Source organism: Schaalia georgiae DSM 6843, assembly GCF_000429245.1.
GTDB lineage: Bacteria > Actinomycetota > Actinomycetes > Actinomycetales > Actinomycetaceae > Pauljensenia > Pauljensenia georgiae.
The window spans coordinates 1-115,343 of the sequence record NZ_AUBM01000011.1 but is presented as its reverse complement, the minus strand read 5'-3'; the positions used below and the strand labels follow the sequence as shown (position 1 = coordinate 115,343).

Genomic DNA, 115,343 nt, shown 5'->3' with positions numbered 1-115,343 from the left:
TGAGGAGTTCAACGACTGTGCGCCCCCTCGACCCCAGACTGCTCCGCTACGCGCGCTCGGTGCGCCCCCACATCGCGCTCACCGTGGCGCTGGGGACCCTGACCGCGCTGCTGGTCATTGCGCAGGCGCTGCTGGTCTCAGCGGCCGTGTCCCCCGTCATCGCGGGGCAGTCCGGGCCCTCCGGCGCGGTGTGGCCCCTGGTCGGTGTCGCCGCCGTGGCCGCCGCCCGCGCCGGAGTCGTCTGGTTGCGGGAGGCCACCGGCCACCGCGCCGCGGCACTCGCCATACGGCAGCTGAGGGCGCGCGTCCTGGACGCCGCGCTCGAGCTCGGTCCCCGGTGGAGGGCCACCCGCTCCTCGCAGACCACCACCCTGGTCACCCGAGGGCTCGACGACCTGGTCCCCTACTTCGTGAAGTTCCTCCCCCAGTTGTTCCTCGTCGTGACCGTCACCCCCGCGGCCCTGGGGACCATGCTCCTCCTGGACGCGTGGTCCGCGCTCATCGCCGTCGTGGTCGTCCCGCTGATCCCCGTGTTCATGGTCCTCATCGGGCGGTTCACGCAGTCCGCGTCGCGCGACAAGCTCGAGTCGATGAAGCGCCTGGGCGCCCAGTTGCTCGACCTCATGGCCGGCCTTCCCACGCTCAGGGGGCTCGGGCGCCAGGACTCCCCCCGCGAGCACCTGCGCCGCCTCGGGGCGTCCAACACGGAGGCCACCATGGGGACGCTGCGGGTCGCTTTCCTGTCCGGGGCCGTCTTGGAGTTCCTCACCACCCTCTCCGTGGCGCTGGTCGCCGTGGAGGTCGGCATGCGCCTCGTCTACGGCGGTATCGACCTGTTCCGGGGGCTGGCGGTCATCATGCTGGCGCCCGAGGTCTTCGAGCCCCTGCGCCAAGTGGGGGCGCAGTTCCACGCCTCCGCGAACGGCGTGGCCGCCGCTGAGGCCGCCTTCGCCGTCATCGAGGCCGAGCCCCCGCGCCCGCGCGGCACCCGCACCGCTCCCCCGGCCGGCGCGCACCCGATCCGTTTCGAGGGCGTCAGCGTCAAGGCCCGCGGCGCTTGGGCGCCCGCCTCGTTGACCGCCACGATCGAGCCGGGGGCTGTGACCGCCCTGGTCGGCCCGTCCGGGGCCGGCAAGTCCACGGCGGTCGCCTGCCTGCTCGGCGAGCTCGCCCCCGCGCGCGGGCGCATTGTCGTGGACGCGCCCGGCGGCCCCGTGGACCTGGCCGACGCGGATCCCGCCTCGTGGTGGGACTCGATCGCGTGGGTCCCCCAGTTCCCCGCGCTGGTGCCCGGCACCCTCTTGGACAACGTGGGCGGCGACGTCCCGGCCACCCGCCTCGAGCGCGCGGCCGCGGCCACTGGCTTCGCCCCCGTCGTCGCAGCCGCGCCCCAAGGCTGGGACACGCCCATCGGCGAGGGCGGCGCGGGGCTGTCCGTCGGACAGCGCCAGCGCCTCGCCCTCACGCGCGCCCTGGCCGGGGACGCCCGCCTGGTCGTTCTCGACGAGCCCACCGCCCACCTCGACGCCGTCAGCGAGGAAGTCGTCGTCCGAGCGATCACCGCCCTGCGGGACGAGGGCCGCACCGTCGTCGTCATCGCCCACCGCACCGCCGTCACCGCCGTGGCCGACCGCGTCATCGACGTGCGCTCCCAGCTCATCGGCGCCACGTCCGACCAGGAGGCGTCCGCATGAGTCCCTTCCTCACCGCCCCCGAGAGGCGCGCCCTGGCCCGGTGCCTGCGCATGCTCGAGGTTCCGCGCGGGCGGCTCGCCCTGTCCGTGCTGCTCGGGTCCGCGGCCCTGGCCTCCTCCATCGCCCTGGGCGCCACGGCCGCGTGGCTGATCGCCCGGGCATCGCAGCAGCCCCCTGTCCTCTACCTCACGGTCGCCGCCACCTCGGTGCGGCTCTTCGGCGTTTCGCGGGCCGTCCTGCGCTACCTCCAGCGCCTCGCCTCCCACCGCGTCGCCCTGGGCGGGATGGACGCCCTGCGCCGCAACCTCTACGACGCCCTCGCCGCCTCGCGCAGCGACCACCTGGCCTCCCTGCGGCGCGGGGACCTCATGGCCCGCACGGGCGCCGACGTCGACGAGGTCGGCAACCTCCTGGTGAGGACAGTGCTCCCCGTGGCGGTGTCCGGAGTCGTCGGCGCGGGCACCGCGGCGGCCATCGCCGTCGTCTCCCCCGCGGCCGGCCTGGTTCTGGCCGTGTGCCTCCTCGTGTCCGGCGTGGTGGCCCCCGCCCTGACCGCGCGCTCCGTGAGGGTCGCCGAGGAGGACTCCGCCTCGGCCCGCAACGACCTGTCCGCCTCGGCGCTCGCCCTCGTGGACGGAGCCACCGAACTGCGGGTCAACGGGCGCGCCGCCCCCGTGCGCCAGGCGCTGGAGGACGCGGAGGACCGGCTGGCCGCTGCGGCCGCCCGCTCCGCCCGCCTCGCCGCCGCGGCTTCCGCCATCGATGCCCTCGCCATCGGCGCCGCGGTCGTCGGCGCGGCCCTCATCGGCACCGCCCAGGCCGCGTCGGGCCACCTGCCCGCCGTCATGCTCGCGGTCCTGGTCCTCACCCCCCTGTCCTCCTTCGAGGGGGTCGCCGAACTGGCCCCCGCCGCAGCCCAACTGGTGCGCAGCGCCGGAGCAGCCCAGAGGATCTGCGAGGTCCTGGGGCCCGAGGCGCCCGCCCCGACCGCACGGGTGCCCGAACCCGGCCCCGGGGGCCCCGTCCTGGAGGCGCGGGACCTCGCAGTCGGATGGCCCGGCGGCCCCGTCGTGGCCGAGGGGATCTCCCTCACCCTGCGCCCGGGGCGGACCCTGGCGGTGGTCGGTCCCTCCGGCATCGGGAAGACCACGCTGCTCATGACCCTGGCGGGGATGCTCGAGCCCAGGGCGGGGACCGTGCGGATCAACGGCGCCGACGCCTGGTCCTCCCCCCGCTCCGACGTCACCCGCAACGTGTGCGCCACCGCCGAGGACGCCCACGTCTTCGCCACCTCGGTCCTGGAGAACCTCAGGGCCGCGAACCCGGCCCTCGCACCCGACGGGGCACTCCGCCTGCTGCAGACCGTCGGCCTGGGCGACTGGGTCGCCGCCCTGCCCGACGGCGTCGACACTCGCATCGGCTCCGGCGCCACTACGGTGTCGGGCGGGGAACGGCGGCGACTGCTCATGGCGCGCGCCCTCGCCTCGCCCGCCCCCCTCATGCTGGTCGACGAGGCCAGCGAGCACCTCGACCCCGACACGGCGGACGCGCTCGTGGACGCCCTGTTCGACCAGGGCGCGGAGCGCGGGACGCTGCTGGTCACCCACCGCCTCGCCGGGGCCGCGCGCGCCGACTCGGTGCTGGTCCTGGGCCCCGGTCCCGGCCCCGCCGCGCGGGTCACCGACCACGCGCCCTATTCTGAGATCATCGCGCGCCGCCCCGACTTGGCGTGGGCGGCCTGGCAGGAGGAAGCATGAGCCCCGACCGCACCGACATGCGGCTGCTGCGCGCCGCCCTGAACCTCACCAAGAGCCTCGACCTGCGCGATGCGCTGCAGAGCTTCGTCACCCAGGCCTGCATGCTCACGGCGTGCCCGCACGGCGCCCTCGCCGTCCTCGACACGTGGGGGGCCACCACCCTCAAGCTCGAGCACCACGACCACGGCCCCTCGCCCTTTGTGCCCGAGGGGCTCGTGCGCGCAATCCCCCCGCACTCCCACCTGCTGGTCAACTCCCCCGAGGACTTCGACGACTTCCCCCTGCCCACGGACACCGCGCCCTTCCTGGGCGTGTCCGTGCTGGTGGACGAGCAGGTCTACGGGCGCCTCTACCTGACGGGCAAACCCGGGGGGTTCGTCGCCTCCGACGCCGCCGTCCTCACGGCCCTGGCCCCCGCTGCGGGCATCGCGGTCGAGAACGCCCACCTCTACGCCGACGCCAGGCGCACCGAGAGGTGGATCAGCGCCTCCCAGTCCTTGACGACCACCATGCTGGAGGGGGCTGACGAGGAGGAGGCGCTCGAACTCATCGCCCGCACCGTGCGCAACGTGTCGCGGGCCGACACAGCGATCATCATGCTCCCCTCCGTCGGGGACACCTGGGCGGCGGAGATCACCGACGGGAAGAACGCCGACAACCTGCTCGGACTCGTGTTCCCGCCCAACGGCCGCGCCATGAGCGTCCTCAACGAGGGCACCGGGATGATCGTGGACTCCATGGCGCGCGCCCAGACGATGCGCTTGCCCCAGCTCGCGGCCTTCGGGCCGGCGCTCTACGCCCCCCTGCGTTCGCGGGGGGTCTCCTCGGGGGTCCTCATCCTGCTGCGCCAGATCGGCGCACCCGAGTTCGACTCCTCCGAGCTCTCCCTCGCGGAGTCCCTGGCCTCGCAGGCCACACTCGCCCTCGAACTCGCCTCCGCGCGCCACGCCGAGGACGTCGCCGCGCTCCTGGACGAGCGCGACCGCATTGGAAGGGACCTCCACGACTTCGCGATCCAGCAGCTCTTCGCCACCGGAATGCGCCTGGACGCCGCGAAACAGGCGGTCTCCTCGGGCGCCGTGGACCCGGCAGCGATCACGAACGTCCTCGACCAGTCACTGGCCTCCATCGACGAGGCCGTGCGCCAGATCCGCGCGATCGTGCACAACCTGCGGGAAAGGGACCAGGCCGTCGGCCTCGTGGAGCGCATCCGGCGCGAGTCGTCGCTGACGCGCGCGGCCCTCGGCTTCGCCCCCTCCTTGCTCATCACCCTCGACTCCGTTGCGATCAACGAGGACGAGGACCAGGAGCTCGCCCTCATCGAGGACTTCGACGGGCGGGTGGACGCCCACCTCGGCGACGACGTCGTCGCCGTCGTGCGCGAGGGCCTGTCCAATATAGCCCGCCACGCCAAGGCCACGGCCGCTGCGGTCAGCGTCGACGTCTCCGGGCGCGCGTGCAGGGGCTCCGTCACCGTGTCCATCGCCGACGACGGCCAGGGCATAGCCCCGGACCGCACCCGCAGCTCCGGTCTGGCGAATATGGGGGAAAGGGCGCGGCGCCACCGCGGTTCCTTCTCCACGGGATCCGGTATCGGCGGACGCGGCACGGCGATCACCTGGAGGGCGCCACTGGCCCAGCACCAGTGAGGGTGCCAGCGCCCGCTGTCCGCACGGCTCCGCCCGCCGCGCCCTCCCCATTCCGGCGCGCACGGTCGCGGGGCGCCCCCTGAGGAACGCCCTGCGCCGCTGACGAGTGGTCGCTAGCCGATCCACGCCCCGTTGGGGGCGAAGTTGTGCCAACGGCCTCCGATCTGCAGCCAGCCCGTGGCCATGGCGCCGGAATCGGTGAGGTAGTACCAGGTTCCGCCGTCATTGACCCAGCCGGTGGCCATGGCGCCGGAGCCAGTGAGGTAGTACCAGGTTCCGCCCAGGTCGATCCAGCCCGTGGCCATCGCACCGCCGGGGGTCAGGTAGTACCAGTTACCGCCGTCATTGAGCCAACCGGTCTTCATCGCACCAGATGCTGTGAGGTAGTACCAGGCGCCACCGGTGGTGACCCAGCCCGTGGCCATCGCACCGTCGTCGCCCATGTAGTACCACGAGCCCCTGTCATGCACCCATCCGCTCGCCTGGGCGCCGGAGGGGGCGTGGAAGTACCATCTGCCGCCCTCGCTCACCCAGCCCGTGCGCATGTATCCATTGGACCCGAACCGGTAGACTTTGCCGCCGATGGTGAGTGCCATGTCCTTCGGGTAGGACCCGTCGGGCATCGCCCACCACCATCCGGTGCTGTCGCTCATCCAGTGGCCCTTGCTCCAGTCCACCCCGGGATCGGGCGTGGGGCTGGGATCGGGCGTGGGATCGGCGGCCAGGACGAGTTGCACGATGCCCGAACACGCGGACCCGGCCGTGTTCTCAGCGCACAGGCGGTACTGGCCGACCGACTCCTCGTCGGCGTGCAGCGTCAACTCCTCGCCGGTCTCGTCCTCAATATCGCCCCACTCCTCGCTGTCTTTGGAGCGGAACTGCCACTTCAACCCCGGTTCTGGAGTGCCCGTGGTCTTCGCCGTCAGCGTCACCAATGTGGACTTCGGCGCGGTTGCCGTCCTGAAGGCCCCGTCGCCCGACAACTGGACCGCGCCCTCGGGCGTCGAGGTCACCTTGATCGCATCGACCGTGGGGGCGACGGCCTTGACAGGCGCCACTTCCACCTCCGCGAGCGCGAACTCCACGTTGGTCCCGGGCTGGGTGACGCGGATGTACTGCGCCTCGAAGCCCTCGAAGTCCACGACGCTCGGGTAGCCACCCACCCCTTCGACGCGCATGACGCGGGCGTCGGGGTCGGAGGCGATCGAATCAGGGGTCGCCCCGGAGTCGAGCGGCTTCTTGGAGGCGAACACCCAGAAGTCGTGGAGGCGCTTGTCACAGCTGTCCGCGCCGCACTTGTCGTCGGCGGAGCGGTTCCAGACCTTCACCTGGCCGACGGGCTGGCTACTGCCGATATCGACCTGCCACCAGGGGTTGTTCTCCTTGCCGGTGTGCGACACCGAGCCGTTGTCCCACACGCCGTCGGTGTTGCCGTCCACGGCCCGGGATGCCTCGCCGCCCCACCCCGTGGAGCTCTGTGTAGCGGGTTTGTTGAGGGCGAGGTTGTCGGGGCGCGCCGACACAGTCAGCACAGCCTCCTTCGATGTGGCCGATCCGGCCGGGTTCGTCGCGACCGCGTAGTAGGCCGCGCCGTTGTCGTCCATCGTCGCCGTGAAGGAGTAGACGGACTCCGTGGCCCCATTGATCGCGCTGGCCTCGGAGGCGCCCGGAGTGCGGCGGTACCACTGGTAGGTGGCGGCGGGGCGCGAGGTCGCGACCGCCGTCAGGGCAACGCGCTCGCCGTCGCGCGCTTCCACCGACTGCGGGTGTTTCGTGAAGACTGGCGCCGAGCCCTCGAGGGGTTTCTCCGAGGCGGTGAGTGTCACGGACAGCGGGCCCCTCAAGGACATTGAGTCCCCGTAGTACGAGGGGCGGGCGAGCGCCAGCCTCACGGGCACGACCGCGCCCGCGGGCAGTTTCCACCCTTCGCCGACGGGTCCGGCGAGCAGTTGCGCACCGGTCGCCTCAATGGACTTGTCCCCGTAGGTGACCTTGTAGGTCGTCTCCGCATCGAGCTCGCCCTGGAAGGAGAGGGTGGCCTCCTCGTAGGACTTGCCCTCCTTCTCGCTGACGTAGGTGTCGACCGCCGCTGTGCCCCCCTGGGGCCCGCGGCGCAGGTAGAGGCCCGTCTTGTCCAGTGTGGACTTGCCGCCGGCCGGGGACAGGGTGTGTTCGGGCGCGTACTGGGGCGCACTGGCGAAGGAGACCTTGACGACGGGCTGGACCTCGTCGGGGCTGGCGCCACTGAGCGTCACCTTCACGGTGGAGCCCTCCTGGGTGTAGGAGAGCGCCGCACCGGTGCCGTCAACCGTCACTGAGGTGACCGCCGAGCCGACACCCGTCAACGTAAGGGTCTTGCCGTCCTCCCACGAGGCGGGGAACATGAACAGGTCGTTGCCCTTCGTCGTTGTGCGCCCCCAATCCGCAGAGGGGAGCCATGTGGGGCGCGCCCCGGTGATCGCGTCGGGGTGGCGGCCCATCCACTGGCCGACGCCGTCGAGGACCTTCTGGTCGAAGGGATCGAAGGAGCCGTCGCCCTTGGGACCGACGTTGAAGTCGAATTGGCCGTTGGAAGCGACCGAGTTCACGAGGTTGTCCACCGTCCGGTTGACGAGGACCGGCAGGTTCTCCGCGGAGCGGTTCGCGCGGAACGAGGGCGTGCAGTAGCTCCAGCACTGCGGGAAGATCGACAGGATCGACTCCCACGGCTCCATCTTGAAGGTCGTGCCCACCTGGTTGTCACCGCCGACCTCGAAGTCGCCGGCGTTGTTCCACACGCGGGAGTTCACCATCGTGGCGGGCTGCAGCTCGTGGACCCAGGCCGCCATCTGCTGGGACTGCTCGGCGGTGGGGTCTCCCATGTCGAACCAGAGCTCGGCGATGGGGCCGTAGTTGGTGAGGAGCTCGGTGAGTTGGGGTTTGATGACGCTGGTCATCATGAAGTCATCGATCTTGTTGCGGTTCGCGTAGGGCTCAGGCTCCTGGTGCGTCCAGTCGATGATCGAGAAGTAGAAGGCCAGCTTGATGCCGATCTTGCTGCACTCCTGGGACAATTCCTTCATCGGATCGCGTCCGAAGGCCGTCGCTTTGACGACGTTGTAGTCCGTGGTCTTCGTGTCCCACATGGCGAAGCCGTCGTGGTGCTTCGTCGTGATCATCACGTACTTCATACCGGTGTTCTTGGCGGTCTGGCACACGTTGGCGGCGTCCCACTTGTCGGCCGTCATCGTCGCTGCCTGGGCCTTGTAGTCGCTGTCGGGGATCTTCTCCCAGGCTTTGATCTGCTCGGGGTAGCCCATGCGCTGGGGCCGGCCCTGGTACATGCCCTCGTAGGTCGAGTAGACGCCCCAGTGCATGAACAGGCCGAATTGGAGGCTCTGCCAGTCGGCGACCTTCTGGGTCGCGCTGAGTGGGACGGCGAGGGGGATCCCGGTCGCCGTCCCGGCCGCGGTGGCGGCGGACTGCGTACCGGAGTCGGTGGCGGGTGGGGGGTCGGCGAGAGCGGCGTGCCCGAGGCCCGTCAGCGACAGGGCCGCGGCCACGGACACCCCCACAAGGGTGCGCGTGAGTTTCACGTTGTTCCTTTCTTCATGTGGCGGACGACCTCGTCCGTTCCTCAACAATGAGGACACACAGAAGTTACACCATAATGGTTGTGTGCGTTAGTGATTCGGCGGACGATTTTCCCTCCGACCTGCATTGCGGCGGGGCTTGCGCGGCGCGGCGTGAGGAGGCGTGGGAAAGCGGACCGGTCGGTGTTTTGTGCGATTTCCTACTCCGCGCTGCGGGATCCGCCCGCCACTGCACCACTTAGCGCGCCGTTGCACCACTTGGGCCCAAGCGGGCCCTGGTTCTCCCGGTGTGCCGGGGGCCTAAGTGGTGCGGGCAGTGTCCAAGTGGCGCAGGCTTCAGGGCGTGTTGTGCGAGTCGTCCGAGCCGGTGGCCGACGCTGGCCATGCGGGCGGTGGGTTGGCGCCGAACAGCGAACACACCCATCGTGAGCGATGGCTTGGTGCCGGACGACCATACGCCCGTGACGGGTAGTGGGAGCCCTATAGCGCTTGAAGGCGGTTGGAACAGCATTCGACGGCACTGCAGTCCCGGCGGGCAATGGGATCCAAGGCGGGTGGGCGGACACCAGGCGGGGCCTCCGGCCCGCCGACCGGCCACCTGGCCAACTTGGAGGCGCGCCCCTAGTTCCTCCACGCGGCCGCGCGCTGCCCGGCCACCCACGCCGCCACCTGGGTGCGCCTCTGGAGCCCCATCTTTGACAACAGGGAGGTGATGTGGTTCTTCACGGTCTTCTCGGCCACGCCCAGTTTCTCCCCGATCTCCCGGTTCGACAGGCCGTCGCCGATCAAGTCGAGCACCTTGCGCTCCGACGGCGTCAGATCGGCGGTGGGATCCTCGTGGTCGGTGCGGCGGCGCGTGAGGGTGCGCTCGTCCAGCAGGACCCGCCCGTCCGCGACCGCCTTGATGACATCCGTGATCTCCGCTCCGCGCACGGTCTTGAGGACGTAGGCGCGCGCGCCCTTGTCCAGGGACTCGGCCAGCGCCTCGTCGTCGTCGAAGGAGGTCAGCACGATCGGGAGGACCTCGGGGTGCGTCTTGCCCAGGGAGTCCATGATGTCGATCCCCGTGCCGTCAGGCAGCTGCAGGTCCACCAGGATCACGTCGGGGCGCACCAACTCGGCGCGTCGCAGCGCGTCCTGAACGGACCCCGCCTCGGCGACCACCTCCAGGCCGTCAGCGCGATCGACGATCTCAGCGATGCCGCGGCGGACGATCTCATGGTCGTCGACGATCATCACGCGGGTCCGGGTTGCGGAAATGTCACTCACAGGCCAATCCTATCCGGTCGGCGCCCGTGCTTCCCGGCGGCGGTCACTGGGGGTCGAGCGCGCCCATCGCGTTCTGCGCCGCGGCGTTCTCCGCGTGCTTCTTCGACGTGGCGCGCCCGCTGCCCACCGGGCCGTCGATCCCGGCGATGAAAGCGCGCGCGGTGAAGACCCGTCGGTGGTCTGGCCCCTCCCCCTCGACCTCGTAGGACACCTCCCCCAGGCCCTTCCCCTGGGCGTACTCGACCAGTAGCGTCTTCCAGTCCTGGTGGTGCCCGCGCTCCTGGGCGTCCTCCAGCAGGAAGTTCAGGCGCTCCAGGACCACCCGGCGCGCGGCCTGGAGGCCGTGGGTGAGGTAGGTCGCGCCGATGAGGGCTTCGAAGGTGTCGGAGAGGATGGAGTCCTTGTCGCGGCCCCCGTGCAGGGACTCGCCCTTGCCCAGGTACACGTAGTCGCCCAGGCCGATCCTGCGGGCCGCGGACGCCAGCGGCGCCTGCGAGACGGTGGCGGCGCGCATGCGCGACAGGTCTGACTCGGCCACGTCCGGGTAGTCGTGGAACAGTCTCTCAGCGATGACGACTGAGAGGACGGAATCGCCCAGGAACTCCAGGCGCTCGTTGTTGGCGATGCCCCCGGCCTCGTTCGCGTAGGAGCGGTGGACGAGGGCCAGGGACAGCAGGGCGTCGTCAATGGGGGCGCCCCAGGCCTCCACGAGCGAGGAAGTGTCCGTGCGGGGCGGGACCGGGAGCCGTTTCGCGCGGGCCATCACCGCTGCCCGTCCTTCTCCCCGAGCAGCGCGGCCAGGGGCGCCAGGCGCGGATCGACCTGGAAGTGGGAGTGGTCCGGGGGCAGCCCGTCCCACTTCTGGCCGCACACGTCGCACAGGCCCCGGCAGTCGGGACGGCACAGGGGTCGCGCATCCACCAGGGTGACGATGGCGTCGCGCAACTGGGGCTCGATGTCGATGGTGTCGCGCGGCCCGATCTCGTTGAGGGCGTCCGCGCCGGGCCCGCCGTCCGCCTCCGCTGCGGCCGTGCTCCCGGGCTCGACGTACACCTCGGCGCTGGACACCTCGTGGTGGACCCGCACCGGGTCCAGGCACCTCACGCACTCGCCGACCAGGTCCACGGCGGTGGTCAGGCGCACCAGTACGCCGTCGTCGATGGAAGTGAGCTCAACGCCGATGGGGATGGGCGTACCCTCCTCAACGCCCATCGACGGAGTCCCCAGGTCGGCGGGCGCGGCCCATTCAACGCTGCGGGCGCGGACCGAGCCCGCAGCCCGGGGAAGGTCGGCCAGGGACAGGACCAGGGGCGAGTCAGTCATGGAGTTCCACATCCGTCACGTCCACGCCGCGCCGCTCTGCGATGGTGCGCCTGCCCGCGTCGGTGCGCCGCTGAAGGTCGGAGATCAGCCCGGCGAGCTCTCCCAGCGACTGGGCGACGTAGTCGTCGGCCCCCTCGCGCAGGTTCGCCTCCTCGCGACGGGCGTCGGCAACGATCTCGCGGGCGCGGTCCTCCGCCATGCGCACGATGTTCTCCGTGGACACGAGGCGGTCGGCCTGGGCCTGGGCGTCGGCCAGGGCGGCCTCGGCGTCGGCGCGCGCCTGGGCGAGGGTCGCCTCGGCCTCGGCGTCGGCGCGGCTCGTGGTGCGCTCGGCCTCCTCGCGGGCGGAGCTGACGATCTGGTCGGCCTTCGTGTTGGCGGCCTCCAGGGTGGACGACGCGCGCGTATTGGCCTCGGCGATCGCCTGCTCGGCGGCCGAGTCGGCGCGCACCAGGACAGCGTCGGCATCGGCGACCACGGCGTCGGCGGCGACGAGGTCCTCGGGCAGGGCCTCGCGCGCCTGGTCGAGCAGGTCGAGGATCTCCGCCTTGTTCACCATGATCGAGGCGGACAGGGGGATCGACCGCGCGGTTTCGACGAGGTCCTCGATCTGGTCGAGGGCGGCGATGACGGTGGAGGGCCCGTAGACGCTCTGCCCGTCCCAGCCCTGCTCGTTGGCGTTCGCGTCGTGGTCCTGCGACATGTTTACCTCCGTGGTGCCTCAGCTTCCGCCTCTATTGTCTGTCATGAAACGGCTGATCGCGGGAGGAACATACCGGTGGGCGTCCTTTCCCAGGCGGAACAGCTCGCGCACGGCGCTCGACGAGACGTGCGACAGGGCGGGGCGCGTGGGGATCCACCACGTGTCGATCCCCCCGGCCTCCAGGTTGAACGCGGCCTGGACGGCCTCGTGGGCGGCGTCGTCAGCCCCGCGGACTCCCTTGACGATCAGTGCGGCGCCCAGGCCGCGCGCGGCGTCCATTGTGGCGCCCTGGAGGGCGACGACGCGGACGTTGCCCAGGTGCGCCAGGGCGTCCGAAGCCATCGCGACCCTCTGCTCGACGGTGAACATGGGGTTCTTCGCGGGATTCGCGCCCACGCCGACCACGAGCTCGCCCACCTGCGCGGCCGCGCGCTCGGCGATGTCGAGGTGGCCGATGGTGAAAGGGTCGAAGGAGCCGGGGAAGAGCGCGCGGATCATCGGCTCCCCCCTTCGCCGGGGTCTCCGGGGGCGGGCGGGGCGGCGAAGTGGGCGGCAGTCTCCCCCCACGCGCGGGTGTCCTCGAGCACCAGGAAGGACGGGAGGGAGGGCGCGGGCGCCCGCTTGGGGCGCTCGACGACGACGACGCAGTCCGGAGCGATCCAGGGCCCCAGGAGCGCGAGGACTGCGGCCACTTCGGACTCGGGGGCGCTGTACGGCGGATCGATGAGGACCAGGCCCGCCTCCCCGCTCAACTCGGGGCCGCTCCTCGCGCCCAGGTAGGCGCGGGCGTCCGCGGTGTGGACGGTGGCGGGCAGGGAGCAGACGGAGGCGTTGCGCGCGGCCAGGCGGGCCGCTGCGGCGGACTTCTCAACCAAGTCGGCGCTGGCCGCGCCCCGCGACAACGCCTCGAGGGCGAGGGCGCCTGTGCCGGCGTAGAGGTCGAGCACATGGGCCCCGTCGAGGGCGCCCCAGTGGTCGAGCCGGGAGAAGAGGGCCTCGCGCACCCGCTCCGAGGTGGGCCGCGTCCCTTTTGCGGGCACTGCGAGGAGGCACCCCTTGGCTCTGCCTGCGACGATCCGAGTCATGCCCCAAGCCTAACCGCTGCGGGGCGCGGGGCTGGCGCTGGGGCAGTGGTCCCGCGCCCCGGGTCCCGGCTCAGGAGCGGTGGATCCAGGCAAGGGCCTGGGGGGCCTGCTCGCGCAGAGCGGCCATGACCTGGGGGTGGGCCGCCAGGGAGGGGTCCTGGTCGATGACGCGCTCGGCGGCGGCCCGGGCATCGCGGATGATCGCCCCGTCGCGCCTGACGGAGAGGTGTTCGAGGTGGGTGGCGGTGCCGGACTGGCCCGCGCCGAGCACGTCGCCCTCCTTGCGCAGGCGCAGGTCCGCCTCGGCCAGCTCGAAGCCGTCGGTCGTCGAGGCGAAGGCCCGCAGGCGCCGCTCCCCCGCCTCGGTGAGGCCGTGGCGGTGCACGGCCACGCACAGCGACTCGCGGGAGGACCGGCCCACCCGGCCGCGCAACTGGTGGAGCGTGGAGAGCCCGAACTGCTGGGCGTCGATGATGACCATGAGCGTCGCCTCGGGCACGTCCACGCCGACCTCCACGACCGTGGTGGCGACCAGGACGGGGACAGAGCCGGAGGCGAAGTCCGCCATGGCCTCCGCTTTCCGCGGCCCGGGGGTGCGGCCCGTGAGCTCGCCCACCCCGATCCCGCGCAGAGCGGGTTGGGCGCGGAGGTCCCCGGCGACGGAGGCGACGGAGGCCAGGGGCGCCGGCCCGTCGGGGTCGTCGGCGTCCGCCACCGCGTCGTCCTCGTCGATGCGGGGGCACACCACGTACACGCGCCCGCCGGAGTCGACCTCCTCGCGGGCCCGCCGCCACAGGCGCTCGACCCACGGTGCGTTGGAGGCGTCGACGAGGTGCGTGGCCACGGGGGCGCGGCCCGCCGGCATCCCCTCCATGCGGGTCTCGTCCAGGTCCCCGAACACAGTCATCGCGATGGTGCGGGGAATGGGGGTGGCCGTCATGACGAGCTCGTGGACCAGGCGCCCGTCGGCGCGGGCCGCCCTCAGCGCCGCGCGCTGGGCCACGCCGAAGCGGTGCTGCTCGTCGATGACCGCCAGCGCCAGGTCGGCGAAATCGACGGAGTCCTGCAAGAGGGCGTGCGTCCCCACGACGATGAGGGGCCCTGGCGAGGCCATCTCCTCCAGGACCGCCCTGCGCGCCGCCTCCGGCGTGGAGCCGGTCAGCAGACGGACCCCCACCGGGCCGCCCAGGGGCTCCAGCAGGGCGGTGATCGAGGCGAAGTGCTGTTCGGCGAGGACCTCCGTGGGCGCGACGAGCGCCCCCTGGTGCCCGTTGTCGACGACGCGCGCCAGCGCCGCCAGTGCGACGACGGTCTTGCCGGAGCCGACGTCGCCCTGCAGGAGGCGCTGCATCGGCGAGGGGCTCGCCAGGTCGGCGTCGATGGCGCCGATCGCCGCGCGCTGGGAGTCGGTGAGGGCGAAGGGCAGCGCGTCCTCGAGGCCGTCGCGCAAGCCGCCGGACGCGGGGGGGCAGGCGGGCGCCTCGCGCGCGCGGTCCCCGCGGCGCTCCCCCACGAGGGCGCATTGGAGGATGAACGCCTCCCCCCAGGCGAGCGCGCGCCGCGCCAGGCGGTGGTCCTCGTCGGTCGAGGGCCGGTGGGCGAGGCGCAGGGCGCGGGCCCGGGACGGCAGGCGGTGGGCGGCGCGCACGGAGTCGGGCAGGGGGTCGGGCACGTCGGCGTCGTCGAGCCCGTCGAGTAGCACCCCCACCGCGCGGGACATCGCCCACGAGGCGAGCCCGCCGGTGGCCGGGTAGATGGGGATCGGCCGCTGGGCGGCGCGCTCGGCGTCCTCGCCGTCCACGCCCTCGAAGGAGGGGTGGGCGAGTTGGAGGCGGCCCCTGTAGGCCCCGACCCTGCCGGCGAAGAGGTAGGAGGCGCCGGGGGTGAGCAGGCGCGCGTGGGGCGCCAGTTTGTACTGGTTCTTCGCGAAGAAGGTCGCGGTGATGAACCGCGCGCCGTCGGTGAGCTCCACCTCCATGCGCACCCCGGCGCCCGACCGGTTCGCGATGATGCGGGCGGAGGCGACCTGCGCGAGGATGGTCGCGTCCTCCCCCTCCCGCAGGGAGTGCAGCGGCGTGAGAGCGCCCCAGTGGTAGTAGCGCCTCGGAGTGATGCCCAGCAGGTCGCCGACCGTGTGGATCCCGGCGCCCGCGAGCGCCCGGGCGGTGCGGGCCGGCAGTCGCAGCGCCAGCGGCGCGTCGAGGCCGCCCATCAGGCGACGCCCTGGAGCAGGGTGGGGCCCGTTTGCCCGCCGTCCCAGGTCTCCAGGTCCACGGCGCGGGCAGCGTCCTTGGCGGACAGGAGCTGGCGCAGGGAGGCGACCAGGTATGGCCCGTCGTCGCCGGAGCCGAGCAGCAGGCGCACCCGCGTGGAGCCGATCCGCTCGAGCTCGACCAGGGCGGCGTCGAGGTCGGAGTGCTCCCACGTGGGCGGCAGGGCGCAGGTGGTGGCGCGGGCCAGTGCGCCGCGCGCCTGGTCGCGCAGGATCGAGGCCATGGCGGGGCCCGCCGCCGCCCCTCCGGGCTGGGGGACGAACAGGGGCGCGCACGCCCGCGCGACCGCCAGGACCCCCAGGTCGTCGCTGGTGGGCGCGCTCAGGACGGAGGGCGCTGCCGCGGGGCCGGAGGGGAGCAGGGAGGCGGCTCGGGCGACCAGGGCGGCGCACGCCTCGTCGCAGGGGGCGATGAGCGCGACTCCGGTGGAGGAGGAGGCGGCGGCGACGGCCAGGCCGGGGGCGTCCTCGGGCGAGGGGTCGAGGAAGACGACGGCCCCGGCCCGCGCGAGCTCTTCGACGAGGCCGGGGGCGCGGGTGCAGGCGATCACGGTGGCGCGTTCGACGCGGCGCACGGGCCGCCTCTCGAGGAGGCGCACGCCCCTGTGGGTGATCCCCTCGTCGGCGAGCTCGTCGATGCCGATCATCTCGTCGGGGCGCGCGTCGCGGACCTGGAAGCGCAGGGTGCGCCCGGTGCGCGGCAGGGCGGCCAACGGCGCGGAGGTGTCGACGTGGAAGCGCCACTCGCCCAGCCCGAAGAGGTCCGTGTGGCCCACGGTGGACAGGCGGGCGCCGAGGGCGTCGAGGCGGGACACCAGGGCGGCGCGGTCCTTGTCCTCCCCCTGCATGACGATGTCCACGGTGAAGCGGCGCCCGGCGGGCGGGGGCGCGGGCGAGGGGGCCCTCCCGCCGCCCAGGGCGGCCAGGTCGGCGAGCATGACCGCGTAGGACTCGAGGATCGTGGGGTCGGCGCGGGTCGCGGAGTCCAAGCATGCGAGCACGAGGGCGAGGACGGCGGCGCCGGCGTCGATGCGGCCGGTTTGCTCGCTCGTGGCCTCAACGAGTCCGATCTGCGCCTGGGAGGAACACAGCGATATGACGTCGGCCACGTCGGGGAGGGTGTCGCCGAGGGCGGCCAGCTCGGCACGCGCCCCGGCGAGTACCTCCACCACGGCGGGGCTGGCGTCAATGCGGCATCCGGGGGCGGGGGAAGCGCAGAGCATCCGCCGCACGACCAGGGGTGTGGGCCGCGCCTCGTCGGCCAGGACTGCCGCCCACGAGGCGAAGACGCCCCCCAGGAGCACGCCGACGTGGCCCACCCCCTGGCGCACGGCCGTGCGCGCGCACGCCTCGACGGCTGTGGAGAAGGGGGCGCCCGGGTCCAGGGCGGCGAGGGCGCTGGCCATGGCGGCCAGGGTGGCCGCGGCGTTCGAGCCCGTGTCGCAGTCGGAGCCGTCCCAGCCGTCGAGGTCGTTGAGGAAGGGGGCGAGGCGCCGGGCCTCCTCCGCCGCCGACGCCATCGCGGCCGCGAGGACCGATGCCTGTGGCTCCATGTTCCGCCTCCGTTCCATTATGCGCCCATTGTGCCGCCCGGCACTGCGGCGGGCGGTCCGCCGCGCTGATGGGGGCGCGCCGCTGTGGGCGAAGCGACACCCGCTGTCCACCGTGAGACTTGGACGCCGTGTGCCCTTTCCGCTATTCTGTCATGGTTGCCCGCGGTGGGAACACCGCCAGCGCTCCGCGATCAGCGCGGAGGACTGAACCGAGATGGAGAACCGAGGAGATCATCGTGGCTGCCGTTTGTGACGTGTGCGGTAAGGGACCCGGCTTCGGCAAGAGCGTGTCGCACTCGCACGTTCGCACCAACCGCCGGTGGAATCCGAACATCCAGCGCGTGCGCGCCCTTGTCGATGGGACGCCCAAGCGCCTCAACGTGTGCACCAAGTGCCTGAAGTCCGACCGGGTCGTCCGCGCGATCTGAAGGACTGGAACCGCCCGATCCAGGGCGGAACGACAGCGCCCACGGCCACGAGCCGTGGGCGTCCCTCTTACCCGGATTCCCCGCCGTGCCCACGCGCCGCCGCCGGGCCACCTACGGTCCCCCCTCGTCAACAAGGAATCCCTCCCATGAGCATCCGAACCATCCAGGCCATCCTGCGCGCTGGCTAGCGGGTGAGCCGCCGCGAACTCGCCGAGGCGCTCGGCGTCCACTACCAGACGGTGGGCTACCTCGAGCGCGGCGAGTACGCACCCTCGCTCCACTTGACCCTGCGCATTGACCCTGCGCATCACCCGCTACTTCGAGGTGCCCGTGGAGTCCGCCTCCTCCCTGGAGCACTTCCCCCGCCTGAGGTGAGCGGCCATCCTCGCCCGCTGTACCACTTAGCGCGCCATTGCACCACTCAGGTCCAAGCGGGCCCTGGTTCTCCCGGTGTGTCGGGGGCCTAAGTGGTGCAGGTACTCCCGTCGATCGGCAATGGCGGTTACGTGCTCGTCCTAGAGCTGGCGCGCGACGCGCAGGGGTCGAACGGTCGGAGGACTCAGCTGCCCCAGGATCCCCCAACGAGCCAACGCCGTTTGACCTCGCCCACCGCATAGGACATCACGGCCGTCATGTCCACGCCCTCGACACCGTCTGCGCGGTCGCACAGCCACTGGAGCTGCATGCCGTCCGAAAGGGCGACCAGGTGGCGGGCGATCAGCCCCGAAGGCGCCTCGGGGCGCACTTCCCCCGTGGCCTTGCCCGCCTCAAGGGCGTCCTGTAGGAAGGAGATCGCGAAGTCCAGGTGGTTCGAGAACCAGGCGTGCGCCTGGTGGCGGCTGTCGATGACGGCGCCGGACATCGCGGTGTAGAGCGCCACCCCCTCCGGGTCCCCCGCGTTCTCCCCGAGGAGCGCCAGCCAAGTGTCCAGGGTGTCCGCCGCCGACTCGCGCCTGGAGGGAAGGTGCCGCATCGAATGGCGGTCGCGCTCGGCCAGCACTTCGGCCAGGAGGTGGTCCTTCGAGGAGAAGTGGTGGAGCAGGCCGGCCTTGGAGATGTCCGAGGCTCCGGCGATGTCCGCCAGAGAGGTGCCCGCGTAGCCCCGCGTGGCGAACAGCACCATCGCCTCGGAGAGGATGCGCGCTTTCTTGTCCTCGCTGCCCGCTTTCGGGCGGCCGGGGCGCCGCGCCCCAGCGCTCTTCGCTCGACCGGTCATGGGCGTGTTACTTCTCCCTGATAATCAACAATTCAACCACCTTATGATATCGCTCATCGTCGAGCTTACCACCTGGAAGACGGCTCACTTCAATACCGAAGTTGTCGAGGACAATGCTCCGGGGCGAAAACCTCCCTGGATTCCAACCGTGGATCATTCCCGCAGCGATGCCAGGCAAGGCGAAGAGAGCGTTGGTAGCAGCACTGCCCGCGCAATGTCCGGAAGCCGTGCCGATCACCGCCTCGCCGGATGCGGACGACCGCGGGGAGGACGGTCCTCACCTTCGAGGACGCCGAGGCGGGCGCCAGCGGGCACGGACCCGGGTCCGCAGTCGAGGACCTGGAACCTGCCAGTGCGGCGTGCTGCCCGGACAACCGCTGGGAATAGGGGTGGCGGCCAGTCGTTGCTGACTGGCCGCCACCCACTCATGAGCCGGGGAAGGATCACCCCACCGAAACTTCGAACTGCGGTTTGCCGTCCGCGCCCATCCTGATGACGTTGTTCTCGTCAACCTTCACACGAACGCTCACCTTGTACTTCAGATCAACAGGAGCACTGTCCTTGAAGATTCCGGAGCCCTCCTGCTTCGTGAAGACCGCGTTCTCCGCAGTGTACCAGCCAGGATTGTACTTATCGCCCACGATCTGGGTCGGCACTTCCTTCACGCTCAAGACCGCAAGGGTCTTCGACTGGAGGAAGAACGGACAGCCCTCCCCCAGATTCCCGGCGTTCTCCACCGAGCCACAGGACTTCACCTTCGCGACTGCGGCGTCCAGAGCCGCGGTCTTGAGGGCGTCGGAGTAGACGGCCTCGAAGGTGATACTGCGGGAGCTGAAATCGTCCGCAGCGCTCACGGTGACCGGGGGCGCCGTGACATACTCCCCCGTGTTCGCGGCCGACACCGTATAGACGCCGGGGTAGACGGTGATGGAGTTGCCGTCCTTGGCAAGCGTCTTCGTGGCGTCCCCGATACTGACGGCAGGGATCCCCTTGGCCTTCACCTCGACCTTCAGCATGAAGGCCTCCGTGATCTGCCAGTTGTCCAGAACGCCGAACTCCTTCTTCCCCTGGGTGAGGACGAAGTCGTGGGTGAAGCGCTGCCCGTCCAGGGACAGGGTCGCCGTCACGTAGCGCACGTCGCCCTTGTTCTTGGAGCTCTCCTGCGACTCCTTGACCTCCGTGATCTCGATGCGCGCCGCCGCCGCCTGCATGACCGCGTCAGTCATGAAGACCCGCTCCTCGTTGGAGATACCCGGGTCCACCATGGCCGTGGCGGCCTCGGCCTTCCCGTCGGCGAGCAGCTGCAAGTACTGCCGTGTGCGCGCCTCGGGACTGCGCTGACCGTTGAGGACAGCCAGCGCCACTACGCCCGCGATCACGACGACAACGAGGGCGCAGAGCGCCACGATGACGCGCCGGATCCTCTTCTTCGCCGCCGGGTCCGTCGGCTTGCGCGCCTGGGCGGGCGCCACGGGCGACACGCCGCCGGGGTTGGGCAGACCGGACTGCTGGCCCTGGGCGCCGCTGCCACTGTGCGGCAGCGGCTGGCCAACCGGACGCCCCAGGGCGTCACCACCGGCCTGCGGGGCCGTGGGTCCGCCCGTCGGCTGCCCCGCTTGCGCGGGGCCGCCGATCGGAGTGAACCCCTGGCCACCTCCAGGGTTGATCGGAGTGGTCATCGCTGCTGGCCGTCCGTATTCCCACCGGAATCGGGGGCCGGCGGCATCTGCGTCTGGGCAGGATCCGCGCCGTAGCCCTGAGGAGCCTGGTAGTACTGCTGCTGCGGCACTTCTGGCGTCGGAGCCGTCGGCGGGACCTGCGACTCGGGGGGCATCCCCACCTGCCCGATGTCGGCGGTCGGCGCGACGTCCGCGGAGGATGCCGCCAGCTGTGATCCGACTTGGGAAGCGGCACCGCCCTGGGGGTACTGGCCGGGTTGCGCGTACTGCTGGGGCTCGCCCTGCGGGAACTGCCCCTGCTGGCCATACTGCTGGGGCTGTCCGCCCTGGGGGTACTGGCCCGCCTGCGGGTACTGCTGGGGCTCGCCCTGCGGGAACTGCCCCTGCTGGCCATACTGCTGGGGCTCACTCTGCGGGAACTGCCCCTGCTGGCCATACTGCTGGGGCTGTCCGCCCTGGGGGAACTGGCCGGGTTGCGCGTACTGCTGGGGCTCGCCCTGCGGGAACTGCCCCTGCTGGCCATACTGCTGGGGCTCACTCTGCGGGAACTGCCCCTGCTGGCCATACTGCTGGGGCTGTCCGCCCTGGGGGTACTGGCCCGGCTGGCCATACTGCTGCTGGCCCTGCTGGGCGTACTTGTTGGCCGCTGGTGCCACGTAGACCTCGGGGCTCGCCAGCCACGTGGCAGCCGCTTGCCGACCGGCGCACAGATTGAGCAGGCCGGGCGAGTTAGTGCCGAACTGCTTCGGCGTGACCTCGGCCAGAACGGACACGATGCCCGCGGCGAGGGCGATGACAACGGGGCTCCACCCGGACATGCCTATACCGCTGAAGCTCGACGCGGAGCCCAGGGAATTGATGTTGAAGAGCAGAAGGCCGGCGAACATGATGACCAGCACCGCGACCGGCAACTGCCATGTGCGGCTCCACACGGGAGCGGAAGTGCGCTGACGGCGGATGCCGACGGACACAGAAGCGGCGACGATGGTGAGAAGGCCGATCAGGATGATCAGAGCACCCCAGCCATTGGCGAGGTCCCAGGCCATCATGAAGACGCCTGTCCTCGTGCCGAGGGCGCCGACAGAGAAGGAAAGACCACCGAAGAAGGCGAGACCGATGACGGCGATCGTGAAGTTGGGCAGCAGGAGCAGTATGAGAGGCAGCAGGAAGAACTGCTCGTTGCTGATCACGAAGATCACGCAGACCACAGCGGTCAGGGCGCCGAAGACGGGAAGGAACACCCGGGCGGCAGCGCGCACCTCAGTGAGCATGGGAGCGAGCGCCTGCGGCAGAACATTGACCTGGGCCGCTTTCTGGCGCGCGGTGAAGCTCGACAGGCCGACGACCAGGAGGACGACCAGGAAGGTGAAGAAAGAGTTGGCGTGCAAGCCGCTGGAACTACTGCCGACGGTGAAGAACGCTGTGAGCAGCGTCGTCACCAGGGCGACCAGGACGCCCTCGACAAGGCTGCGCACCGCAGTGGGCACCGACTCGCGGATGGTGCCGTCCTCCCAGACCCTCTTGTTCAGCAGGAAGCGCAGGAGGATAGCCTCGGCGATGATGACCGTCCACGGGAACGCGATGATCGTCATGCCGAAACTGATGCCGAAGCCGCTGGCGGACATCGTTGCGCCGGCGCCGGTGAAGATGCCGATCCCCACGGGGATGAGCATGAAGGATCCATCGCCGGAGAGAATACCGGCCAGGGAGATGTAGGCGATCAAGGACGCGGCCAACCCCACGCCGACGATAACGGCCAGCTCGAGGGCGAGCGTGGTCAGGCCTCCGGGGGAGAACAGGGTCTGCATCTGGTGCCCGACTGGGGTCTGGGCGCGCTGGGGCTGCTGGGGGGCGGCGCCGTAGGGCCCCTGGGCCTGCTGCTGGCCCGGGTAGGGCTGTCCCGGTCCCGGATAGGCCTGTCCCTGCGTCGGCTGAGCAGCGCCCGCCTGCGCGTAGGGCTGTTGGGGGGCGGGCGTGTACCCACCGGCCTGGCCGCCCTGTCCGCCGGGGTACGGCGCCTGGGGCGGATTCTGCGGGTCACTCATGAAGATCTCCTTGAATCTGCGTTATGGATGTTTCCACTGTGTCAGTATATTGACCGAATCGTCAACCGATTCCTGGTATCTGGTCATGCGCGTTCGCATCGGAGCCTGAGAAATGGTCCCACGGCCCGAACACCTCCGCGCCGTCGAGTTCGATGTGCGGCTCTTCGCCGCCCCGGGGCGCCCGGGCGGCGCCCACGGCCCGGAAGCCGTCGGGCAGAGCGGCCCCAGGGGGGAAGGCCGCAAGGATCCCCTGGTCCTCGCCACCGCCGACCACCCAGTCGAGGGGGTCCTTGCCGCACGCGTCGGCGGCGCTGGCCAGCGCTTCCGCCTCGCGCCCCAGGGCGCGCCGGTCGAGCTCGATGACGACCCCGGAGGCGCGGGCCATGCGTCCTCCGTCCATGGCGAGCCCGTCGGACAGATCCATCATCGCGCTCGCGCCGGCACTTGCGGCCGCCGGCCCCGCTTCGAGGGGCGGGCGCGGCGCGCAGTAGGTCTGGATGAAAGGACTGAAGTCCGAGGGTTCCCGCCCCGGGCGGACCACTCCCCCGCGCAGCAGGTCCAGGCCGGCGTAGGACCATCCGAGCGTCCCGGCCACGCCCACGGTGTCCCCAGGGCGCGCGCCGTCGCGCAGGACGGGACTGCCCTGGCAGTATCCGAAGGCGGTGACGGACAGGACGAGGCGGTCGCCCCCGGAAAGGTCGCCGCCGACCACGCCCGCCCCCGCCTCGCGGGCCCGGTCCCCCAGGCCCCGGACCACATCGAGGAGCCAGTCGGCGTCGGCGTCCCTCGACACCGACACGGACACCACCAGCGCCGAGGCCCGGCCGCCCATTCCAGCGATGTCGGAGAGGTTCTGCGCGGCCGCGCGCGCGCCGATCTGGTAGGGCGTCGACCACCAGGAGTGGAAGTGGTGGTCCTCGACGATGACATCGGTCGTCACCAGGAAGGAGCCCTCCGGAGCGGCGATCTGGGCGCAGTCGTCGCCGATGCCGACGAGAGTGCGCTCGCCGGTGGGCAGCAGGGCGCGGAACGCCCTGATGAGCTGGGACTCGTCCATGTCCCTCAGTCGTGCCATCGCACCACCGTACCGGCACGTGCCCCTCCGTGCCCGTCGACCGCGCCGGCCGGGCGCCCCGCGCCCAGGGCGCACTGGGAGGCGTAGAGGCAGACCGCCGCAGCGGAAGCGACGTTGAGGGACTCGGCCAGTCCCGTCATCGGGATCCCGACCAGGAGGTCGCAGGCGGCCGTCTCGTCGGGGTCCAGGCCGCGCGCTTCATTGCCCAGCGCCCAGGCGTGGGGTTCGGCGAGGGCGCCGTCCTCCTCGACCTCCGGCAGGGGCACGGCGCGCGGGCCCCCCGATGTGCCCAGCACCCGCGCACCGCGGGCATGGAGGGCGTCGACGGCGGCCCCGAAGGCCGGATGGGGGATGACGGGCAGGTGGAAAACCGAGCCGGCGCTGGCGCGGACCACCTTCGGACTGGTGACATCCACTGTGCCCGCCACGGTCAGCACGGCCCGGGCGCCCATGGCGTCGGCGGTACGGATGATGGTGCCCACGTTCCCCGGGTCGCGCCCCTGGGCGATGAGGACGTAGAGGCCCCCGTCCGCGGGCCACTCCCGCACAACGGCGTCGGCGGAGGCGACGGCGCACACGCCCTGGCAGTCGGCGCTGAGGGCTGCGGCGACCTCGTCGGTGACGGTGTGGACCCACCGCGTGGCACTGCGGGCTGCTCCCGCGACATCGGGGTGGGCGAGGCGGGCGGCCCCGCTGATGTAAACGTCGCGGACGGAGGCGGGACGGTGGATCAGGAGCTCGCGCACCGCCTGGGGCCCCTCGACTAGGATCGCCGACGCCCGGGAGCGCGCCGGGCGCCCGCTCAGGCCGGCAACCCTGCGCACCCGGTCGGAGCGCGGATTGTCGAGCACTGGCGGGCGCCCGGAGGAGGGGGCCACCTGCGTCAGGCCCTGGGGGCGTTGACGTCGGCCGGCAGGGCTTCCTTCGCGGCCTTCACGAGTGCCGTGAACGCGGCCGGGTCGTTGACGGCGAGCTCGGCGAGCATGCGGCGGTCGACCTCGACGCCGGCCAGGTTCAGGCCCTGGATGAAACGGTTGTAGGTGAGGCCCTCAGCGCGGGAGGCGGCGTTGATGCGCTGGATCCACAGGCGCCGGAAGTCGCCCTTGCGCGCCTTGCGGTCGCGGTAGGCGTAGACGAAGGAGTGGGTCACCTGCTCCTTGGCCTTGCGGTACATGCGCGAGCGCTGGCCGCGGTAGCCGGATGCCTGCTCGAGGACGGTGCGGCGCTTCTTCTTCGCGTTGACAGAACGCTTGACACGTGCCATTTCTTCTACTCCTTAACTCTGCCGCTTCACTTGCCCAGCAGCCGCTTGACGCGCTTGACGTCAGCGGTCTCGAGGACCTGATCGGTGGCCAGACGGCGGGTCTTGCGGCTGGACTTGTGCTCCAGCAGGTGGCGGGCGCCGGCCTGCTCGCGCATGATCTTGCCCGAGCCGGTGGTGCGGAAGCGCTTCTTGGCACCGGAATGAGTCTTGTTCTTCGGCATTGTTCGTTCCTTCGTGAATGAGGCGACGGGCGTCGCCTATCAGTCCTTGTCCTCAGCGCGGAAGGAGGCGGCGCGGGCCTGGTCCTTGCTGGCCCGCTCCGCCCGCTTGCCGCGGCGCTCGGCGCGCTCGGCCTCGCGGCGCTTGCGCTGCTCGTTCAAGGCCTCAGCCTTGCGCTTGGTGGGGGCCAGGACCATCGTCATATTGCGCCCGTCCTGGCGCGGCATCGACTCGACGGTCGCCAGATCCCCGATCTCGTCGGCCAGGCGCCGCAGCAGGCGGACCCCGGCCTCGGGACGGGATTGTTCCCGTCCGCGGAACATGATCATGACCTTGACCTTGTCTCCGGCGGAGAGGAAGCGCTCGACGTGCCCCTTCTTGACCGCGAAGTCGTGGTCGTCGATCTTGAGTCGGAAACGGATCTCCTTCAGCTGCGTGTTCGCCTGGTTGCGGCGGGCATCGCGAGCCTTCTGGGCGGCTTCGTACTTGTACTTGCCGTAGTCCATGAGTTTTGCGACGGGCGGCTTGGCGTTCGGCGCAACCTCAACGAGGTCGAGCCCGGCCTCCTCGGCCAGGCGCAGGGCGTCCTCCACTCGGACGACGCCGACCTGTTCCCCGCCGGGCCCCACGAGGCGGACCTCGGGGACTCGGATTCGCTCGTTGATGCGAGTCTCGCTGATGGGTGGCTCCTTCCACGGATTGTTTCGCATAACGAAGAACCTCCGTTACGCTGCGCGCACGGAGGTACCCACTACCGACGGCGCGCCGGGGCCCGCCGTCGAACCCGATCCCCTCACCGGCCCCGTGGGCCGTGTCCCGGCGGTACCCCTCATCCGGGGTGCCGGGCGGGGATCCAGGTGGGATTCCTCCGCTTGCATTCCGGGTGTGAACCCGGACGGTCAAGATCAAGGGTAGCAAAGCGGGCGCTCCGGCGCGAAACCGCAGTGCCGATGCTCTTGGTCACAGCTCCCCGGCGCCCGGCATATCCGGACGCACAGCGCGATCGTTCCATCGGGCGACGCCCAGTGCGAAAAGCGCGGGGACCAGGGCGCAGACGAGCAGTCCCGTCCGCAGCCCGCCCCCAGGCAGGGCCAGCAGTGCCGCGGGAGCACCCAGCGCCGACGAGGCGGACGCCACCAGGGAAGCCGCGCCGGGCCCCACCGCGGCCCCCAGGTCCCCGCCGAGGGCGAGGAGGGCGAACATCGCTGCGCCTCCTGCGGGGAAACGGGCCGCTGTCAAGGAGAAGGTGCCCGGCCACATGAGGGCGACGAAAAGGCCCGTGCCCGCGCAGCCGAGCAGGGACAGCCACGCCCAGGGGGCCAGCGCCGCCACGAGGTAGCACGCGCACGCACCCGCACCCGACGCCATCAGCAGGCGGCGCAGGTCGAAGCGCGCCCCGGCGGTGGCGTGCCAGGCGCGGGCCGCGCCCATGAGAAGGGCGAAGAGCCCCGGGCCGAAGACGTCACCAACCTGCTTGGCCACGCCCGTGCCCTGCTGGGCGAAGAAGGACGACCACTGGCTCATCGTGAGCTCAGCGGCCCCGCCCGTCGCCATGAGTGCCAGGGCGAGCAGGAACGCACCGGAGCGCCCCAGCTCGCGCAGCGGCGTGCGGTGCGCCTCGGGCACCGTCTCCGGCATGGGCACGCGCACCAGAATGATCCCGTTGGCGACCGGCACGCACGCCCAGGCGATGGGCAGCGCCGGCCACCACTGCTCCCCCACCACCGCCAGCGCCCCGGTGGTGACCAGGACGACCCCCAGCTGCCCCCAGCAGTAGAAGGAGTGGAGCAGGGCCATTCCCGCCGCCTTGGGGCGCGAGTCGTCGGGGATGTGCTCGACGACAGGACTGACGACCACCTCGAGCAGCCCCCCGCCGATCGCGTAGACGACGACTGCGGCGCACAGGGCGGCGAAGGTGTGGGCAGCGAGCAATGGGAGGACGCCCAGGGCGACCAGGCCGACCGCGCTCAGGACGTGGGCCGCGACCATCGGGATCCTGAACCCGACGCGGTCCACGACCGCGGCCGCCGCCAGGTCAGTGGCGAGCTGCACGGCGAAGTTCAACGAGGCGAGCGCCCCCAGCTGGGCCAGGCCGATGCCGTAGCGCGAGGAGAAGACGATGAAGAGCAGCGGCGCGAGGTTGTTGACGATCGCCTGGACGATGTAGCCGACGTAGGAGGATCTGCGCGTCGTGGTCCAGGTCATGCCCGCTCCTCTGCGGTCGTCGGCGCCCGTGGCGGGCGGGGTACTCCTACTGGTGGGGCTCCGCGATCACGGGCACCAGCTCCACGCTGTCCGCGGAGGCGACGAGGCGCGGGGTCCTGCCGATCTCGGCGAGGGCCTCCCCCACGGCCCCCCGAAGCTCCGGCCCGCCCCCGGAGGCGTCGATCACGGCGGTGACCCGGGTGACTCCCTCCCCCGCGTAGGACAGGCGCACATCGAGCACCCGCGGGCAGGCGCGGCGGGCGCGCTCGTGGAGGAGGGCGCGCAGCGCCCCGTCCCGCCACGACGGCAGCCACAGGTCCCCCTGGGCAAGGGCGGCCACCGCTGGCCTCGGCAGCAGGACAGCCGCTCCACCCGGATCCATGACGGCACGGCCGCCGGTCTCGACCAGGGCGGCCAGAGCGACGGTGCGGAAGTCCATGCCCATCGGCCGCTCCCGGGGCCTGTGCGCGGAAAGGGCTGCGGCGCTGGAGTACACGGCGATGGCGGGGCCCGCCGGGGTGGGCGCCCGCTCGAACGCGACGGGGCCAGTCAGAGCGCTGTTCCGCGCTTCCGGGTGGTGGCCGTCCGTGCGCGGATGGGGCTCGACGGCGATGGGGACGATGACGCGCTCGCCCGCCAGGGCCGCCACCAGCGCCTCCAGCCGCGCGGCGCCGTTGTCCGCTCCCGCCGGGAGCGCCAGGGCGGCGGAGGTCCTCTCCATGGCCTGGCCCGCGTCGGCCCGGTCGCGCCCGGGCATCGCAAGCCTGGCGGCCAGGCGGGCCCGCTGTTCCCCGCTCAACTCCACAGCGCCCGCTCCCCCGCTCATGGCCTCGCCCCCGCCACGGCCTCGAGCGCTTCTTCCAGAGTGAAGGCGCCCTCGTAGAGGGCTTTGCCGACGATGGCGCCCTCGACTCCGTCGACGGCCGCCAGGGCGCGCAGGTCGTCGAGGGAGTCCACGCCCCCCGAGGCGAGGATCCCCGCGTCCGTGGCTCCGCTGACGCGCTGGAGCAACTCGATGTTCGACCCTGCCATCATGCCGTCCCTGTGGACGTCGGTGACGACGAGCAGGCGCGCACCGGCGCGGTTGAGGGCGTCAATGGCCTCCCACAGCCCCCCGCCGCGCCCGCCCCCGCGGGCTCTGAGGCGTTCGCCCTCGACGTCGAGGCAGACCGCCGCGCGCGGGCCGAGGTCGCGCACCGCGCCGCACACGAAGTCCATGTCCGTCAGCGCCTGGGTGGCGATGTTGACGCGCGCGGGCCCCATTTCCAGGGCGTTGCGCAGCGACTGGGCGTCGCGCACTCCCCCCGACAGCTCGATGTCCACGCCGGCGCCCCTGATCGTCTCGCGGATGATGGAGTCGTTGTCTCCGCGCCCGTAGGCGCGGTCGAGGTCGACCAGGTGCACCCATGCGGCCCCCGCCCCGGCGAACGCGCGCACGACGTGGGACGGGGGTCCCCACGAGGCGCCGGAGTCGACGACGCCGCGGCTCAGGCGCACCGCCGCGCCGCCGGTGACGTCCACGGCGGGCAGGACGGTGAATCCGCGCGCGCTCACTTCTTCTTCTTGAACCATCCGAAGGGCCCCCCGCCCCTGCGTTCCCCCGCGGCGCTCACCGAGTCCGAGTAGTCGGCGGGGGCCGTCCGGCCGAGCAGCAGGTCCTCGGTGGCCTGCGGCATCGACCCCATGAGCAGTCCCGCCGGAATCGTCTCCTCCGGTTCGCCCGCCACGTAGCGCTGGGCCGAGATCCGCCCGGACACTCCGGGCTCCACGCCGTCCCCCTCGACCAGCCAGGACATGAGGGCGACGGCCCCGTACTTCGACAGGCCCGACACGACGCGTGCGACGCGGTCGACGGCGTCCGGCATCGGGCGGGTGCCCGTGAGCAGTACGTCCAGCTCCTCCTCGTCGGTGGGCGTCGTCTCCACCCGCAACCACACCGCGGTCCACGGTTTGAGCCGCACCACCGACTCGCGCACGTCCGACAGCGCCAGCAGCGAGTGCAGCACCTCGGGGTGGGCGATGGGGGCCAGGACCAGCGCGACCGACAGCCTCCCCCCTTCCAGGTGCAAGGACTCGTCGACCGGCGTGTCGTCGGGGCCGCGGGCGGGTCCCGGCGGACCCCCCGCCTCGCCGGGGTCCCCCATCCGGGCCACCAGGCTCGCGAATTCGGCATCGATGTCGTCGTCGTGGACGCCCACGGCTCCTCCTCAGTAATCGTTGGGTCCAGGATACTTGTGACGCATCGGCGCGCGAAATGCAACAATGGTGCCACCGCAGATAAGGAGGCACCGTGACGAACACGCCGGAGATCCCCGTGCGCGGGCAGATCCGCCTGGGCCAGTTCCTCAAGCTCGCCTCCCTGGCCGAGGACGGCGCGCAGGCCCGCGGGCTCGTCCAGGGCGGCGACGTGCGCGTCAACGGCGCCACGGAGGTCCGCCGGGGCCGGCGCCTCTCCCCCGGCGATCTCGTCGAGGTCGACGCCCCCTGGGGGGCCTTGGCCGCCCGTGTCGGCTCCGCCGACTAGGGCGCGCTACGCAGGCGGGCGGCGCCCCAACCCCGCAGGACCCGGGCCGGGCGCCCTCAGCGCCCGATGACCCCGCCCGCGCCGACGACCGCCTTGATGTGGCTGAAGAACGCGTTCGTCTGCGCCACGCGGTAGCGGGGATCCAACTCGACCACGGTCTCGCGCCCGGGCTCCCTCACGTGGAGGCGCACCGGTGAGGCGCCCGGGTAGGACTCGAGCACGCCCTTGAGGTCCGTCAGCAGCTTGGCCGTGCACCGCGATGCGGGCAGGCGCAGGTCCAGCGGGGCGTCCGACTCGCTCGACAGGTCGAGCAGCGTCATCGACTGCCCGTAGATCGCCATCCCCTCGTCGCGCACGTTGACCTTGCCCTCGATGCCGACGATCGCGTCCTGGGCCAAGTAGGTGGAGATCGACTCGTAGGCCCGGGGGAAGAAAAGGACCTCCACCGAGCCCGAAAGGTCCTCGATGGTGGCGATCGCCCACGCGTTCCCCTGCTTCGTCACCTTCGTCGTCACACCCGACACGAGGCCCGCGATCTTGACGACGCGGTCGGCCATAGCGCCCTCCGAGCCCACCACCTGCGCGATCTCGTAGTCCTGGTGGCGGGCGAGCGCCCCCTCCAGGCCCCGCAGCGGGTGGTCCGAGACGTACAGCCCCAGCATCTCGCGCTCGGCGGCCAGTTTCTGCTTCCGGTCGAACTCGGGCAGGTCGGGGATGTCAATCGCCAGCGATGAGCCGCCGGCGCCGTCATCGAGCCCGCCGAACAGGTCGAACTGGCCGATGGCCTCGTTGCGCTTGACGTCGATGACCGCGTCCACGGCCTCGTCGCAGCGCGCCAGCAGCGCCCTGCGCGTGTACCCCATCGAGTCGAAGGAACCCGCTCGGATCAACGACTGAATGGTCCGCTTGTTGCACACCACCTGGGGCACCTTGTCCAGGAAGTCCTGGAAGGAGGCGAAACGCCCCTTCTCCTCGCGTGCGCCCACGATCGCCTCGACCACGGGGCCGCCGACGTTCTGGACGGCGCTGAGCCCGAAACGGATCGCCTCCCCGTCAGGGGCGAAGTTGCCCATCGAGGCGTTCACGTCGGGGGGCAGCACCGTGATGTCCATATGGCGGCACTCGGCCAGGTACAGGGCCCGGCGGTCCTTGTTGTCCTTCGTCGAGGTCAGCAGGGCGGCCATGTACTCGGTCGGGTAGTTGGCCTTGAGGAAGGCCGTCCAGTACGACACGAGCCCGTAGGCGGCGGAGTGCGCCTTGTTGAACGCGTAGGCGGAGAAGGGGACGACCACGTCCCACAGCGCTTTGATCGACTCCTCCGAGTAGCCGTTGTCGACCATCCCCTGGCGGAAGCCCTTGAACTGCTGGTCCAGGACCTCCTTCTTCTTCTTGCCCATCGCCTTGCGGAGGATGTCCGCCTGCCCCAGGGTGTAGCCCGCCAGCTTCTGGGCGATCTGCATGACCTGCTCCTGGTAGACGATCAAACCGAAGGTCGTCCCCAGGATCTCCTCGAGCGGCTTGGCCAGCTCCGGATGGATGGGCGTGATCTCCTGGCGCCCGTTCTTGCGCAGCGCGTAGTTCGTGTGCGAGTTCGCGCCCATGGGGCCGGGGCGGTACAGCGCGCCCACGGCGGAGATGTCCTCGAAGTTGTCGGGCTTCATGAGCTTGAGCAGGTCGCGCATGCCGCCGCCGTCGAGCTGGAAGACGCCCAGGGTGTCGCCCCGGCCCAGCAGCTCGTAGGTCTTCGCGTCGTCGAAGCGGATGTGGTCGAGGTCGGGGTCCGCCTTCCCGTTGATCGCGATGTTCTCCAGCGCGTCGGAGACGACCGTGAGGTTGCGCAGGCCCAGGAAGTCCATCTTCAGCAGGCCCAGCGTCTCGCACGTCGGGTAGTCGAACTGGGTGATGATGGCCCCGTCCTGGGGGCGCTTCATAATGGGGATGATGTCGGTGAGGGTGTGGGAGCTCATGATCACCGCGCAGGCGTGCACGCCCCACTGCCTGGTGAGCCCCTCCAGGCCGAGCGCGTACTGGACGACCTCGTGGGTGTCGGGGTTGTCCTCGTAGAACTTGCGGAACTCGGCGGCCTCCCCGTAGCGCTTGTCGCCCTGGTCGAAGATCCCCGCCACGGAGATGTCCTTGCCCATGATGGCGGGGGGCAGGGCCTTGGTGAGCTGCTCGCCCATCTTGAAGTCCTTGCCCAGGATGCGCGCCGAATCCTTGAGGGCCTGCTTGGTTTTGATCGTCCCGTAGGTGACGACCTGGCTGATGCGGTCCTCGCCGTACTTGCGCTTGACGTAGGCGATCACCTCGTCGCGCCGCCGCTCGTCGAAGTCAACGTCGAAGTCGGGCATAGAGATCCGCTCCGGGTTGAGGAAGCGCTCGAAGATCAGTCCGTGCTCCAAAGGGTTCAGCTCGGTGATCTTCATCGCGTAGGCGACCATGGAACCCGCTCCCGAGCCGCGCCCAGGACCCACGCGGATCCCCTGGGACTTGGCCCAGTTGATGTAGTCGGCGACGGTGAGGAAGTAGCCGGGGAAGCCCATCGAGATGATGACGTCCTCCTCGTACTGGGCCTGCTTGCGCACGTCGTCGGGGATGCCGCCCGGGAAGCGGTCGTTGAGCCCCCGCTCGACCTCCTTGACGAACCACGAGGTCTTGTCCTCGCCCTCGGGGACGGGGAAGTCGGGCATGTAATTGGCGCCCTCCTTCGTGGTGGTGAAGTGGACGTCGCAGCGCTCGGCGATCTCCAGGGTGGCGTCGCAGGCGCCGGGCAGCTCACTCCACAGCTCGCGCATCTCCTCGGACGGCCGGATGAAGTAGCCGTCGCCGTCGAACTTGAAGCGGTCGGGATCGTTGATCCGCGCCCCAGAGTTGATGCACAGGAGGGCGTCCTGGATCTTGCGGTCCTCCTTCTTCACGTAGTGGGAGTCGTTGGTGGCCACCAGGGGGGCGTTCATCAGGCGCGCGATCCCGAGGACCTGGGAGTGGACGCGCCTCTCAATGTCGATGCCGTGGTCCATGACCTCGACGTAGAAGTTCTCGGGACCGAAGATGTCGCGCAGTTCGGCGGCCTCGGCCACGGCCTCGTCCCACTGCCCCAGGCGCAGGCGGGTCTGGACCGCGCCCGAGGGGCAGCCGGTGAAGACGATGAGCCCCTCGTGGAACTTGGCGAGCAGTTCCTTGTCGGCCCTCGGCCACTTGCCGAACTGGCCGTCGGTCGAGGCGTAGGACCCCAGGCGGAACAGGTTGTGCATGCCCTGGGTGCTGTAGGCGATCAGGGTGAGGTGGTTGTATGAGCCGCCGGCGCTGACGTCGTCGGAGCGCTGCCACGGCTCGCCCCATGTTACCTTGTGCCGGTCGAAGCGCGATGTCCCGGGGGTCACGTAGGCCTCGAGGCCGATAATGGGCTTGACGCCCGCGGACATGCAGTTCGTGTAGAAGTCGTAGGCGCCGAAGAGGTACCCGTGGTCGGTCAGACCGATAGCGGGCTGGCCCAGGCGGGCGGCCTCCTGGGCCATCGCCTGCGTTTTCGCCGCTCCGTCCAGCATGGAGTACTCGGAGTGGTTGTGGAGGTGCACGAAGGGGTCAGACGCCATGGTCCGATTCTACGTGCCGACGGGACGGGCGGCCGGTCGCGCGCGCCGGATGGCCGCTCCGGCCGGCCCGGGGCGCTCATCGGGCTCTCACGGATAGCGCAGGAGCTCGAGGGCGGCGGCGAGGTCGGACGGGTAGGGGCTGCGCACAGTCGTCGGCGCGCCCGTGCGCGGGTGGGCGAAGGAGAGCTCGACGGCGTGGAGCCACTGGCGGACCAGGCCCAGCCGCTCGGCCTGGCCCGGGTCCGCGCCGTAGAAGGCGTCGCCCACGCAGGGGTGCCCCACGGCCGCCATGTGGACGCGGATCTGGTGGGTGCGCCCGGTCTCCAGGTGGATCTCGGCCAGGCACGCTCCCGCCATCATCTCGAGGGTGTCGTAATGGGTGATGGCGCGCTTCCCGCCGTCGATGACCGCCATGCGCCACTCCCGCGAGGGGTGGCGGCCGATGGGCGCGTCGATGGTGCCCGAGGCGGGGTCCAAGTGGCCTGCGACCACCGCGTGGTAGACCTTGGTAACCGTGCGTTCTTTGAAGGCGCGCTTCATGACGGAGTAGGCGAGTTCGGATTTGGCGACCATCATCGCCCCGGAGGTGCCCACGTCGAGGCGGTGGACGATGCCCTGGCGCTCGGGCGGGCCGTGGGTGGTGATGCGGTAGCCCGCGGCGGCGAGGTTGCCCAGGACCGTCGGCCCCTCCCATCCGGGGCCCGTGTGCGCCGCGACCCCGACGGGCTTGTCGACGACGACGATGTCCTCGTCGTCGTAGAGGATGTCCATCCCGGTCACGGGGACCGCCTTGACGGCCGGGTCGGGCATATCGATCCCGATGATGTCGGCGGCGCCGAGGCGGTCGGACTTGCCGGCGGTCCGCCCGTTGAGGGTCACCGCGCCCCGGGCGGCCAGGTCCGCGCATTTCGAGCGGCTCATGCCGAGCATGCGCGACAGGGCGGCGTCCACGCGCTCCCCGACGAGGGCGTCGGGCACGGGAAGCAGCCGGCCCTCACTCATCGGCGCCATCCGCCGCCGTAGCGCCGGGCGCTTCCGGGGCGCCCCCGCGCTCCACGGACCCGTCGGTGGGCCCCGCCGCACCTCCCTCGGCGCCGCCGGAGGCGTTCTCCGCTCGGGCGGCGGCCCCGCCGCCCTCGCGCGCCAGGGAGAGGACCAGGGCGGCCGCTGCCACCACGATCCAGATGTCGGCCACATTGCCGACGAACCAGTCGCCGTAGCCGATGAAGTCGATGACGTGGCCCTGTCCGAAGGAGGGGGGCTGGAAGAGGCGGTCGATGAGGTTGCCGATGGCGCCCCCGGCCAGCAGGGCGATGGAGGCGCGCGTGGCGGTATCGGACGAGCGCCGGTAGAGCCATGCCATCGCGCCCAGGATCACGACCGCGAGGATGGTGAACATCCATGTCCGCCCTGATCCGACGGAGAACGCCGCGCCGGAGTTGTGCACGAGTTCGAGGCGCAGGAGCCTGCCGACAAGGGCGATGGAGCGCCCGTTGGCCAAGGCGGATTGCGCCCACCACTTCGTGATCTGGTCGGTGGCGACGGCGAGCAACAGGACCGCCAGGCACACCGCGTTGCGGTTGGGGGCGCGTGAGAGCATGGGCCTCAGTGTAACCGCTGGCGGCGCCGCGCGTGCGCCACCGCCAGCGGGAAGCGGGCCGGGGTCAGTTGTCGCCGTCCGAGCCGACCTCGGCGAGCAGCGACTCGAGGTGTCCGCGCAGGTTGGAGCGGTACTCGGACTCGAAGGTCCGCAGGCCGTTGATCTTGTTCTCCAGCAGCTCCCTCTCCTGGTCCAGCTGGGTGAGAATGGTCTCGTGCTGCTTCTGGGCGTCGGCGATGATCTCGTCGCGCTTGGCGTTGGCGTCGGCGATGATCTTGGCGGACTGCTCCTCGCCATCGCGCACGTACTCGTCGTGCACGCGCTGGGCCAGGGCGAGCATCGAGGTGGCGGACTCGGCGTCCTCCGGGGCGCCGGCCAGGACAGCGGCGGGCTCGGGCACAGCGGGGGCGGCGGGCTGCGCGGGGGCCTTGAACTCGCCGTCGCTGAGCTCGGCGACACGCCGTTCGGCGGCCTCGAGCTTCTCCTTGAGGTCCTGGTTCTCCATCTGGAGCGCGTAGATCGTGGAAACGACCTCGTCGAGGAACTCATCGACCTCGACCTGGTCGTAACCCTCGCGGAACTTGACGTACTGGAACTTCTTGTTGAGGACGTCCTCAGTGGTGAGCAGGGCCATTTCATCGCCTTTCGGTCGTATGGGTTGGTGGCACCGCGGTTCTAACTGCAGCGCTCCTGGACGACCGAACGGGGGCCGCCCGCTTACACATCACGTGAATAATATCTGAAATCGTCACACTAGCAACACCCATCACCCCGTGGCGCGGTGTTCCGGTCGGGCCGCCGCTGGGGAAGCGCCCGTCATACCGCGACGACAGCGAAGGCGACCGCGAACCGCTGGATGACGATGATCACGACCCATAGGACGACGAACCCGATGTCCACACTCATCCCCGAGCCCAACCGCAGGGGCGGGATGAAACGCCGCAGGAAGCGCAGTGGCGGATCGGTGAGCGCGTAGACCACGTTCGCCAGGACCAGCGCCGCCCCCGAGGGGCGCCACGAGCGGGCGAAGAACCTCGCCCAGTCCAGGCCCACTCTGACCAGGAGCACTATGAGGTAGAGGTTCGCGACGACGTAGACGGAGTACGCGACCCATGCGACGGCTACGGACACCGCCGGCCTCAGCCCTGGTTGTACAGGGCGCCACGGCGCGCGCCCATGGCCTCGCCCGGGATCTCGACGTTCTTCGGGGACAGCAAGAACACGCGGTCGGTCACGCTCTCGAGCACCCCGCGCAGCCCGAAGGTCAGGCCCGCGGCGAAGTCGACGAGGCGGCGGGCCTCCTCGTAGCTCACGTCAGTGAGGTCGAGGATGACGGGTGTGCCCTCGCGGAAGGCTTCGCCGATGACGCGGGCGTCGGAGAACGCGGTGGCGTGCACGGGAAGGATGCGCGAGAGCTCCTCGGAGGCAATGGGTTCGGGACGGCGGACCGGTGCCAGGGAAGGACGGGTCGCGGGTGTGATGTCGGCCACGGGAGCAACCTCTTCCATGTCGTCGTATTCATCGAACTCGTCGTCCTCGGCATCGGGCGAGTACCACCCCATGAACTTGCGCGCTCGCGCGCCGAACGATTCACTCATTATTCCTCCTTCACCAATCGTATATGCACAAACTAATGCCAGGTCGGCCCGAGTCCGCGCAGCCCGGGCGGCATGTCGCCACACTCAGACGGCGGCGACCACCAGCGCCTGGCGCCCGCAGGCGCTGTCGCGCCGGAAGGAGAACAGCGAGGCGTCCTCCAGGGTGCAACGGGGATCGACCGCGACCTCGCACCCCATGGACTCGAGCTGGCGGCGCGCCGCGCCCGGCAGGTCGAGGCCGGCGCTGCCCCACCGCGTCCGCGAGCCTATGCCCGCCACCGTCGCTTCCGCCTCGTCGCGCATGGATCCGGGGACCTCGTAGCACTGCCCGCAGATGGCGGGACCGATGAGGGCGGCGGGGGCATCGGCGCACAAGTCGCTCATAGCGCGGACCGCCGCAATGAGGATGCCGGACAGGAGCCCCCTGCGCCCCGCGTGCACCGCCGCGAGGACACGGCCCCCGTCGGCGGAGAGGACGACGGGCAGGCAGTCCGCGGTCATGACGGCCAGCGCTGGCGCACCCTCCCACCCCCGGGCGTCGATGACGGCCCCGTCGGCCGGAACGGGCCCGTACTCACCCTCGCAGCAACTGTTCAGGGGCGCATAAGCACCCCCGGCGCACATGATCGGCCCCATCTCCCCCAGGCCGACCACGGCGATGTCGCTGGAGTGCGTTTGGTCCATCCACACGATCGGGGCGCCCAGGCGCGCGGACAGGTAGCGCCGGCGCGCGTGGACGGCCTCCGGGTCGTCGCCGACGCCCAGTGAGACGTTGCCGACGAGCGGACCGGTGCCCGGGTCCGCCTCGGTGAGGAAGACCCGGGCACCGCCGAGGGGGGCCAGGGAGCGCATCAGCGCAGGAAGTCCGGGATGTCGAGCTCCTTCTCCGCCGGATCCTCGAACACCCGGGGGACCTCGAAGGACGCCGGTTCGGAGGGCTCCTCGGCGTACTCGGCGACGGCCGGAACCTCGACCGGGGCGGGCCTGGCCGCCGGTGCGGGGCGCACGGCCGGGGTCTCCGCGCGGTGCTGGGCGTTGCGGCGCAGGTTGACGGCGGGGATGTCGCCCAGCGTGCCGGACTCGCGGCCCCCGTCGGAGGCGGGGGCGGGGCGCACGGAGGACACCGCCGGGGCCTTCTGGACCGCGGGGACCGCCGGGATGGTCGCGGTGTGCGAGACGGGGGGCGCCGCGACATCATCGAACCCCGCAGCGATGACAGTGACACGGATCTCGTCACCGAGGGAGTCGTCGATGACATTGCCGAAGATGATGTTCGCCTCGGGGTGCGCCGCCTCACGGACCAGCTGGGAGGAGTCGTAGATCTCGCGCAGCCCCAGGTCGGAGCCGCCCTGGAAGAACATGAGCACGCCATGGGCGCCGTCGATGGAGGCCTCCAGCAGGGGCGAGGAGATCGCGGTCTCAACCGCACGGGTGGCGCGGTCCTCCCCGGTGGCCGCGCCGATGCCCATGAGGGCACTGCCCGCGTCCTTCATGACAGACTTCACATCGTTGAAGTCGACGTTGATGAGGCCGGGGGTCGTGATGAGCTCGGTGATCCCCTGCACGCCGGACAACAGCACCTGGTCGGCGGCCTTGAACGCGTCGAGCACGGAGATGTTGAGCTCCGAGATCTCCAACAGCCTGTCGTTCGGGATGACGATGAGGGTGTCGACCTCGCCGCGCAGGGTCTCCACGCCGGTCTCGGCCTGGGCCGCGCGGCGGTTCCCCTCGAAGGAGAAGGGCCGCGTGACGACGCCGACTGTGAGGGCCCCGCCCTGGCGGGCGATCTTGGCGACCACGGGGGCCGCGCCGGTACCCGTTCCGCCGCCCTCGCCCGCCGTGACGAAAACCATGTCCGCGCCGTCGAGGGCCGCCGTGATCTCCTCGACGTGGTCCTCGGCCGCCTTGCGCCCGACCGACGGGTCCGCGCCCGCGCCGAGGCCGTGGGTGAGCTCCCTGCCGATGTCGAGCTTCGTCTCAGCGTCGGACATGAGCAGCGCCTGGGCGTCGGTGTTGACGGCGATGAACTCCACGCCCTTGAGCCCGACCTCGATCATGCGGTTGACGGCGTTGACGCCACCGCCGCCGACGCCAACGACTTTGATCACTGCCAGGTGGTTTTGCGGCGAAGCCATGGATGTCTCCCTTGCATCAAACCTTCAACCTCTAGTGGAAGGTTGATGTTGTACGTGCTGTATGTCGGGAAGACGGTAGAGCCCCGTCCCCCCGTCTTCAAGACAACACGCGGCCGATCCGCGTGTTAACTGGTCACCGGCCGCGCCGGGACCGACACATCGTAAGTCGAAGCGGACCTCTGCGCCAGCAGGGTCGCCAGCACCTGGGCCTTGGGGACGGCCTGCCCCCTGGTGCCCCACTTCACGGTCCTGGAGCCCCGCAGGGCGATCGTCACCTGGGCGCCGTCCGAGGCCAGGGACTCCACCTCCTGGCGGACGCTCCCGTCCAGCGCGTCCCACGCCTCCAGGACATCCGCTGCCGCCTGCTGGCGGTCTTCCTCCGGCAGCGAAACCAGGGGCAGCCCTGCTGGCCGGGCGTCGACCGTGGCGAAGGCGACGCCCTCTGAGTCCACCAGCGCGTAGGAGGACCCTACGGCCTCGTACATGGCGCCCTGGCGCGCGGTGACCTCGATCATCAGCCCGCTCGGCCACCTGCGCGAGACGACGGCGTCCTTGACGGCCACGTCCGCCATGACGGCCTCGCGCACGCGCCCCGTGTCCAGGCGCGTGATCGGCGTGCCCTCGAAAGCGGCGACAGCCGAGGCGATACGCGCTGCGTCCACGGACGTGCCCTCCACGCCGCTCACGCGCACGCTGGACACCGAAAGAGCGAAGAGCGGGGAGAAGAAGATCCCCCACACCACGAGCGACACGGCGACGAGGGCGCCCAGCACCGAGGCCGTGCGGGTGAGCGCCAGCCTCCGTTTCGCGCGCGCCCGCTCGCGCCGCCGCTCGTCGATGTCAGTGGCGCTCCCCGCGGGCCCCAGTACCTGGGCGGCACCCCCTGCTCCCGGCGGGCGCCCGCGGCCCGCGGCCAGTTGCCCGGCCCCGTCGGCGCCCGGGCGCGACACCGCGCGGGAGTCCCCCTTGCCGGTGGGGCGCCCGGCCGGGGAGGTGCGGGGGCTGCGCTCGGAGCCCCGGTCAGCCCGTGCGCCAGTGTCTGCCGCACCGGGCGGGGCCCCCGTCGGCCCGCCCTCCCCGGTCCCGTTCCCAGGCGCCGGGCGCCGGGCGCCGGGCGGGGGCGCGCCCTCCGGCCTGTTGGGGCTGCGGCCCGCCCCGGCGGGGGCCCTTTGGGGCCCCCCGCCGGGGCGCCTGGGCGCGGGCGGTCTCACTGGGCCTCCCCCCGCCTCCAGCACTCCAGGACATCGGCCCCGCACGAGGTGATGGACCCGGCTCCCATCGTGATGAGGATGCCCCCATCGTCCACCAGGCCCGCCCCGGTCCGGGCGGCCTCGTGCATGTCGGGCACGTGGAGGGAGCCGGGCAGGGCCGATGTGATCAGCGTCGAGTCGACGCCCGGCTCGGGGTCCTCGCGCGCCGCGTAGACGTCCGTGACGACCACATGGTCGGCGGCGGCCAGCGCCTCGGCGAAGCGCCCCGCGAAAATGCGGGTGCGCGAGTACAGATGCGGCTGGAACACGACGGTGACGCCGCCTCCCCCCGCCACGACGCGCGCCTGGCGCAGTGCGGCGGCCACCTCGGTCGGGTGGTGGGCGTAGTCGTCGAAGAGCCGGCGCGAGCCCACCCGGCCGCGCTCCTCGAAGCGCCGGGCCGTCCCTGTGAAGGAGGCGAGGCCGGTGGCCATCTCGGGCAGGCCCACTCCGAGCACCGCCCCCGCCAAGAGGGCGGCCGTGGCGTTGAGCACGTTGTGCTCGCCCGCGACAGCCAGCCGGAGCACGGCCTCCTGGCCGTCCCACACCACCCGCGCCGTCGATCCCGACGCGGTGGAGTCCACGTCCTCGACGACGGCGTCGGGCAGCACGGAGCAATGCCCCGGCCGCCCGTAGGTGATGGTGGTGATGCCCCGGCCGCGCGCGTGGGAGGCCAGGCGAGCGGCGCCGGGGTCCTCCGCGCAGGCGACCAGTGTGCCGCCGGGGACCAGGCGGGCGGCGAACTCGGCGAAGACCGCCTCGAAGGCCTCGCGGCTGCCGTAGCGGTCCAGGTGGTCGGGCTCCACATTCGTCACGATCTCCACCGACGGGGAGTAGTTGAGGAAGGAGCCATCCGACTCGTCGGCCTCGGCGACGAACACGTCCCCCGTGCCCAGGTGGGCGCCGGAGCCGAACTGCGGGACCGTGCCGCCGACCGCGACGGACGGGTCCGTCCCGGCGCTGCGCAGGGCGACGGCGAGCATTCCCGAGGTGGTGGTCTTCCCGTGGGCGCCGGCGACCCCCACGAAGCGCATACCGGTGGCGGCCAGGGCCAGCGCCTCGGAGCGGTGGACGACCCTCTGGCCGCGCCTGCGGGCCGCTGCCAGCTCCGGGTTCGACTCGCGGATCGCCGTCGACACCACGACGACGGCGTCAGCGGGCACGTGGGCGGCGTCGTGCCCCACGAAGACGGTGATCCCCAGGCCCCTGAGGCGCTCGAGGACAGGCGAGTCCGCCCGGTCCGATCCTGACACGCGGGCCCCGCGCGAGGCGAGGAGCTCGGCGACGACGCTCATGCCCGCGCCGCCGATCCCGATGAAGTGGTAGCGGCCCGCGATGTCGAGGCCGCCCATCAGCGCCCACCCCGCGCCACGTCGATGACGATCCCCGCCAGCTCGGCCGCGGCGCCCGCGCGTCCCAGTTGGCGTGAGGCGCTGGCCATAGCGTGCAGCCGGGCAGAGCCGAGCAGCGGGAAGACCGTGTTCCGCACGACATCGGCTGTGAAGTCCTTGTCTGCGAACAACTGCGCGCCGCCCGCCGCCACGTGGTCGGCGGCGTTGAGCCTCTGCTCGCCGTTGCCGATCGGCAGCGGCACGTACACGCAGGGCAGCCCCAGGGCCTCCATCTCCGCCACGGTTCCAGCGCCCGAGCGGCACACCACCAGGTCCGCGACGGCCAGGGCGTCCTCCATCTGGGACAGGTAGTCGATGACCAGCCAGCGCTCCCCCACGCCCGCAGCGCAGACCGCCTCGCGGACTGGGGCGTCCTTCCCCCGCCCCGTGAGGTGGACCACCTGGGCGCCGTCGGGCAGCGCGCCGGCCGCCACCGTCATCTGCTCGTTGATGTGGAGCGCCCCCAGTGACCCCCCTGTGACCAGGAGCGTGTGGGCACTCGGGTCGATGCCGAGGCGCGAGGCCGCCTCCTCGCGGGAGCGTTTGGCCCCGTCCGCGTCACTGCGCCGCAGCGCCAGGGACGCGATGGCTGCCCGCAGCGGCAGCCCCGTGGTGACGGTCCGCCCGCGCTTCGCCCTCAGTGGCGACGAGTCGAAGGTGAGGGCGACCACCCGGGCGCGGCGGGCCCCGACCTTGTTCGCTATACCCGGTCTGGCGTTCTGCTCGTGGACGACCACTGGCACGTCCATCCTGTGCGCCGCGGTGTAGGCCGGAGTCGACACGTAGCCGCCGAACCCCACCAGTACGTCCGCCCCCTCCAGGACCTCCTCGCACAAGCGCCGGGCGGAGCGCCACCGCGACGGAAGCGAGAAGAACTCCAGCGAGGGGCGGCGGGGCAGGGGGACCCTCGGGATCTCGACTAGGGGGAAGCCCGCTGCGGGCACCAGATCCGCCTCCAGGCCCTGGGCGGTGCCCAGAACGGCCACCTCGCACCCCAGGTCCCGCAACTGCGCCGCCGTGGCGAGCAGCGGGTTGACGTGCCCCGCAGTCCCGCCACCGGCCATGACAACCTTGACCACGTGAACTCCTAACGATCGGGCCCCAGTCTATCGGGCGGAGCGCTTCTTCGGCGCCACCCTGGGGTCCCGTCCGGCCGAGGCCTCATCGGGCCGCCCCACCATGGACATCCCGGCGCCAGCGCGCGCGAAGGAGGCGACGACGCCGACGGCGAGCGCGGTGAACAGGAACGAGGACCCGCCGTAGGACACCAGGGGCAGCGGGACGCCGATGACGGGCCCCATGCCCGTGACGGAGAGCACGTTGATGACTGTTTGGGCGCCGATCCACGTGGCGGTGCCACCGGCGGCCACGGCGACGAAGGGGTCCTGGGCGTTGCGGCACACGCGCATCATGCCCGTCACCAGGGCGCCGACGCACACCAGGACCAGCAGCGTCCCCCCCAGCCCCAGTTCCTCACCGATGATCGCCAAAATGAAGTCCGTGTGCGCGGCTTGCAGGTAGTTCCACTTCTCACGCGATGCGCCCACCCCCAGGCCAGTCAGCCCACCCGAGCCCAGCGCCCACAGGGAGTGGTCGATCTGCTCGGGCGCGGACAGGTCCCTCTCGCCCGACGTTCCGGGCAGAACCGCCAGGATCCTGCGGATGCGCGTGGGGTTCGACATGACCAGCACCACGGCGGCCGCGCTCGCCAGGGCAACGAGGACGACGAACCACTTCTTGGGCAGCCCGGCGATGAAGAGCGCGCCGACTGCGGCGGCGAACACGACCATGGCGGTGCCCATGTCGCGCCCGAGCATGACGGCGCCCAGGGCGATCAGCAGCGGAACAGCCGCGCACTTCGCCATCGTCCTGAGGTCGCCGAGCCGCCCCTGATGGCGTTCGACCAGTTGGGCGAGCAGGATGATGAGCGCGAGTTTGAGCAGTTCGGAGGGCTGCGCCGTGAAACCGCCGGGCAGGCGCACCCAGTTGGCGTTGCCGCCCTGGGCCATGCCCAACGGGCTGAGTACAAGCGTCTGGAACACGACCGACACGGCGAACATGGGGATCGCAGCCATGTACCACCAGTTGCGGGGCACCCGCGAGGCCGCCATGGCGACGATCACGGCCACCACGATGATGATCGCGGGCTTGACGTACTCCAGGTAGGGGTTGTTGCCCCGGGCGATGTTCGTGACCGTCTGCGCGGAAAAACCCATCACCATGCCGATGAACACGAGGACCAGCGTGGGGAGCACAATGAGGTAGTAGGTGACCGCCGGATTGTCCTCGTGGACCTGGCCCGACCCGAAGCGGATGCGTGGGAGCTCCGGAGCGCCGAGCCGCCAGCGGCGTTTGGCTCCCGCCCCCCTCTGGGCGCCGCGCGCGCTCATGGGCGCCCGCCCCACTGCGCGGCCAGGCGCCGGACGGCGTCCGCGAACGCCTCGCCCCTGCGCGCGTAGTTCTCGAACTGGTCCCACGAGGCACAGGCGGGCGCCAGGACCACCGTGTTGCCCGGGACGGACAGGGCGACGGCCTCGTTGACCACGGAGGACATCCAGTCCTCGTGCCCGTCGACCTCCACGCGCGGCACCCCGGGGGCGCACTCGTCCAGGGCCGCGGCCAGCGCGGAGCGGTCCCGGCCGATCACGACGACGCCGCGCAGCACCGGCTCGACGGCCCTGATGAGGTCGTGGAAGTCCTGGCCCTTGGCGTCTCCGCCCACGATCCACACTGCGGAGCGCGGGGGCAGGCCCGCCAACGAGGCGTGGGCCGCGTGCGCGTTCGTCGCCTTCGAGTCGTCGATCCACGTCAGGTCCGCCGCGTGGCCGACGATTGCGCGGCGGTGCCCGGCGGGGCGGAAGGAACGCAGCCCCTCCTCGACGGCCTCCGCCTCGACCCCGTACGCGCGCGCCAGCGCGGCCGCGGCCAGCGCGTCCGACAGCGCCGCCGCCGAGGGGTGGGGCCCGTAGGCGGCAGACAGATCCGACACGTGCGCCAGGGCGAGCGCGTGGTGGGCTCGGTCCTCGACGAAGGCGCGATCCACCAGCAGGCCCTCCACGATGCCGAGCTGCGAGACCGAGGGGGCTCCGAGAGCCAGGCCGATTGCGCGCGCCCCCTCGACGACGTCCGCGTCCTCGACCATCCGCTCGACGCGGCGGTCCGAGGCGGGGTAGACGCAGGCTCGGACCGTGTTCTCGTAGACGCGGGCCTTGTCGGCCGCGTACGCCTCGGCGCTGCCGTGCCAGTCCAGGTGGTCGGCATCCACGTTCAGGCAGATCGAGGCCAGGGGGGACACCGAGCGGGTCGTGTGCAGTTGGAAGCTCGACAGTTCGACGGCGAAGACCCCGGCGGCGGAGTCGATGGCGCGTGTGATCGGGGTGCCGATGTTGCCCACTTCGACGGCGTCGGCCCCGCCCGCCCGCAGGATCTCCCCCAGCATCCCCACCGTCGTGGTCTTCCCGTTGGTCCCGGTCACGCACAGCCACGGCCGCCCGGCGTGGGGGCCCGCCTCCTGGAGGCGCCAGGCGAGCTCCACCTCGCCCCACACCTCGATCCCGGCCGCCCTGGCACGGGCGAACACCGGCGAGCGCGGGGGGACGCCCGGGGACACGACGACGGCGGCGGGCCCCGAGTCCACGACCAGGTCGGCCAGTGCCCCGGCGTCCGCCTCGACGGACACGGGGACCCCCGCGGCCTCGTCGAAGTGGAGGGGGCCGCCGCCCTTGGCGTCGAAGGCGCGCACGTCGAATCCGCGCGAGGCGAGGGCCCCGGCGGCTCCCTGCCCGCTGCGCCCCCATCCGACGACCGCGATCGGCGAGGCGGGGGCCGGAAGTGCGTTCATCGGGCGGACACCCACTCCGCGTAGAAGGCGCCCGCCCCCGCCACGGCGAAGAGCGCGGCTATCAGCCAGAAGCGGATCACGATCGTGACCTCCTTCCAGCCCTTGAGCTCGAAGTGGTGGTGCAGGGGCGCCATGCGGAAGACCCGCTTGCCGGTGGCCTTGAACACGCCGATCTGGATGACGTCGGAGAGCACGACCAGGACGAAGAGCCCGCCGATGACGACGGCGAGGACCTGGGTCTGGGTCAGGATCGACAGTCCGGCCACCGCTCCCCCCAGAGCCAGGGCACCAGTGTCGCCCATGAAGATCTGGGCGGGAGAGGCGTTCCACCACAGGAACCCGGCCAGCGCCCCGATGAGGGCCGCGCAGAAGATCGCCAGATCCAGGGGGTCGCGGGTCGTGTAGCAGTTGGTGACGTTCACGGTCCCGCCCGTGCAGTCCTGGATGCGCTGGAAGTAGGTGATGAACGTGTACGCGCCGAAGACGAAAATCGACGCCCCCGTGGCCAGGCCGTCGAGGCCGTCCGTCAGGTTCGTCGCGTTCGACCACGCGGCGACGATGAGATTGGTCCACAGCAGGTAGAGGACCACTCCGAGGGCGAAGCCGGCGAAGCCCAGGGTCAGGGCGGTGGGGCGGGCCACGGAGATCGACAGGGTGCCCGGCACCTGCCCGTAGGCGTTGGGGCCGACCAGGGTGCCGATGGCGAAGAGGGAGGCGACCCCCACCTGGCCGGCTATCTTGCCACTGGGGTGCAGGCCGAGCGAGCGTTGGCGCATGATCTTGATGCCGTCGTCGAGCAGGCCGATGGCGCCCAGGCCCACGAAGAGGAAGACCAGGAGCACTCCGGACCACGATGGGCCCACTCCGGTGATCAAGGAGCCCACCAGCCAGGCGACCACTGCCGCGATGATAATGACCAGGCCGCCCATGGTGGGCGTGCCCCTCTTGGTGAGGTGCTGGGTCGGGCCGTCCTGGCGGATGAACTGGCCGTACTGGTGGGTGATGAGGTAGCGGATGAGCAGGGGCGTTCCGCTGATCGAGATGGCCATCGCGATAACGAACGCCGCAATCAGACCGATCATCGGGCAGTCGCCTCCTCCAGGAGGCCGTCGGCCACCTTCCATGAATACGAGTTGTAAGAGCCCTTCACCAGGACGACGCAGTCGTCGGTGAGCCGGTCGAGGACGGCCGCCAGCGCGGCGCCCGGATCCTCGACGAGGACGCGGTCGGGCACGGCCGCGGCGCCCTCGCTGTAGTAGTGCGCGTCGCGGCCCAGGCCGATGAGGGTTCCGACCCGCGCGTCGGAGAGCATCGCGCCGACGGCGCGGTGGGTGGCGGGGCTGTCCTCGCCGAGCTCGAGCATTTCGGAGAGGACGGCGATCGTGCGCCTCCCCCTGCCGATGGATTCCAGTGCGGCGACGGCCGCGCGCATCGAGTCGATGTTCGCGTTGTAGGCGTCGTCGATGAGGGTGAGGGGGACCGCTCCGATCCGCAGGTCGCGCACGTCCATGCGGTGCGGGCTCAGTGCCTGCGCCCCGCTGAGGGCACGCGCGATGAGGGGCAGGCCCAGGCCTAGCGCGCGCGCGCCGGTGGCGGCGGCCAGCGCGTTGGCCACGTGGTGGGCGCCCACGAGGGACAGGGAGACGGGCTCCCTGCCCTCGGGGGCCGCCAGGGTGAAGGAGGCACGGCCGGCGGCGTCCACGCGCACGTCCTCGGCGACCACGTCGGCGTCGGCGCCGCTGGGCGAGAACCGCACGACGGGGCCCTTGGCCCGCGGAGCCATGGCGGTGACGTTCGGGTCGTCCGCGTTGAGGACGGCGGTGGCGCCCTGGCGGGACCCGTCGATCAGTTCGGCCTTCGCCTCGGCGACCCCCGCGACGGAACCGAATCCGCCCATGTGCGCGTGGCCGACGATGAGCTCGATGGCGACGTCGGGGGGCGCGATGCGGGTGAGGTAGGCGATGTGCCCGGGACCCGACGCGCCCATCTCCAGCACGAGGTGGCGGGTGGACTCGTCGGCGGATAGGACGGTCAGGGGCAGGCCGACCTCGTTGTTGAAGGAGAGCCTCGGGGCGACCGTGGGGGCGTCGGCGGAGAGCACCTGCAGAAGCAGGTCCTTCGTGGTGGTCTTGCCGACCGACCCGGTGACGGCCACGACATCGATGGCGCCCGCCGCGCGAAGCGCCTCCAGGTGGGCGCGCGCCAGGTCCCCCAGGGCCTGGGTGGCGTCCCCGACCACTACCTGGGTGATCGGCGGGCAGTCGGACAGGTCGACGACGCGCTCGACCAGGGCGCACACGGCGCCGGCACGGGCTGCGGACGCCACATAGTCGTGGCCGTCGGCGTTCTCGCCCCTGCGCGCCACGTAGACCCCGCCGGGGGCCGCTTCGCGCGAATCGGTGACGACGGGGCCGTTGGCGGAGACGTCCGGCCCGTGGACGACGCCCCGGGTCGCTTCCGCGATCCACGTTGCGCTGCGCTGCATGTGTTTCCTCCAAGCCTTGGGATCGACGTCACTGGGGTTTCGAGGGGTACAGCTCCGCCGGGGTCGACGAGGCCGGGATGCCCAGGTTGTTCACCGCGGTGCGCGCGACATCGCCGAAGAGCGGCGCCGACGAGTCCGAGGAGATGACGTCCACCTTCGGATTGTAGAGCACCACGGAGATCGCCAGGCGCGGGGCGTCAGCGGGGATGATGCCCGCAGTCGTTGAGACGATGCCCTCCTGGCCGTTGACCACGATATCGGCCGTGCCGGTCTTCACACCGAGGCGGTAGCCCTCGACCTTCGCGCTTGCCCCGGTGCCGTTCTTGTCCTCGACGACCGACTCCATCATGGACAGGAGCTGGGACGCCGTGGAGGCCCCCATCACCTGGACGGGCTCGTCGGCCTCGGGGGCCTCCACCGTGCCGTCGGCGTTCGTCCACGACTTGACCAGGTGCGGGCTCAGGCGCACTCCGCCGTTGCCGATGGCGGCCAGCATCGAGACCTCCTGCAGGGCCGTGACCATGTAGGCCTGCCCGAACATCGTCACGTAGTGGTCGCGCCCCTGCCACTGCTCGCCCACCAGCCCGGCGGACTCGCCCGCCAGCTCGATCCCAGTGGGCGCCCCGAAGCCCATCCGCACCATCATGTCGCGGCGCTGGGAGTCGGAGAGGGTCTCGCCGATCAGGACGGTGCCCGTGTTGGACGACTCCGCGAGGATACCTGTGGCGGTGAGCGCCTCGGTGCCGTGCTCGTGGTAGTCGGTGATGGGCCCGCCCGCGTCGGCGTAGTCCAGGGAGTAGGGCACGTCGAAGACGCTCGTGGGCGTGATGGTCCCGAAGTCAAGTCCCGCGGCGATGGTCGCGAGCTTGCCCACCGAGCCGGGCTCGAAGGCGTACTGCACGCCGGCGACCGTCTGGGGCTTGGCGTTGTCCGGCGGGGCGGAGTTCGAGTCCGCCATCACCAGGATCTGCCCCGTCGATATGTCCTCGATGACGACGGTCCCCCACTCGGCCTGATGGCGGCTGACGCGGGCGTCCAGCATGTCCTGGATCTGGTGCTGCAGGTCCGCGTGGATCGTCGTCTGCAGGGTCCCCCCGTTGACGGGTTCGACGGTGGTCCTCTTGCCACCCGGCATGATCGCCCCGTTGGGCGCGGTCTCGAACGCCTCCTGGCCCGGTCGGCCGGTGAGGAGCCCGTCGAACCGCGACTCCAACCCCGACGACCCCTGGCCCTCGGCGTTGACCGTGCCGACGACCGGCGCCGCCACGTTCCCGTTGGGGTAGGAGCGCTGGTACACGGCCTCCCATTCGATGCCGTGGATGTCCAGGGCCCGGATCTGCCGGTAGGTGACCGCGTCGACGTTGCGCTTGAGGTAGACGTAAGTGGAGTCGCCCAGCAGCCGGCCCCCGAGCTCGGCCTCGTCCATGCCAAGCAGGGGCGCCAGCTGGCGGGCGGCCTCGGCGGGGCCCCGGCCCACCTCGTCGCCGTTGCCGTCCTCGTGGACGTAGGCGCGGATGTTGACCTGGTTCACCGCGATGTCGTAGGTGAGGATCGAGTCGGCCAGGACCACTCCGGTCGCGTCGGTGATGGAGCCGCGTTTGGCGGCGACCTCGCTGGAGTGCGTCCGGATGGACTGGCCCTCCGCCGCCAGCGTCGGCCCGGCGATGATCTGCAGGTAGACGAGGCGCATCGAGCACGCCACCAGGAAGATGACAATCGCGTAGAGGATCCCCCGGGATCTGCTGTAGGTCAGGGACACCCGGACCTCCTTACTCACTGGGCGGGCTTACCGCCTTCGACAGTACCCGTTTCCAGGGTGATGAACCCAGTGGGACCTGCGGGGACCATGCCATTCTCCCTCGCCGCCGCCTCTAGCGCACTGGGCGAGGCGGCCTCGTCGAGCTGCGCCCGCAGGGCCCATGACTGCGCTTCGAGCTCGTTGAGTTGGAGCTGCTGCTCGCGGATCTCGAAGGCGGTCTGCGCCATGCGCGTGTTGAGGATCATCGAGACGACCACTGCGGCGATGGCCACGGCGACGACCGCGATGGTGCCCATGAGCATGGAGCGGCGGGGGCGCTTGCCCTCGACGATGCGCAGTTCCCTGGCCTCGTCGCGGCGGAGCTCGGGGCGGGGCGCCGGGCGAGTGGTTGCGGTTGCTGCGCTCATTGGTGTTCCTTCCACGGTCGGATGAGCTCGGCTCCGCGCAGGCGCACGGAAGCCGAACGGGGGTTCTTCTCTTGTTCGCTTGCGGGCGCCCGGTCGGCCCCGCGGGTGAGGAGCGCCAGTCTGGGGCGCGCCTCGTCGGGGACGACGGGCAGTCCGGGGGGGGCGGAGACGGTCGATCCGCTCCGCAGTACGTTCTTCACGATCCGGTCCTCCAGGCTCTGGTAGGACTCGACGACCAGGCGCCCTCCCACGCGCAGGGACGCCAGCGCGGCGGGCAGTGCGCGCTCGAGGATGGCGAGCTCGTCGTTGACGGCCACGCGCAGCGCCTGGAAAGTGCGCTTAGCGGGGTTGCCCCCGGTGCGCCTGGCGGGGGCCGGGATGGCCTCGCGGACGATGTCGACCAGTTGGCCGGTGCGCGTCAGGGGCCGGGCGTCCCGCCTGGCGACGACGAGCCTGGCGATGCGAGGGGCGAAGCGCTCCTCCCCGTAGGTCCTGAGGATCCGGGTGATCTCCTCCTGTGGGGCGGTGGCCAGCAGCTCGGCGGCGCTCACCCCGCGAGTGGGGTCCATACGCATGTCGAGCGGGGCGTCCTGGGAGTAGGAGAAGCCCCGTCCCGCGTCGTCGAGCTGGAGGGAGGAGACCCCGAGGTCCATGAGCACGCCGTCGGCCTCGCCCCGCGGAGCGTGGTCGGCGACCACCTGGCCGATGGAGTCGTAAGTGGCGCGCACGGCGCAGAAGCGCGGACCGAAGCCCTCCAGGCGCTTGCTTGCGAGGGCGACGGCCTCGGGGTCGCGGTCGATGCCGATGACGACGAGGCCGGGGAAGCGCCGCAGCGCGCCCTCGGTGTGGCCCCCCATCCCCAGGGTCGCGTCGATGAGCACCGAACCGGGGCTCTCGATCGCGGGGGCCAGCATATCGAGGCACTCGTCAAGGAGGACTGGGGTGTGGAGCTCCGCCGCGTTACGGGTGTTACAAATGTTGTAGGAGTGCCTCATGTGGCGCGACGAAGCGTGCGATGCGCCCTGTGCTTCGTCCATGTGCGCCTCCTTGGCGGCCTATACGGCCCGTCCACCCAGGTCCCCTACCGCTTTCCGCCACCGGGGAAGTGATGTCGGAGCAGCGGGCGGAGACCTGGACGCACGGGTTAGAACATCCCGGGAATGACCTCTTCCGCGGTACTGGAGAAGACCTCCTCCTGGACAGCGAGGTACTCGCGCCAGGCAGAGGAGTTCCAGATCTCGGCCCTCGAGCCCGCACCGATGACGGTGAGCTCGCGGTCCAGGCCCGCGTATTTGCGCAGGTCGGCCGGGACGGAGATCCGCCCCTGCTTGTCTGGAACCTCCTTGTACGCGCCCGAGAGCATGACGCGGATCCAGTCGCGCGCCTGTTTCGACGACAGGGGCGCGCGGCGCAGCTCAGCGGTCATGTTCTCGAATTCCGCAGCGGGGAACGCGTACACGCAGTGCTCCTGCCCGCGGGTGAGGACGATGCCGCCCTCCATGTCCTCGCGGAAACGAGCCGGGAGGAACATGCGCCCTTTGTCGTCGAGCTTGGGCTCGTACGTACCGAGGAACATGCCACCCCCTCCCCTCTTCGGAACTTTCCCCCACTTTACCCCACCACCGGCGAATGTTACGGCGAGGTCACGGGCGTGTCACCATATTTCACTTTAGAAACACCTGTATTTTCAACGAAAATTCCTGGTGGAGCAAAGTGGGGAAAGTTATCACACACTTTTCCTCCCGGCGCGTCGCACAGATGCCGCCGCTCTCAGAGGTCACGGCCCTACTCCCCGGCATTCCAACGATTCCAGGTCGTTCCATGGCCGGAGCGGGGGGATTGGGGAGGAAGGTGGGGCAAGCGGTGGTGGAAGGTGGGGAGGGAGGTGGAGGGCACCCACTGGGGCATGTTGTGCGCCCTGACCGACGGCGCGACGGCCCGACCTTCTCCGGCCCCGCCGCAATGCAGGTCGGCGGGAAAGCCGTCCGCCGAATCACTAACGCGCACAACACCTAAGCGCTGTGGAGGCGCCCCGCCCACTGCGGGCACGGTGGCGCTGGGCGCTCCTCCTTTGCGCGCAGTTCCCGGATGCGCTCACAAGGGCCGGGATTACCCGACACAACATAGTGCGTGCCCCAGCGGCTGGGCCCCGGTGGAGGAAGATGGGGAGGGAGGTGGAGGGCGCCCCTTAGCGCCGCCCCCGCGCAGACGAACCCCAGTGGAGGGACGTGGAGGGCACCCCCTAGCTCCCGAACCGTTCCGCGAGCGAGGCCTCGCACACCGAACCCAGGGCTATGGCCCCCGCCCCGCGGCGCGGGCTGGAAGCCGGTCGCAGTGTCAGTCGTTGTCGCGGCGGTCGTCCCAGCGCCGCTCCTGGTCTTCGATGAAGGAGTCCCAGCCCCGCTTCTCCTCGCGCTTCGGAGTCTTCGCCTGGCGGGCGGGGCCCGTTCCCTTCGGACGCGACAACGCGTAGAGGATCCCCGTTGTCATCAAAGCGAATCCGACGACGCCGAGGGCCAGCGAAGCAGCGGAGTAGCCCAGTGAGACGGCCCCGACGAGGACGAGCAGCCCTATTACCAGAACCGCTCCCCCCGCGGCGATCCTCCTGGGTGCCAACGGGCCGCGCTCCTGCGGGGCAGGCGCGCTCATCTGTTTGGCGAGCCCCGGGTTCTCCGCGGCGAGCTCGGCTTCCATCTGCTCGAGAACTTTCTTCTCGTAGTCGGTCAGAGCCATGGGATTCACCTTCTCTTGCGCGTCTGGTGTTTCTAGCTTAATGCGTTTCCGCCCCCGGGGACGACCCCGTCTGGCCCGTGGATTCCAACAAGGTGGCGGGCCTGAGACCGGCGTCCCCGTATTTCTCACGGATCCTGTCCATCGCGCGCTCGCTCCTGGCCTGTCTGTCGTCCCCGTCGAGGGTGGTGGCCACCCCCGACGACCTGGCCTGGAGCTTGTCGACGCGCACTCCGAACAGGCGCACTCCCCCTGCGGGCATGGGGAGCCGCGCGAACAGGGCGGCGGCCGTCTGGGCGATCTCGCGCCCCACATCGGTGGGCGCGGCCAGAGTGGCGGAACGGGTGATGGTGCGGAACGCCCCGTCCCGCATTTTGATCGCGACCCCCCACCCGACCATGTCGGCGGCGCGCAGGCGCCTCGCGCAGTCGTGGGAGGCGGCGACGATGAATCGTTCGATGTCGGCGCGGTCGTGGACGTTATCGTCGAAGGTACGCTCGGTGGACACGGATTTCTCCTCCCCGCCGCCCCCCACGGGCCTGGGGTCGATGCCCCAGGCGAGGTCGTGGAGGTGGTGGGCGGACACGGCTCCCACGAGGCGCTCGAGCCTGGTGAGGGGAAGGTCCGCCAACTGGCCGACGATGTCGATACCCTCGCGTTGGAGGACGGCGCCGGTCTTGCCGCCGACTCCCCACAACGCGCCGACGGGCAGGCCTCGCAGGAAGTCCACGGTCGCCGGTCCAGGGACGAGAAGCAGGCCGTCGGGCTTGGCGTTCGACGAGGCGATCTTGGCCACGGATTTGGTGGCGGCGATGCCCACTGAGGCCGGCAGGCCGACGCGCTCGCGGATCTCGGCGCGGATCCTCCGGGCGATCGCGACGGGGGTCCCGAGGCGGCGGCGCGCCCCCGACACGTCGAGGAACGCCTCGTCGATGCTGACCTGCTCGACGACGGGGGTGATGGAGGAGAGCACCCCCATGACCGCCTGGGAGTAGCGGCGGTAGAGGCCGTGCCTGCCGGGCACGACGTTCGCCTTGGGGCACAGCGCCCGGGCGCGGCCGATGGGCATCCCGGCGCGCACGCCCCGCGCCCGCGCCTCGTAGGTGGCGCTGGTGACCACTCCCCTGTTGCCGTGCCCGCCCACGATGAGCGGCGCCCCCGCCAGCGACGGGTTCTCGCGCAGCTCGACCTGGGCGAAGAACGAGTCCATGTCCACGTGGAGTATCGGCGCGGCCGAGTCGTCATCGCCCCAGGAGCGGGCGCCTCGCGTGTCGCGTGGGGCGTTCGACATGGGTCCTCCTCGTCCGGGGTGCGGTTACAGTGTGTCCCATGGCTCGCGCATCTTCGACTTCAACGGTGGTTTTCCCCACGGACCACGGGCACGCCGAGATCCGGTGGGACGGCCCGCGGGCGACCCTGCTGCTGGACGGCGTGGAGTCGTCGGCCGTTGACGCCTCGGACCCGTCGTACCTGGAGTTCGAGTACATGCAGCACATGTCCTGCGCGCTCGGGGTGGCGCTGCCCCCGCCCGGGCCTGTGCGCGCCCTCCACCTGGGAGGGGCGGCGTGCGCGCTCGCATGCGCCTGGGAAGCCACGCGCCCAGGCTCGCGGCAGGTGTGTGCCGAGGTGGACGCGCTCTTGGCGCACCGGGTCCGCGAGCACTTCCCGATCCCCCGTTCCCCCCGAGTGCGGATCCGGGTGGGGGAAGGGCGCGCGGTCGTGGACGCGGCGCGCCCGGGGGCGTGGGATGTGGTCGTGCGCGACGCGTTCGTCGGCGGCGCCGTGCCCGAGCACTTGCGCACCCGCGAGTGCGCGGCCGCCGTGGCCCGGGCTCTGCGCCCGGGGGGCCTGTACCTGCTCAATTGCGCCCACGGCGGCGGCGCGAACGCGCACCGGGATGTCGCAGCAGTCCTGGAGGAGTTCCCCCTGGTGCTCACGGTGCAGGACCCGAAGGTGGGCCGGGGCGGCCGGCGCGGGAATGTCGTCGCCATCGGGGTCAACGGCGGGGACTTCGACGCCGACGCCCTGGACCGCGCGCTGCGGCGCCTGCCCCTGCCCGCGCGGCTCTGGCGCCCCGGCGAGGTCCGCCGCTGGGTCGCGGGCGCACGCCCGCCCCGCGACGCCTCCGCGCAGTGGCCGCCCGCGTAGCAACGGAACGCGCGGGGCGGGAGCCGGCTCCCGGCACGGGCGCTGGTCCGGTGCCGCGCCTGCCGGGCCCGTCCCTGTGTGGACGGGCAGCGACTCGCTGCGCGGCTGCCCCACTATTGGCAGTTCCGCTGGGGGAAGCTCCGGGCGCCGACGCCCACCGCCCTCCCGGACGAGCTGTGGCCCTTCAGCCCCGTTGGTCCGCCCGTCAGGCCCGGTGCCTGGGGGCGCGCGTCCCGCCGCCGTCCTCGCCCCTGCGCCGGGCCTCCACCCGGGCCAGGACGTCCTCGAGGGTGTCGGGGCGCGCGGGCTCCTCCGGTGCGGACGCGGAAGCCGCGCCGCGGGCATGGGGGGCGCTCTCGTCGACTGCCACGTCCTTCGCGCGGGTCACCTGCGCCAGGTATGCCTCGATGACATCGCCGATGTCCTTGGCGGATTTGGCGTCCTCCGCGGCCGTCGCGGTGGCGCGCTTGCCCAGGGAGCTGAGGGGGACCGCCCCTCCCTGGCCCCTCCAGGCGTCATAGTGCTCCTCCAGCGCGCCCACGGTGTGGGAGATCTCCGGGTTGTCCTCGACCAGTTTCTCGATGGCCTCCTGGTCCTGGGCGGCGCCCTGCTCCAGGTCGCCGACGGGCAGGGACAGGTCCGCGAATTTCGACAGGGAGCGCAGCAGGGCGCTGGCGGCCGCCGGGTAGCCGGTGTCGGACATGTAGTACGGGACCGCGCCGAGCAGGGCGATACCGCCGATGCCGCGCTGGGCGAGGCGCATCTGGGTGAAGGTCGACAGCGGAGAGGGGAACTGCATGTAGTTCGCCATCTGCGTCTGGTCGGGCAGCAGGGAGGAGTCGGTGGCCTGCACATGGACGGGGGTGGGGCGCGTGTGGGGGACCCCGGAGGGGACACCGTGCAGAGAGAACGTGATCTCCACCCCCGCCCGCTCGGCAATGCCCCCCACGACGCGCGCGAAGGACTCCCACCGCGCGTCGGGCTCAGCGCCGTGGAGCACCAGGATGGGGTGGCCCATGTCGTCCTCGACCAGGTCGAGTGCGATTTCGGGGACCCGCACCTGCGTGGACACCCAGTTCTCCACGGTGGTGACCGGACGGTGGGAGCGGTAGTCGATGAGGGCGTCGGGGTCGAAGGTGGCGACCCTCTCGTTGTGGAGTGAGCGCAGCATCTGGGCGACCGCCATGCGGCCCGCCCCCCCGGCGTCGATCGCCCCGTCGAAGTGGATGAGGAGGATCCTGGCTTTCGCCCCCGCGGCAGGGCCGTCGGCGTAGAGATCGTGCGCTGTCAGATCCATCGTGCCTCCGCTACCAGTTCTTCCGTCACTCCTTCACTGTCAACGCTACCCGTATGCGGGTGCCCGCGTCACCCGGTGTCCGGTTTTGAGCTGGTGGCGTAGCCGTGCCCCGGACCGGCGCAGGTGGCAGCGGATCGGAGGAAAATGCGAGACAATGGGGGGCCCGGGATCGACTGGTAGGAGGACGCCATGCACACGCAGACCCCCGGCGCGCCGCGCGTGCGCTCCCCCCTGCCCGAGCAGGATTTCGTGGACGAGGCCTACCGGCGCCTCGACGACCTGCGCGCCGCGTACCGCGAGCGCCAGGCGAGGACCCACTCCGCCCACGGCGCGGGCAACGCGCAGGCGTGGACGGAGCGCGAGGCCCTGTCCCAGCATCTTGGCGGCATGGCGGCGCGCCTAGAGGGGGTGGAGGAGCGCCTCGTCTTCGGCCGCCTCGACATGAACGACCGCACGGTCCGCCACGTGGGACGGATCTCGATGTCCACGGACGACGGATCGCCCCTGCTCATCGACTGGCGGGCCCCCGCAGCGCAGCCCTTCTACCAGGCGACGCCCGTGGATCCGGGCGGAGTGGTGCGCCGCCGCCACATCACGACGCGCCAGCGCACGGTGACAGCGCTGGAGGACGAGCTTCTGGACGCCTCCGACCCCCATGGCCGGAACTTGGAGCTCGCGGGCGAGGGTGCCCTGATGAGCTCGCTCAACGCGGCGCGCGAGGGCAGGATGAGCGACATCGTGGCGACCATCCAGGCCGAGCAGGACGAGATAATCCGCTCGCCCCACCGCGGCCTGGTGGTGGTCCAGGGAGGGCCCGGCACGGGCAAGACGGCCGTCGCCCTGCACCGCGTCGCCTACCTGCTCTACGCCCAGCGGGAACGGTTGGAGCGCTCCGGCGTGCTCCTGGTGGGCCCGTCCCGTATATTCCTGCGCTACATCGAGGCCGTGCTCCCCTCCCTGGGCGAGACGGGGGTCGTGTCCAGGACCATGGGGTCGCTGGTTCCGGGCGTGAGCGCCACGGCGGTGGAGGACCCCGCCCTCGCGCGCCTCAAGGGACTGCCCGCCTGGGCGGGGATCCTACGTGAGGCGGTCCGGCGGCTGGCGCGACTGCCGGAGCGCGACCAGGCGCTGCGCGTGTGGAACCGCCAGGTCGTTCTGCGCCGCTCCGACGTCGAGCGAGCCAGGCGCCATGCGAAGCGCTCCGGCCGCCCCCACAACGTGGCGCGCGAGGGCTTCGCCCGCGAGCTCATGGACGTGCTCGCGGTGCGCCTCGCCCAGGAGGCGGGCGGGGCGGACTCCGAGGGGCGCGTCGGCAGGGATGACAAGACCGAGTGGCTGGCCGAGATCCGCGACTCCGTGGACGCGCGCAGGGCGATCAACCTGGCGTGGATGCCCACGTCCGCGACGACCCTGCTCAGGCGCCTGTACGCCAGGCCCGAGGCCCTCGCGGACGCGAACAGGCGCGCGGGCTCGCCATTGCGCCCCGACGAGCTGCGGGCCCTCGCGCGGCCCCGCTCCCGGCCGTGGACGGCGTCGGACGTGGCCCTGATCGACGAGCTGGAGGAGCTGCTGGGGCCCATGCCCGATCCGGGTGCAGCGCGCGCACGCCAGGACGGCGCCGCCGATGTCGCCCGCGCCCAGGCCGCCATCGAGTCCCAGGGCCTGGGCGGGGGCATCGTCACCGCCCAGATGCTCGCCGAGTCCGCTTCCCCGCAGGAGGGGTGGGCGCCCCTGGCCGAGCGCGCTGCGAACGACCGCACGTGGGCGTACGGCCACGTCGTCGTCGACGAGGCGCAGGAGCTCACTGCGATGGAGTGGCGCGCGCTCCTGCGGCGCTGCCCGTCACGCTCGTTCACCGTGGTGGGCGATCTCGACCAGGGGCGCGGAGCGCGCAGGCCCGGGTCGTGGGAGGAGGCGCTGGGGCCGGCGGCTCGCGCCCTGGAGAAGGAGTACGTGCTCACAGTGTCCTACCGCACGCCCCGTGCCCTCACGGAGCTCGCCCAGGCGGTCGTGGCGCGCGCGGGCTCGCCGGTCATGTACCCGATGCGCGCGGTGCGCGACGTGCCCGACTGCTACTCGGTGGAGCACATCGACGCCGCCGGGGCGTGCGACGGCCCGTCGGCGCCCCGCGAGCGAGACCCCCTGTGGGGGGCGTCGCAGCGCGCCGCCCAGCGGGCGGCTTCGCGCCTCAACGCCTCGGACGGCGCGGGGGCTGGCCGTATCGCCGTCATCGTCGGCGCCCGGCGCGCCCGGATGTGGGGCGCGGACGCCGATGGCGACTCGGCCCTTGAGGAGCGGGTGAGCGTGCTGTCGGCCGGGGCGGCCAAGGGACTCGAGTTCGACTCCGTGGTCCTCGTCGAGCCCTGCGAGATCCTGGCCGACGGCGTCGGAGACCTCTTCGTCGCCCTCACGCGCGCCACCCACGACGTGCGTGTCGTCCACTCGCGCCCCCTGCCCGCGGGTATGGAGGAGTGGGCCTGATCCCCGCTGCGGACGGGGTTCGCGAACGCCGCGCCGCTCTGCCAGGATGGAGCCATGACTCGCGCACTGCTCCTTGAGAACCCCCACCCCGTCGCGGACTCGGTCTTCGCCGCCCACGGAATCGAGGTCGTGCGCCACTCGGGCGCGCTCGACGAGGACGAGCTCATAGGCGCCCTCGACGGCATCGACTACCTGGGGATCCGTTCGAAGACCCAGGTCGGCGCCCGGGTCCTCGCCGCCCGCCCGGGCCTGAGGGCCATCGGGGCGTTCTGCATCGGCACGAACCAGGTGGACCTGGAGGCGGCGACGCGCCTGGGGATCGGCGTGTTCAACGCCCCCTACTCGAACACGCGCTCCGTGGTGGAGCTGGCCATCGGCGAGATCATCGACCTGTCCCGCCGCGTCACGGTGCAGAACTCCCGCCTGCACAGGGGCGTGTGGGACAAGAGCGCCGACGGCGCGCACGAGGTGCGCGGGCACACCCTGGGGATCATCGGCTACGGCAGCATCGGCACCCAGTTGTCCGTGCTGGCCGAGGCGATGGGCATGAACGTCATCTTCTACGACTCCGCCGAGCGGCTCGCCCTGGGCAACGCCACCCAGATGCCCACCATGGAGTCGGTGCTGCGCGAGGCGGACGTCGTCTCCATCCACGTCGATGGGCAGGAGGCGAACACGAACCTCATCGGGCGGCGCGAGTTCGCGATGATGAAGACCGGGGCCCTGTTCCTCAACCTGTCGCGGGGCTTCATCGTCGACGTCGACGCGCTCCACGAGGCGCTGTGCTCGGGGCATTTGGCGGGAGCGGCCCTCGACGTCTTCCCCCACGAGCCGAAGAAGAACGGCGCCCCCTTCACCTCCGCCCTGGCCCTCCTCGACAACGTCATCCTCACCCCCCACATCGGGGGGTCCACCGAGGAGGCCCAGTACGACATCGGCCGCTTCGTCGCCGCGAAGATCAGCGACTACGAGGCCAACGGTTCCACGGACATGAGCGTGAACCTGCCCAACCTGGCGCTCGCGGCCGGCCCCGGCTCCCTCAGCCGCATCCGACTCATCCACTCCAACGTCCCGGGGGTCCTGGCGCGCGTCAACCAGGTCCTCGCCGACGCCGGGGCCAACGTGGACGGGCAGATCCTGTCGACCGCCGGGGCCACGGGCTACGTCCTGACCGACGTGTCCTCGCCGCTTGACGAGGCGGCCCTGGCGTGCTTGGAGGCCCTGGACTCCACGATCCGACTCATTGTGACGCCCCTGCGCTGAGAGCCCGGGGCGGTTCCCGGGCTGCCCGGAGCGTCCTGAACGGGCAGAGCCGGTCGGCGGCCGGGCCGGCCAGTGATGTGCGTGACTGTGCGCGGTTGCTGGCGTGATCGGAGCGAACCTACGGTAACGTAGGCGTCGACCGCGACCGAGGAGGCACGATGGATCTGACCACCCAGCTGCGCTCGCTCTACGCCCCCGGCGTAGCCGCGACCATCGAGGTCCCCGAAACGACCATCCCCGCAATGGTGGAGGAGGTCGCGGACCGCTACCCGCAGCGGGCGGCGATCGACTTCTTCTCCCGCCAGATGACTTACGCCGAACTGGTTGTCCAGATGCGCAAGGCCGCGGGCGCACTCGCGGCGGCTGGGGTCCGCCCCGGTGACCGCGTCGCCCTCATTATGCCGAACTGCCCGCAGCACGCCGTGGCCGTCCTGGGCGCCATGGCCCTGGGGGCCGTCGTCGTCGAGCACAACCCCCTGGCGCCTGCCGCCGAGCTGCGCGGCGAGTACGAGGCCCACGGCGCCCGCGTCACCATCGCGTGGACGAAGTCCCTGGAAAAGCTGTCCTTCCTGGATCCGGGGCACACCGTGTTCGCGATGGACCTCATCCGCGCCCTTCCCCGTGCCTCGCAGTTCCTGGTGCGCCTGCCGTTGCGCGCCGCCCGGGAGCGCCGCGAGCAGTTGGCCGCCCGCGTGCCAGCCTGGGCGCGCCGCTGGGACCAAGAGGTTGCGGGCGCCGAGGCGTGGCAGGGCCAGTGCCCCGCCTCGCCGGGCGACATCGCGCTCCTCATCCACACCGGGGGGACCACCGGCGTCCCGAAGGCGGCCGCCCTCACCCACCGCAACCTCATCGCCAACGTCGAGCAGTCCATCGACTGGGTGCCCGTCCTCCACGAGGGCGCGGAGGTGTTCTACTGCGTCCTACCGCTGTTCCACGCCTTCGGCTTCACGATCGGGTTCCTGGCGGGCCTGCGCATGGGCGCCACCATCGCAATGTTCCCCAAGTTCGACCAGGCGATGATCCTCACCTCCCAGAAGCGCCTGCCGTGCACCTTCTTCCTGGGGGTCCCGCCCATGTACCAGCGGCTGCTGGCGAGCGCCAAGCAGATGGGTTCCGACCTCTCCTCCATCCATTTCTCCCTGTCGGGTGCCATGCCCCTGTCCCCCGAGCTCGCCGACGCGTGGGAGGAAGCGACCGGCGGCCTCATGATCGAGGGCTACGGGATGACCGAGGCCTCCCCCATCATCCTCGGCTCCCCGCTGGCCTCGACCCGGGCCAGGGGCGCCCTCGGAATCGCCTACCCCTCCACCGAGGTCCGCATCGTCGACCCCGAGGACCCCTCCCGCGATGTCGCGGACGGCGAGGTCGGGGAGCTGCTGGCCCGGGGCCCGCAGGTGTTCTCCGGGTACTGGAACCAGCCGGAGGAGACGAAGGCGTGCTTCGTGGACGGCTGGCTGCGCACCGGGGATCTGGTGCGCCTGCGCGACGGCTTCGTCTACATGGCGGACCGGCGCAAGGAGATGATCAATTCCTCGGGCTTCAACGTCTACCCCTCCCAGGTCGAGGAGGCCGTGCGCACTATGCCGGGCGTGAGCGATGTCGCCATCGTCGGCGTCCCCTCATCCTCGTCGGGCGAGGACGTGGTGGCCGCCATCGTCCTCGAGGCGGGGGCGTCCGTGACGCTGGCCGACATCCGCGAGTGGGCGGAGAAGTCCATCGCGCACTACGCGCTGCCCCGCCAGCTGGTCGTCATGAGCGAGTTGCCCCGGTCCCAGCTGGGCAAGGTCATGCGCAAGAAGGTGCGAGAGCAGATCACCGGGATGACGGGCGGTGCGATCCAAGCGGCAAAGGGGGCCGTTGAGGGCGCCCGGGGCGCTGTGGAGGGTGCCCGCGACGCAGTCGGGGAGGCCGCGCGCGGGGCCGCGCGGGGCGCCACCGATGCGCTGCGCAGGATCACCTCGCCGGAGGACCGCCAGCAGCGGGACTGAGGCCCGGGCGCAGCGGTGCGGCACGGTGCGCGGCCGGTCCCGCCCGGGGCCCCTCATCGGGGCCCGCGCCTCGTGGGCTCCCCCGGGGTGGGCGCGCCAGCAGCAGATCCACAGGGCCCACGTCGCCGACCGGGGCCGGTGCCCGCCGGACGGCCCTAGCCGTCGAGGAGCGTGGGCCCTTGCTCGGGCTCCTTCTTCTGCTTGCGCCTCCGGGGGCGGCGCGGTTTGGCCGCGGCGCCCGACTGCCGCTCGCGTAGCTCCTCGATGGCCGCCGCGAAGTCGTCAAGAGAGTCGAATGCCTGGTACACGGAGGCGAAACGCAGGTAGGCGACGACATCGAGGTCCCGCAGGAACGGCAGGATCGCTTTGCCGACCTCGTTGGTGGAGACGTTGGAGACGCCGGTCTGACGCAGGTTCTCCTCCACCTGCTGGGCGAGCAGCGCCAACTGGTCGTCGGTGACCGGCCTTCCCTGGCACGCCTTCTTCACGCCCGAGACGACTTTGTTCCTGGAGAAGGGCTCGACCACCCCGGAGCGCTTGACGACTTGGAACGACGAGGTCTCCAGCGTGGTGAAGCGCTTCTTGCAGGCACCGCACTCCCTGCGGCGGCGGATGGAGGCGCCATCGTCCGCGATGCGCGTATCGACCACTCGCGAGTCCGCGTTATGACAGAAAGGGCAATGCACACTCCAACGCTACACGGTCCGTCCCCACGGGCGCCACAGGCGCAACACGTCGGGCCCACCGCAGCACCGGGCCCGATTCCCTCAGCGGGCCAGCAGGACGGGCGTTCTCACGCAGATCGTCGGCCTGGGGCCCGACTCCCTCAGCGGGCCGGGAGCACCACGACCTGCCCGACCCGCAGGGCGCCGTCGACGCCGTTGAGCCGCTCGATGTCGGCGACGACCTCGTCGAGGGGGCGGGAGGTCCGGACGGACTGCGCCAGCGACCACACGGACTCCCCCGCCGTCACGGCGTGCGTGTAGGTCGGGCCGTCATAGGCGGCGGGCTGCATGAGCGCCCCGAGCCCCGCGCTGCCCAGCAGCAGTGCGGCGGTGGCCAGGGAGCCGACCACGAAGGAGCGGAGAGTGAGGGCGGGGCGGGCGCTCCTGGGGCGGACGGGAGCGCGGCGCGCCGCCGGGTCCCCGAGTCTTTCCGCCGCAAGCCTGCGGCGCGCGGAAGGAGCACTGCGGATGTCGATCACCCTCGCCCCGCCGCTCGTGGGCGCGCCGGGGGCCGGTGCCGCCATGATCACAGTCTGGGCACTCATGGTCTTCCTCCATTCAAGCCATCGAACACACGTTCGTCGAACACATGTACGATACCATGGCGGGGGCACGAATGGTGCGACCCGCTCGAACACGTGTTTCATCCTGGCTGGTTGTTCACCTATCCTTGATGGTGACTAGTCCACGCCATGGCACACGCATCTGCGTCGCGCCCCAGCGAGAGGAGCCACGGTGCCCGCCAACGACCTCAGCCACCGCCAAGCCGAGATCCTGCGCGTCATCAACGACAAACTCACGAGGGACGGCTTCCCGCCCTCTGTGCGCGAGATCGCACTCCGCGTCGGACTCGCCTCGCCCTCCACGATCAAGCACCACCTCGACTCCCTTGAGGCCGGAGGGTACCTGGAGCGCCACGCGGGCCTGCCGCGCGCGCTCGACCTCACCGACCGGGCCCGGGCGCTCTTGGGGGGCGGCAGCCCGTCCGCGGGCGCCGGAGTGGTCACCGTCGAGGTCCCCGTCGGGCACGCCGACTCCGACTCCGGCGCGGTGCCCCTGGTGGGACGGATCGCGGCGGGCTCCCCCATCACCGCCGAGCAGTACGTGGAAGACGTCTTCGCCCTGCCCACGCGCCTCACGGGCCGCGGAGACCTGTTCATGCTGGAGGTGTCGGGCCAGTCCATGGTGGACGCGGGGATCCTCGACGGCGACTACGTGGTCGTTCGCGCCCAGGCTGACGCCCAGTCCGGCGACTTCGTCGCGGCCATGATCGACGGGGAGGCCACTGTCAAGGAGTTCAGCCGCTCGGGGGGGCACGTATGGCTGTTGCCGCACAACGAGGACTACGCGCCCATCCCCGGTGACGGCGCCACAGTGCTCGGCAAGGTCGTCACGGTCATCCGCTCGTTGTGAGCCCCCGGGGCCGTCGCGCGCTCCCCTTGACCGCCTCCAGCTCCTCATAACCCAGATCGAGGACATCGTAGACGGGGCGGACGCGCTCGAGTCGATACAGTCCGTCCGTATCGGGGAACATGCCGAACCCGTCGTGGATGCGCTCGTAGAAGGCCCGCACCGACTCGGGCACGCGCTCCCGCACGCACCGCACATTGTCCGCGTACCCGTCCTGGCCGGGTCCGGGCCACGAGGGCCGCAACGGATCACCCCCCGTACCTGCCCTCCATGCCGTCCGCTTTGATGAAGGCGTAGACCACGAATTATCCACCGCCATGGACCGCAAGCCCCATATCCACACTCCGTTCCCGCAAACCCCGCAAAGTACGCCGAAAAGCCGTCGTCCCCACCCGCATCGCGAGTGGGGACGACGAAAGGCGATCGACGGGCGCGCTGCCCTCGGACCGTCAGAAACCGAGGTCCCGGGCGACCTTGCGCAGGCGCTCGGCGGAGGCGGTGAGGCCGTCGCGCTCGTTGAGGGTGAGCGGCGGGTTGAGGACACGGCCCGCGCCGTCACGGCCCACCAGGGTGGGGGCGGCCATGCACACGTCGGAGATGCCCTCCCAGTCCTCCAGGAGCGTGGAGACGGTGAGGACTCGCTGCTCGTCGCGCAGGACGGCGCCCGCGATGTTCGACGCGGAAAGGCCGATCGCGTAGTTGGTCGCGCCCTTGCCCTCGATGATCTTGTAGGCGCTCTGGACGACGTCAGTGGCGATGGACTGGCGCAGCTCGGAGTCGAAGACGCGCCCGCTCAGCGTCGGCCCCCACTGGGACAGCGGCACGTTGCCGATCTCGGCGCTGGACCACAGGGCCACCTCGGAGTCCCCGTGCTCGCCGGCGACGTAGGCGTGGATGTTCTGCGTGGCGACGCCGGTCTCGCGCGAGACCAAGTAGCGCAGACGCGACGTGTCCAGAACAGTGCCGGAGCCGAACACCTGGTTGCGGGGCAGGCCCGTGAGCTTGAGTGCGACGTAGGTGACGACGTCGACGGGGTTCGTGATGAACATGAAGCGGGCGTCGGGGGCGACTTCCACCAGGTTCGGGACGATCTTCTTCATGAGGTTGACCGTCGATCCGGCCAGTTCCAGGCGGGACTGTCCGGGCTGTTGCTTGGCCCCTGCGGTGACGATGATGAGGTCCGCGCCGCGGACGATCTCCACGTCGTCGGAGCCCTCGACGGAGCCGCAGGGCGTGAACTGGATGCCGTGGGCGATGTCGAGCGCCTCAGCCTCGACCTTGGGCTTGTTGATGTCCTGGAGGACGATCGACCGCGCGTCGCCGCGCATCGCGCACGCGTAGGCGACGGCCGTGCCGACCGCTCCCGCGCCGATGATGGCGATCTTCGACGGGCGCCCGGAGGACTTGGACGGGTAGAGGGTCTGTGCTTTGGATTCCACGATGGCTCCTTCGACGTGAGGCTTCCCTCTCATTTTCGCAGATAATCCTGTTCCCCGGGGGAGATGTTCACTACTTTCGCGCATTGAGTCTGCGCAGCGCCCCACGCACCACCTGCGGATCCTCCGTCGGCCACATCGGGGGCATGGACGCCAGGATGAAACGCCCGTAGGGCTTCGTCCCCAGCCTCGGGTCGAGGACGGCGACGACCCCCCTGTCCGTGTCCGAGCGCAGCAGCCGTCCCGCGCCCTGCGCCATGAGCAGGGCGGCGTGGGTGAGGGACACGGCGCGGAAGCCACTGCCGCCCCTGCGCTCCACGTCCATGCAGCGCGCCTTGGTGACGGGGTCGTCGGGGCGCGGGAAGGGGATCTTGTCGATGACGACCAGGCGGCACGACGGCCCGACCACGTCCACGCCCTGCCACAGGGAGAGCGTTCCCACCAGGCACGAGTCCCTCTCTGCTCTGAAGCGGTCGATCAGGGCCGACAGCGTGTCCTCGCCCTGCACGAGGACCTCGAAGTCCGTGCGCTCGCGCAGCGCCTCGGCCCCCGCCTGCGCCCCGCGCCGCGAGGCGAAGAGCGCGAGGACACCGCCCCCCGACGCCTGGGCCAGCTCGACGAGCTCGTCGAGCACAGCGGGGGGCGGCCCGTCCCTGCCGGGCACGGGGAGGCGGCGCGCCACGTAGCGGATCGCCTGGGCCGCCGGGTCGAAGGGAGAGCCGACGTCGATGCCGTGCCAGGGCGCGGGCGACAGTGCGAGCCCGCACTCGGCGGCCATGAAGTCGAAGGAGCCGCCCAGCGCCAGGGTGGCCGACGTGAGGATCGCGGGCCGCTCGCCGAAGCCGACGGCGCCGAGCGGCCCGGCGACGTCGAGGGGGCCGACCGTGAGGCGCTCGGCCCCCGGCTCGGTGCGCGAAACGTAGGCGATGGAGCGGTCGGGGTCCCTCCCCCACTCGTCGAGGGCGCCCGCCAGTTCCTCCACGGCGCCGCGCGCCAGGAGCTTGGCGGCCTGGTCCGCCTCGGCCTCTCCCACCTCCTGCTGGGCGCGGCGCACGGCGTCGTCGAGCACGGCCATGGCATCGACGAGGGCTGCGGGCCGCTTCTCCAGGAGCCCGTCGGGCAGCGGCGCCAGCGCCGCGCCCAGGCCGTTGCCCGCCTCCTCCAGGTCCGAGACCTCCAGGGACAGGGCCGAGCGCAGGGAGCGGGCGGCGCGCGCGACCCTGGCGGGCGTGATGTCGCGGGCGGCCTGGGAGCGCACGCGGTCCGCCAGTTCGTGCGCCTCGTCGACGACGACCGCGTCGATCTCGCCGAAGAGGGAGCTGCCCTCGGTGGCGTTGATGCCGAAAAGGGAGTGGTTGGTGATGACCACGTCCGCCTCGGCGGCCGCGTCCCTGGCGCGCTGGGCGAAGCAGTCGTCGATCAGGGGGCAGTGCCTGCCCAGGCACTCGGGTTTCGCCACGGAGGCGTAGTGCCACACGCGGTCCGGCACGCCGGGTTCCAGGTCGTCGCGGTCCCCCGTGTCCGAGGCGCGCGCCCACTCGCGCAGGCGCACGATCTGCCGCCCCAGCTCCCCCGTGGGCTCGGTGCCGGCCCCCGGGTCGCGGTCCTCGAAGAGGGTTCCCTCGGCGGGGTGCCCGCCCTGCAAGCGGTGCAGGCACACGTAGTTGCTCCAGCCCTTGAGGACCCGCACGTCCAGGCGCACTCCCGTGCGCGCCGCGACGGCGTCCACGACGGCGGGCGCGTCTTTGACGAGGATCTGGCGCTGCAGGGCCAGGGTCGCGGTCGAGACGAGGCCGCGCACCCCGTTCAGCGCGCAGTGGGTGAGCAGGGGTGTGAGGTAGCCGATCGACTTGCCGGTCCCGGTGCCCGCCTGGACCATGAGGTGGCGCCGCTCCTCGATGGCCATCGCCGCCTCAGCCGCCATGGAGGCCTGCCCCTCGCGCGGGGTCCCGCCCATCGCGGCCACCACGTCGTCGAGGACCCCGCCCGAGGCCCCGACGAGGTCTTCACTCATCGGCACGGGGCGCCGTGGCCGCGCGGACCGCCGCCGCCAGGGCCTCGTCGACGCGGGCGACGAGGCGCGTCCCCTCCGCCGCGTACTCCTCGCGCTCGACTACGCCCTCCTCGTGGACGCGGTGGACCAGGGAGCCCTCGGAGTAGGGGATGACCACGTCGATGAGCACGCCGGGCCTGGGCAGCAGGTCCTCCAGGGCGGCCCTCAGTGTTCCGACTCCGTACCCGGTTTTGGCCGACAGCGCCACGGAGTCGGGGAACGCGGTGCGCAGGACGGCGAGCTGCTCGGGTGTGGCCAGGTCCGCCTTGTTGAGGGCGATGAGTTCGGGGATGCGGTCTGCCCCCTCGATCCCTGAGAGCACGGAGCGCACGGCCTCGACCTGGGAGACGGGATCGGGGTGGGCGGCGTCGACGACGTGGAGGAGCACGTCGGCTGCTCCCACCTCCTCCAGGGTCGAGCGGAATGCCTCGACCAGTTGGGTCGGCAGGTTGCGCACGAAGCCGACGGTGTCGGTCAGCGTGTACTCGCGCCCGTCGGCGGTGCGGGCCCTGCGCACCGTGGGGTCCAGGGTGGCGAAGAGCGCGTCCTCGACGAGGACTCCGGCGTCGGTGAGGCGGTTGAGCAGCGTCGATTTGCCCGCGTTCGTGTACCCGGCGATCGCCACGGAGGGCACTCTGCCGCGCCTGCGGGCCCGCCGCTGCGTGCGCCTGGCGGGTTCCATCCGGGCGATCTCGGCTTTGAGTTTTGCCATGCGGGCGCGGATGCGGCGCCGGTCCAGTTCGATCTTCGTCTCGCCGGGCCCCCTGGAGCCGATGCCGGCGCCCCCGGCAACGCGCCCGCCCGCTTGGCGCGACATGGAATCGCCCCATCCGCGCAGGCGCGGGAGCAAGTACTCCAGTTGGGCGAGTTCGACTTGGGCTTTGCCCTCCCGGGACTTGGCGTGCTGGGCGAAGATGTCGAGGATCAGGGCGGTGCGGTCGACCACTTTGGCGTCGACGACGTCCTCGAGGCCACGCCTCTGGGAGGGCGCCAGTTCTTCGTCGACGATGACGGTGTCCGCCTCGTGCGCGCGCACGATGTCGGCGAGTTCCTTGGCCTTCCCGGACCCCAGGTAGGTCGCGGGGTCGGGCAGGGAGCGCCGCTGGATGACGCCGTCCATGACCCGGGATCCGGCGGTCTCCGCCAGTGCGGCGAGTTCGCGCAGCGAGTTCTCCGCTTCCTCTTCGCTCTGCGTGGTGCGCAGGCCCACCAGGACGACGCGTTCGAGGCGCACTTGGCGGTACTCGACTTCGGAGATGTCCGTCCGATCCGAGGCGGAGGTGTCGACGCGGCGGGTAGCGGCGCGCGCCTCGCGCTCCATGGCGCCCGCCTCGCCGGAGCGGTCCTGCCCGGCCGTGGACGACAGCGCTTGGGCCTGGCGCGAGAGGATGCGCGCCACGACCTCGTCGATGCGGGCGTCGTGGGACTCGTCGTCCGACTGGGTGGGGGTCATGTGGCGTCCTCCGGTTGTGGTGGGGCCTCCAGTGTCGCACGCCGTCCTCGGGTGCGCGTACGCGCGAGGGCGGGCGGGTAGGCTTTCCTCTGTGAACGAACAGTATTTCACCGATCAGGCCCCCGCCTCGGACGCGGAGGCGCACCAGTTGAGGGTGTCCGCGCGCGGCCACGAGCTCACGATGCGCGTGTCCCCGAAGGTGTTCTCCTCCTCTCGCCTGGACCTGGGCACCCGCCAGCTGCTGGCCGAGGCGCCCGAGCTGCCCGGGCGCGGCACCCTGCTCGACCTGGGGTGCGGGTGGGGGCCGCTCGCCGTGGTCATGGGCGTGGAGTCGCCGGGGGCCAGCGTGTGGGCGGTCGATGTGAACACGCGGGCCCTGGACCTGACGGCACGCAACGCCAAGGCCAATGGCGCGCCCAACGTGAGCGCCATGGAGGCGGGCACAGCACTGGAGCAGGCCCGTTCCGAGGGAGTGCGCTTCGACGCGATATGGTCGAACCCGCCAGTGCGCGTCGGCAAGGAGGCGATGCACCGGATGCTCTCCGACTGGCTGTCCCTGCTGGCGCCGGGGGGCGCCGCGTACCTGGTGGTCCAGCGCAACCTCGGGGCGGACTCGCTGGTGGCGTGGCTGGTGTCCCAGGGGATGGCGGCACGGAGGTACGCCTCGAAGAAGGGATACCGCATTATCGAGGTCACCGCCTGAGTTCCCGGTGCCGCGCACGGGTTGCGGGGACCGCAGTCGGTTCCCGAGGCCGCCGGACCCGGATTGCGGGGGCCGCCGGGGTTTGGGTTGTATGTTCGCCTGGCGGGGCTATAAGTGTTGCTTATACCCCCGGCGTTGGCGGACAGTGCGCGCACCGGACAGACGAACATCGGGCGGGCTCGCGGGTGCTAGTGCGGGCAGGGCCGCCGGGATCGGCGTCGGTCGGGCGGTTGCGGGGTTGTGGGTCGGGTCCTGTCCTTTCTTCGTGTGTCTCGGGGGGGGCCGCGCTGGGCGTGCCCGGCGGGCGGGTTCGATGGGGCTGCTGGGGTCTGGGAGTGCGCTTGCCCGGTGGGCTGGTCGTGTTGTGCGGGGTTGTGGGGTTAGTGGCCGTCTTGTTCGTCGGCGGTGTCGGTCAGGTCGATGCGCAGGTGGGACACGGGGAAGGGGTCGGACTTCTCGGTGGTGGTCACCACTGCTGGGAGGGTGAGTGTTTGGCCTGTGAAGGGGTTGGTGGTGGTGGCGTCCCACGTGGTCGTCAACGTGATAGTGCGCCTCTCATCCCCGTGGGTGGTCTGCTCGTAGTGGTGGGTCAGGCGGGCCTCCTTGTTGCCCCTCCTCCACGCCTGCCCGGCCCTGGTGGTCACCAAAGGAGGAGTGCCGTCCCCGAAATCGTAAGAGTAGTGTGACGCTGTCAGGGTGATCGTCACTTCGTGCCCGAACAGGGCCGTGGTGTGGGTCTGAGAAGGAGTGGCGGCGTAGACGATGGTGGGCACCCCTGCGTTCGTGTACGACTTCTTGCGGGGCTGCCACGACAATCCCGCGCCCGACACCGCCACCCGCGACAGGGCGGTGCGCACGATCGTCTCCACACTCGGCGCCTCCCCCTCACCCCCGCCCTCCTCTTCTGCGGGCTCCCCTTCGTCCGCTGGTGTTGTGGTGGGGGTGCCGGGCACGTACTGGCAGTGCGACGAGACCGCGCCCGCATCCCCCGGCCTGGCCGCAGACCCCGGAATCCCCTCCCGCTCACCCGTACACACCATCTCCAACGGCCCCCCCGTCACACGCCCACCCCGAGAAACACCCCCAGGAGCCCCGGACACCGCCGGAACGCCATCCGCGGAACCCCCACCAACAGCCGAACCACCCACAACCGACGACGACGGAAGATCACCTTCGGACACACTTACCTGTCGCTGGGTTGCGCTAAGTTCAAGTGCGGATCCCTCGCCATCTGTGGCATGCCGCACTGAATCGAGAGTCGGATCATCAGCAAGCGCTGGCCGAGCAAGAGACACAATTGCAAGAGAAACGACAATAGCGCATACTGCCGCCCTGAACACGCCTTTAGCTGACGGCGTCAGCATCTGCTGCCCTCCCGTCAACGACTTGCCATTCATTTTCCTTCCACTGGACACGGAACTTGATGATCGTGTCATACCTGCTCCCACTTTCGTACCCTTTGCTTGAATATCCTTCCGGCGTGTGTTCATCAATGTGAAACTGAACGTCGTAAATGGCAGTATCGGCCGCATCATCGGAGACGCGATCAATAGAGTCAGTATTCGTAATACTCGCGTAGGTTCCCTTAGCCCAGTATCCGTTAGAGTAGAATTCATCAATCTGCGCAATTTCCCTTTGGCAGAAGGTACACTCTTCGTCGCTGATTGCCTTAATCGGGGCAGTATCCCCCGTGTTCCACGCGTATGAGTAGGCGTTGAGGTAGTAGCGGGCCGCGGCCGCCGCTCCTGCTTCGTCGCCTTTGCTCATCGCCGCGGGCCGCACTGGCGCCTTGTCGGTGACGGGCGGGCGCTTCAAACTCCCATCGGACTGGACCTGGTAGCCATGACTCATCCCATAATCCGGCTCCCCCCTAAAGAACACCACATACGCCCCCACCGACACCACAGCCACCAGAACAACCAACACCGCCAGCGCCCGCGCGCCCCACCGCCGACGGGGCCCCTCATCCACAGGAGTCCCCTTGTACGGGTCGATCCCCCGCGCCCGCAACGCCGCATCCCGAGCCAACGCCTCACGACGCAACCCCTCCACATACTCACGCACCACAGGCGACATCCCACCACCACCGCCATCGGGCAAGTCGCCGGCAGGACCACCGTCGGGCAGGTCATCAACAGGACCATCAGCGGGCAGGTCATCAACGGGACTTCCAGCGAACAGGTCGGTGTCGGCGGGACCGTCAGCCGACTGATCGTCGGTGGACGGGCCACCGCCCGGCCCGGCGGGCGTGCTGCGCTGCCCCTTCCGACCCGCCAAACCCACTCCTCTGGCTTCCACGGCGCCCTCGGGCAGAGCGCCCCCATCAGGATCGGAAAGAGGATGCGCGCTGCTCGTTGGGGCATTTCCAGCGGGACTGGAAGCGGTGCCGCGGCCGAGCCCTCCGCCGGGTGGATCGCCCACCGCTCCGCCGCCTAACACCCCGCCAGAAGAAACTGCTGCGCCTCCACCGCCGGACCCAGAGGCACCGGCAACCGCGCCGGCGCCCGCCTCGTCAACCAGCCCGCGCCCACCATCGGACAAGGCGGCATCATCTGCTCCCACTGGAACCACATCCTCGTGCCAAGAACGACCCACACTAGTGGCCCGCTTCACTCACCTTCGATGGTAACGCCCCACACACCCCCAGCACCAGACCCCCACCATGATCTGTGCACAACCATCCCATCCGTCAGGGAAAGAAGCAGGCCCCAAGAAGCACCCCCAAGAGCCCGCCGCTCCGAGCCCCCGGTCCCCGCACGGTGCGCGACGTCCGCAGGGCCGCCACCGAGCCCCCGACCACCACCACTAATGGTCATGATCCCTCCTGCGGTTGGCCCTCGACTTCCACAACGCGCCAGAAGTAACCATCCCAGGCCACCAGCACCCGCGCCCCACGCGCACGCTCGACCCCAGGCACCAAAGTCCCGTTCGTGTACACATCCGGCGTGCGCTCACTGAAGGACACATCCACCGCGTACGTCTCATCCCCGTAGGCCTGCTCGTCGGTCACGCGCCCGACTGCGGAGGCCTGGAAGTCCGACGCCCTCGCCTTGGCGGCCCACCCGCCATCGGCATACACGGAGGTGATGTCGTTGGCCGTGTTCGCGCACGCCTGGCACCCGGTGGCCACCATATCCGTGAACGCGCGAGGATCCCCCACATTCCACGCGTAAGCCACCGTCTCGAAGTAGTACGAGGCCATCGCCTCGGCCCCCGCATCCGAATACTCGCCCACCAGAGGATCAGGCACCGGGAACTCCCCCACACCACTGGGCCGCCGCAACGACCCATCCGACTGCACGTAATAATCCCCACTCATCACCGGGCCCTCAGCATCCGCACCACCGCCGCCCGAGCACGCCGACACCCCCAACACACACAGCGCCAACACGGCCCACCACACGCCGCCCAACCGACAACGCCCACCAGAACAACGCCCAACACCAGGCAACACTCCCACCAACACCACATCCTCGTGACGAACCTCGAACCACCACAGCGGCTCCACTCACCCCGATAGTAACCCCCACACACCCCCAACACCAGACCCCCACCACGATCTGAACACAACCACCCCACACACCAGAACACAAACAGATCCACAAAACACACAACACCCACCACTCCAAGCAGCCACCGACAGGCCCAGGCCAACGCTCACACCCGGAAGGGCACCTCAATGCACCTGATGGTGCTAGGCACTCCCTGACGGCGCTGATGGCGGGGAGGACTGACGTGTCCAGCCGAATCCGTCCCAATGCACCTGATGGCGCTAGGCGCTCCATGACCCTCGGCGTGTCGAACGGCAGCTGAGCTGCACAAACGCCGCACCGAATCGCCAGTGGTCGAACAGGGGCCCTTCGACCAACGAGCACGAGCCCAGTTCAAGGGACTTTTCGTTGCCAACACAAGGGTCACCACCGGCGCCCGATTCAGCTCCCGGTCTGCCGGTTTCCAACCACTTCTCAACGGAAAGCCGACACCAGCACCCACAGAATTGGGGCACACCCCACCATATTATTTACCGCGTAACCTCATTTCCTTCCTCCGCGCGCACCTGTTGGACGACGACCCCGTCCGCTTCCATCCGATCTGCCAGAACCGCACACAAGGACCTGATTTACGCAACACCGAGGCGCACACAACGGCAGAATCACGCCCTTGTGTGCGACTGTGTGTTGCGGAAACACCGACGTTGTGTGCGGGAAGCACTCCGCAAGGAGCGCTCGGATAGGACCCGGGGCGCCCACCTGGCAACGACCTCCCAGAACCGGCCACTCGGCCTCGAATGCACCGGCCCGCTCAGAGCGACAACAGCCTGCGGGACCATCCGCACTCCCCCTGGACCCACCGGCACATCCGGAAGGACAACGACCCTACGGAATGACGATTTCGGCCACGCGCATGGCGGGCCCCGTGAGGAACACGGGCGCCCCGGTGAGCCCGGGCCCGTCCCAGTCGATGACTCCGTCGATATCGACGCGCACCCTACCCCCGGGCACGTCGACGATCCACGTGGCGGGGGCGCCCGGCCCCCGGCGCAGCGCCGTCGCGACGGCCGCCGCGCAGCAGCCGGTGCCGCAGGCCATGGTCTCCCCCACGCCCCGCTCCAGGACGCGCATCCGCAGGTGCCCCACCTCATCACTCTCGCGCGTGAGGTCGACGACGAGTTCCAGGTTGGTGCCCTCATGGGGCTCCGGCTCGTATGCGGGGCGCATCTGCGGGGCGACGCGCGCCGCGTCCACCGCGGGCAGCTGCGCGCCCTCCAAAGCAGCCGGGGAGTCCAAGGCCACCACCGTGTGGGGGTTGGGCATGTCCACCCAGATGCCGCCCAGAACGCCTGGGATTCCGGGGACGGAGACCTTGACGGTCTCGCGCGCGGGGCTGGAGGCGGGCCCCATGTCCACCCTGTACTGGGCGCTGTCTTCCGCAGCGCAACCGTGTGCAACACCGTCCGGAGCGCCGCCCTTCTCAGCGCAATCGCCTACAGCACCACGTTCGGCAGGACCATCTTCCGCGCCGCCACCCGCGGCACCGTTCGCGGCGCCACCCGCACCACAGCCCTCCACGGCGCCACCCCCGGCCTCGGCGACGAGCGCCACCGTCCGTTTGCCGCCGCGCGTGAGGACGTCCAAGGACTCGCCCGGGGCGAGGCGGACCAGGCCCTCACGGCGCAGGTGGTCGACGAACACGCGCACGCCGTTGCCGCACATCTCGGCCTTCGACCCGTCAGCGTTGCGGTAGTCCATGAACCACGCGCCACCGGAGCGCACGCACCGGATGAAGCCGTCGGCGCCGATGCCGAAGGCCTGGGAGCACAGTGCCCGGACCTCCTCGGCCCCGGGGTCGTGGGAGTCGTCGGCGTCGGTGGCGACCACGAAGGAGTTCCCGCACCCGTGGGCCTTGACCAGGCGGGCGCGGCGCGGCAGGGGGAAGTCACGCATGGTGCAACGCTACCCCACCGGCGGCCCGCGCCTCGGCGATGTCGAGGACGTGGGACGCCACGTCCTCCGCGTCCCCCGCGGCATCCAGCCACACGACCCGCGGATCGGGTCGCAACCACTTGACCTGGCGGCGGGCCAACTGCCGGGTTGCCAGGGCGACCGAGTCGATGGCCTCGTCGACCCCCATGAGCCCGTCGATGACGGCCAGCGCCTGGGCGTACCCGGTGGCCCGGGAGGCGGTCCTCGCCTCGCGCAGCCCCGCCCCCTCGAGGGCGCGCACTTCCTCGACCAGGCCCGCGTCGAACATGGCGCGCGTGCGGGCCGCGATGCGCCGGTCCAGCTCCTCCCAGTCGCGGCGCAGCGCCACCATGACGGCAGGGCGGTGGAACTCATGGCGGGGCATGTGCGCGGAGTAGGGGCGCCCAGTCACCTCGATGACCTCCAGAGCGCGGATGATGCGGCGCGCGTTACGGGGGTCGATGCGCCTCGCCGAATCGGGGTCGAGGCGGGCGAGCCGCTCGTGGAGTCCGCGCGCGCCCAGGGGCCCCGCCGCTTCGGCCTCCAGGCGGGCCCGCACCCGCCGGTCCGTGCCCGGGAAGTCGATGACATCCAGCAGGGCGCGTTGGTAGAGCCCCGACCCGCCCGCGACGACCGCCACTCCCCCGCGCGCGTGGATCCCCTCCACGTCGGCGCGGGCGTGGCGCTGGTAGGCGGCCACGGACGCCTCGTCGCGCACGTCGAGCACGTCGATCTGGTGGTGGGCGATGCCACGGCGCTCCCCCTCCGGTGTCTTCGCGGTGCCGATGTCCATACCCCGGTAGAGCTGCAGCGCATCTGCGGAGACCAACTCCCCCGCCCCCCGGGCTCCGAGGCGCGCGGGGGCCCGCTGCGCGACGGAGAGCGCCACGTCGGACTTGCCCGAGGCAGTGGGGCCGACGACGGCGATGACGAGGTCGCTGGGGCGCGGATCGGGCTGGTTCATGGCTCCAGTGTATGGGCACGTCCTACCGCCGGACGCCCACGTGCCGATAGGCTGGGCGCATGAGCACACAAGACACTCCTCCCGTCACGCTGCCGCGCGTGTGCGAAGCCGTGGCCGCGACGGGCCTCATTCCCTTCGTCGCGGAGCAGCAGGTCGCCGTGATCCTGCCCGCCCGCACCGTGCGGATCGCCGTCCCCCAGGACAATCCCGGCCAGGGCGTCGCCGACTACCCCCGGTCCTTCGACGCGAAGCACGCCGACCAGTTGGCGGAGGCGGTGCGCAACCTCAACGCCTCCACCTACCTGCCCAAAGTGGTGAGCACCCCCACGGAGCAGGGGACGATCACTCTGCACATGCAGCACACGTTCAACTGGGTGGTCGGAGCGTCAGACGCGCAGCTCAACGCCGAGGTCTCCCAGTTCCTCATGGCCACCATCGCGATGATGAACCAACTCGACATAGCGTTCCCCGACCAGTGGGCCAAGGAGGCCGATCATGCCTGAGTGGAAGTCCTTCACCCTCGACGGCGACGAGTCGGCCGCGTCCCCCGGGGCAGCCGAGCAGGGCGCCCCGGCAGCGGGGGGCCCGGGTCCCGACGAGTTCGCGCTCAAGTGGGGCACCGAAGTCCAACCCGTGACCATCGAGCGCATCGCCGCCGTCCTGGAGGGCGACGGCCTGCCGGTCGCCACTTCCGAGTTCGTCGCGGCCACGCAGGTGGAGGAGGGGAACTTCCAGATCCACCGCGAGCCCGCGGACTGCCCGTGGGCCCAGGTCGAGCTGCGCCTCTTGGTGCAGGGGGCGGAGCTGGCCGACCTCGACCGCATCGCCAACGACTGGAACGCCGCCCACCTGCAGCCCACTGTGTTCCCGGTCCCCGAGGCGGGGCAGCCGCTGCTGGTCGCGGCCAGCCGCTTCTTCGTCGGCGAGGGCATGTCGGACCGTCAGATCCACGCGATGATCCGTCGCGGCGTTGTGGTCGGCCTGTCGTTGGCGCGCGAACTCGCCCAAGCCGGAGGGGACGGGACGGGCGGCGCCTCCGACGAGGAGGGGGCCGGATCCGAGTCCGCCCCCGCTTCCGACGAGAACGGGGCCGTCTCCGAGCCGGACCCCGCTGCCGCCGAGGACGGCGCGGAGCCCGCACCGGTTCCGGCTGCCGATGAGGAGAGGGCCGAGCCGTCCGCACATGCCCGAGAGGACGGGGCGTAGGGGCGGACTGCTCCCGGTTGTTTCGCCCGACTCGTGTGGGGGCGCGGCTGTGCCGCGTCCCCGCACGTGTTCGGCGGAGGATCGCATTTATATTGGGGGCTCTGCGCGGTCCTCGCTCCCGGGAGCAGTCCCGAAGGCCGACCACCACTTCGCAGTGATGACCGCCATAGGACAACGCTACAGCATTGCGGCTCCAGTCACAGCGCTTTCATGTTCCCCTGGGGCGCGCCTCCAAGGCCCGCGGGCGCGGAGCCGCCATTGCCCGAGGGCCCACCCCTCACTCCTTCTAGATGTCGCACACAAGGGACAGGATTAGGAAACACAACACCGCACACAAGGGCTTGATTCCGCCCTTGTGTGCGGCGCGTGTTACGTAAATTAGGGTCCTTGTGTGCGTACCCCGGGGGAGGGGCACACAACCCAGAGGAAAGCCGGGCTGGGGACCGGCTCTGGCGCGAGTGTGGACGCGCGTTGTCGACACCGTGAGGGGGTTGTCGACACCGTGAGGGGGATATAACGCGCGCTGGTGCCGATAACGCGCGTCAGCGCCCCCCGGCCCCTCAGCCGCCGACGCGGACAGTGGGCATGCCGAGGGCGACCCCGGTTCCTGGCTCTGCCGCGTCCCGGCCCGCCTGCCAGGCGTCGCCGGCGCGGGTGCGCCGGATCTCGAAGAGCCCTCCCTCGAGGCCCGAGTCGGCGATCAGGTGGTGGGGGGCGCCGTGGGTGACGCTCGCCCGGATCATGTCGCCAGGTCGGGGCCTGTCGGCGCCGGACAGGGAGTCCGGTAGTCCGACGTGGACCAGCCTGTTGTCGCGGGCCCGCCCGGTGATGCGGCGGGTGGCGCCGTCCTTGCGCCCGTCGCCCTCCGAGACGAGCACCTCCACCCCAGCGCCCTCCAGGGCGGCGTTGTCCTCGGCGCAGATGCGCTCCTGTAGTGCGACGAGGCGCTTGTACCGCTCGAGCGCCACATCCGCCGGGACCTGGTCCTCGCGGTCCGCGGCGGGCGTTCCCGGCCTGGGCGAGTAGAGGAATGTGAACGCCGAGGCGAAACGCGCCTCCTCGACGACCTGCAGCGTCTGGGCGAAGTCCTCCTCCGTCTCGCCGGGGAAGCCGACGATGATGTCCGTGGTGATCGCCGCCGCGGGGACCGCGGCGCGCACCCGCTCGAGGATCCCCATGAACCGCTCGCGCCTGTACGAGCGCCGCATCTGGCGCAGCACCCTGTCCGACCCCGACTGCAGGGGCATGTGCAGGCTCGGCATGACTGTGGGCGTCGTCGCCATGGCGTCGATCACGTCGTCGGTGAAGGCCGCCGGGTGCGGGGACGTGAAGCGCACCCGTTCGACGCCCTCGACCCCGCCCACCGCGCGCAGCAGGTCCGCGAAGGCCCGGCGCTCGCCGAAGCCCACGCCGTAGGAGTTGACGTTCTGGCCCAGCAGGGTCACCTCGATGGCTCCCTGCGAGGCGACCGCCTCGACCTCCGCCAGGATCTCCCCGGGGCGGCGGTCGCGTTCCTTTCCGCGCAGGCGGGGGACGATGCAGAAGGTGCACGTGTTGTTGCAGCCCACGGAGATGGACACCCACGCCGCGTACACGCTCTCCCTGCGTGTAGGAAGCGTTGAGGGGAACACTTTGAGGGATTCCTCGATCTCGACAGCTGCGGCCCTGTTGTGCTCGGCGCGGCGCAGCAGCGCGGGCAGCACGTCGATATTGTGGGTGCCGAACACGGCATCGACCCACGGCGCCCTCTCGACGATGCCGTCGCGCATCTGCTGGGCCAGGCAGCCGCCGACAGCGATCTGCATCCCGGGGCGGTCGCGTTTGACCGCCGCCAGCTGACCGAGGTTGCCGAAGAGCCGGGTCGCTGCGTTCTCCCGGACCGAGCACGTGTTGATGACGACCACGTCTGCGCCCATGTCCCCCGCGTCGGTCGCCCTGGCCGCCGCCTCGGGCACCTGGTCGACGGGCAGCAGTCCGGCCTGCTCCAGCAGGCCGGCCATGCGCTCGGAGTCGTGTTCGTTCATCTGGCAGCCCAGCGTGCGCACCGCGTAGGTGCGGGGCCGGGCGGGGGGATTGTGCGGGTTCATCGCCTGGAGTCTACCGGCATTGGCGCGCTCCGCCCCGCCGGGGCCTTTCCGCGCCGCTGTGGCGCGGGGACAGCGCGCCACAGCGGCGTCCGAGGAGGCGAATATGGGAACGCCCCCTTTGTCAAAGGAGTCCCCCGTCCAGCGCCTCACGCAGCAGTGCCAGGGCGGCGTCCACGGCTCCCGCGCGCACGGCGCACCGGTCGCCGGGTATGCGGACGAGGCGGTGCAGCGCGCCCCCGGGGGCCGCGCACGCCACGTGGACGGTTCCCGCCTCGTGGCCATCGGCGCTGCCCGGGCCGGCTACCCCCGTCGTGGACAGGGCGATGTCGGCCCCGAAGAGTGCGCGCGCGCCGGAGGCCATCTGCTTGGCGACCTCCTCGTCGACGGGGCCCACCAGCTCCAGGCGCTCCCTGCTCACCGACAGGACGGAGGCCTTCGTGTCCGTGGCGTAGGTGCACACTCCCCCGCGCACGACTCTGGAGGCCCCGGGTATGTCGACCAGGCGCGCCACCAGGGCGCCCCCGGTGAGCGATTCGGCGGTGGCGATGCTCAAGCCCCGGGCGGCGAGTTCCCCGACGAGGGCGGCGACCCCCTCGGTCCTCATGCGCCCCACCCCGCTTCCCCGTCCTGCCACGGCCCGTCCTCGCCGTCCCCGCTGCCCAGGGCGTCCAGCGCCTCACACACGGCGCGGGCGGACACGTCCGGGCCGTAGCCCTTGCGCGCGAGCATGCCCGCCAGTCGGCGGTAGGCGGCCCGGCGGGGCATGCCGCGCACCGAGCGCGCCCTGTCCTCCACCAGCCGACGCGCCCTGTCGTACTCGTCGTCCGCACTGATCGTGGACACCGCCTCGTCGATCGTGTCCCCGTCCAGCCCCTTGCGCCGCAGTTCCGCGACCAGGGCGGGCCCGGTCCTTCCCCGCGCCGCGAAGCGCTCGCGCACAAGCGCCCGGGCGAACGCGCGGTCGTCCACGAGGCCCACCGCCTCCAGCCGGGCGACCACCTCTTGGCCGACCCCGTCACGGAAGCCCCGCGACGCGATGGCGCCGAGCAGTTCGCGCCGCGACCGCGCCCGCGTGTCGAGCTGGCGCAGAGCGACCTCGCGCGCCGCCTCGACGGCCCTCGGCCCCTCAAGTGCGGCGTTGCGCTCGCGCATCAGGCGGGCCCGCTCGGCTGGGGAGGGCCGCCCTTCGCGCGCCTCCCCCGGCCCCGGGCGCTCCGGGGCCCCGGGGTCCTCCTCCTGGTCCTGGTAGGCTTCCATGGCTCAGAAGCCCGCGTCCTCGTCGGGATCGACGGACGGCGCCTGGGAGGCCTCCTCGGGCGGGGCCTCGGCGATGCCCAGGGCGACCAGGATCTTCTGCTCGATCTCCCCCGCCAGCGCCGGGTTGTCGACCAGGAACTGGCGGACGTTCTCCTTGCCCTGGCCCAGCTGGTCGTCGCCGTAGGTGAACCAGGAGCCGGATTTGCGCACGATGCCGGTATCGACGCCCATGTCGATGATCGAGCCCTCGCGGGAGATCCCCTTGCCGTAGACGATGTCGAACTCGGCCTGCTTGAAGGGGGGTGCCATCTTGTTCTTCACGACCTTGGCGCGGGTGCGGTTGCCCACGGGGGCGCCCGCCTCCTTCAGGGTCTCGATGCGGCGCACGTCGATGCGCACCGAAGCGTAGAACTTCAGCGCCTTGCCGCCCGTGGTCGTCTCCGGGGAGCCGAAGAACACGCCGATCTTCTCGCGGAGCTGGTTGATGAAGATCGCGGTCGTCCCCGTCGCGGAGAGCGCGCCGGTGATCTTGCGCAGGGCCTGGCTCATGAGGCGCGCCTGGAGGCCCACGTGGGAGTCGCCCATCTCGCCTTCGATCTCCGCCTTGGGCACCAGCGCGGCAACGGAGTCGATGACGATGATGTCGATGCCGCCCGAGCGGATCAGCATGTCGGCGATCTCCAGGGCCTGCTCGCCAGTGTCGGGCTGGGAGACCAGCAGCGAATCGGTGTCCACCCCCAGGGCCCGGGCGTAGACCGGGTCGAGGGCGTGCTCAGCGTCGATGAAAGCCGCGTTGCCGCCCGCCTTCTGCGCGTTCGCCACGGCGTGCAGGGCGACCGTGGTCTTGCCCGAGGACTCGGGCCCGTAGATCTCGATGACCCTGCCCCGGGGGAGGCCGCCAATGCCCAGGGCGACGTCGAGGGCCAGAGAGCCCGTGGGGATCACCTGGACGGGCGGGCGGGAATCGTCGCCCAGGCGCATGACCGACCCCTTCCCGAACTGCTTGTCGATCTGGGACAGCGCGACCTGGAGGGCCTTGTTGCGGTCATTCTCCACCGTGCGCGATGCCGTGCTCTTGCGGGCAGCCATGGGCGTTCCTTTCTCCGTGGGCCTCTCCGACCCGTTGTCCTTCTGGCCGATGACGCCTCCCCTCTCCGGGGCGGCGTAATGACGATACGCGCGGCCATACGCGTCTGCGGAACGCCCGCGGACCGCCTGTGGACGCGGCGCGGGCTCCGGAGCCACCGGTGGACAGACTATATGGAACACATGTTCGATGGCGCGGCGACACGCCGCATCTACCGGTCAGTGCCCCCGCGTCGCCGGACGGGGTCGGTGCGATGGATCCAGCGCGCGTCCTCGCGGCCGGTCTCCCGCGTGAGGGCATCCCACACCCGGTCGGGATCGGTGCCCGCGCCGAGCGCCTCGGCCGCTGTGGCCCCAAGCTCCGCCAGGTGGAGATCCGTGACATAGGAGCGGCCGAGCGCCGACCCGAAGGTGGCCTCGACCGCTTCGTAGAACTCCGAGTGCTTCACGTTCAGGAGATCAACGCGACCGACATAATGTCGTCGGGAACCGCGTCGGGGACGACTGCGCCATCAACGACCGCCATACGGTCGGAGACCTCGTGCAGCACGAACCACAGGGGAACCCCCAGGGCATGGGAGATAGCATCGAGCAGCTCGGAAGACGCCTCCTTCTGTCCGCGCTCCACCTCGGACAGGTACCCCAGCGACACCTGGGCCTCCGAGGAGACCTCGCGCAGGGTCCGGCCCTGGCGCTGGCGGATACCGCGCAGGACGTCTCCGAGCTCCGTGCGCAGCAGTGCGGTTTCGCGCGGTTTCTTTTCCATACCTTTACTGTAGCGGCTCATCGGAACCGACCGCATGTCCGTACCGCGCATCGGACCGCTGCGACGGCGGTCCGGGTGGCTTCTATTAATGCTCATAGTGGTGCAACGCCCCCGATCATGTGCGCATTCCACGCCTCGGCACCCCTCGTCTGTAAATTGCGCCACCTAGACTCAATCCTGGGACGCTGCCCCGCGCGCAACTCGCTGCTGCGAAGGGCCATCCGTGTCCTGCTCGGAAGGGCAGTCGTCCTCATCACAGGCGCCCTCCCCGTTGCTGTGCGCCTGGTCCTCGTCGTCGGCCTGGGCGTCCAACTCCTTGCTGATCCGCATGCCGTCGACGATGTACGTGATGCCCGAGTAGACCGTGACGGCCAGAGCCGCTCCGGTGAGCGCAAGGCCCAGGCTGACCAGCGCCTCCGCCAACCAGGTGTACGCGGGGTCGAGCACCGGCAGATAGTCCCACGGGATCAGCAGCGTGCCCAGCGCCAGAATCTGCAGGAGCGTCTTGACCTTGCCCACGTAGGCCGCGGCGACCACGACGCCTCGGCGCAGAAACGCCGCGCGCAGCCAGGTGATGCCGAGCTCGCGTACTGCGATGACTATCGTCACCCACCATGGCAGCACGGCCTGCCACGACAGCAGGGCGAAGGCCGACAGAGTGAGGGCTTTGTCGGCGATGGGATCCACTATGCGACCGAAGTCCGTGATGAGCCCCCAGCTTCGCGCCAAGTGGCCGTCGAACTTGTCGGTGATGGCCGCGATGGCGAAGACCACGAAGGCGAGCAGACGCTCCAGGTACGACGGTCTCAGGGCCAGGTAGATGAAAACGGGCACCAGGACGATCCTCGTCACCGTGAGCGCATTCGCCACGTTCAAATTCGAGATCCGCCGGGTCTGCACCCGCGATACGTTGTCGTTCACGTCGCCTCTTTCCACTGTGCTCAGCGTCCTGTGAGCTGCCAAGCGTCCTCGTCCCCAGTCGCTTCCTCATCGACCCAGTCGGGCGCCGAACCGCCGAAGTCGGTTCCAGCGTAGGGGTCCTTGCCCCTGTTGGGCGAATCGGCTACGCCGCCCACCGCCCCCGCACTGCCGCCGTCCCCAGCGCCACCAGGTGTTTCGTCGGCGCTGCGCCCGCCCGGGGCCCCGGCCTCGGCGGCAGCGCCCGGAGTGGGCCCCGCAGCCGCGGGAGCACTGGATGCCTTAGTGGGAGCGGGGGCGATGGAACCCGGAGCGGGGCGGGATCCGGCAGGGGATGCGGGGGCGGCCGTACCCGCCCCGTCCAGAGACGCCTGCTCGCCGCGCAGCATCGCCAGGACCTCGGGGAGCCGCTCGGGCGGGACCAGCACCTGGCGCGCCTTCGACCCCTCCGACGGGCCCACAATATCGCGGGACTCCAGCAGATCCATGAGCCTTCCCGCCCTGGCGAAGCCGACGCGGAGCTTGCGCTGGAGCATGGAGGTCGACCCCAATTGCGTCGAGACCACCAGCTCCGCTGCCTGCAGCAGGTCGTCCAAGTCGTCGCCGATGTCCTCCGCGACCTTCGCCGCAGTCTGCTCGGGGACCACGTCGTCGCGGTAGTGGGCTTCCATCTGGCCCTTCACGTGGGAGACTATCTGGTGGATCTCCGACTCCGACACCCACGCGCCCTGCACGCGCATCGGCTTCGAGGCGCCCGCGGGCAGGTAGAGGGCGTCGCCCTGGCCGATGAGCTTCTCCGCGCCGGGCTGGTCCAGGATCGTGCGCGAGTCCGTGAGCGAGGACGTGGCGAAAGCGAGTCGCGAGGGGATGTTCGCCTTGATGAGGCCCGTGACCACGTCGACGGAGGGGCGCTGCGTGGCCAGGACCAGGTGGATGCCGGCGGCGCGCGCCAACTGGGTGATGCGCTGGATGGACGCCTCAACGTCGCGGGGCGCGACCATCATGAGATCTGCGAGCTCATCGACGACGACCAGCAGGTACGGGTACGGGTGCAGGACCCGCTCCAAGCCGGGTTTGGCCTGGACCTGCCCCAGGGACACCGCCTTGTTGAAGTCGTCGATGTGCTTGAAGCCGTAGTCCGACAAGTCGTTGTAGCGGGCGTCCATCTCCTTGACGACCCATTCGAGCGCCTCGGCGGCCTTCTTCGGGTCGGTGATGATCGGCGAGATCAGGTGGGGGATGCCCTCGTAAATGGTGAGTTCGACGCGCTTGGGGTCGACGAGGATCATCCGCACCTGCTGCGGCGTGGCGCGCATCATGATGGAGGTGATCATGGAGTTCACGAACGAGGACTTGCCCGAACCGGTCTGCCCGGCGACCAGCAGGTGCGGCGTCTTGGCCAGATTCGTCACCACGTAGCCGCCCTCGACGTCCTTGCCCACGCCGACCACCAAGGGGTGCTGGTTGCGCCTGGCGGCACCCGAACGCAGCACGTCGCCCAGAGCGACGTTCTCCCTGTCGGAGTTGGGGATCTCGATGCCGATGGCCGACTTGCCGGGGATCGGGGCCAGGATGCGCACGTCTGCCGAGGCGACGGCGTAGGCGATGTTCTTCGACAGATTGGTGAGCTTGTCGACCTTCACGCCCGCACCCAGGACGACTTCGTAGCGCGTCACCGTCGGACCGCGTGAGAACCCGGTGACCCGCGCGTCGATGTTGAAATCGGCGAACACCTGCGCGAGCGCGCGCACGACCTGGTCGTTGACAGCCGAGCGCGTCTTGTGGGGCGGACCACAGACCAGCAGGTCGTCAGCGGGCAGGGTGTAGGCGATGGACTCGTCGAGGTCGGCCTGGAACCCTCCCGCGGGCGCCTCGGTCATGGGCGGGGCCTCCAGCCCGGGGTCGGGCTCGGGGACATGGGCCGGGACCGTGTCGGGCTCGGGGGCGGCAATGGTGGGCCGCACCTGGGTGAGGACCTCGGTGGGCGCCCCCTGGGGGGTTGTCCTGGGGCGCACGGCTGGTGCGGCGTCCTCCCCCAGGACCGTGGTCGCCCCGTCGGTTCCCGTCGTCGCCCCGTCGTCATCCGCAGCCTGGGCGGGGCTGACCTCGTGGGGCATGCGGAAGGACTCGTCGCCGTCGTAGCGGTCGAGGAGCGGGTCGTCGCCGGGGCGGCCCCCGTGCCCGCCTTCCTTCCGGTCGGCCGTGGATCCCGCCGTCGTGCCCCGGGCTCCGTCAGCCGAGGACCCGGGAACGGAGTCCGCCCCGTGCTTGCGGGCCAGCGCGGCGCGCGCCTCCCGCAGGCGCGCGGGCACCTCGGCGACCCGGGTGCGCGTGGCCAGCAGGAACGAGTAGAGGAGCAGGAGGACCAGGATCGCCGCGGCGCCCCACACCGACAGCAGCAGCGACAGGGGGCGCGCGATGAACCACCCGGCGATGCCGCCCGCCTGCTCCACTGCCGCGAAGGGATCGATGGAGGGGTTACCGCGCGAGACGTGCACCAGGCCCGTCAGGGAGAAGGCCACGCCCACTCCCCCGGCGACGTGGTGGGGCACGGCGGACTTGCCCGAGCGGGCGCGCACGAGCTCCACGGAGAAGGCCACGAGGACCAGGGGGAGCACCACGGAGAAGATGCCGACCAGCCCGGCGGCGCTGTGGTGGATGAAGTCGCCGGCCTCGCCGGAGACCTGGAACCACTCGCGCAGGGCGACGATTATCGCGATGGCGACCAGAACGAAGGCGAGGGCGTCGCGCTTGAACTGGGCGTCCGTCGCCCTCCACGCGGCCGCGCACCGCACAGCCCCCCGACCGATCGCCGAGAACACGCGGGAGAGCAGGCCCGGCGCGGCACTGGCCGACGAGGCGGGGGCCGGCTGCGCGCCCTTCGGGGAACGGGGCCTGGCGGGCTTCTTCTTAGGGGACGCGGAACGGTTCGACTGGTTGGCCATGATGCTCTGACGCTACTCTCACACGACGGGAAAACCTTGTAGGCGCGCCGAAAACCCGGTTTCTTGCAGCGCGCGTTGCCCTCAGGGGCGCAACGGGACGACGGTCGAGACGACGCCGCTCTCCAGCACCGCCTCAACCTGCTGGAGGGTGGGGACAGGCAGTGCGGAGGGGTGGGAGAGGGTGATCGCCGCCCCGGCGTTCGCCATGAGGCAGGCGTCGGCGAGCTCGTAGCCCATCAGGAGCCCCGCGCACATCTCCGCGATGTGGGTGTCCCCCACTCCGGCGGTGTCGGCGGTCGTCGTCTGGAACGCGGGGATGTGGACGATGGGGGCGTCGCGGCCCTCCTGGAGCTCGCACCCCATGGATCCGAGGCGGCGCACCGTGGTGGCCCCGGGCCGCATGAGGTCCCGGATGGCCGTCCCCCCGCGGTAGCCTGCCAGGATCGATGTCAGGGTTGTCGCCTCGCGCACGTTCATGGTGACGATGTCCGCCCGGCCCAGCAGGTTCCGCCACGCCTCGACGGGGACCTGCTCGACCGCCGGGGAGATCGACACGACCAGGGTCACCGACTCGGGCAGTTCCGCCCCCCATTCGGAGAGCACCTTCGCCGAGTGCGGGTTCGTGAGGTCGGAAGCGGCGACGTGGATCGTGTCCCCGGGCTGGAGGATGATCCGGTCGAGGACCGCGCGCGAAGGCTCGGACTCGACTCCCGCGGTCACCACCGACGTCATCGAACCGTCCTCGACGATCAACTGGATGACCACGCCGATGTCCCCGACCAGTTCCGGCGTGAGGACGCTGACCCCCGCCTCGACCAACTGCTGGCGGACCGTGAACGAGTTGGGGCCCGTTCCCAGGGGCGAGGCCATCGCGGCGGGGACACCCATCGCCGCCGCTGCGCTCAACGTCGTGAAGCCGCCGCCCGGGCGCGAGCTCGCGGCGTCGGCGTGGACTGAGCCGCCCCTGCCGGGCATGTACGCGATGTGCATCGGCAGCACAAGAGCCACGGAATGAGTCGAGATGAAACGTCCAGCCACTCATGCCCCCTCGTATCGAAGTCCGTCCCCGGCGACCCGCGCCGATGCGCGGGGGCGCCGCTACTGCTCGGTCACCACTGGGACGATCATAGGCCGCCTGCGCAGGCGCCGCGCGACCCAGCGGCCGATCACGCGCCGCATGGCCTGCTGCAGGACGTAGGGGTCCTGCCCGCCCGGGGCGGCAGCGTCCTTGAGCGCCGAGGCGACATCGGGGAGGATCTCGTCGAACACGGAGTCGTCCTCGGCCATCCCGATGGCACGGATGGTCGGGCCGGCCAGGACCGTTCCCGAATCGTGCTCGACGACCGCGAAGATGGAGATGAAGCCCTCCGCGCCCAGCGTGCGCCGGGTCTCGAGCTCGTCCTCGGAGATCTCGCCGATGGAGCGCCCGTCCACGTAGACGTACTCGCAGGGCACCACGCCGGACACGCGGGCGGCGCCGTCCTTGACGTCGACGGTGACCCCGTCCTCCGCCAGGACAACGGACTCAGGGCTGATGCCCGTCTTCACCGCGAGCTGCCCGTTGCCCACCAGGTGGCGCACCTCGCCATGGATCGGCATGACGTTCTTGGGCTGGATGATGTTGTAGCAGTAGATGAGCTCACCCGCGCTGGCGTGCCCGGAGACGTGGACCTTCGCGTTCTCCTTCGACACGACCCGGGCGCCCAGGCGCGTGAGGTCGTTGATGACCCTGTACACGGAGTTCTCGTTCCCGGGGATCAGCGAGGACGCCAGGACCACCATGTCCCCCGCTCCGATGGAGACCGTTTTGTGGGAGCCGACCGACATGCGCGACAGGGCCGCCATGGGCTCGCCCTGGGAACCAGTCGCCATGTACACGCGCTGGGAGGGGGGCAGCTGATCGATCTCCTTGAGGTCGACGACCACCCCCTCTGGGATGGCCAGATGGCCCTTCTCCTCCGCGATGCGCATATTGCGCTCCATGGACCGGCCCACCAGCGCCACGCGGCGCCCGTGGTGGTGGGCGGCGTTGATGACCTGCTGGACACGGTGGACGTGGGAGGCGAAGGACGCGACGACGATCTGCCCAGTGGCCTCGCTGAACACCTGGTCCAGGACGGGGCCGATCTCGCGCTCGGGGGTGATGAAACCGGGGACCAGGGCGTTCGTGGAGTCCACCATGAACAGGTCCACGCCCTCCTCGCCCATCCGCGCGAAGGCGCGCAGGTCCGTCAGGCGGCGGTCCAGGGGCAACTGGTCCATTTTGAAGTCGCCGGTGATGAGGACCTTCGCCGCGCTGGTGCGCACGAACACCGCGAGGGCGTCGGGGATGGAGTGGGTGACGGAGACGAACTCCAGGTCGAAGGGGCCCACTGTCAGGCGGTCGCCTTCCGCGACGACGTTCAGGCCGGGGTCGCTCAGACGGTGCTCGCGCAGCTTGGGGGCCACGAACGCCAGAGTCAGGTCGGAGCCGTAGATCGGGATGTCGCCTCGCAGCTTGAGCAGGTACGGCACAGCGCCGATGTGGTCCTCGTGGCCGTGTGTGAGGACCAGGCCGACGACGTCGTCCATCCGGTCCTCGATCCACGAGAAGTCGGGCAGGATCAGGTCCACACCGGGCTGGGTCTCCTCCGGGAAGAGGACACCGCAATCGACGACCAGGAGTTTGCCTTCGAACTCGAGGACGTTCATGTTGCGCCCCACCTCGCCGAGGCCGCCCAGCGGTATGACGCGCAGCGCCCCCTTCTCGAGGGGCGCGGGTTCGCTGAGGTTCTCGTACAGGGGATTCATACGTTTAAGTCTGCCATGCCTGGAGGCGCCTTGATCGCGCGGGGACTCGTTCACCGGGGTCGAAACCCTCACATTCGCGTCTAGAGCGCGCCCTGGGCGACCAGTGCCGCCCGCAGGGCCTCGACCTCGGAGTCGGAGACGCCGACCAGCGGGAGGCGCACAGCGGGCGCGTCGATGACGCCCTGGAGCCACAGCGCGTACTTCGCCATGACGGCCCCCTGGCCGCTGCCCATGATCGCGCGCACGAGGGGGCGCAGCTGGTAGGACAACTCGCGCGCCTCCCACACCTGGTCGGAGTCGAGCAGCTCGATCATGCGGCGGTACTGTGCGGCCGCCACGTGGGAGACCACGGACACGAACCCGGATGCGCCCCCGGTCATCCACGCGAAGTTGAGGGCGTCGTCGCCCGAGTAGTACTCCAGGCCAGTGCGGTGCATGCGGTCCACGCCCGTCTCGACGTCCCCGGTGGCGTCTTTGACGCCCTTGATCCGCGGGTGGGCGGCCAGGGCGTCCAAGGTGCCGTCGGAGAAGGCGATGCCGGTGCGGCCGGGGATGTCGTAGAGCATGACCGGCAGATCGGTGGCGTTGGCGACTTCGAGGACGTGGGCGCGCAGCCCCTCCTGGGAGGGCCTGTTGTAGTAGGGGGAGACGACCAGCAGCCCGTTGGCTCCGTGCTCCTGGGCGCCCTCGGCAATGCGCACCGCGTGGGCGGTGTCGTTGGAACAGGCACCGCACAGGATGAAAGCGCGGTCGCCCACCGCCTCGCGCACCGCGTCGGTGAGGTCGTTCTTCTCAGGCTGGTGGGTCGTGGGGGACTCTCCGGTGGTGCCGGAGAGCAGTATGGTGTCGCAGCCGCCGTCGACCAGCGCCGTGGCCAATCGCGCTGCGGATTCGCAGTCGAGGGAGCCGTCCGCCTTCATGGGGGTCACCATCGCGGTGGCGAGTGATCCGAAGAGCCTTGGGGGAATCATCGTCATACCCTTGACCATACCTTTACCCGGGGGCGCTCGTCTGGGACTTCCGCGCCTCGGACCGCCCGCAGGGCACCAGGGCGGAGGACGAGGCCGGGGCCGGGGCCGGGCAGTCCTGCCGCGCTCAGCGGACGGGGCCGGGACCCATGGTCGAGGGCCGACGGGACCAGCACTGGAACGCGCCCACCCCGCAGGGCACCAGGGCGGAGGACGAGGCCGGGCGGTCCTGCCATATTCTGCGGACGAGGCAGCCGACGGGGCCGGGTGGGCCTGCGGTGCCCTGCGGATCTCGCGCGACACCGCGGACTCGTCCCGTCCGACAAGGCCGGGCGATCTCGCTCACCCCCACATGGTTCCCCCACGCGACCATGATGTCCTCGCGCTCAGCGAGGGCAAGGATGACGGTATTGGCGGCCCATGGCACTCCTCCAGACGATGATCTCTTGCACCCACCACCCTCAGGACCCATGGGCCGCCAACCCACCCCCCGCACCACTGCACTCGAAACGGAAAACCAAGCCCCAATGCCTCGTTGCCCATTCCCATGCGCGCGGGCAAGTCCTGTGGCGTGGTGCAAGGGTTGTGTGGTTCCTTCGGACGGTGTACCACGAATAGCATGGTCAACGCTGGCGTTCCACATGGGCACCTATGGTTCCTTCGGACGGGGCACTGCGAATAGCATGGAACCCGCGCGGGATCCCCTCGAACGCCCCGGATGCCGGGTGCGGGCACGGGCCTATTCCGCTCGCGCCCACCACAGGTGCTGCGTGTGCCCGTCGCCGATGGCGCGTCCTGCCCCGGCGGGGGCGAAACCCGCTGAGGAGAAGAAACGCTGACGGGCCTCGTCGCAAACATCGATCCACACCCGCATCGCCCCGCCGACGAGGTCGGCGACTGCGGCCAGCATGCGCGATCCGTGGCCCAAGCCGGCGAAACGCGGATCCACGACGAGTTCGTAGATCTGAGTGGCCACCGCGGCAGGGGCCCCACCCTCCTGACCCCGGACAACGCCCGACGGGCCACCGGCAGCGCCCGCCTCGTCGTCCGGGCCGGCCAGGGCGAATCCGACGATGCTGCTGCCGTGGAGGGCCACCACCAGCGCTGCGGAAGCGGGGCGCGGGGAGGACAGGGCCGACTCCCACCCGGCCCGCAGCCGCTCCTCGCTCAGCCCCTGCGCCGCAAGCTCCTCCCCGCCGAAAAAGGCCCGCCACGCCCCCCACTGGAGGGCGGCGATAGCGCGCTCGTCCCCGGGCACGGCGGGGCGGACGGACGTGTCGGGGTGGGGGGGGGGCTCCCCGCTCCCACCGTTCACAGGCCCATCACCGATTCGATGCCCACGGTGAGGCCGGGCCTGGAGGAGACACTGCGCACCGCGAGCAGCACGCCGGGCATGAAGGAGACGCGGTCGAAGGAGTCGGTGCGGATCACCAGCTGCTCCCCGGGGTTGCCCAGCAGCACCTCCTCAGAGGCCGTCAGCCCCCGCAGGCGCACCGCGTGGACCGGAACGCCGTCGATCCTGGCCCCGCGTGCGCTGTGCGGGTCCGACTCAGTGGCGTCGGGCACGTCCCCGAGGCCGGCGGCCCCGCGGGCTCGCGCGATGCCGCGGGCCGTAGCGATTGCGGTGCCCGAGGGGGCGTCCACCTTGTCCGGGTGGTGCATCTCCACGACCTCGGCGGACTCGAAGAAGGGTGCTGCGATCTGGGCGAAGCGCATCGCTAGGACGGCCCCGATCGCGAAGTTCGGGGCGATGAGGACCGAGCGCCCGGCCTCCTCGGCGTGGGCGCGCACCCGAGCGTAGGCGTCGTCGTCCCAGCCGGTGGTGCCCACCACGGCGTCCACGCCCGCGTCCAGCAGCGCGTGGACATTGCGCTCCGACGAGGCGGGGGATGTGAACTCAACGGCCACATCCGCCCCTCCCAGGGACTCGCGCGAGATGGTGTCGCCCCCGTTGAGGCGCGCCACGACCTCCATGTCCGCGCAGGCCCCGACGGCCTTGACCACTGCGGTCCCCATGCGCCCGGAGGCTCCGATCACAGCAACGCGTTTCACAATGTTCTCCTTCTAGTGGGTGTGGGTGGTGGCGTGCTCCCACTGGCGCGGGAGCACGACGGCCCGCGCCCTCAGTCGCGCCGCCAAGCGGGAGGCCAGGGAGCGCACCTGCTGGGCGTCCACGGATTCGATGTCGCGCAGTGTCTCCTCGACGACGCGGTAGCGCCCCATGACCTCCGAGCGCCCCAGGCGCATCATCCGGGACCAGTTGTCCTCGAGGCCCAGGACCAGTCCTCCGCGGACCTGCCCGCGCACGCGGGCCATCTCCTCGTCAGTGGGGCCCTGGGTGGCGAGATCCTCCAGTTGGGCGCGCATGATGGCCTCCACTTCGGAGACCGACCCGGGGTTGGTGCCCGCGTACATGCCGAAGGAGCCCGTGTCGGAGTAGGGGGAGGCGAAAGCGTAGGTCGTGTAGGCCAGGCCCCGTTTCTCGCGAATCTCCTGGAAGAGGCGCGAGGACATCGACCCACCCAGCACGGACAACAGGACGTGCATGACGGGCGTCTCCTCGTCGGTGGCCCGCAGGCCCTCGCATCCAAGGACCACGTGCGCCTGGCCCACGTCCCGGCGGCGCTCGACAACGCCCTCCCCCGCGCTGCCCGCGCCCTCGGGAGCGCTGGTGGGGCGCCTGGGGCGCGGAGGGCGGGGCGCGGTCGACCACTGCGAGGCGGCCAGCGCCCCATCGACGCGCTCCACGAGCTCGTCGTGGTCGACGTTGCCGGACGCCACGACGATCAGTGAGGGGCACCCGTAGTTCGACTGGTAGTGCTCCCACACGTCGTCGCGCCCGACCGCGCGGATGGCGTCGGCGGTTCCGCCGACCGGCCGGCCGATGGGCGTATCGCCGTGGACCGCCAGTTGGAAGGCGTCGTGAACGACCTCCACGGGGTTGTCATCCCCCATCGCGAGCTCGTCGAGGATGACGCCCCGCTCCGTGTCGAAGTCCGCGGGATCCAATACGGAGCCCGTCACCATATCGACGAGGACGTCGATCGCCGTGCCCAGGTCGGCGTCGCGCACGCGCGCCCAGTACGCCGTGTGCTCGCGTCCGGTCTCGGCGTTGGACTCCCCGCCGACCGAGTCGAAGGCGACCGCGATGTCGAGCGCCGAGCGCCGGGCAGTTCCTTTGAAGAGCAGGTGCTCGAGGAAATGCGTGGATCCCGCGCGGACGGGGTCCTCGTCGCGCGAGCCGACGGGCACCCACAGGGACGCGCTCACCGATTGGGCGGCCGGGACCTGTTGCGTGAGGACCCTGACGCCGGTGCTCCCGATCGACCGGCGGATCCGGGTGTCGCCGTCGTCGAAGGACATGGACGCGGCGTCCGGAGTGAGCGGAAGCGCGATGGGGGGCATGAGACTCCTAGTCGGTCGACGGCCTCCCGCCAGGAGGCCCAAGGGGAACGGGGTGTGGGGCGGACCGGTGTCCGCCCCACACCCCTCAAAGCGTGGCGTCGCGCCCGCTCACTCGTCGGAGGCGCCCTCCTCGCGGGTGGCCTCGGACTCGTCCTCGCGGCGGCGGCGGGTACGCGTGCGGGGACGGCGCTCGCGCCGCTCGGAACGGTCACGCCTCTCGGCGCGCTCGCGCCGCTCGGAGCGCTCGGACTCGGCGGGGGCCTCCAGGTCGCCCGCCTCGCCGTCGATGACGGCGTGAAGGCTGAGCTTGCCGCGGTCGCCGATCTCGTTGATCTCGACCTCGACCTGCTGGCCGACCTGCAGGACGTCATCGACCGAGTCGATGCGCTTGCCGCCCACGAGGCGGCGCACCTGCGAGATGTGCAGCAGGCCGTCCTTGCCGGGGGTCAGCGACACGAAGGCGCCGAAGGACGTGGTCTTGACGACGGTGCCGACGAAGCGCTCGCCGACCTCGGGCATCTGCGGGTTCGCGATCTGGTTGATCGTGGTGCGCGCGGCCTCGGCGGAGGCGCCGTCGGAGGAGGCGATGTACACGGTGCCGTCGTCCTCGATGGTGATGTCGGCGCCCGTGTCGTCCTGGATCTGGTTGATCATCTTGCCCTTGGGGCCGATGACCTCGCCGATCTTGTCCACGGGGACCTTCACGGTGATGATGCGCGGGGCGTTGGGGCTCATCTCGTCCGGGCCGTCGATGGCCTGGTTGATGAGGTCGAGGATCGCCAGGCGCGCGTCGCGGGCCTGGCCCAGGGCGGCGCGCAGCAGCTGGGAGTCGATGCCGTCCAGCTTGGTGTCCAGCTGCAGGGCGGTGATGAAGTCCCGGGTGCCGGCGACCTTGAAGTCCATGTCGCCGAATCCGTCCTCGGCCCCCAGGATGTCGGTGAGGGTGACGGCCTTGGGCTGGCCGTCGACCTCGCCGGTCATCAGGCCCATCGCGATGCCCGCGACGGGGGCGCGCAGGGGAACGCCCGCCTGCAGCAGGGACAGGGTGGAGGCGCACACCGAGCCCATCGACGAGGAGCCGTTGGAGCCCATCGTCTCGGAGACCTGGCGGATGGCGTAGGGGAACTCCTCGCGCGTGGGCAGGACGGGGACGAGGGCGCGTTCGGCCAGGTCGCCGTGGCCGATCTCGCGGCGCTTGGGCGAGCCGACGCGGCCCACCTCGCCGGTGGAGAAGGGCGCGAAGTTGTACTGGTGCATGTAGCGCTTGGAGTTGACGGGCGACAGGTTGTCGATCTGCTGCTCCATGCGCAGCATCGCCAGAGTCGTCACACCCAGGATCTGGGTCTCGCCGCGCTGGAAGAGCGCGGAGCCGTGCACGCGGGGCAGCACCTCGACCTCGGCGGACAGGGAGCGGATCTGGCGGGGGGTGCGCCCGTCCATGCGGATCTCGTCGCGCAGGGTGCGCGCGCGGATCGTCTGCTTCTCCAGGGAGCGGAACGCGGCCTTGAGGTTCTTCTCGCCCTCGGGGAAGCGCTCGGCGAGCGCGGCCAGCATCTCCTCCTTGACGGCATCGACGGCGCCGTCGCGGGCGAGCTTGCCCTCGGTGAGCAGGGCCTCGGCCAGTTTGCCGCCCACGCACTCCTCGACGGCGGCGTACTCCTCGTCGGTGTAGTCCAGGAACAGCGGGAACTCGGCGGTCTCCTTCGATGCCTTCGCCGCGACCTCGAGCTGGGCCCGGCACAGGGCCTTGATGAAGGGCTTGGCGGCCTCGAGGCCGTCGGCGACGACCTCCTCTGTGGGGGCGGTGGCCCCGGCCTGGATGAGCTCCCACTCGTTCTTGCCGCCGCCGGCCTCGACCATCATGATGGCGACGTCCTCGGAGCCGTCGTCCTTGGTGACGATGCGCCCGGCGACGACGATGTTGAAGACGGAGCGCTCCAGCTCGCTCCAGCGCGGGAAGGCCACCCACTGGCCGTCGACGAGGGCCAGGCGGGTGCCGCCGATGGGGCCCGTGAAGGGCAGGCCCGCGATCTGGGTGGACATGGAGGCGGCGTTGATGGCCAGGACGTCGTAGGCGTCGTCCGGGTCGATGGTGAGCACGGTCTCGACGACCTGGACCTCGTTGCGCAGGCCCTTGACGAAGCCGGGACGCAGGGGGCGGTCGATGAGGCGGGCGGCCAGGATGGCCTCGGTGCCCGGGCGGCCCTCGCGGCGGAAGAAGGAGCCGGGGATGCGCCCGGCGGCGTAGGCCCGCTCCTCGACATCGACCGTGAGGGGGAAGAAGTCGAACTGGTCCTTGGGGTTCTTGCCGACCGTCGTGGCCGACAGGACGGTGGTGGCGTCGTCGAGGTAGGCCAGCGCGGAACCGGCGGCCTGCCGGGCGAGGCGGCCCGTCTCGAATCGGATGGTGCGCTTGCCGAAGCGGCCGTTGTCGATGACAGCTTCGGCTGCGACGATGTCAGAGCCTTCCATCATGGGGCGTTTCTCCTTTGGTTTGTTGGTGTCGCGCTCCACTTCGGCCTTCGATCGAAGCCCACGGAGCCACCGGGGGTTCCGTGAGCCACTGTCGAAAACCGTCAGTTTGCGCGCGGGTTGGCGTGCGCCCTTCGATCGGGCGCGGGATCGCCGGGCACCGGGCCCGGCACGAGAAAGCGGCCCGACTCCTTGGGGAGCCGGGCCGGGGTGGGTCAGCGGCGCAGGCCGAGGCGCTCGATGAGCGAGCGGTAGCGCTCGATGTCGATGTCGGCCAAGTAGCCCAGCAGGCGACGGCGGCGCCCGACCAGCAGCAGCAGGCCGCGGCGGGAGTGGTGGTCGTGCTTGTGGGTCTTGAAGTGCTCGGTGAGGTCCTTGATCCGCTGAGTGAGCAGTGCGATCTGCACCTCGGGGGAGCCGGTGTCGCCCTCGTGGGTGGCGTACTCGGCGACGATCTGGTCCTTGACGTCCTTGCTCAGCGGCACAGGCTTCTCCTCAATTCGTTGCACGGGGCGGCGGGGCGGATCCCCGCGGCTGACGGTCCGCGGCCGATCGACGGCTCAATAAGAGTAGCACGTGTGACTATTGCGCCAACCCGGCTGCGACGAAGGACACCATCGGGCGCGCGAAGGCACTCGTATCTTACTAGAGCGCCGTGACCGAGTCAGGATCAACGCGCCCGGCGGGGCCGATGCCCAGGACCGATGCCGTTTGTCGCAGGTCATCGTCCATTTGGGCGAGCAGCTCCTCCAGCGACGAGAACGCGAGCATCGGGCGGATCCGCGACACGAAGGTGACGGCGATCCGCTCCCCGTAGAGGTTGAGATCACTCCTCCCGAGGACGTGCGCCTCGACCGTGCGCTCCGTCGCGCCGAACTGCGGGTTGGTCCCCACGGAGATGGCGGCGGGCAGGAACTCGGCGCTCAGCGTGCCCGGGACGTTGCGCACCAGCCAGCCCGCGTACACCCCGTCGCCCGGGACGACGCCCTCGATCCCACTGGCCAGGTTCGCCGTGGGGAAACCCAGCGCCCGGCCCCGTTTGAAACCGTGCTCCACGGTGCCACGTATGCGGTGCAGGTGCCCCAGCACGCGCGCAGCCCCGGCGACATCGCCCTCGGCCAGCAGGGAGCGTACCCACGACGAGGACCACCGCCGGCCCTCGGGGGCCTCGATGTCCGTCACCATGACGACGTCGAAACCGAGGCCGCGCCCCAGTTCCCGCAAGGTGTCGATGGTCCCGGCGTTCGCCCGCCCGAAGCGGAAGTCCTCGCCGACCACCACCTCGACGGCGCCCATGCGGTCGACGACGTACTCCTGGACGAATTCGTCGGGCTCCAGGGAGTAGAGGTTCACGTCGTAGTGGGCCACGAGCACCGCGTCCAGTCCGGCGGCGGCCATCGCGTCGAGGCGGTCGCGCAGGGGCGAGATGAGCTGGACCCCGGCCTCGGGTTTGTGGACCTGCAGCGGATGCGGGTCGAAGGTGATGGCGACCGCGTCGACGCCGCGCCTGCGGGCGCGCTCGACGCAGGTGGAGACGACCTTCTTGTGCCCGTTGTGCATGCCGTCGAAGTTCCCGATGGTAACGACTGAGCGCTGCGCGCCCGGGATCTCGGCCAGTGTGCGCCAGATTCTCATTCGGCTGCCCCTTCTCCCGCTGTTCCTTCTGCGCCCGGTCCCAAGAACACGGTCAACGCCCTCAATCGGTCGCCGCTGCGCGCCACCAGTCCCACGACCCGTCCGTCGGGCGCGGTCGCGGCCAGCGGCCCCGAGCCGTCCGGGAGGTTCCGGCGGGCGGGCGCCTGTCCGTGGGCGAGCGCTGCCGCCTCGCGCGGGTCGAGGTCGATCACCGGGAACATCGCCCGGGCCGCATCGTCCAGGGGGATCAGGGGCACGGTGGGCCGCTCGGGGGCGCCGCAGGCACCGGCCTCGAACTGCTCGAGTGTGAGCGCGTCCCCGATCCCGAAGCGTCCCACCCGGGTGCGTCGCAGGCGCACCAGGTGCGCGCCGCAGCCCAGGGCGGCCCCGGCGTCGCGCGCGAGGGCCCTGATGTAGGTGCCCGAGGAGCACTCGACCACGATGTCCGCGTCGACGACGGGCACGCCCCCTCCCCCGCCGTCGCGCGCGGGCAGGGCGGCGGGGCGCGGGGCTCCGATGAGATCGAGGCGCTCGACGCGCACCGGGCGCGCCTCCAGCTCGACTTCCTCGCCGGCGCGGACACGGGCGTAGGCGCGCCGGCCGCCGACCTTGATCGCGGACACCGCGGAGGGCACCTGCATGATGTTCCCGCGCAGCCCTTCCAGCGCGGCCCCGAGGGCAGCGGCGTCCAGCTCCGCGCACCCGGGCGCGCTGGTGGTCTCGCCCTCGGCGTCGTCGGTGCGGGTGGAGGCGCCGAAGCGGATCGTCGCCTCGTAGGACTTCGTGTCGCCGCTCACCCAGGTGAGCAGTTTCGTCGCCTTCCCGATGCCCACGACGAGGACGCCCGTGGCCATCGGGTCGAGGGTGCCCGCGTGGCCCACCTTCCGGGTGCGGGCGGCACGGCGCACGCGCGAGACGGCGTCGTGGCTGGTGATGCCCTGCGGCTTGTCGATGACGACGAGGCCGGGGCGGGGGCTGTCGGGTCTGCGGGCCATCGCCTCGCTCAGTCCTCCCCGCGGGGGCCTTCCCCGTCCTCGTCGTCGTGGCGGTAGGGGTCGGCCTCCCCGGCGTAGGAGGCGCCTTGGGCGCGCTCGGCGATCGTCGCGTCCTTGGCCTTGGCCGCAGCGAGGGCGCCCTCGAGGGCGGCGGCCGACTCGGGCAGCGCGTCGGGGATGAACTCCAGGGTGGGGGTCAGGCGCAGTCCCAGAACCTTGCCCACCTGGGAGCGGAAGAGGCCGCCGGCCGACTCGAAGGCGCGGGCGGCCCCCGCCCTGGCAGCTTCGTCGCCGTAAACGGTGTAGAAGACCGACGCGTGCTGCAGGTCCCCGGTGACGCGGGCGTCCGTGATCGTCACGAACTCCAGCCGGGGGTCTTTGACGCGCCGTCCGATCATGGACGCGACCGTCTGCAGGACACGTTCTTGCACTTTGCGCACGCGCGCTTCGTCTGCCATGGGAACCTCCGCATCATTGGCGCACCCGTGGGCGCGCCGACTCCTCGCCCAATGGTACGAGATGGAGGCCCGGGGCGCGGGACGGCGCCCGGCCCCGCCGGGAACCGGGCGCAGGAAGGGGAACCGGCACCGCTCAGGGCACGCAACGCACGCGCCGACGGAAGCCCCCCGCCGCGCGCGAGGGGCGGGGACCGCAACCGGCCCCCGCCCCTGCGTGCGCCCGCTGTCTCAGTCGCGGGCTTTCTCGCGCATCTCCCAGGTCTCGATGACATCGCCCTCGGCGATGTCCTTGTAACCCAGGGTGATACCGCACTCGTAGCCCTCGCGGACTTCGGTGACATCGTCCTTCTCGCGCCGCAGGGACGCGATCTCCAGGTCGTCGGCCACCACGACGCCGTCGCGCACCAGGCGGGCCTTGGCGCCGCGCCGGATCGTGCCGGAACGGACGATGGAGCCGGCGATGTTGCCGAACTTGCCGGATCGGAACACCTGGCGGATCTCGGCGCTTCCCAGCGCCACCTCCTCGTAGATCGGCTTGAGCATGCCCTTGAGAGCGGCCTCGATGTCGTCGATCGCCGAGTAGATGACGTTGTAGTACTTGATCTCGACGCCCTCGGCATCGGCCAGCTCGGCCACCCGCTCGGCGGGCCGGACGTTGAAGCCGATGATGACGGCGTTGTCCACCGTCGCCAGGTTGACGTCGTTCTGCGTGATCGCGCCGACGCCGCGGTGGATGATCCGCAGGGCGACCTCGTCGCCCACGTCGATGCGCAGCAGCGAGTCCTCCAGGGCCTCGACGGCGCCGGACACGTCGCCCTTGATGACCAGGTTGAGGGTGTCGACCTCGCCCTCGGCCAGGACCTTGTCGAAGTCCTCCAGGGACACGCGCTTACGGCGCTTGGCCAGCAGCGCCTGGCGCTCGGCGGCCTCGCGCTTGTCGGCGATCTGGCGGGCAGTGCGGTCATCGGGCGCCACCAGGAAGGAGTCGCCCGCCCGGGGCACGGATGTCAGACCGAGCACAGCCACCGGGGTGGACGGGCCCGCCTCGGACACGTCCTTGCCCGTGTCGTCGAACATGGCGCGCACGCGCCCGTGGGAGGAGCCGACCACCAGGGAGTCGCCGACGCGCAGGGTACCGCGCTGCACGAGCATGGTGGCGACTGCGCCGCGGCCCTTGTCCAGGTTCGCCTCGATGGCCACGCCGCGGGCGTCGGTCGTCGGGTTCGCCTCCAGGGTCAAGGCGGCGTCCGCCGTCAGCAGCACGGCCTCCAGCAGCTCGTGGATGCCCTTGCGCTGCTTGGCCGAGATATCGACGAACATGACATCGCCGCCGTACTCCTCGGCGACCAGGCCGTACTCGGTGAGCTGGGAGCGGATCTTGTCAGGGCTCGCCCCGTCCTTGTCGATCTTGTTGACGGCCACGACGATCGGGACGTCGGCCGCCTGAGCGTGGTTGATGGCCTCGACCGTCTGCGGCATGACGCCGTCATCGGCCGCGACCACCAGGATCGCGATGTCGGTGACCTGCGCGCCGCGGGCGCGCATGGCGGTGAACGCCTCGTGGCCGGGGGTGTCGATGAAGGTGATGGGGCGCTTGCGGCCCTCGTGGTCGACCTTCACCTGGTAGGCGCCGATGTGCTGCGTGATGCCGCCGAACTCGGTGTCGACGACGTCGGTGTGGCGGATGGCGTCCAGCAGCTTCGTCTTGCCGTGGTCGACGTGGCCCATGACGGTGACGACCGGCGGGCGCGGAGCCATGTTCTCCAGGTCCTCGAGTTCCTCGGCCTCCAGGTCGATGTCGAAGGACTCCAGCAGCTCGCGGTCCTCGTCCTCCGGGGACACGACCTTGATGTCGTAGCCGAGCTCGGCCCCCAGGGCCTCGAAGGTGTCCTGGTCCAGGGACTGCGTGGCCGTCGCCATCTCGCCCAGCGCGAAGAGCACCGTGACCAGGGCAGCGGGGTTGACGTTGATCTTCTCGGCCAGGTCCGCCAGCGAGGCGCCCTGCCGGATGCGGATCTGGGCCCCTCCGCCGCGCGGGATGGAGACGCCGCCGATGACGGGCGCGTTCTGCTGCTCGTATTCTTGGCGTTTCGCGCGCTTGGACTTGCGCCCGCGCTGGTTGCGCCCTCCCCCGCGCCCGAAGGCGCCCGGGGTCGCGCCGCGTCCACCGCCGCGTCCGCCGCGGGGACCGCCGAAACCGGTGGAACCGCCCGACGGGCCGTTGCCACCGCCTCCCGGGCGGGCCCCGCCCCTGCCGCGCCCGGGGCGCGAAGGGCGGTCGGAGTGCGCGGGGCCGCCAGCGGCGGCGTTGCGCGCGAAGTTCGCCTGCCCGGGCATCATCCCGGGGTTGGGCCGGCTCCCGGGCCGGGGCGCGCCGCCGCGCGCGGACCTGGGGGCGCCGGGCCTCGGCGGGCGCTCGCCCTGGGAGGGGCCGCCCTGGCCGCGCCCCTGCCGGGGCGGAGCCGGGCGGGGACCGCCGGAGCCGCCGGGCCTGGGCATGCCCTGGCTCGAAGCGTAGGGGTTGTTCCCAGGCCTTGGGCCCGCTGAACGGGCACCTGGGCGGGGAGCGCCGGGACGGGGGCCGTCCGGCCTACGCGGCGCGGGCTTGGGGGCCTTCGCCGAGGGGCGCGCACCCGGTTTGGGGGCCGCCGGGCCGCCCTGCGCGCCCGAAGCAGGGGCCTTGGGCGCTGCAGCGGGCTCGGGGGCGCCGGACGCCTTCGCGGCGGGTGCCTTGGGCGCGGCGGCGGGCTTGGGGGCAGCAGGCTTCGCGCCACTCTTCGCCGCGGGTGCGGCGGGCTTCTTCGGCGCGGGCTTCGCCTTCGCGGCCTCCTTGCCCTTCGCACCACTCTTGGGGGCGGCGGGCTTCTTCGGTGCGGGCTTCGCGTCGGCCTTCGGCTTCGCGGCTGCGAACTTCTCGCGCATGGACCGCACCACGGGCGGTTCCAGGGACGACGAGGAGGACTTGACGAACTCACCCGCTTCCTTCAGGTGCCCCATCAATTCCTTGCTCGTGATTCCGAGCTCCTTGGCGAGCTCGTGGACACGCAACTTTGCCACATTTCTCCTGTCCGGAAGCGCCTCCGGGCAGGAGGCGCGTTATTCGTCTTGCTGGCAGCTCATCGCTGGGTACTCATCGGGTGCCCATCAGCTTCCAACCCGCTTCCGTTTCTCGATCGTCGGCGTTTGCCGCTTGACTCGCGATCGCCTCCAATTGCACCCACACTGAGGAGCCGGTGTCGGTCCGCGCGCGCATCGCGCGCTCCAACGCCCGGCGCCTGCGGGCCGCCTGGACGCACGCGGGATCGGGGTGGATCCACGCGCCCCTGCCGGGCTGATCGCGTCGGAGGTCCACTGTCGCGGGGCCTCCTGGGGGCACGACTACGCGGACGAGGTCCGCTCGCGCGCCGCGCTCGCCGCAGCCGATGCACGTCCGGATGGGGCCGCCAGCGGCGGCGCTCCCCGGTGCGGATGGTTGCGACACGGTTCCCTAGTTTAATCCACGCGCGGTGCGGCCCCTGACCAACTCCTATGAGCGACTGGTCACGGAATCCGGTGTCGACACGCGCGAAGCGGTCGCCTCGTCCCCCGTTTCCGTGTCCGAGTGGATGTCGATGTGGAAGTTGGTGAGCCTGGCGGCCAGGCGGGCGTTCTGGCCCTCCTTGCCGATGGCGAGGGAGAGCTGGAAATCAGGGACGATCGCCGTCGCGGTCCGGTTGTCGACGGAGTGGACGACGACACGGGTCACGCGCGCGGGCGAGAGGGCATTGGCAACGAAGCGCGCGGGGTCCTCCGAGTAGTCGACGATGTCGATCTTCTCACCACCGAGCTCGGTCATCACCGCGCGGACGCGGGCGCCCACGGGGCCGATGCACGCGCCCTTGGCGTTGATGCCCTCGCGGGTGGCCGCCACGGCGATCTTCGTGCGGTGCCCCGCCTCGCGGGCGATCGCCCTGATCCTCACCAGCCCCTGCTGGATCTCGGGGACCTCGCGCTCGAAGAGGCTCTCGACCAGGCCGGGGTGCGTGCGCGAGAGGGTAACGCGGGGGCCGCGCTCGGTCCGCTCGACGCCGACCACGTAGGCACGGATGCGGTCGCCGTGGCGGTAGGTCTCGCCCGGGACCTTCTCCGAGTCGGGCAGGACGGCCTCGAAGTCGTCGCTGATCTGCACCCGCGTGAGATGGCCGTCCCTGCTCTGCTGGACGGTGCCGGTGATGATCTGCCCCTCCCGGCCGGCGAAGTCGCCGAAGACGCGCTGGTCGTCGGCGTCGCGGAGCCTGGCCATGATGACCGATCGGGCGGTGGCCTGGGCGATGCGCCCGAAGTTCTTCGGCGTGTCGTCGAACTCCCCGATGGGGTTGCCGTCCTCGTCCTCGTCGACGGCCATGACCGTGACGCGCCCGGTCTTCTTGTCGATCTCGATGCGGGCCTCGCTGATAGCGCCGGGGATGTTGTGGTAGGCCTTGAGCAGGGCCTCCTCGATGGCATCGACCAGGGTGTCCAGGGAAACGCCCTTCTCGGTCTCCACCATGCGCAGTGCCGTCATGTCGATTTCCATGTCCGCCTCAATCCTTTGAACCGAGTTCGACGCGGGCCCGCGCCTTCTTCATGTTTGCGTACTCGATGGTAGTCGTTCCCCCTTCGGTTTCCAGTGTGGCCGACACGTCGTCCGCACCGCGGACACGGCCACTCACGTGTCCGCCGTCACGGAGCTTGACCCGCACGGGCAGGCCTACCTGGCGTTTCCAGTGGCGGGGCTCGGTGAGCTCGCGCTCAGCACCGGGGGTGGACACCTCCAACAGGTACTCGCCGTCGATGGGGTCCGCCCGGTCGAGGGCGGCCGACACTGCGCGCGAGACCACGGCGAGGGTGTCCGAGTCCACTCTCGCCTGCTCCCCGGCGCCCTCGACCAGCGGAGTGTCGACCGTGACCCGCACCAAGGGGGTGCCCCCGGAGTGGGTGCGCACGACCGCGTCGAGTTCCAGGTCCTCGCTCGCGACGACCGGTCCCAGGAGTTCCTCGAGTCGCGCGTCTCGTGCTGGATGTGCCATTGCTCCCCGCTTTCCACTGTGTGGGACGCGCCGAGACCGGCGCGCCGACTTGGGTCTATATCCTACCCGGGGTGTGGGATGATTCCACCGTGCCTGTTTTGATTTCCGAAGCCACCCGCTCCACGCCCGTCCCAGCACCGAGGCGCGGAGCGCTCGCCCGAGCGGGCGCGGCGTGCGCCGTCGTGGCCGCCGTCGTGTCCGGATGCTCCTCCTCGTCCCTGCCGCAGCTGTCCGGGTTCGCCCAGGTCCGGGATTTGTCGGCCCGCACCGAGGCGGCGGCGGAGCTGCGCGCCCGGGCTCTGTCCACGGTCGCCGTGACGTGCACCTCCTGCCAGCAGGCACTGGGCTCGTTGGCCGACGAGTCGGCCACCAGGCTCGCGGCGCTGGGCGGGCTGTGGGATCCGTGGGGAGGGCAGCCCCCCGAGGGCGCCGAGGAGCCCGCGTCCGTCTCCGACGCCCCAGTGGACGTCGAGGGCTTCGTGGCGTGGTTGGCGGCCACCGCCGAGCGCGACCTGGCGGCCGCCGCGGATCCGACGACCACGGAGTCGGGCGACGACGCGCGCACCCTGGCGGCAGTCGCCCTGGGGCGCTACCGCAGCGCCCAGTCCCTGGCCTCCGCCTACGGGATCTCGGTGACCACCGGGGCCGCACGGGCGGATTCGGCCAACCAGCGGCTCAACGGCCTCAGCGAGGCGGGGGTGCAGACGTGGGGGGTACAGGACTTCCACACCTCCCCACTGCCCGCCCTGCCGTTCGGCCGGGCGGACCAGGGCATGGCCGCGTCACCAGTGCTGTCCGCCGCAGTCGCGTCGTGGGACTGCGTCGCCCAGACGCTGCCGCGCAACCGCGTCTCGGGCGAGCCGCTGGCCGATGCCGACGAGCGCGCCGAGGAGCTGATGGTGCGGACCGACCAGGCACTATCGGCCGGCGTCGCCGACGCGCGGACGGTGCGCTGCTCCCTGCCCTCGTCCTCGCCCGCCGACCTGGCGGTGGACCTAGTGGCCGCAGACGTGTCCCTGCTGGCCTCCGACTCAGCCTCCGTGCGGGCCGTGGGGGTCAACACGGCGCTCACCGACATCGCCCGCTGGGGGTCGGTGGCCGCTTTCGGGGCGGTCATCGGGGTCCAGTGACAGCGCCCGGCGGGCGGAGCTGCGACGGTGCCGGGCCCCGCCCCCGCAGTTGGGGGCGCCCGGTTCTGCGCCGCCGTCCACGCGGGCACAGGACCCCCTTCGGGCGCCTCACCCAAGTCCGCCCAGTTCCCCACCGTCTGCGCGGGCACAAGGACGCCCCGACGATGCCCCGGGATCCGCTGCACTTGGCTGTGCGGCGTCGGCAGTCCCCTCAGATGAGGGCGGTGATCGCGTCGCCGATCTGCGCCGTTGTGCGCGCCAGCGGCTCCCCCGCGCGCCTCGCCCCGGCCCGCGCCGCCATGTCGTGGGTGATCGCCGCCTCGACGCGCCGGGCAGGCTCGCCGTGCCCCAGGAAATCCAGCATGAGCGCCACCGAGGCGATGGCCGCCGTCGGGTCCGCTTTCCCCTGACCGGCGATATCGGGCGCGGAGCCATGGACGGGCTCGAACATCGACGGGAACTCGCCGCTGGGGTTGAGGTTGCCCGAGGCGGACAGGCCGATGCCGCCAGTGACGGCGCCCGCCTCGTCCGTGAGGATGTCCCCGAAGAGGTTGTCGGTGACGATGACGTCGAAGCGCCCGGGGTCGGTCACCATGTGGATCGTCGCGGCGTCGATGTGGCAGTAGCCGGTTTCCACGTCGGGGTACTCGCGGCCGACGGACTCCACGATGCGCCGCCACAGGTGGCCTGCGTTGACCAGGACATTGTGCTTGTGGACCAGGGTGAGGCGCTTGCGGCGCTTCCGGGCCAGGGCGAAGGCGTAGCGGACCACTCTTTCAACCCCGTGGGCGGTGTTGACCGAGACCTCCGTGGCGATCTCGTGGGGCGTTCCGACGCGGAGCGCCCCTCCGTTACCCGCGTAGAGGCCCTCGGTGCCCTCCCTCACGACGACGAAGTCGATATCGCCGGGGTCCGCCAGGGGCGTGGGGACCCCGGCGTAGTACTTCGAGGGGCGCAGGTTGACGTAGTGGTCCAACGCGAAGCGGAGCCCGAGCAGCAGGCCCCGCTCCAGGACCCCGGAGGGAACGGAGGGGTCCCCGACCGCCCCGAGCAGGATGGCGTCGTGGGCCTTGATCTGGGCGAGGTCGGCCTGCGTGAGCGTCTCCCCGGTGCGGTGCCAGCGCCTGGCCCCCAGGTCGAAGTGGGTGGTGGTGATGTCCACGCCCGTCCCCTCCAGCGCCCGTGTGAGCGCCTTGAGCGCCTCGGGCACGACTTCCTGGCCGATGCCGTCGCCGGGGATCACTGCGATGTTCAGCGTTGTCATGGTGTTATCTTCCCGTCCCCGCCCGGCTGCGGGCGGATGGCGTCCGCGCATTGGGAAGCCGTGCGCCCGCACTCGTGCCCGGGGACCGCCGACGCCCGCGCCTTTCGGAGAGCCGCCCTAGGCGATGGCGGCGTACTCGTCGATGAGAGCCCCCACGCAACGGCGGATGTCGTACTGGGCGCCGATGCCCCTGTACCGGGAGGCGCTGGCCCGGCGGCGGGCGTCGTCGTCCAGCCAGTAGTCGATGGCGCGGGCGAGCCCGCGCGCGTCCCCGGCCCGGTAGAGGCTATGGGGATCCCTGGCGAATTGCGCCGTCGCCGAGTGCGGCGAGCGGGCGATCACCGGGACGACCCCGTGGCGCAGGACCTCCAGGCACGACAGGCCCTCGACCTCGATAGTGGCGGAGTGGACGTAGAGGTCCGCCGCACGGGCCTGGGCCGTCAAACCATCGGCGTCGAAGAAGGCGAACTCCGGGGACCGGGTGAGCACCCCGTTCCTCACGAGGCGCGCTGCGTCCCGCCGTAGGCGCGCGCCCATGGGCCCGCGTCCCGCGAAGACCAGGTCGATGCGGTGGGCGTTGGCGCTGTGCCGCATCGCCCGCAGGACGGTGCCCTGGTCCTTCTCGCGTGAGAGCCTTCCCACGACGAGCACCCGGTAGCGGTTTCCGCCAGCGCCCGGGCGCGCGGTCCCGTCCGCAGGAGGGGCCATGCCGACGGGAGGGGCTCCTTCCGCGGGCTCCGCGGCGCCCGCGCCAGTGGGCGGAGCGCCCGTATCCGCGTCCGCTGCCGTCCGCGCCGCGGACACGGCAGGGGCGGGCGCCGGAACGCCATTCGATATGGTGACCAGGCGGGCGCCCATGTGGAGCGGGGCGAGGCGCTCCCGGACGTTCTCCGACGGGCACTGCACGACGGCGCAGTGGCGGTAGACGCGTCGGACCCACGAGGCCAGGACCGCCTCGTTGAGGGGGCGCAAGCCGGCGAGCCCGATAGTCGCCGTGAGGTTCTCGGGGTGGATGTGGTAGGTCCCCAGGCAGGGGGTCCCGGCGGCCCGTGCGGCGGCCGCGGCCCGGGCCTGCAATTCGAAGGGCTCCTCCAAGTGCACGACGTCCGCCCACCGGACGCCCGCGCGGACCGCCTCGCGCTCTGCCCTGGCGAAGGCGTACCCCTGGGAGCGGATGATCCCGTGGACCAGGGGCACGCGGGCCGCCGGGAGCGGGTAGTCGGGGGCGGGGAAACCCGCCTTCCGGCACTCGTCGGCGCTCCCGGAGCTGAGCACACGCACATCGTGCCCGGCGCCGCGCAGCGCGGCGATCGTGCGCCTTGCCGAGGCGGAGAGCCCATTGCCCGACGTGTAGAGGTTGTTGATGACGAAGAGGATTTTCAGGCGGCGCGCCGGCGCTGGCGGCCCCTCACCCACTCTGGTGTCTCCCATCCCCCAAGTGTCGCACGATCCGTCCTCGAAGGGGAGCACTCCGCACGCGGGCGGAGGAGGCGCCCTGCTGCCCGCCACGCGCGCCTATGCTCCTGGCACGAATGCGTTGCGGCGCCCAGAGCCAGCGCGCCCTGCTGCCCCATCGCACGGGAACACCTTCCGCCTCTCGAAGCCAGCCCCCGCCTCGTCGCCGCATAGGACGAGGCGGGGGCTGGTGCGCTCGGGCAAAGACGCCTCAGCGGGCCGCGGAGCCCTCGGTGTAGTCGGCGTCCACCTGCGACCAGCCGAACTTGGCGCGCAGCTCGCGGCCGGTCCTCTCGATCGGGTGGGACTCCTCCTCGGCGCGCAGCGCCTTGAACTCGAGGCCGCCGTTGTCCTGGTCGGCGATGAAGCGCTTCGCGAAAGTGCCGTCCTGGATATCGGCCAGGACGCCCTTCATGGCCTCTTTCACGTCGGGGCCGATGACGCGGGGGCCGGAGACGTAGTCGCCGTACTCGGCCGTGTCGGAGCACGACCAGCGCTGCTTGGTGATGCCGCCCTCGTTGATGAGGTCAACGATGAGTTTCATCTCGTGGCAGACCTCGAAGTAGGCGATCTCGGGCTGGTAGCCGGCCTCGACCAACGTTTCGAAGCCGTACTGGATGAGGTGGGAGACGCCGCCGCACAGGACCGCCTGCTCGCCGAAGAGGTCCGTCTCGGTCTCCTCGGTGAAGGTCGTCTTGATGACGCCAGCGCGGGTCGCGCCGATGCCCTTGGCGTAGGACAGCGCCAGCGCCCACGCCTCGCCGGAGGCGTCCTGCTCGACGGCGACGATGGCGGGGACGCCGCGGCCGTCCAGGTACTGGCGGCGCACGGTGTGGCCCGGGCCCTTGGGGGCCACCATGCACACGTCGTGCCCCTTGCCCGGATCGATGTACCCGTAGCGGATGTTGAAGCCGTGGGAGAAGAACAGCGCAGCGCCCTCCTTGAGGTTGGGGGCGATCTGCTCGGCGTACACGAAGCGCTGCACCTGGTCGGGGGTGAGGATCATGACCACGTCGGCGGCGGCGGTCGCCTCGGGGATGTCGGCCACTTCCAGGCCCGCGGCCTCGGCCTTCTCCCACGACGACGAGCCGGGGCGCAGACCGACGATGACGTCAACGCCGGAGTCCTTGAGGTTGAGCGCGTGGGCATGGCCCTGCGATCCGTATCCGATGACGGCGACCTTCTTCGACGCGATGAGGCCCAGGTCCGCTCCGTCGTCGTAGATGACTTCTGCCATTGTTATTTCTCCTTCAGTTGATCCGTGATCGAACGCGACCCGCGGCCGATCGCCACGGCGCCCGACTGGACGAGTTCAGAAACGCCGAAGGGCTCCAGTGCCGCCAGCAGCGCTTCAAGTTTCGACAGCGACCCGACTGACTCGATGACCACCGAGTCGTGCTGGACGTCGACCACGTGGGCGCGGAAGAGCTCCACGATCTGCAGCACGCCCGTGCGCGTGGCGGCGCCCGCGGCCACTTTCATGAGCAGCAGGCGCCTCTCGACGCTCTCCTCGGGCTCCATCTCGACGACTTTGAGGACGTTGACCAGCTTGTTGAGCTGCTTGACGACCTGCTCCAGGGGCGCCTCGTCGGCGTCCACGATGATCGTCATGCGGGAGATCTCGGGGTGCTCCGTCTCCCCCACGGCCAGTGATTTGATGTTGAACGCGCGGCGGGCGAAGAGCGCGGCGACGCGGGTGAGGACGCCGGGCTTGTTCTCCACCAGCACGGCGAGGGTGTGCCTGTTGGCCATCAGTCTTCGACCTCCCAGTTCGGGGCCATGCCCTTGGCGTAGCGGATCTCGTCGTTGGACACCCCGGCGGCCACCATCGGCCACACCATCGCGTCCGGGGACACGCGGAAGTCGATGAGGACGGGACGGTCGTTGATGCCCATCGCCCACTCGATGGCCTCATCGACCTCGTCGGCACTGCGCACGGTGCGCGCCGCCATTCCGTAGGCGGTGGCGAGCATCTCGAAGTTGGGGATCTGGTCGCCGTCGGCGGGGTTGAGCGTCGTGTTGGAATAGCGCTTCCCGTAGAACAGGGACTGCCACTGCCGCACCATGCCCAGGACGCCGTTGTTGATGAGGGCGACTTTGATCGGGATGTTGTTGATCGAGCAGGTGGCCAGCTCCTGGTTGGTCATCTGGAAGGAGCCGTCGCCGTCGATCGCCCACACGGCCCTGTCGGGGACCCCCACCTGGGCACCCATCGCGGCGGGCACGCAGTAGCCCATGGTGCCCGCGCCGGAGGAGGACAGGAAGGAGCGGGGGCGCTCGTAGGCGATGAACTGCGCGGCCCACATCTGGTGCTGGCCCACCCCGGTGACGTAGACCGCCTCTGGGCCGACCAGGGCCGACAGCCGTGTGAGCACGTGCTGGGGGGCGATGCGCCCGTCCTCGGGCTCGCTCCACCCGATCGGGTAGCGCTTGCGGAGCCGGTCGATGTAGCGCCACCAGCCGGTGATATCCGACTTCCCCTCCGACGAGGCGCGCGACACCTCGTCGGCGAGCACCGGCAGCGCTTGGGCGAGATCGGCGACGATGGGGATGTCGGCGTGGCGGTTCTTCGAGATCTCGGCGGCGTCGATGTCGATGTGGACCACGCGGGCCCGGGGCGCGAAGGCGTCGAGCTTGCCCGTCACCCTGTCGTCGAAGCGCGTGCCGAGCGCGACGATGAGGTCCGCGCGCTGCAGGGCGCCGACGGCTGCGACGGTTCCGTGCATGCCGGGCATCCCGAGGTTGTGGGGGTCGGAGTCGGGGAAGGCGCCGCGCGCGGTGAGAGTCGTGACCACGGGGGCGCCGGACGCCTCGACGAGGCGCGCCAGGGCCGCGCTGGAGCCGGAGCGGACGGCGCCTCCGCCGACGTAGAGGACGGGGGCCTGCGCGTCGCAGATGGCACGGGCGGCGGCGCGCACCTGCTTCATATTCGGTTTTCCGGCGACCCGGTACCCGGGCAGGTCCAGGGCCGGGGGCCATGAGAACTCCATCTGGGCCACCTGGGCGCTCTTCGCGATGTCCACCAGGACGGGGCCGGGGCGCCCCGTGGCGGCCAGGTGGAAGGCCTCGGCGATGCGTGCGGGGATCTGCGAGGCGTCGGTCACCAGGAAGGAGTGCTTGGTGACCGGCATCGACGCGCCGACCACGTCCGCCTCCTGGAAGGCGTCCGTCCCGATCAGGGAGGCTCCGACCTGGCCGGAGATCACGACGATGGGCACGGAGTCCATGTGCGCGTCCGCCAGGGCGGTGAGGGTGTTCGTCGCCCCGGGGCCGGATGTCACCAGGGCGCACCCGACCCGGCCGGTCGCCAGGGCGTAGCCCTCGGCGGCGTGCCCCGCCCCTTGTTCGTGGCGGACGAGGATGTGGTTGAGCGCCGAGCCCATGAGCGGGTCGTAGGTCGGCAGGATCGCGCCGCCCGGCATTCCGAAGACATCGGTGACGCCGAGGGCTTCAAGGCTTGCAACGATGGCTTCGGCGCCAGTCATCGGGATCGGTTGTGCAGTGGTCGTCACCGCTGGTCCTCTCATGTCGCTGATCTGATCGTTCCTATGAAAAAATCCCCGGCGCTTGCGCGAGGGGGACGAGGCGTGCGATCCATCCATGTGTCACGCGGCAGGAATCGCACGCCCGGGTACAAGGACCAGGGCGAACAGTTCGATCGCGTCAATGTTGAGCACGCCCCAACGGTATGCCCCCGCGCCCACCGCCTCCCCGTCCGTCTCATACTACGGACCCCGGGCGCTTGTCGGCCGCCGACGCACTTCGACGAAAGGCCCAGCGCCGCGCCGGGCCCCCGGCTAGCATATGTAGGGTCCGCAACAGCGAGTGATCCGCGTCTTCGAACCTCGACAACGATGGAGTTCTCTACCTTGGAAACCGTATTCGAGATACTGGCGAAACAGCCCGTGCTCTTCCTGTTCCTCCTAGTGGGGATCGGCATGGCCTTCGGGCACGTCAAGATCAGGGGGATCGGCCTGGGGGCCGCAGCCGTGCTCTTCTTCGCCATCGTCATCGCCGCGTGGGCCCAGTCCTACGGGATCGAGCTTCGCGTGACGCCCCAGCTGGGCACCCTCGGCCTGACCCTGTTCACCTTCGCCATCGGGATCAACTCGGGCGCTTCTTTCTTCCACAACCTCAAAACCGCGATCGGACCAATCCTCACGATGGTGGCGCTGTACGCGGTCGCCGCGATCGGCGGCCTGTACGTCGGCAAGGCCCTGGGCATGGAGGTCCCCCTCATCGCGGGCACCTTCGCGGGGGCGCTCACCAACACCCCGGCCCTGGCGGCCGCGGGCGACGCGTCGGGCAACGCGCCCATGGCGACCGTCGGCTACTCCATCGCCTACCTTTTCGGCGTCATAGGGATGCTCGCCGCCTCCATGGCGGCCCTGTCGTACGGGAAGAACGACAAGGACGCCCCCTCCCCCCTGTCGAACCGCACGATCCGCGTCGAGCGCGAGGACCACCCCTTCGTGGGCGACATCTACGAGAGGCTCGGCGAGAAGATCACCTTCTCCCGCCTGCGCCGCGGGGAGACCGGCCCGATCACGCGCCCCTCCATGTCCGACACCCTGGACCCGGGCGACCTCGTGACAGTCGTGGGGCCCCGCGAGCTCGTGGCGCGCGCCGCGGTCGAACTCGGGCATGCCTCGTCCCACTCCCTCATGCAGGACCGCTCCTACTTGGACTTCCGGCGCATGACCATCTCCAACCCCCGGATCGCCGGGCGGACCGTCGCCTCCCTGGGGCTGGCGAAGGAGTTCTCCGCGACGATCTCCCGGGTGCGCCGCGGCGACGTCGATATGGTCGCCGAGCCCGGACTGGTCCTGCAGCAAGGCGACCGCGTGCGCGTCGTCGCCCCTACCTCGCGCATGAATGACATCACGAAGTTCTTCGGCGATTCCAGCCGGGGCCTGACGGACCTCAACCCGATCGCTTTCGGTCTGGGCATGGCGCTGGGCATCGCCATCGGCGAGTTGCCGATCCTGACCCCCAGCGGCGATTACTTCTCCATCGGCTCCGCTGCCGGGACGTTGATCGTCGGATTGATCTTCGGGCGCATCGGGCGCATCGGCCCCATCGCCACCGCACTGCCCTTCACGACCTGCCAAGTGCTTTCCGAGCTCGGCCTATTGATCTTCCTCGCACAAGCCGGTGCCACCGCCGGGGGGCAGATCCTCGAGGCGTTCACGTCCGGCGCGTGGATCCGGATCTTCGTGCTGGGCGTGATGATGACCTCCATCATGGCGGTCGGCCTCTACGTGGTGATGCGGTGGGTATTCCGCATGGGCGGAACCAGGCTGGCGGGCTTGCTCGGCGGCGCCCAGACACAGCCCGCCGTACTCGCCTTCGCCAACGGCAGGACCAACGCGGACCCGCGCGTCGCGCTCGGTTACGCTCTTGTGTATCCGGTGGCGATGGTTGGTAAGATAGTCGTAGCTCAGATCCTCGGAGGCGTTTGAGACTCTGACACGCGGAGAGCACACCCGACTCCGCGAGTCCTGCGGTGAGTGGAGAAACCTCCGACACCACCCCTCTCCACTCACAGAGCGGGGCCGGTCCCCCCAGACCGGCCCCGCTCCTAATATCCGTCGTCCTGCTCATACGGCCCCACGGGCGCGCGCAAACCGGAGTGGGTGTTGCCGCATGCCCACGGGCGCGCCGGGCGCCGCGGGCTCGCAACGACTGCGGTCAGTGCCCGCATCCCTCGCCGCTGTTGCCAGAGCGCTCCTCGGCAGACTCGCACCCGCAGCGGGACCCGCGCGCCCGAACGCGCCGCAGAACCAGGGCGACAGCGATCTGGCTCAGGGTTATGGCCGCAACGGTGATGACGATATTGCGCCCCACAGCAGTGATCTCCTGGGCGGTAGTGTCATACGAGCACAAGAACCCGAGTGGCTTGGCGGACATCTCGACGGTGAATCTCATGCGTCTTCTTCCTCTTCGTAGTCCCAAAGGTTGGGAACCATTTCCTGGCGCTCCATGAGCCAGTTCTTATCGGTGAGCATACGCGACAGCGCCAGGCCCATGCCGATGGCGACAATGGTGAAGAGCACCGTGAACAAGGCGCTGAGCGCCTCATCGATCTGCTGGTTGTTGAGGTTGGTGAGTGCCCTGTAAAGGGGGACCCCGGGGATCATGATGACGACGGCGGGCACCGAGAGCGTCACCCGGGAGAAGCGCGTCCGTTTGGCCACAGCAACCGCCAGCAGGCCCGCTGCCAGGGCCGCGAGTCCCACGGCCGCCGGCACGGGCACGCCCGCCAGCAGCACCAGTGCGATCCGCCCTGTGTTGATGAGGGCGCCGATGAGCGCAGCTGCGAAGCACACGCGGTGGGGGGAGTTGAACAGGATCGCGAAACCATAGGCGGCGACGAAGCTCGTGAGGAAGCGCAGGAGGAAGTGCAGCCACGGAACCAGTTCGATCGTGTACTGCGGGGCCACCGACCAACCGAAGACCGCCGAGACGGACCACACGGCCACGCCAGCGCTCGCCACCAGCATGGAGACGTAGACGAGCCTGCCTATGCCCCCTTGGAAGTCCTGGCGCACCAGGTCGATAAGGCCCGTGACCAGGGGGAATCCGGGGACCAGGAAGAGCAGCGCGGAAACAAAGCCCGCCTGGTGGGTGGCCTCGACGCCGAGGAACTGCTGGGCGGGGGCGACGAGAAGGATGTAGATGAGGGCCGCCAGTGCGCCGCACGCCATCCACACGCCGAAGTGGTTCATATGGCGGTGCAGCATCTGGCGCCTCAGCGCTTGACCGAAGAACGAGGCGACTGCGACTGCGGAGCATTCCACCCATCCCCCACCGTTGAGGAAGGCGAAGGCCGCGCACGCCAGGCCCGAGGCGAGCGCGTTACTGAACCAGTCGTACAGCGCGGGGATACGCGCGACAGCGTCGAGCTCGTCGGATACGTCCTCGACGCGCACGGACCTGCCCTGCAAGGACGCCACATAGTTGTTGAGCCTGTCGATCTTGTCGGCGTTCACCCCCATGAGCCGCTGCTCGGCCAACTCAGTGCGGAAGGTGCCATTGGCGTAGGCCGTCGCGATGATCTCGGTGTAGGTGACCTGGGCCCTGTGGTCGGAGATACCGACTGCGCGGGCCAGATCTGCCATCGACTTCTTCACCCTGTACGCGCTGGCGCCGAAGGAGAGGAGCATCTGCCCTAGTCGGAGGACGATCTGGGATTGGGAGGCGAGCCTGTCGTGCGCGGCGATCCGCTGGTTGAGGATGTCGCCCGCCGTCTCCGGCGACGAGCGGTGGGGTTTGGTTGGTTCTGCTTCTGCCATAGGAACAAGCATCCCACACATTGAACTGGGGAACGGCGGACGAATGTCTCGGTCGTGTGTGTTGTTCCTCGTTTGTGTGTGCGTGTTGTGGGGTGTACACCCCTCGCGTACGGGTGTGTTTGTGGGGGGCTCGCACGGTGTGCGGGCCCCCCACTGTGGTGTGTTGTGGCGGTTTCCTACTCTCCCACACCCCCTGGGGTGCAGTACCATTGGCGCGGCCGGGCTTAGCTTCCAGGTTCGGAATGTTGCTGGGCGTTTCCCCGGTGCTGTGACCACCACAAGTCTCTAATTCTGACCCCCGCCCTCCTCCCCTGTTGCTGCGCCCCTGTTGTTGTGGGCCGCTGCCCCCCTCCCTTGTCGGGTTCGGGGGGGTTGGGGGGTGGGTTGGTCGTGGTTCGTATAGTGGTTGCGGCATCCCTTCCCCCGGTGTTGGCCCCTGCCCTCCCTGTTTTTGTG

100 protein-coding genes, 1 rRNA gene and 1 pseudogene (1 of these 102 running past the window's edge) are annotated in these 115,343 nt (G+C 70.8%); 17 read left to right on the top strand and 85 right to left on the bottom strand.

The annotated features are described in order from the left end of the window. The 3 genes in view from cydD to G447_RS0106850 are tightly spaced (each overlapping or abutting the next) and all read left to right on the top strand, a layout consistent with a single transcriptional unit that may run on beyond the window. Positions 1–1,694: the 3' portion of a thiol reductant ABC exporter subunit CydD gene (gene cydD, locus G447_RS0106860; protein ID WP_243442330.1), read on the top strand. It extends 1 nt beyond the left edge of the window; only the last 1,694 of its 1,695 coding nucleotides appear in the window; its start codon straddles the left edge of the window (only 2 of its three bases are visible, at positions 1–2); its stop codon occupies positions 1,692–1,694. After that, positions 1,691–3,451, top strand: coding sequence for a thiol reductant ABC exporter subunit CydC (gene cydC, locus G447_RS0106855; protein WP_026430520.1), 1,761 nt, complete (start codon positions 1,691–1,693; stop codon positions 3,449–3,451). Before cydD ends, cydC begins: the two co-directional genes overlap by 4 nt. Then, positions 3,448–5,100, top strand: a complete 1,653-nt coding sequence (locus G447_RS0106850) for a sensor histidine kinase (protein WP_005870661.1) — start codon at positions 3,448–3,450, stop codon at positions 5,098–5,100. Before cydC ends, G447_RS0106850 begins: the two co-directional genes overlap by 4 nt. Positions 5,101–5,213: 113 nt before the next feature. Here the strand turns inward: G447_RS0106850 and G447_RS0106845 are convergent, their stop codons facing one another. The 9 genes from G447_RS0106845 to G447_RS0106805 all read right to left on the bottom strand — a co-directional run bounded on the left by G447_RS0106845 (position 5,214) and on the right by G447_RS0106805 (position 16,877). Further along, a complete protein-coding gene (locus tag G447_RS0106845; RefSeq protein ID WP_026430519.1) occupies positions 5,214–8,675 on the bottom strand; it encodes an alpha-L-fucosidase in 3,462 nt (1,153 codons plus the stop codon). A 618-nt stretch (positions 8,676–9,293) separates the two neighbouring features. Next, the gene (locus G447_RS0106840; protein ID WP_005870663.1) at positions 9,294–9,908 is read right to left on the bottom strand and encodes a response regulator; all 615 of its coding nucleotides are present in this window, start codon (positions 9,906–9,908) and stop codon (positions 9,294–9,296) included. A 76-nt stretch (positions 9,909–9,984) separates the two neighbouring features. Next, on the bottom strand, positions 9,985–10,704 hold the full coding sequence (gene rnc / locus G447_RS0106835) for a ribonuclease III (RefSeq protein ID WP_026430517.1): 720 nt from the start codon (positions 10,702–10,704) through the stop codon (positions 9,985–9,987). Next, a complete protein-coding gene (locus G447_RS0106830) occupies positions 10,704–11,264 on the bottom strand; it encodes a YceD family protein (RefSeq protein ID WP_026430516.1) in 561 nt (186 codons plus the stop codon). Before G447_RS0106830 ends, rnc begins: the two co-directional genes overlap by 1 nt. Further along, complete coding sequence (locus tag G447_RS0106825; protein ID WP_005870668.1) at positions 11,257–11,967, bottom strand: hypothetical protein; 711 nt, start codon at positions 11,965–11,967, stop codon at positions 11,257–11,259. The genes G447_RS0106830 and G447_RS0106825 overlap by 8 nt, the downstream gene beginning before the upstream one ends. A gap of 18 nt (positions 11,968–11,985) precedes the next feature. Then, complete coding sequence (coaD, locus tag G447_RS0106820; protein WP_005870664.1) at positions 11,986–12,465, bottom strand: pantetheine-phosphate adenylyltransferase; 480 nt, start codon at positions 12,463–12,465, stop codon at positions 11,986–11,988. Continuing rightward, positions 12,462–13,052 (bottom strand): RsmD family RNA methyltransferase, encoded by a 591-nt coding sequence (locus G447_RS11235; protein ID WP_034476614.1) that lies wholly within the window; start codon positions 13,050–13,052, stop codon positions 12,462–12,464. The genes coaD and G447_RS11235 overlap by 4 nt, the downstream gene beginning before the upstream one ends. Positions 13,053–13,122: 70 nt before the next feature. After that, entirely contained in the window at positions 13,123–15,264 is a 2,142-nt protein-coding gene (locus tag G447_RS0106810) for an ATP-dependent DNA helicase RecG (RefSeq protein WP_026430514.1), read from the bottom strand. Then, entirely contained in the window at positions 15,264–16,877 is a 1,614-nt protein-coding gene (locus G447_RS0106805) for a DAK2 domain-containing protein (RefSeq protein ID WP_026430513.1), read from the bottom strand. The genes G447_RS0106810 and G447_RS0106805 overlap by 1 nt, the downstream gene beginning before the upstream one ends. A 236-nt stretch (positions 16,878–17,113) precedes the next feature. On the opposite strand from G447_RS0106805, the gene rpmB reads away from it, so the two are divergent. Together rpmB and G447_RS12825 are read left to right on the top strand one after the other, a co-directional pair. Next, complete coding sequence (gene rpmB / locus G447_RS0106800) at positions 17,114–17,305, top strand: 50S ribosomal protein L28 (protein WP_005868098.1); 192 nt, start codon at positions 17,114–17,116, stop codon at positions 17,303–17,305. Positions 17,306–17,496: 191 nt separating this feature from the next. Next, positions 17,497–17,680, top strand: a pseudogene (locus tag G447_RS12825) (helix-turn-helix transcriptional regulator). A gap of 184 nt (positions 17,681–17,864) precedes the next feature. Here G447_RS12825 and G447_RS0106790 read toward each other — a convergent pair. Beyond that, on the bottom strand, positions 17,865–18,521 hold the full coding sequence (locus G447_RS0106790; RefSeq protein ID WP_026430512.1) for a TetR/AcrR family transcriptional regulator: 657 nt from the start codon (positions 18,519–18,521) through the stop codon (positions 17,865–17,867). 249 nt (positions 18,522–18,770) lie between these two features. Between G447_RS0106790 and G447_RS12380 the strand changes: the two genes are divergently transcribed. Next, positions 18,771–18,908 carry a hypothetical protein gene (locus G447_RS12380; RefSeq protein WP_165577601.1) on the top strand — a complete coding sequence of 46 codons (138 nt, stop codon included), beginning with the start codon at positions 18,771–18,773 and terminating at the stop codon, positions 18,906–18,908. Between the two features lie 56 nt (positions 18,909–18,964). On the opposite strand, the gene G447_RS11225 is transcribed toward G447_RS12380, so the two are convergent. The 11 genes from G447_RS11225 to G447_RS0106735 all read right to left on the bottom strand — a co-directional run bounded on the left by G447_RS11225 (position 18,965) and on the right by G447_RS0106735 (position 29,206). Next, the gene (locus tag G447_RS11225; RefSeq protein ID WP_026430511.1) at positions 18,965–20,200 is read right to left on the bottom strand and encodes a zinc ribbon domain-containing protein; all 1,236 of its coding nucleotides are present in this window, start codon (positions 20,198–20,200) and stop codon (positions 18,965–18,967) included. Next, positions 20,197–22,245 carry an RND transporter family protein gene (locus tag G447_RS11735; protein WP_051226270.1) on the bottom strand — a complete coding sequence of 683 codons (2,049 nt, stop codon included), beginning with the start codon at positions 22,243–22,245 and terminating at the stop codon, positions 20,197–20,199. Before G447_RS11735 ends, G447_RS11225 begins: the two co-directional genes overlap by 4 nt. Positions 22,246–22,306: 61 nt before the next feature. Then, the gene (thiL, locus tag G447_RS0106775) at positions 22,307–23,302 is read right to left on the bottom strand and encodes a thiamine-phosphate kinase (RefSeq protein ID WP_026430510.1); all 996 of its coding nucleotides are present in this window, start codon (positions 23,300–23,302) and stop codon (positions 22,307–22,309) included. A gap of 5 nt (positions 23,303–23,307) precedes the next feature. After that, positions 23,308–24,171 carry a TrmH family RNA methyltransferase gene (locus G447_RS11215; RefSeq protein ID WP_034476659.1) on the bottom strand — a complete coding sequence of 288 codons (864 nt, stop codon included), beginning with the start codon at positions 24,169–24,171 and terminating at the stop codon, positions 23,308–23,310. Positions 24,172–24,203: 32 nt separating this feature from the next. Then, on the bottom strand, positions 24,204–24,584 hold the full coding sequence (gene rplT / locus G447_RS0106765) for a 50S ribosomal protein L20 (RefSeq protein ID WP_026430509.1): 381 nt from the start codon (positions 24,582–24,584) through the stop codon (positions 24,204–24,206). A gap of 26 nt (positions 24,585–24,610) precedes the next feature. Further along, entirely contained in the window at positions 24,611–24,805 is a 195-nt protein-coding gene (rpmI, locus tag G447_RS0106760; protein ID WP_005871559.1) for a 50S ribosomal protein L35, read from the bottom strand. 39 nt (positions 24,806–24,844) lie between these two features. Next, entirely contained in the window at positions 24,845–25,513 is a 669-nt protein-coding gene (infC, locus tag G447_RS11210; protein WP_005871548.1) for a translation initiation factor IF-3, read from the bottom strand. Between the two features lie 250 nt (positions 25,514–25,763). Continuing rightward, entirely contained in the window at positions 25,764–27,008 is a 1,245-nt protein-coding gene (locus tag G447_RS0106750; RefSeq protein ID WP_026430508.1) for an MFS transporter, read from the bottom strand. 46 nt (positions 27,009–27,054) lie between these two features. Next, positions 27,055–27,834 carry an SseB family protein gene (locus tag G447_RS0106745; protein ID WP_005871552.1) on the bottom strand — a complete coding sequence of 260 codons (780 nt, stop codon included), beginning with the start codon at positions 27,832–27,834 and terminating at the stop codon, positions 27,055–27,057. After that, positions 27,831–28,580, bottom strand: coding sequence for a HisA/HisF-related TIM barrel protein (locus G447_RS0106740; RefSeq protein WP_005871550.1), 750 nt, complete (start codon positions 28,578–28,580; stop codon positions 27,831–27,833). Before G447_RS0106740 ends, G447_RS0106745 begins: the two co-directional genes overlap by 4 nt. Then, entirely contained in the window at positions 28,559–29,206 is a 648-nt protein-coding gene (locus tag G447_RS0106735; protein ID WP_005871546.1) for a hypothetical protein, read from the bottom strand. The genes G447_RS0106740 and G447_RS0106735 overlap by 22 nt, the downstream gene beginning before the upstream one ends. 92 nt (positions 29,207–29,298) lie before the next feature. On the opposite strand from G447_RS0106735, the gene G447_RS0106730 reads away from it, so the two are divergent. Then, entirely contained in the window at positions 29,299–29,532 is a 234-nt protein-coding gene (locus G447_RS0106730; protein WP_005871563.1) for an RNA-binding S4 domain-containing protein, read from the top strand. 56 nt (positions 29,533–29,588) lie between these two features. Here G447_RS0106730 and dnaE read toward each other — a convergent pair whose 3' ends face one another. The 21 genes from dnaE to dinB all read right to left on the bottom strand — a co-directional run bounded on the left by dnaE (position 29,589) and on the right by dinB (position 53,615). Then, a complete protein-coding gene (gene dnaE, locus G447_RS0106725) occupies positions 29,589–33,128 on the bottom strand; it encodes a DNA polymerase III subunit alpha (RefSeq protein ID WP_026430506.1) in 3,540 nt (1,179 codons plus the stop codon). A gap of 87 nt (positions 33,129–33,215) precedes the next feature. Further along, positions 33,216–34,130 (bottom strand): RluA family pseudouridine synthase, encoded by a 915-nt coding sequence (locus G447_RS0106720; protein WP_207382544.1) that lies wholly within the window; start codon positions 34,128–34,130, stop codon positions 33,216–33,218. Further along, on the bottom strand, positions 34,123–34,728 hold the full coding sequence (gene lspA, locus G447_RS11205) for a signal peptidase II (RefSeq protein WP_026430504.1): 606 nt from the start codon (positions 34,726–34,728) through the stop codon (positions 34,123–34,125). The genes G447_RS0106720 and lspA overlap by 8 nt, the downstream gene beginning before the upstream one ends. A 64-nt stretch (positions 34,729–34,792) precedes the next feature. Beyond that, positions 34,793–35,362 (bottom strand): DivIVA domain-containing protein, encoded by a 570-nt coding sequence (locus G447_RS0106710; protein ID WP_005870083.1) that lies wholly within the window; start codon positions 35,360–35,362, stop codon positions 34,793–34,795. Positions 35,363–35,544: 182 nt separating this feature from the next. Continuing rightward, the gene (locus tag G447_RS0106705) at positions 35,545–35,859 is read right to left on the bottom strand and encodes a YggT family protein (RefSeq protein ID WP_026430503.1); all 315 of its coding nucleotides are present in this window, start codon (positions 35,857–35,859) and stop codon (positions 35,545–35,547) included. Positions 35,860–35,867: 8 nt separating this feature from the next. Beyond that, positions 35,868–36,326 (bottom strand): cell division protein SepF, encoded by a 459-nt coding sequence (locus G447_RS0106700; RefSeq protein WP_005870094.1) that lies wholly within the window; start codon positions 36,324–36,326, stop codon positions 35,868–35,870. Between the two features lie 84 nt (positions 36,327–36,410). Then, positions 36,411–37,178: a purine nucleoside phosphorylase YfiH/LACC1 family protein gene (locus G447_RS0106695; protein WP_026430502.1), complete on the bottom strand. Its 768-nt coding sequence runs from the start codon at positions 37,176–37,178 to the stop codon at positions 36,411–36,413. Then, complete coding sequence (gene ftsZ, locus G447_RS0106690) at positions 37,178–38,461, bottom strand: cell division protein FtsZ (protein ID WP_005870092.1); 1,284 nt, start codon at positions 38,459–38,461, stop codon at positions 37,178–37,180. The genes G447_RS0106695 and ftsZ overlap by 1 nt, the downstream gene beginning before the upstream one ends. 125 nt (positions 38,462–38,586) lie before the next feature. Continuing rightward, the gene (locus tag G447_RS0106685) at positions 38,587–39,411 is read right to left on the bottom strand and encodes a cell division protein FtsQ/DivIB (RefSeq protein ID WP_051226269.1); all 825 of its coding nucleotides are present in this window, start codon (positions 39,409–39,411) and stop codon (positions 38,587–38,589) included. Positions 39,412–39,668: 257 nt separating this feature from the next. Beyond that, positions 39,669–41,063: a UDP-N-acetylmuramate--L-alanine ligase gene (gene murC, locus G447_RS0106680; RefSeq protein WP_026430500.1), complete on the bottom strand. Its 1,395-nt coding sequence runs from the start codon at positions 41,061–41,063 to the stop codon at positions 39,669–39,671. Next, entirely contained in the window at positions 41,063–42,181 is a 1,119-nt protein-coding gene (locus tag G447_RS0106675) for a UDP-N-acetylglucosamine--N-acetylmuramyl-(pentapeptide) pyrophosphoryl-undecaprenol N-acetylglucosamine transferase (protein WP_026430499.1), read from the bottom strand. Before G447_RS0106675 ends, murC begins: the two co-directional genes overlap by 1 nt. A 27-nt stretch (positions 42,182–42,208) precedes the next feature. Beyond that, positions 42,209–43,492 carry an FtsW/RodA/SpoVE family cell cycle protein gene (locus G447_RS0106670; RefSeq protein WP_034476648.1) on the bottom strand — a complete coding sequence of 428 codons (1,284 nt, stop codon included), beginning with the start codon at positions 43,490–43,492 and terminating at the stop codon, positions 42,209–42,211. Next, entirely contained in the window at positions 43,489–44,943 is a 1,455-nt protein-coding gene (murD, locus tag G447_RS0106665) for a UDP-N-acetylmuramoyl-L-alanine--D-glutamate ligase (protein WP_026430497.1), read from the bottom strand. Before murD ends, G447_RS0106670 begins: the two co-directional genes overlap by 4 nt. Next, positions 44,940–46,025, bottom strand: coding sequence for a phospho-N-acetylmuramoyl-pentapeptide-transferase (gene mraY, locus G447_RS0106660; RefSeq protein ID WP_005869469.1), 1,086 nt, complete (start codon positions 46,023–46,025; stop codon positions 44,940–44,942). The genes murD and mraY overlap by 4 nt, the downstream gene beginning before the upstream one ends. Further along, complete coding sequence (locus tag G447_RS0106655) at positions 46,022–47,428, bottom strand: UDP-N-acetylmuramoyl-tripeptide--D-alanyl-D-alanine ligase (RefSeq protein WP_026430496.1); 1,407 nt, start codon at positions 47,426–47,428, stop codon at positions 46,022–46,024. Before G447_RS0106655 ends, mraY begins: the two co-directional genes overlap by 4 nt. A gap of 28 nt (positions 47,429–47,456) precedes the next feature. Next, complete coding sequence (locus G447_RS0106650) at positions 47,457–49,187, bottom strand: peptidoglycan D,D-transpeptidase FtsI family protein (RefSeq protein WP_005869472.1); 1,731 nt, start codon at positions 49,185–49,187, stop codon at positions 47,457–47,459. A 14-nt stretch (positions 49,188–49,201) separates the two neighbouring features. Further along, on the bottom strand, positions 49,202–49,594 hold the full coding sequence (gene ftsL, locus G447_RS0106645) for a cell division protein FtsL (protein ID WP_005869470.1): 393 nt from the start codon (positions 49,592–49,594) through the stop codon (positions 49,202–49,204). Further along, positions 49,591–50,589, bottom strand: coding sequence for a 16S rRNA (cytosine(1402)-N(4))-methyltransferase RsmH (rsmH, locus tag G447_RS0106640; protein WP_034476645.1), 999 nt, complete (start codon positions 50,587–50,589; stop codon positions 49,591–49,593). Before rsmH ends, ftsL begins: the two co-directional genes overlap by 4 nt. Positions 50,590–50,738: 149 nt before the next feature. Next, a complete protein-coding gene (gene mraZ / locus G447_RS0106635) occupies positions 50,739–51,170 on the bottom strand; it encodes a division/cell wall cluster transcriptional repressor MraZ (protein ID WP_005869478.1) in 432 nt (143 codons plus the stop codon). 761 nt (positions 51,171–51,931) lie between these two features. Continuing rightward, positions 51,932–52,327: a DUF3040 domain-containing protein gene (locus tag G447_RS0106630; RefSeq protein WP_005869477.1), complete on the bottom strand. Its 396-nt coding sequence runs from the start codon at positions 52,325–52,327 to the stop codon at positions 51,932–51,934. 37 nt (positions 52,328–52,364) lie between these two features. After that, on the bottom strand, positions 52,365–53,615 hold the full coding sequence (gene dinB / locus G447_RS0106625) for a DNA polymerase IV (RefSeq protein ID WP_026430494.1): 1,251 nt from the start codon (positions 53,613–53,615) through the stop codon (positions 52,365–52,367). A gap of 38 nt (positions 53,616–53,653) precedes the next feature. Here dinB and G447_RS0106620 point away from each other — a divergent pair, with 38 nt between their 5' ends. Beyond that, the gene (locus G447_RS0106620) at positions 53,654–54,472 is read left to right on the top strand and encodes a spermidine synthase (protein WP_026430493.1); all 819 of its coding nucleotides are present in this window, start codon (positions 53,654–53,656) and stop codon (positions 54,470–54,472) included. Positions 54,473–54,677: 205 nt separating this feature from the next. Here the strand turns inward: G447_RS0106620 and G447_RS0106615 are convergent, their stop codons facing one another. Beyond that, complete coding sequence (locus G447_RS0106615; protein WP_026430492.1) at positions 54,678–55,769, bottom strand: PAC2 family protein; 1,092 nt, start codon at positions 55,767–55,769, stop codon at positions 54,678–54,680. A 189-nt stretch (positions 55,770–55,958) separates the two neighbouring features. Between G447_RS0106615 and G447_RS0106610 the strand changes: the two genes are divergently transcribed. From G447_RS0106610 to G447_RS0106600, 3 genes are all read left to right on the top strand, one after another. After that, positions 55,959–58,250, top strand: coding sequence for a HelD family protein (locus G447_RS0106610; RefSeq protein WP_034476605.1), 2,292 nt, complete (start codon positions 55,959–55,961; stop codon positions 58,248–58,250). A gap of 54 nt (positions 58,251–58,304) precedes the next feature. Beyond that, positions 58,305–59,513 (top strand): phosphoglycerate dehydrogenase, encoded by a 1,209-nt coding sequence (gene serA, locus G447_RS0106605; protein WP_026430490.1) that lies wholly within the window; start codon positions 58,305–58,307, stop codon positions 59,511–59,513. 158 nt (positions 59,514–59,671) lie between these two features. Beyond that, the gene (locus tag G447_RS0106600) at positions 59,672–61,501 is read left to right on the top strand and encodes an AMP-binding protein (RefSeq protein WP_026430489.1); all 1,830 of its coding nucleotides are present in this window, start codon (positions 59,672–59,674) and stop codon (positions 61,499–61,501) included. Between the two features lie 155 nt (positions 61,502–61,656). On the opposite strand, the gene nrdR is transcribed toward G447_RS0106600, so the two are convergent. Together nrdR and G447_RS0106590 are read right to left on the bottom strand one after the other, a co-directional pair. Next, the gene (gene nrdR / locus G447_RS0106595; RefSeq protein ID WP_005870526.1) at positions 61,657–62,151 is read right to left on the bottom strand and encodes a transcriptional regulator NrdR; all 495 of its coding nucleotides are present in this window, start codon (positions 62,149–62,151) and stop codon (positions 61,657–61,659) included. 176 nt (positions 62,152–62,327) lie between these two features. Continuing rightward, positions 62,328–62,771: a LysM peptidoglycan-binding domain-containing protein gene (locus G447_RS0106590; RefSeq protein ID WP_026430487.1), complete on the bottom strand. Its 444-nt coding sequence runs from the start codon at positions 62,769–62,771 to the stop codon at positions 62,328–62,330. A gap of 190 nt (positions 62,772–62,961) precedes the next feature. Between G447_RS0106590 and lexA the strand changes: the two genes are divergently transcribed. Beyond that, positions 62,962–63,639, top strand: a complete 678-nt coding sequence (gene lexA, locus G447_RS0106585; protein WP_026430486.1) for a transcriptional repressor LexA — start codon at positions 62,962–62,964, stop codon at positions 63,637–63,639. Here lexA and G447_RS12620 read toward each other — a convergent pair. From G447_RS12620 to hflX, 4 genes are all read right to left on the bottom strand, one after another. After that, positions 63,623–63,880, bottom strand: a complete 258-nt coding sequence (locus G447_RS12620; RefSeq protein ID WP_026430485.1) for a hypothetical protein — start codon at positions 63,878–63,880, stop codon at positions 63,623–63,625. The genes lexA and G447_RS12620 overlap by 17 nt on opposite strands. Before the next feature lie 205 nt (positions 63,881–64,085). Next, the gene (locus G447_RS0106575) at positions 64,086–65,075 is read right to left on the bottom strand and encodes an L-lactate dehydrogenase (RefSeq protein ID WP_026430484.1); all 990 of its coding nucleotides are present in this window, start codon (positions 65,073–65,075) and stop codon (positions 64,086–64,088) included. A gap of 70 nt (positions 65,076–65,145) precedes the next feature. Continuing rightward, positions 65,146–67,086 carry an ATP-dependent DNA helicase gene (locus G447_RS0106570; RefSeq protein WP_026430483.1) on the bottom strand — a complete coding sequence of 647 codons (1,941 nt, stop codon included), beginning with the start codon at positions 67,084–67,086 and terminating at the stop codon, positions 65,146–65,148. Next, positions 67,079–68,578 carry a GTPase HflX gene (gene hflX, locus G447_RS0106565; RefSeq protein WP_026430482.1) on the bottom strand — a complete coding sequence of 500 codons (1,500 nt, stop codon included), beginning with the start codon at positions 68,576–68,578 and terminating at the stop codon, positions 67,079–67,081. Before hflX ends, G447_RS0106570 begins: the two co-directional genes overlap by 8 nt. Positions 68,579–68,669: 91 nt before the next feature. On the opposite strand from hflX, the gene G447_RS0106560 reads away from it, so the two are divergent. Beyond that, positions 68,670–69,281 carry a class I SAM-dependent methyltransferase gene (locus G447_RS0106560; RefSeq protein ID WP_026430481.1) on the top strand — a complete coding sequence of 204 codons (612 nt, stop codon included), beginning with the start codon at positions 68,670–68,672 and terminating at the stop codon, positions 69,279–69,281. Between the two features lie 380 nt (positions 69,282–69,661). On the opposite strand, the gene G447_RS0106555 is transcribed toward G447_RS0106560, so the two are convergent. The 5 genes from G447_RS0106555 to miaA all read right to left on the bottom strand — a co-directional run bounded on the left by G447_RS0106555 (position 69,662) and on the right by miaA (position 75,707). Beyond that, positions 69,662–70,321 (bottom strand): hypothetical protein, encoded by a 660-nt coding sequence (locus tag G447_RS0106555; RefSeq protein ID WP_081697876.1) that lies wholly within the window; start codon positions 70,319–70,321, stop codon positions 69,662–69,664. Positions 70,322–70,625: 304 nt separating this feature from the next. Then, complete coding sequence (locus tag G447_RS12050; RefSeq protein ID WP_243442329.1) at positions 70,626–71,558, bottom strand: DUF6318 family protein; 933 nt, start codon at positions 71,556–71,558, stop codon at positions 70,626–70,628. Positions 71,559–72,093: 535 nt separating this feature from the next. Next, positions 72,094–72,531: a DUF6318 family protein gene (locus G447_RS0106535; RefSeq protein ID WP_243442328.1), complete on the bottom strand. Its 438-nt coding sequence runs from the start codon at positions 72,529–72,531 to the stop codon at positions 72,094–72,096. Between the two features lie 1,126 nt (positions 72,532–73,657). Further along, complete coding sequence (locus G447_RS0106530) at positions 73,658–74,725, bottom strand: diaminopimelate epimerase (protein WP_026430477.1); 1,068 nt, start codon at positions 74,723–74,725, stop codon at positions 73,658–73,660. Then, a complete protein-coding gene (miaA, locus tag G447_RS0106525; protein ID WP_026430476.1) occupies positions 74,718–75,707 on the bottom strand; it encodes a tRNA (adenosine(37)-N6)-dimethylallyltransferase MiaA in 990 nt (329 codons plus the stop codon). The genes G447_RS0106530 and miaA overlap by 8 nt, the downstream gene beginning before the upstream one ends. Before the next feature lie 59 nt (positions 75,708–75,766). Here miaA and G447_RS0106520 point away from each other — a divergent pair, with 59 nt between their 5' ends. Continuing rightward, positions 75,767–76,210 carry a hypothetical protein gene (locus G447_RS0106520; protein ID WP_005867034.1) on the top strand — a complete coding sequence of 148 codons (444 nt, stop codon included), beginning with the start codon at positions 75,767–75,769 and terminating at the stop codon, positions 76,208–76,210. Next, the gene (locus tag G447_RS0106515; protein WP_026430475.1) at positions 76,203–76,913 is read left to right on the top strand and encodes a type III secretion system chaperone family protein; all 711 of its coding nucleotides are present in this window, start codon (positions 76,203–76,205) and stop codon (positions 76,911–76,913) included. The genes G447_RS0106520 and G447_RS0106515 overlap by 8 nt, the downstream gene beginning before the upstream one ends. A 560-nt stretch (positions 76,914–77,473) precedes the next feature. Here G447_RS0106515 and miaB read toward each other — a convergent pair. From miaB to G447_RS0106400, 23 genes are all read right to left on the bottom strand, one after another. Beyond that, a complete protein-coding gene (gene miaB, locus G447_RS0106510) occupies positions 77,474–79,000 on the bottom strand; it encodes a tRNA (N6-isopentenyl adenosine(37)-C2)-methylthiotransferase MiaB (protein WP_005867058.1) in 1,527 nt (508 codons plus the stop codon). Positions 79,001–79,121: 121 nt separating this feature from the next. Beyond that, positions 79,122–79,604 (bottom strand): CinA family protein, encoded by a 483-nt coding sequence (locus tag G447_RS0106505; RefSeq protein WP_026430474.1) that lies wholly within the window; start codon positions 79,602–79,604, stop codon positions 79,122–79,124. Then, positions 79,601–80,257 (bottom strand): regulatory protein RecX, encoded by a 657-nt coding sequence (locus tag G447_RS0106500; protein ID WP_005867038.1) that lies wholly within the window; start codon positions 80,255–80,257, stop codon positions 79,601–79,603. The genes G447_RS0106505 and G447_RS0106500 overlap by 4 nt, the downstream gene beginning before the upstream one ends. Positions 80,258–80,260: 3 nt before the next feature. Further along, positions 80,261–81,346: a recombinase RecA gene (gene recA, locus G447_RS0106495; RefSeq protein WP_005867036.1), complete on the bottom strand. Its 1,086-nt coding sequence runs from the start codon at positions 81,344–81,346 to the stop codon at positions 80,261–80,263. A 209-nt stretch (positions 81,347–81,555) separates the two neighbouring features. Further along, entirely contained in the window at positions 81,556–81,792 is a 237-nt protein-coding gene (locus G447_RS0106490; RefSeq protein ID WP_026430473.1) for a DUF3046 domain-containing protein, read from the bottom strand. A 2-nt stretch (positions 81,793–81,794) separates the two neighbouring features. Then, positions 81,795–82,109 (bottom strand): helix-turn-helix domain-containing protein, encoded by a 315-nt coding sequence (locus tag G447_RS0106485; RefSeq protein WP_005867029.1) that lies wholly within the window; start codon positions 82,107–82,109, stop codon positions 81,795–81,797. A gap of 171 nt (positions 82,110–82,280) precedes the next feature. Then, the gene (gene pgsA / locus G447_RS0106480) at positions 82,281–83,030 is read right to left on the bottom strand and encodes a CDP-diacylglycerol--glycerol-3-phosphate 3-phosphatidyltransferase (protein WP_005867032.1); all 750 of its coding nucleotides are present in this window, start codon (positions 83,028–83,030) and stop codon (positions 82,281–82,283) included. 20 nt (positions 83,031–83,050) lie between these two features. Next, positions 83,051–85,972 (bottom strand): DNA translocase FtsK, encoded by a 2,922-nt coding sequence (locus tag G447_RS0106475; protein WP_026430472.1) that lies wholly within the window; start codon positions 85,970–85,972, stop codon positions 83,051–83,053. 81 nt (positions 85,973–86,053) lie between these two features. Further along, positions 86,054–86,962, bottom strand: a complete 909-nt coding sequence (locus G447_RS0106470) for a PfkB family carbohydrate kinase (protein WP_034476637.1) — start codon at positions 86,960–86,962, stop codon at positions 86,054–86,056. A 108-nt stretch (positions 86,963–87,070) separates the two neighbouring features. Then, positions 87,071–88,762, bottom strand: coding sequence for a ribonuclease J (locus G447_RS0106465; protein WP_005867048.1), 1,692 nt, complete (start codon positions 88,760–88,762; stop codon positions 87,071–87,073). A gap of 80 nt (positions 88,763–88,842) precedes the next feature. Beyond that, positions 88,843–89,739, bottom strand: coding sequence for a 4-hydroxy-tetrahydrodipicolinate synthase (dapA, locus tag G447_RS0106460; RefSeq protein ID WP_026430470.1), 897 nt, complete (start codon positions 89,737–89,739; stop codon positions 88,843–88,845). A 730-nt stretch (positions 89,740–90,469) separates the two neighbouring features. After that, on the bottom strand, positions 90,470–91,045 hold the full coding sequence (locus tag G447_RS0106455) for a GNAT family N-acetyltransferase (protein ID WP_026430469.1): 576 nt from the start codon (positions 91,043–91,045) through the stop codon (positions 90,470–90,472). Continuing rightward, on the bottom strand, positions 91,042–91,782 hold the full coding sequence (gene dapB, locus G447_RS0106450) for a 4-hydroxy-tetrahydrodipicolinate reductase (protein ID WP_026430468.1): 741 nt from the start codon (positions 91,780–91,782) through the stop codon (positions 91,042–91,044). The genes G447_RS0106455 and dapB overlap by 4 nt, the downstream gene beginning before the upstream one ends. Before the next feature lie 12 nt (positions 91,783–91,794). Continuing rightward, positions 91,795–93,135: a M16 family metallopeptidase gene (locus tag G447_RS0106445; RefSeq protein WP_026430467.1), complete on the bottom strand. Its 1,341-nt coding sequence runs from the start codon at positions 93,133–93,135 to the stop codon at positions 91,795–91,797. 108 nt (positions 93,136–93,243) lie between these two features. Continuing rightward, on the bottom strand, positions 93,244–95,610 hold the full coding sequence (locus G447_RS0106440) for a polyribonucleotide nucleotidyltransferase (protein WP_026430466.1): 2,367 nt from the start codon (positions 95,608–95,610) through the stop codon (positions 93,244–93,246). Between the two features lie 212 nt (positions 95,611–95,822). After that, positions 95,823–96,092 (bottom strand): 30S ribosomal protein S15, encoded by a 270-nt coding sequence (rpsO, locus tag G447_RS0106435; RefSeq protein WP_005867417.1) that lies wholly within the window; start codon positions 96,090–96,092, stop codon positions 95,823–95,825. Between the two features lie 160 nt (positions 96,093–96,252). Then, complete coding sequence (locus G447_RS0106430; RefSeq protein ID WP_026430465.1) at positions 96,253–97,242, bottom strand: bifunctional riboflavin kinase/FAD synthetase; 990 nt, start codon at positions 97,240–97,242, stop codon at positions 96,253–96,255. Then, positions 97,239–98,237: a tRNA pseudouridine(55) synthase TruB gene (gene truB / locus G447_RS11195; protein WP_034476595.1), complete on the bottom strand. Its 999-nt coding sequence runs from the start codon at positions 98,235–98,237 to the stop codon at positions 97,239–97,241. Before truB ends, G447_RS0106430 begins: the two co-directional genes overlap by 4 nt. An 8-nt stretch (positions 98,238–98,245) precedes the next feature. Beyond that, entirely contained in the window at positions 98,246–98,695 is a 450-nt protein-coding gene (gene rbfA / locus G447_RS0106420; protein WP_005867419.1) for a 30S ribosome-binding factor RbfA, read from the bottom strand. A 228-nt stretch (positions 98,696–98,923) separates the two neighbouring features. Next, positions 98,924–101,752: a translation initiation factor IF-2 gene (gene infB, locus G447_RS0106415; protein WP_026430464.1), complete on the bottom strand. Its 2,829-nt coding sequence runs from the start codon at positions 101,750–101,752 to the stop codon at positions 98,924–98,926. 73 nt (positions 101,753–101,825) lie between these two features. Further along, complete coding sequence (locus G447_RS12045; RefSeq protein ID WP_279364824.1) at positions 101,826–102,176, bottom strand: YlxR family protein; 351 nt, start codon at positions 102,174–102,176, stop codon at positions 101,826–101,828. 45 nt (positions 102,177–102,221) lie between these two features. Beyond that, positions 102,222–103,250 (bottom strand): transcription termination factor NusA, encoded by a 1,029-nt coding sequence (gene nusA, locus G447_RS0106405; RefSeq protein ID WP_026430463.1) that lies wholly within the window; start codon positions 103,248–103,250, stop codon positions 102,222–102,224. A 7-nt stretch (positions 103,251–103,257) separates the two neighbouring features. Then, complete coding sequence (locus G447_RS0106400) at positions 103,258–103,743, bottom strand: ribosome maturation factor RimP (protein WP_026430462.1); 486 nt, start codon at positions 103,741–103,743, stop codon at positions 103,258–103,260. Between the two features lie 89 nt (positions 103,744–103,832). Here G447_RS0106400 and G447_RS0106395 point away from each other — a divergent pair, with 89 nt between their 5' ends. Further along, positions 103,833–104,873: a hypothetical protein gene (locus G447_RS0106395; protein ID WP_026430461.1), complete on the top strand. Its 1,041-nt coding sequence runs from the start codon at positions 103,833–103,835 to the stop codon at positions 104,871–104,873. 211 nt (positions 104,874–105,084) lie between these two features. On the opposite strand, the gene G447_RS0106390 is transcribed toward G447_RS0106395, so the two are convergent. The 5 genes from G447_RS0106390 to G447_RS0106370 all read right to left on the bottom strand — a co-directional run bounded on the left by G447_RS0106390 (position 105,085) and on the right by G447_RS0106370 (position 111,119). Then, positions 105,085–106,137 carry a 3-isopropylmalate dehydrogenase gene (locus G447_RS0106390; protein ID WP_026430460.1) on the bottom strand — a complete coding sequence of 351 codons (1,053 nt, stop codon included), beginning with the start codon at positions 106,135–106,137 and terminating at the stop codon, positions 105,085–105,087. A 117-nt stretch (positions 106,138–106,254) separates the two neighbouring features. Further along, the gene (locus G447_RS12040) at positions 106,255–107,568 is read right to left on the bottom strand and encodes a glycosyltransferase (RefSeq protein WP_081697874.1); all 1,314 of its coding nucleotides are present in this window, start codon (positions 107,566–107,568) and stop codon (positions 106,255–106,257) included. A 235-nt stretch (positions 107,569–107,803) separates the two neighbouring features. After that, positions 107,804–108,829 carry a ketol-acid reductoisomerase gene (ilvC, locus tag G447_RS0106380; protein ID WP_005868894.1) on the bottom strand — a complete coding sequence of 342 codons (1,026 nt, stop codon included), beginning with the start codon at positions 108,827–108,829 and terminating at the stop codon, positions 107,804–107,806. Positions 108,830–108,831: 2 nt separating this feature from the next. Further along, a complete protein-coding gene (ilvN, locus tag G447_RS0106375; RefSeq protein ID WP_005868896.1) occupies positions 108,832–109,344 on the bottom strand; it encodes an acetolactate synthase small subunit in 513 nt (170 codons plus the stop codon). Then, complete coding sequence (locus tag G447_RS0106370) at positions 109,344–111,119, bottom strand: acetolactate synthase large subunit (protein ID WP_051226267.1); 1,776 nt, start codon at positions 111,117–111,119, stop codon at positions 109,344–109,346. Before G447_RS0106370 ends, ilvN begins: the two co-directional genes overlap by 1 nt. 342 nt (positions 111,120–111,461) lie before the next feature. Here G447_RS0106370 and G447_RS0106365 point away from each other — a divergent pair, with 342 nt between their 5' ends. After that, positions 111,462–113,054: an aspartate:alanine exchanger family transporter gene (locus tag G447_RS0106365; protein WP_026430457.1), complete on the top strand. Its 1,593-nt coding sequence runs from the start codon at positions 111,462–111,464 to the stop codon at positions 113,052–113,054. A 229-nt stretch (positions 113,055–113,283) separates the two neighbouring features. Here the strand turns inward: G447_RS0106365 and G447_RS0106360 are convergent, their stop codons facing one another. The 3 genes from G447_RS0106360 to rrf form a co-directional block, all read right to left on the bottom strand. Further along, on the bottom strand, positions 113,284–113,520 hold the full coding sequence (locus G447_RS0106360) for a hypothetical protein (RefSeq protein WP_026430456.1): 237 nt from the start codon (positions 113,518–113,520) through the stop codon (positions 113,284–113,286). After that, positions 113,517–114,815 carry a threonine/serine exporter family protein gene (locus G447_RS0106355; protein ID WP_026430455.1) on the bottom strand — a complete coding sequence of 433 codons (1,299 nt, stop codon included), beginning with the start codon at positions 114,813–114,815 and terminating at the stop codon, positions 113,517–113,519. Before G447_RS0106355 ends, G447_RS0106360 begins: the two co-directional genes overlap by 4 nt. Positions 114,816–115,050: 235 nt before the next feature. After that, a 5S ribosomal RNA gene (gene rrf / locus G447_RS0106350) occupies positions 115,051–115,167 on the bottom strand. Positions 115,168–115,343 lie beyond the last annotated feature (176 nt).

Coding starts and splice junctions, on each gene's coding strand:
- ilvC (WP_005868894.1), bottom strand. CDS start 108,829: ATGGCAGAAGTCATCTACGACGACGGAGCGGACCTGGGCCTCATCGCG.
- infC (WP_005871548.1), bottom strand. CDS start 25,513: ATGCGAAACAATCCGTGGAAGGAGCCACCCATCAGCGAGACTCGCATC.
- G447_RS0106745 (WP_005871552.1), bottom strand. CDS start 27,834: ATGAGCGGGGGAGCGGGCGCTGTGGAGTTGAGCGGGGAACAGCGGGCC.
- G447_RS0106630 (WP_005869477.1), bottom strand. CDS start 52,327: ATGGCTCTGACCGACTACGAGAAGAAAGTTCTCGAGCAGATGGAAGCC.
- dapA (WP_026430470.1), bottom strand. CDS start 89,739: ATGACGATGATTCCCCCAAGGCTCTTCGGATCACTCGCCACCGCGATG.
- G447_RS0106790 (WP_026430512.1), bottom strand. CDS start 18,521: ATGACCGGTCGAGCGAAGAGCGCTGGGGCGCGGCGCCCCGGCCGCCCG.
- G447_RS0106850 (WP_005870661.1), top strand. CDS start 3,448: ATGAGCCCCGACCGCACCGACATGCGGCTGCTGCGCGCCGCCCTGAAC.
- rplT (WP_026430509.1), bottom strand. CDS start 24,584: ATGGCACGTGTCAAGCGTTCTGTCAACGCGAAGAAGAAGCGCCGCACC.
- G447_RS0106360 (WP_026430456.1), bottom strand. CDS start 113,520: ATGAGATTCACCGTCGAGATGTCCGCCAAGCCACTCGGGTTCTTGTGC.
- G447_RS0106810 (WP_026430514.1), bottom strand. CDS start 15,264: ATGGGCGGCCTCGACGCGCCGCTGGCGCTGCGACTGCCGGCCCGCACC.
- thiL (WP_026430510.1), bottom strand. CDS start 23,302: ATGGACGAGTCCCAGCTCATCAGGGCGTTCCGCGCCCTGCTGCCCACC.
- G447_RS0106465 (WP_005867048.1), bottom strand. CDS start 88,762: ATGAATCCCCTGTACGAGAACCTCAGCGAACCCGCGCCCCTCGAGAAG.
- G447_RS0106520 (WP_005867034.1), top strand. CDS start 75,767: ATGAGCACACAAGACACTCCTCCCGTCACGCTGCCGCGCGTGTGCGAA.
- G447_RS0106370 (WP_051226267.1), bottom strand. CDS start 111,119: ATGAGAGGACCAGCGGTGACGACCACTGCACAACCGATCCCGATGACT.
- G447_RS0106750 (WP_026430508.1), bottom strand. CDS start 27,008: ATGACCTGGACCACGACGCGCAGATCCTCCTACGTCGGCTACATCGTC.
- G447_RS11735 (WP_051226270.1), bottom strand. CDS start 22,245: ATGAGTGACCCGCAGAATCCGCCCCAGGCGCCGTACCCCGGCGGACAG.
- miaB (WP_005867058.1), bottom strand. CDS start 79,000: ATGAACCCGCACAATCCCCCCGCCCGGCCCCGCACCTACGCGGTGCGC.
- G447_RS0106390 (WP_026430460.1), bottom strand. CDS start 106,137: ATGACAACGCTGAACATCGCAGTGATCCCCGGCGACGGCATCGGCCAG.
- G447_RS11225 (WP_026430511.1), bottom strand. CDS start 20,200: ATGACCACTCCGATCAACCCTGGAGGTGGCCAGGGGTTCACTCCGATC.
- rbfA (WP_005867419.1), bottom strand. CDS start 98,695: ATGGCAGACGAAGCGCGCGTGCGCAAAGTGCAAGAACGTGTCCTGCAG.
- rpmI (WP_005871559.1), bottom strand. CDS start 24,805: ATGCCGAAGAACAAGACTCATTCCGGTGCCAAGAAGCGCTTCCGCACC.
- ftsZ (WP_005870092.1), bottom strand. CDS start 38,461: ATGGCTTCGCCGCAAAACCACCTGGCAGTGATCAAAGTCGTTGGCGTC.
- G447_RS0106555 (WP_081697876.1), bottom strand. CDS start 70,321: ATGGTGTGTACGGGTGAGCGGGAGGGGATTCCGGGGTCTGCGGCCAGG.
- G447_RS0106825 (WP_005870668.1), bottom strand. CDS start 11,967: ATGTCGCAGGACCACGACGCGAACGCCAACGAGCAGGGCTGGGACGGG.
- G447_RS0106740 (WP_005871550.1), bottom strand. CDS start 28,580: ATGGTTCAAGAAGAAGAAGTGAGCGCGCGCGGATTCACCGTCCTGCCC.
- G447_RS0106500 (WP_005867038.1), bottom strand. CDS start 80,257: ATGGAAGCCTACCAGGACCAGGAGGAGGACCCCGGGGCCCCGGAGCGC.
- rsmH (WP_034476645.1), bottom strand. CDS start 50,589: ATGAGGCACTCCTACAACATTTGTAACACCCGTAACGCGGCGGAGCTC.
- nusA (WP_026430463.1), bottom strand. CDS start 103,250: ATGGAAATCGACATGACGGCACTGCGCATGGTGGAGACCGAGAAGGGC.
- G447_RS0106620 (WP_026430493.1), top strand. CDS start 53,654: ATGGCTCGCGCATCTTCGACTTCAACGGTGGTTTTCCCCACGGACCAC.
- G447_RS0106720 (WP_207382544.1), bottom strand. CDS start 34,130: ATGAGTGAGGGCCGGCTGCTTCCCGTGCCCGACGCCCTCGTCGGGGAG.
- rnc (WP_026430517.1), bottom strand. CDS start 10,704: ATGGCCCGCGCGAAACGGCTCCCGGTCCCGCCCCGCACGGACACTTCC.
- G447_RS0106475 (WP_026430472.1), bottom strand. CDS start 85,972: ATGGCCAACCAGTCGAACCGTTCCGCGTCCCCTAAGAAGAAGCCCGCC.
- recA (WP_005867036.1), bottom strand. CDS start 81,346: ATGGCTGCCCGCAAGAGCACGGCATCGCGCACGGTGGAGAATGACCGC.
- coaD (WP_005870664.1), bottom strand. CDS start 12,465: ATGATCCGCGCGCTCTTCCCCGGCTCCTTCGACCCTTTCACCATCGGC.
- G447_RS12040 (WP_081697874.1), bottom strand. CDS start 107,568: ATGGGAGACACCAGAGTGGGTGAGGGGCCGCCAGCGCCGGCGCGCCGC.
- G447_RS12380 (WP_165577601.1), top strand. CDS start 18,771: ATGCGGACGACCGCGGGGAGGACGGTCCTCACCTTCGAGGACGCCGAG.
- G447_RS0106505 (WP_026430474.1), bottom strand. CDS start 79,604: ATGAGGACCGAGGGGGTCGCCGCCCTCGTCGGGGAACTCGCCGCCCGG.
- murC (WP_026430500.1), bottom strand. CDS start 41,063: ATGGGCGGCCTCGACATCGCGGGCCGCTACCACTTCATCGGGATCGGC.
- G447_RS0106400 (WP_026430462.1), bottom strand. CDS start 103,743: ATGGCACATCCAGCACGAGACGCGCGACTCGAGGAACTCCTGGGACCG.
- G447_RS0106805 (WP_026430513.1), bottom strand. CDS start 16,877: ATGGAGCCACAGGCATCGGTCCTCGCGGCCGCGATGGCGTCGGCGGCG.
- G447_RS0106430 (WP_026430465.1), bottom strand. CDS start 97,242: ATGAGAATCTGGCGCACACTGGCCGAGATCCCGGGCGCGCAGCGCTCA.
- G447_RS0106530 (WP_026430477.1), bottom strand. CDS start 74,725: ATGCGTGACTTCCCCCTGCCGCGCCGCGCCCGCCTGGTCAAGGCCCAC.
- truB (WP_034476595.1), bottom strand. CDS start 98,237: ATGGCCCGCAGACCCGACAGCCCCCGCCCCGGCCTCGTCGTCATCGAC.
- G447_RS0106610 (WP_034476605.1), top strand. CDS start 55,959: ATGCACACGCAGACCCCCGGCGCGCCGCGCGTGCGCTCCCCCCTGCCC.
- ilvN (WP_005868896.1), bottom strand. CDS start 109,344: ATGGCCAACAGGCACACCCTCGCCGTGCTGGTGGAGAACAAGCCCGGC.
- serA (WP_026430490.1), top strand. CDS start 58,305: ATGACTCGCGCACTGCTCCTTGAGAACCCCCACCCCGTCGCGGACTCG.
- ftsL (WP_005869470.1), bottom strand. CDS start 49,594: ATGAGCGCAGCAACCGCAACCACTCGCCCGGCGCCCCGCCCCGAGCTC.
- G447_RS0106840 (WP_005870663.1), bottom strand. CDS start 9,908: ATGATCGTCGACGACCATGAGATCGTCCGCCGCGGCATCGCTGAGATC.
- G447_RS11235 (WP_034476614.1), bottom strand. CDS start 13,052: ATGACTCGGATCGTCGCAGGCAGAGCCAAGGGGTGCCTCCTCGCAGTG.
- G447_RS0106830 (WP_026430516.1), bottom strand. CDS start 11,264: ATGACTGACTCGCCCCTGGTCCTGTCCCTGGCCGACCTTCCCCGGGCT.
- G447_RS0106470 (WP_034476637.1), bottom strand. CDS start 86,962: ATGCACATCGCGTACATGCCCGGCAGGGGCGGCTCAGTCCACGCCGAC.
- G447_RS0106700 (WP_005870094.1), bottom strand. CDS start 36,326: ATGAGTGAATCGTTCGGCGCGCGAGCGCGCAAGTTCATGGGGTGGTAC.
- G447_RS0106445 (WP_026430467.1), bottom strand. CDS start 93,135: ATGCCCCCCATCGCGCTTCCGCTCACTCCGGACGCCGCGTCCATGTCC.
- dinB (WP_026430494.1), bottom strand. CDS start 53,615: ATGTCGAACGCCCCACGCGACACGCGAGGCGCCCGCTCCTGGGGCGAT.
- hflX (WP_026430482.1), bottom strand. CDS start 68,578: ATGACCCCCACCCAGTCGGACGACGAGTCCCACGACGCCCGCATCGAC.
- mraZ (WP_005869478.1), bottom strand. CDS start 51,170: ATGTTCCTCGGTACGTACGAGCCCAAGCTCGACGACAAAGGGCGCATG.
- G447_RS0106590 (WP_026430487.1), bottom strand. CDS start 62,771: ATGAGTGCCCAGACTGTGATCATGGCGGCACCGGCCCCCGGCGCGCCC.
- dnaE (WP_026430506.1), bottom strand. CDS start 33,128: ATGGCGTCTGACCCCTTCGTGCACCTCCACAACCACTCCGAGTACTCC.
- G447_RS0106670 (WP_034476648.1), bottom strand. CDS start 43,492: ATGAGCGCGCGCGGCGCCCAGAGGGGGGCGGGAGCCAAACGCCGCTGG.
- mraY (WP_005869469.1), bottom strand. CDS start 46,025: ATGATCGGTCTGATTGCGGCGTTCGTTATCGCGATGGCCATCTCGATC.
- G447_RS0106600 (WP_026430489.1), top strand. CDS start 59,672: ATGGATCTGACCACCCAGCTGCGCTCGCTCTACGCCCCCGGCGTAGCC.
- G447_RS0106570 (WP_026430483.1), bottom strand. CDS start 67,086: ATGAGTGAAGACCTCGTCGGGGCCTCGGGCGGGGTCCTCGACGACGTG.
- G447_RS0106655 (WP_026430496.1), bottom strand. CDS start 47,428: ATGCAGCGCAGCGCAACGTGGATCGCGGAAGCGACCCGGGGCGTCGTC.
- G447_RS0106485 (WP_005867029.1), bottom strand. CDS start 82,109: ATGGAAAAGAAACCGCGCGAAACCGCACTGCTGCGCACGGAGCTCGGA.
- G447_RS0106695 (WP_026430502.1), bottom strand. CDS start 37,178: ATGCGCTCCCTGGCCCCCCTCGGCGGTGCCCGGGTCTTCCTCACCGAG.
- G447_RS0106615 (WP_026430492.1), bottom strand. CDS start 55,769: ATGGATCTGACAGCGCACGATCTCTACGCCGACGGCCCTGCCGCGGGG.
- G447_RS0106710 (WP_005870083.1), bottom strand. CDS start 35,362: ATGGCCCTGCTCACCACTGAGGACGTCCTCAACAAGAAGTTCCAGTAC.
- cydC (WP_026430520.1), top strand. CDS start 1,691: ATGAGTCCCTTCCTCACCGCCCCCGAGAGGCGCGCCCTGGCCCGGTGC.
- murD (WP_026430497.1), bottom strand. CDS start 44,943: ATGAACGCACTTCCGGCCCCCGCCTCGCCGATCGCGGTCGTCGGATGG.
- lspA (WP_026430504.1), bottom strand. CDS start 34,728: ATGCTCTCACGCGCCCCCAACCGCAACGCGGTGTGCCTGGCGGTCCTG.
- miaA (WP_026430476.1), bottom strand. CDS start 75,707: ATGAACCAGCCCGATCCGCGCCCCAGCGACCTCGTCATCGCCGTCGTC.
- G447_RS0106515 (WP_026430475.1), top strand. CDS start 76,203: ATGCCTGAGTGGAAGTCCTTCACCCTCGACGGCGACGAGTCGGCCGCG.
- G447_RS0106440 (WP_026430466.1), bottom strand. CDS start 95,610: ATGATGGAAGGCTCTGACATCGTCGCAGCCGAAGCTGTCATCGACAAC.